The organism is Pantoea trifolii (genome assembly GCF_024506435.1).
Taxonomy (GTDB): Bacteria; Pseudomonadota; Gammaproteobacteria; order Enterobacterales; family Enterobacteriaceae; genus Pantoea; species Pantoea trifolii.
The window spans coordinates 1,893,218-2,008,560 of the sequence record NZ_JANIET010000001.1; the positions used below are offsets into that span (position 1 = coordinate 1,893,218).

The 115,343-nt window shown below is 56.5% G+C and carries 100 protein-coding genes and 1 pseudogene (1 of these 101 cut by a window edge); 59 read left to right on the forward strand and 42 right to left on the reverse strand.

Going from position 1 to position 115,343, the window contains the following annotated elements; genetic code table 11:
• From rsxC to ydgT, 5 genes are all read right to left on the reverse strand, one after another.
• On the reverse strand, positions 1 to 1,213 hold the 5' portion of the coding sequence (rsxC, locus tag NQH49_RS08840; RefSeq protein WP_256696351.1) for an electron transport complex subunit RsxC. 977 nt of this gene lie to the left of the window's left edge; the window shows 1,213 of its 2,190 coding nt (coding positions 1-1,213); it begins with the start codon at positions 1,211 to 1,213; its stop codon lies beyond the left edge, outside the window.
• The gene (gene rsxB / locus NQH49_RS08845) at positions 1,206 to 1,787 is read right to left on the reverse strand and encodes an electron transport complex subunit RsxB (protein WP_008110257.1); all 582 of its coding nucleotides are present in this window, start codon (positions 1,785 to 1,787) and stop codon (positions 1,206 to 1,208) included. Before rsxB ends, rsxC begins: the two co-directional genes overlap by 8 nt.
• Positions 1,787 to 2,368 (reverse strand): electron transport complex subunit RsxA, encoded by a 582-nt coding sequence (gene rsxA, locus NQH49_RS08850; protein WP_008110256.1) that lies wholly within the window; start codon positions 2,366 to 2,368, stop codon positions 1,787 to 1,789. The genes rsxB and rsxA overlap by 1 nt, the downstream gene beginning before the upstream one ends.
• A 123-nt stretch (positions 2,369 to 2,491) precedes the next feature.
• Positions 2,492 to 2,935 (reverse strand): DUF2569 domain-containing protein, encoded by a 444-nt coding sequence (locus tag NQH49_RS08855; RefSeq protein ID WP_256696352.1) that lies wholly within the window; start codon positions 2,933 to 2,935, stop codon positions 2,492 to 2,494.
• Between the two features lie 110 nt (positions 2,936 to 3,045).
• Positions 3,046 to 3,261 (reverse strand): transcription modulator YdgT, encoded by a 216-nt coding sequence (gene ydgT, locus NQH49_RS08860; protein WP_036650139.1) that lies wholly within the window; start codon positions 3,259 to 3,261, stop codon positions 3,046 to 3,048.
• Positions 3,262 to 3,935: 674 nt separating this feature from the next.
• Between ydgT and ytfQ the strand changes: the two genes are divergently transcribed.
• The 4 genes from ytfQ to yjfF are packed head-to-tail and all read left to right on the forward strand — an operon-like array spanning position 3,936 to position 8,461.
• Entirely contained in the window at positions 3,936 to 4,892 is a 957-nt protein-coding gene (gene ytfQ / locus NQH49_RS08865; protein WP_008110249.1) for a galactofuranose ABC transporter, galactofuranose-binding protein YtfQ, read from the forward strand.
• A 56-nt stretch (positions 4,893 to 4,948) separates the two neighbouring features.
• Complete coding sequence (locus tag NQH49_RS08870) at positions 4,949 to 6,469, forward strand: sugar ABC transporter ATP-binding protein (protein ID WP_256696353.1); 1,521 nt, start codon at positions 4,949 to 4,951, stop codon at positions 6,467 to 6,469.
• Positions 6,462 to 7,478 carry a galactofuranose ABC transporter, ATP-binding protein YtfT gene (gene ytfT, locus NQH49_RS08875; RefSeq protein ID WP_008110246.1) on the forward strand — a complete coding sequence of 339 codons (1,017 nt, stop codon included), beginning with the start codon at positions 6,462 to 6,464 and terminating at the stop codon, positions 7,476 to 7,478. The genes NQH49_RS08870 and ytfT overlap by 8 nt, the downstream gene beginning before the upstream one ends.
• Complete coding sequence (yjfF, locus tag NQH49_RS08880) at positions 7,475 to 8,461, forward strand: galactofuranose ABC transporter, permease protein YjfF (RefSeq protein WP_256696354.1); 987 nt, start codon at positions 7,475 to 7,477, stop codon at positions 8,459 to 8,461. Before ytfT ends, yjfF begins: the two co-directional genes overlap by 4 nt.
• A gap of 269 nt (positions 8,462 to 8,730) precedes the next feature.
• Here yjfF and araA read toward each other — a convergent pair whose 3' ends face one another.
• Together araA and NQH49_RS08890 are read right to left on the reverse strand one after the other, a co-directional pair.
• Complete coding sequence (gene araA, locus NQH49_RS08885; protein ID WP_256696355.1) at positions 8,731 to 10,233, reverse strand: L-arabinose isomerase; 1,503 nt, start codon at positions 10,231 to 10,233, stop codon at positions 8,731 to 8,733.
• A 12-nt stretch (positions 10,234 to 10,245) separates the two neighbouring features.
• Entirely contained in the window at positions 10,246 to 11,931 is a 1,686-nt protein-coding gene (locus NQH49_RS08890) for a ribulokinase (RefSeq protein ID WP_256696356.1), read from the reverse strand.
• A 365-nt stretch (positions 11,932 to 12,296) separates the two neighbouring features.
• Here NQH49_RS08890 and NQH49_RS08895 point away from each other — a divergent pair, with 365 nt between their 5' ends.
• The 5 genes from NQH49_RS08895 (at position 12,297) to NQH49_RS08915 (ending at position 18,073) form a co-directional block, all read left to right on the forward strand.
• Positions 12,297 to 13,280, forward strand: a complete 984-nt coding sequence (locus tag NQH49_RS08895) for an arabinose ABC transporter substrate-binding protein (protein WP_061720153.1) — start codon at positions 12,297 to 12,299, stop codon at positions 13,278 to 13,280.
• A 165-nt stretch (positions 13,281 to 13,445) separates the two neighbouring features.
• The gene (gene araG, locus NQH49_RS08900; RefSeq protein WP_256696357.1) at positions 13,446 to 14,966 is read left to right on the forward strand and encodes an L-arabinose ABC transporter ATP-binding protein AraG; all 1,521 of its coding nucleotides are present in this window, start codon (positions 13,446 to 13,448) and stop codon (positions 14,964 to 14,966) included.
• A gap of 17 nt (positions 14,967 to 14,983) precedes the next feature.
• The gene (araH, locus tag NQH49_RS08905) at positions 14,984 to 15,970 is read left to right on the forward strand and encodes an L-arabinose ABC transporter permease AraH (protein WP_008110235.1); all 987 of its coding nucleotides are present in this window, start codon (positions 14,984 to 14,986) and stop codon (positions 15,968 to 15,970) included.
• Between the two features lie 67 nt (positions 15,971 to 16,037).
• Positions 16,038 to 16,955 carry an arabinose operon transcriptional regulator AraC gene (gene araC, locus NQH49_RS08910; RefSeq protein ID WP_008110234.1) on the forward strand — a complete coding sequence of 306 codons (918 nt, stop codon included), beginning with the start codon at positions 16,038 to 16,040 and terminating at the stop codon, positions 16,953 to 16,955.
• Positions 16,956 to 17,032: 77 nt separating this feature from the next.
• The gene (locus tag NQH49_RS08915) at positions 17,033 to 18,073 is read left to right on the forward strand and encodes an oxidoreductase (protein WP_256696358.1); all 1,041 of its coding nucleotides are present in this window, start codon (positions 17,033 to 17,035) and stop codon (positions 18,071 to 18,073) included.
• Between the two features lie 107 nt (positions 18,074 to 18,180).
• Here the strand turns inward: NQH49_RS08915 and add are convergent, their stop codons facing one another.
• The 3 genes from add to malX form a co-directional block, all read right to left on the reverse strand.
• Positions 18,181 to 19,179, reverse strand: a complete 999-nt coding sequence (add, locus tag NQH49_RS08920) for an adenosine deaminase (protein ID WP_256696359.1) — start codon at positions 19,177 to 19,179, stop codon at positions 18,181 to 18,183.
• 118 nt (positions 19,180 to 19,297) lie between these two features.
• Positions 19,298 to 20,476: a MalY/PatB family protein gene (locus NQH49_RS08925; protein ID WP_256696360.1), complete on the reverse strand. Its 1,179-nt coding sequence runs from the start codon at positions 20,474 to 20,476 to the stop codon at positions 19,298 to 19,300.
• Positions 20,476 to 22,062, reverse strand: a complete 1,587-nt coding sequence (gene malX, locus NQH49_RS08930) for a maltose/glucose-specific PTS transporter subunit IIBC (protein WP_256696361.1) — start codon at positions 22,060 to 22,062, stop codon at positions 20,476 to 20,478. The genes NQH49_RS08925 and malX overlap by 1 nt, the downstream gene beginning before the upstream one ends.
• A 174-nt stretch (positions 22,063 to 22,236) precedes the next feature.
• Between malX and malI the strand changes: the two genes are divergently transcribed.
• The gene (gene malI, locus NQH49_RS08935) at positions 22,237 to 23,265 is read left to right on the forward strand and encodes a Mal regulon transcriptional regulator MalI (RefSeq protein WP_256696362.1); all 1,029 of its coding nucleotides are present in this window, start codon (positions 22,237 to 22,239) and stop codon (positions 23,263 to 23,265) included.
• Positions 23,266 to 23,290: 25 nt separating this feature from the next.
• Here the strand turns inward: malI and NQH49_RS08940 are convergent, their stop codons facing one another.
• The gene (locus tag NQH49_RS08940) at positions 23,291 to 24,790 is read right to left on the reverse strand and encodes a YdgA family protein (RefSeq protein ID WP_256696363.1); all 1,500 of its coding nucleotides are present in this window, start codon (positions 24,788 to 24,790) and stop codon (positions 23,291 to 23,293) included.
• Positions 24,791 to 24,921: 131 nt separating this feature from the next.
• Entirely contained in the window at positions 24,922 to 26,097 is a 1,176-nt protein-coding gene (manA, locus tag NQH49_RS08945; RefSeq protein WP_256696364.1) for a mannose-6-phosphate isomerase, read from the reverse strand.
• 197 nt (positions 26,098 to 26,294) lie between these two features.
• On the opposite strand from manA, the gene fumC reads away from it, so the two are divergent.
• Positions 26,295 to 27,692: a class II fumarate hydratase gene (gene fumC, locus NQH49_RS08950; RefSeq protein ID WP_154152367.1), complete on the forward strand. Its 1,398-nt coding sequence runs from the start codon at positions 26,295 to 26,297 to the stop codon at positions 27,690 to 27,692.
• Between the two features lie 44 nt (positions 27,693 to 27,736).
• Here fumC and NQH49_RS08955 read toward each other — a convergent pair whose 3' ends face one another.
• The 4 genes from NQH49_RS08955 to tus all read right to left on the reverse strand — a co-directional run bounded on the left by NQH49_RS08955 (position 27,737) and on the right by tus (position 30,563).
• Complete coding sequence (locus tag NQH49_RS08955) at positions 27,737 to 28,381, reverse strand: anti-sigma factor (RefSeq protein ID WP_256696365.1); 645 nt, start codon at positions 28,379 to 28,381, stop codon at positions 27,737 to 27,739.
• On the reverse strand, positions 28,378 to 28,932 hold the full coding sequence (locus NQH49_RS08960; RefSeq protein WP_008110146.1) for a sigma-70 family RNA polymerase sigma factor: 555 nt from the start codon (positions 28,930 to 28,932) through the stop codon (positions 28,378 to 28,380). Before NQH49_RS08960 ends, NQH49_RS08955 begins: the two co-directional genes overlap by 4 nt.
• 43 nt (positions 28,933 to 28,975) lie before the next feature.
• Complete coding sequence (locus NQH49_RS08965) at positions 28,976 to 29,539, reverse strand: fasciclin domain-containing protein (protein ID WP_222210489.1); 564 nt, start codon at positions 29,537 to 29,539, stop codon at positions 28,976 to 28,978.
• A gap of 94 nt (positions 29,540 to 29,633) precedes the next feature.
• Positions 29,634 to 30,563 carry a DNA replication terminus site-binding protein gene (tus, locus tag NQH49_RS08970; RefSeq protein WP_256696366.1) on the reverse strand — a complete coding sequence of 310 codons (930 nt, stop codon included), beginning with the start codon at positions 30,561 to 30,563 and terminating at the stop codon, positions 29,634 to 29,636.
• A 157-nt stretch (positions 30,564 to 30,720) separates the two neighbouring features.
• Between tus and NQH49_RS08975 the strand changes: the two genes are divergently transcribed.
• On the forward strand, positions 30,721 to 31,920 hold the full coding sequence (locus NQH49_RS08975) for an MFS transporter (RefSeq protein ID WP_372340022.1): 1,200 nt from the start codon (positions 30,721 to 30,723) through the stop codon (positions 31,918 to 31,920).
• A gap of 158 nt (positions 31,921 to 32,078) precedes the next feature.
• Positions 32,079 to 32,564 carry an RrF2 family transcriptional regulator gene (locus NQH49_RS08980; protein WP_008110154.1) on the forward strand — a complete coding sequence of 162 codons (486 nt, stop codon included), beginning with the start codon at positions 32,079 to 32,081 and terminating at the stop codon, positions 32,562 to 32,564.
• A gap of 205 nt (positions 32,565 to 32,769) precedes the next feature.
• Here NQH49_RS08980 and oqxB read toward each other — a convergent pair whose 3' ends face one another.
• Together oqxB and NQH49_RS08990 are read right to left on the reverse strand one after the other, a co-directional pair.
• Entirely contained in the window at positions 32,770 to 35,922 is a 3,153-nt protein-coding gene (gene oqxB / locus NQH49_RS08985; RefSeq protein ID WP_256696367.1) for a multidrug efflux RND transporter permease subunit OqxB, read from the reverse strand.
• Positions 35,923 to 35,940: 18 nt separating this feature from the next.
• Positions 35,941 to 37,038: an efflux RND transporter periplasmic adaptor subunit gene (locus tag NQH49_RS08990; RefSeq protein ID WP_372340023.1), complete on the reverse strand. Its 1,098-nt coding sequence runs from the start codon at positions 37,036 to 37,038 to the stop codon at positions 35,941 to 35,943.
• Between the two features lie 350 nt (positions 37,039 to 37,388).
• Here NQH49_RS08990 and NQH49_RS08995 point away from each other — a divergent pair, with 350 nt between their 5' ends.
• The 3 genes from NQH49_RS08995 (at position 37,389) to NQH49_RS09005 (ending at position 38,532) form a co-directional block, all read left to right on the forward strand.
• On the forward strand, positions 37,389 to 37,736 hold the full coding sequence (locus NQH49_RS08995; RefSeq protein ID WP_008110158.1) for a helix-turn-helix domain-containing protein: 348 nt from the start codon (positions 37,389 to 37,391) through the stop codon (positions 37,734 to 37,736).
• Between the two features lie 86 nt (positions 37,737 to 37,822).
• Positions 37,823 to 38,257: a ribonuclease domain-containing protein gene (locus NQH49_RS09000; protein WP_256696369.1), complete on the forward strand. Its 435-nt coding sequence runs from the start codon at positions 37,823 to 37,825 to the stop codon at positions 38,255 to 38,257.
• Positions 38,258 to 38,259: 2 nt separating this feature from the next.
• Positions 38,260 to 38,532, forward strand: coding sequence for a barstar family protein (locus NQH49_RS09005; protein ID WP_256696370.1), 273 nt, complete (start codon positions 38,260 to 38,262; stop codon positions 38,530 to 38,532).
• Position 38,533: 1 nt separating this feature from the next.
• Here the strand turns inward: NQH49_RS09005 and NQH49_RS09010 are convergent, their stop codons facing one another.
• From NQH49_RS09010 to NQH49_RS09025, 4 genes are all read right to left on the reverse strand, one after another.
• Complete coding sequence (locus NQH49_RS09010) at positions 38,534 to 40,906, reverse strand: virulence factor SrfC family protein (RefSeq protein ID WP_256696371.1); 2,373 nt, start codon at positions 40,904 to 40,906, stop codon at positions 38,534 to 38,536.
• A complete protein-coding gene (locus tag NQH49_RS09015; protein WP_061720134.1) occupies positions 40,903 to 43,875 on the reverse strand; it encodes a virulence factor SrfB in 2,973 nt (990 codons plus the stop codon). Before NQH49_RS09015 ends, NQH49_RS09010 begins: the two co-directional genes overlap by 4 nt.
• A 2-nt stretch (positions 43,876 to 43,877) precedes the next feature.
• Complete coding sequence (locus NQH49_RS09020; protein ID WP_256696372.1) at positions 43,878 to 45,218, reverse strand: SrfA family protein; 1,341 nt, start codon at positions 45,216 to 45,218, stop codon at positions 43,878 to 43,880.
• 153 nt (positions 45,219 to 45,371) lie between these two features.
• Positions 45,372 to 46,550, reverse strand: coding sequence for a benzoate/H(+) symporter BenE family transporter (locus tag NQH49_RS09025; RefSeq protein WP_256696373.1), 1,179 nt, complete (start codon positions 46,548 to 46,550; stop codon positions 45,372 to 45,374).
• A gap of 96 nt (positions 46,551 to 46,646) precedes the next feature.
• Between NQH49_RS09025 and NQH49_RS09030 the strand changes: the two genes are divergently transcribed.
• From NQH49_RS09030 to NQH49_RS09040, 3 genes are all read left to right on the forward strand, one after another.
• The gene (locus NQH49_RS09030) at positions 46,647 to 47,192 is read left to right on the forward strand and encodes a helix-turn-helix domain-containing protein (RefSeq protein ID WP_256696374.1); all 546 of its coding nucleotides are present in this window, start codon (positions 46,647 to 46,649) and stop codon (positions 47,190 to 47,192) included.
• A 120-nt stretch (positions 47,193 to 47,312) separates the two neighbouring features.
• A complete protein-coding gene (locus NQH49_RS09035) occupies positions 47,313 to 47,738 on the forward strand; it encodes a MarR family winged helix-turn-helix transcriptional regulator (RefSeq protein WP_256696375.1) in 426 nt (141 codons plus the stop codon).
• Between the two features lie 17 nt (positions 47,739 to 47,755).
• A complete protein-coding gene (locus NQH49_RS09040) occupies positions 47,756 to 48,310 on the forward strand; it encodes an isochorismatase family protein (RefSeq protein WP_256696376.1) in 555 nt (184 codons plus the stop codon).
• 94 nt (positions 48,311 to 48,404) lie between these two features.
• Here NQH49_RS09040 and pqqU read toward each other — a convergent pair whose 3' ends face one another.
• Complete coding sequence (pqqU, locus tag NQH49_RS09045) at positions 48,405 to 50,516, reverse strand: TonB-dependent receptor PqqU (protein ID WP_256696377.1); 2,112 nt, start codon at positions 50,514 to 50,516, stop codon at positions 48,405 to 48,407.
• Between the two features lie 219 nt (positions 50,517 to 50,735).
• Between pqqU and NQH49_RS09050 the strand changes: the two genes are divergently transcribed.
• Together NQH49_RS09050 and NQH49_RS09055 are read left to right on the forward strand one after the other, a co-directional pair.
• Positions 50,736 to 51,599 (forward strand): NAD(P)-dependent oxidoreductase, encoded by an 864-nt coding sequence (locus NQH49_RS09050; protein ID WP_256698404.1) that lies wholly within the window; start codon positions 50,736 to 50,738, stop codon positions 51,597 to 51,599.
• A gap of 1 nt (position 51,600) precedes the next feature.
• A complete protein-coding gene (locus NQH49_RS09055) occupies positions 51,601 to 52,383 on the forward strand; it encodes an AraC family transcriptional regulator (RefSeq protein WP_256696378.1) in 783 nt (260 codons plus the stop codon).
• On the opposite strand, the gene leuA is transcribed toward NQH49_RS09055, so the two are convergent.
• Positions 52,334 to 54,019 carry a 2-isopropylmalate synthase gene (leuA, locus tag NQH49_RS09060; protein ID WP_256696379.1) on the reverse strand — a complete coding sequence of 562 codons (1,686 nt, stop codon included), beginning with the start codon at positions 54,017 to 54,019 and terminating at the stop codon, positions 52,334 to 52,336. The genes NQH49_RS09055 and leuA overlap by 50 nt on opposite strands.
• Before the next feature lie 189 nt (positions 54,020 to 54,208).
• On the opposite strand from leuA, the gene NQH49_RS09065 reads away from it, so the two are divergent.
• From NQH49_RS09065 to pqqF, 8 genes are all read left to right on the forward strand, one after another.
• Positions 54,209 to 55,141: an ABC transporter substrate-binding protein gene (locus NQH49_RS09065; protein WP_256696380.1), complete on the forward strand. Its 933-nt coding sequence runs from the start codon at positions 54,209 to 54,211 to the stop codon at positions 55,139 to 55,141.
• A 77-nt stretch (positions 55,142 to 55,218) separates the two neighbouring features.
• Positions 55,219 to 56,244 carry a dipeptidase gene (locus tag NQH49_RS09070; RefSeq protein WP_256696381.1) on the forward strand — a complete coding sequence of 342 codons (1,026 nt, stop codon included), beginning with the start codon at positions 55,219 to 55,221 and terminating at the stop codon, positions 56,242 to 56,244.
• A 148-nt stretch (positions 56,245 to 56,392) separates the two neighbouring features.
• The gene (gene pqqA / locus NQH49_RS09075; protein ID WP_002905689.1) at positions 56,393 to 56,464 is read left to right on the forward strand and encodes a pyrroloquinoline quinone precursor peptide PqqA; all 72 of its coding nucleotides are present in this window, start codon (positions 56,393 to 56,395) and stop codon (positions 56,462 to 56,464) included.
• 55 nt (positions 56,465 to 56,519) lie between these two features.
• Positions 56,520 to 57,446: a pyrroloquinoline quinone biosynthesis protein PqqB gene (gene pqqB, locus NQH49_RS09080; protein WP_256696382.1), complete on the forward strand. Its 927-nt coding sequence runs from the start codon at positions 56,520 to 56,522 to the stop codon at positions 57,444 to 57,446.
• Positions 57,443 to 58,198 (forward strand): pyrroloquinoline-quinone synthase PqqC, encoded by a 756-nt coding sequence (pqqC, locus tag NQH49_RS09085; protein ID WP_256696383.1) that lies wholly within the window; start codon positions 57,443 to 57,445, stop codon positions 58,196 to 58,198. Before pqqB ends, pqqC begins: the two co-directional genes overlap by 4 nt.
• A 4-nt stretch (positions 58,199 to 58,202) precedes the next feature.
• Entirely contained in the window at positions 58,203 to 58,481 is a 279-nt protein-coding gene (pqqD, locus tag NQH49_RS09090; protein ID WP_061720121.1) for a pyrroloquinoline quinone biosynthesis peptide chaperone PqqD, read from the forward strand.
• A complete protein-coding gene (gene pqqE / locus NQH49_RS09095) occupies positions 58,468 to 59,607 on the forward strand; it encodes a pyrroloquinoline quinone biosynthesis protein PqqE (protein ID WP_256696384.1) in 1,140 nt (379 codons plus the stop codon). Before pqqD ends, pqqE begins: the two co-directional genes overlap by 14 nt.
• Positions 59,607 to 61,928, forward strand: a complete 2,322-nt coding sequence (gene pqqF, locus NQH49_RS09100) for a pyrroloquinoline quinone biosynthesis protein PqqF (protein ID WP_256696385.1) — start codon at positions 59,607 to 59,609, stop codon at positions 61,926 to 61,928. Before pqqE ends, pqqF begins: the two co-directional genes overlap by 1 nt.
• Positions 61,929 to 61,953: 25 nt before the next feature.
• Here pqqF and dld read toward each other — a convergent pair whose 3' ends face one another.
• Positions 61,954 to 63,648 carry a D-lactate dehydrogenase gene (dld, locus tag NQH49_RS09105; RefSeq protein WP_256698405.1) on the reverse strand — a complete coding sequence of 565 codons (1,695 nt, stop codon included), beginning with the start codon at positions 63,646 to 63,648 and terminating at the stop codon, positions 61,954 to 61,956.
• Between the two features lie 439 nt (positions 63,649 to 64,087).
• Between dld and NQH49_RS09110 the strand changes: the two genes are divergently transcribed.
• The 12 genes from NQH49_RS09110 (at position 64,088) to NQH49_RS09165 (ending at position 73,630) form a co-directional block, all read left to right on the forward strand.
• Entirely contained in the window at positions 64,088 to 65,068 is a 981-nt protein-coding gene (locus NQH49_RS09110; protein ID WP_256696386.1) for a 6-phosphofructokinase, read from the forward strand.
• Between the two features lie 10 nt (positions 65,069 to 65,078).
• Positions 65,079 to 65,393, forward strand: coding sequence for a PTS sugar transporter subunit IIB (locus NQH49_RS09115; protein ID WP_008110086.1), 315 nt, complete (start codon positions 65,079 to 65,081; stop codon positions 65,391 to 65,393).
• On the forward strand, positions 65,386 to 66,759 hold the full coding sequence (locus NQH49_RS09120; protein WP_008110085.1) for a PTS sugar transporter subunit IIC: 1,374 nt from the start codon (positions 65,386 to 65,388) through the stop codon (positions 66,757 to 66,759). The genes NQH49_RS09115 and NQH49_RS09120 overlap by 8 nt, the downstream gene beginning before the upstream one ends.
• Positions 66,746 to 67,588, forward strand: coding sequence for a class II fructose-bisphosphate aldolase (locus NQH49_RS09125; RefSeq protein WP_008110083.1), 843 nt, complete (start codon positions 66,746 to 66,748; stop codon positions 67,586 to 67,588). Before NQH49_RS09120 ends, NQH49_RS09125 begins: the two co-directional genes overlap by 14 nt.
• 62 nt (positions 67,589 to 67,650) lie before the next feature.
• Positions 67,651 to 67,920, forward strand: coding sequence for a hypothetical protein (locus NQH49_RS09130; protein WP_008110081.1), 270 nt, complete (start codon positions 67,651 to 67,653; stop codon positions 67,918 to 67,920).
• Between the two features lie 9 nt (positions 67,921 to 67,929).
• Entirely contained in the window at positions 67,930 to 68,367 is a 438-nt protein-coding gene (locus tag NQH49_RS09135) for a PTS sugar transporter subunit IIA (protein ID WP_091003163.1), read from the forward strand.
• Positions 68,364 to 68,948 carry a P-loop nucleotide/nucleoside kinase family protein gene (locus tag NQH49_RS09140; RefSeq protein ID WP_256696387.1) on the forward strand — a complete coding sequence of 195 codons (585 nt, stop codon included), beginning with the start codon at positions 68,364 to 68,366 and terminating at the stop codon, positions 68,946 to 68,948. Before NQH49_RS09135 ends, NQH49_RS09140 begins: the two co-directional genes overlap by 4 nt.
• A gap of 124 nt (positions 68,949 to 69,072) precedes the next feature.
• A complete protein-coding gene (locus tag NQH49_RS09145; protein WP_154183430.1) occupies positions 69,073 to 69,867 on the forward strand; it encodes an SDR family NAD(P)-dependent oxidoreductase in 795 nt (264 codons plus the stop codon).
• 140 nt (positions 69,868 to 70,007) lie between these two features.
• The gene (locus tag NQH49_RS09150; protein WP_154152305.1) at positions 70,008 to 70,364 is read left to right on the forward strand and encodes a hypothetical protein; all 357 of its coding nucleotides are present in this window, start codon (positions 70,008 to 70,010) and stop codon (positions 70,362 to 70,364) included.
• Between the two features lie 49 nt (positions 70,365 to 70,413).
• Positions 70,414 to 72,414, forward strand: a complete 2,001-nt coding sequence (locus tag NQH49_RS09155; protein ID WP_256696388.1) for a protein-disulfide reductase DsbD family protein — start codon at positions 70,414 to 70,416, stop codon at positions 72,412 to 72,414.
• On the forward strand, positions 72,414 to 73,136 hold the full coding sequence (locus NQH49_RS09160) for a DsbA family protein (protein ID WP_256696389.1): 723 nt from the start codon (positions 72,414 to 72,416) through the stop codon (positions 73,134 to 73,136). Before NQH49_RS09155 ends, NQH49_RS09160 begins: the two co-directional genes overlap by 1 nt.
• Positions 73,133 to 73,630, forward strand: coding sequence for a protein disulfide oxidoreductase (locus NQH49_RS09165; protein WP_256696390.1), 498 nt, complete (start codon positions 73,133 to 73,135; stop codon positions 73,628 to 73,630). Before NQH49_RS09160 ends, NQH49_RS09165 begins: the two co-directional genes overlap by 4 nt.
• 16 nt (positions 73,631 to 73,646) lie before the next feature.
• Here NQH49_RS09165 and NQH49_RS09170 read toward each other — a convergent pair whose 3' ends face one another.
• On the reverse strand, positions 73,647 to 73,976 hold the full coding sequence (locus NQH49_RS09170; protein ID WP_256696391.1) for a cupin domain-containing protein: 330 nt from the start codon (positions 73,974 to 73,976) through the stop codon (positions 73,647 to 73,649).
• 128 nt (positions 73,977 to 74,104) lie between these two features.
• On the opposite strand from NQH49_RS09170, the gene NQH49_RS09175 reads away from it, so the two are divergent.
• Positions 74,105 to 74,743: an RpiB/LacA/LacB family sugar-phosphate isomerase gene (locus tag NQH49_RS09175; protein WP_008110061.1), complete on the forward strand. Its 639-nt coding sequence runs from the start codon at positions 74,105 to 74,107 to the stop codon at positions 74,741 to 74,743.
• 176 nt (positions 74,744 to 74,919) lie between these two features.
• Positions 74,920 to 75,945, forward strand: a complete 1,026-nt coding sequence (locus NQH49_RS09180) for a Fic family protein (protein WP_256696392.1) — start codon at positions 74,920 to 74,922, stop codon at positions 75,943 to 75,945.
• Between the two features lie 189 nt (positions 75,946 to 76,134).
• Here NQH49_RS09180 and NQH49_RS09185 read toward each other — a convergent pair whose 3' ends face one another.
• From NQH49_RS09185 to NQH49_RS09210, 6 genes are read right to left on the reverse strand one after another with little or no spacing between them, the layout of a single operon-like run.
• Positions 76,135 to 76,890: an ABC transporter ATP-binding protein gene (locus NQH49_RS09185; protein WP_036650049.1), complete on the reverse strand. Its 756-nt coding sequence runs from the start codon at positions 76,888 to 76,890 to the stop codon at positions 76,135 to 76,137.
• A gap of 18 nt (positions 76,891 to 76,908) precedes the next feature.
• Positions 76,909 to 77,775 (reverse strand): ABC transporter ATP-binding protein, encoded by an 867-nt coding sequence (locus NQH49_RS09190; protein WP_256696393.1) that lies wholly within the window; start codon positions 77,773 to 77,775, stop codon positions 76,909 to 76,911.
• The gene (locus NQH49_RS09195; RefSeq protein WP_176972282.1) at positions 77,747 to 78,652 is read right to left on the reverse strand and encodes an ABC transporter permease; all 906 of its coding nucleotides are present in this window, start codon (positions 78,650 to 78,652) and stop codon (positions 77,747 to 77,749) included. The genes NQH49_RS09190 and NQH49_RS09195 overlap by 29 nt, the downstream gene beginning before the upstream one ends.
• A complete protein-coding gene (locus NQH49_RS09200) occupies positions 78,649 to 79,674 on the reverse strand; it encodes an ABC transporter permease (RefSeq protein WP_008110051.1) in 1,026 nt (341 codons plus the stop codon). Before NQH49_RS09200 ends, NQH49_RS09195 begins: the two co-directional genes overlap by 4 nt.
• The gene (locus NQH49_RS09205) at positions 79,671 to 81,302 is read right to left on the reverse strand and encodes an ABC transporter substrate-binding protein (RefSeq protein ID WP_256696394.1); all 1,632 of its coding nucleotides are present in this window, start codon (positions 81,300 to 81,302) and stop codon (positions 79,671 to 79,673) included. Before NQH49_RS09205 ends, NQH49_RS09200 begins: the two co-directional genes overlap by 4 nt.
• 60 nt (positions 81,303 to 81,362) lie before the next feature.
• The gene (locus NQH49_RS09210; protein ID WP_256696395.1) at positions 81,363 to 82,517 is read right to left on the reverse strand and encodes a mandelate racemase family protein; all 1,155 of its coding nucleotides are present in this window, start codon (positions 82,515 to 82,517) and stop codon (positions 81,363 to 81,365) included.
• A gap of 322 nt (positions 82,518 to 82,839) precedes the next feature.
• On the opposite strand from NQH49_RS09210, the gene NQH49_RS09215 reads away from it, so the two are divergent.
• The 4 genes from NQH49_RS09215 to NQH49_RS09230 all read left to right on the forward strand — a co-directional run bounded on the left by NQH49_RS09215 (position 82,840) and on the right by NQH49_RS09230 (position 87,773).
• A complete protein-coding gene (locus NQH49_RS09215) occupies positions 82,840 to 83,955 on the forward strand; it encodes an ABC transporter substrate-binding protein (RefSeq protein ID WP_256696396.1) in 1,116 nt (371 codons plus the stop codon).
• Between the two features lie 134 nt (positions 83,956 to 84,089).
• A complete protein-coding gene (locus tag NQH49_RS09220) occupies positions 84,090 to 84,512 on the forward strand; it encodes a DUF2231 domain-containing protein (RefSeq protein WP_256696397.1) in 423 nt (140 codons plus the stop codon).
• Positions 84,509 to 85,801 (forward strand): PQQ-dependent sugar dehydrogenase, encoded by a 1,293-nt coding sequence (locus tag NQH49_RS09225; RefSeq protein ID WP_256696398.1) that lies wholly within the window; start codon positions 84,509 to 84,511, stop codon positions 85,799 to 85,801. The genes NQH49_RS09220 and NQH49_RS09225 overlap by 4 nt, the downstream gene beginning before the upstream one ends.
• A gap of 589 nt (positions 85,802 to 86,390) precedes the next feature.
• On the forward strand, positions 86,391 to 87,773 hold the full coding sequence (locus NQH49_RS09230) for a M24 family metallopeptidase (protein ID WP_256696399.1): 1,383 nt from the start codon (positions 86,391 to 86,393) through the stop codon (positions 87,771 to 87,773).
• Between the two features lie 98 nt (positions 87,774 to 87,871).
• On the opposite strand, the gene NQH49_RS09235 is transcribed toward NQH49_RS09230, so the two are convergent.
• The 4 genes from NQH49_RS09235 to uxuA form a co-directional block, all read right to left on the reverse strand.
• Positions 87,872 to 88,765, reverse strand: coding sequence for a LysR family transcriptional regulator (locus NQH49_RS09235; RefSeq protein WP_256696400.1), 894 nt, complete (start codon positions 88,763 to 88,765; stop codon positions 87,872 to 87,874).
• Between the two features lie 46 nt (positions 88,766 to 88,811).
• A complete protein-coding gene (gene uxuR / locus NQH49_RS09240; RefSeq protein ID WP_256696401.1) occupies positions 88,812 to 89,588 on the reverse strand; it encodes a Uxu operon transcriptional regulator in 777 nt (258 codons plus the stop codon).
• A 123-nt stretch (positions 89,589 to 89,711) separates the two neighbouring features.
• On the reverse strand, positions 89,712 to 91,127 hold the full coding sequence (uxaC, locus tag NQH49_RS09245; protein ID WP_256698406.1) for a glucuronate isomerase: 1,416 nt from the start codon (positions 91,125 to 91,127) through the stop codon (positions 89,712 to 89,714).
• Positions 91,124 to 92,317, reverse strand: a complete 1,194-nt coding sequence (gene uxuA, locus NQH49_RS09250) for a mannonate dehydratase (RefSeq protein ID WP_256696402.1) — start codon at positions 92,315 to 92,317, stop codon at positions 91,124 to 91,126. Before uxuA ends, uxaC begins: the two co-directional genes overlap by 4 nt.
• 230 nt (positions 92,318 to 92,547) lie before the next feature.
• On the opposite strand from uxuA, the gene NQH49_RS09255 reads away from it, so the two are divergent.
• Both NQH49_RS09255 and NQH49_RS09260 read left to right on the forward strand, forming a co-directional pair.
• Complete coding sequence (locus NQH49_RS09255; protein ID WP_256696403.1) at positions 92,548 to 93,852, forward strand: MFS transporter; 1,305 nt, start codon at positions 92,548 to 92,550, stop codon at positions 93,850 to 93,852.
• Positions 93,853 to 93,867: 15 nt separating this feature from the next.
• Complete coding sequence (locus NQH49_RS09260) at positions 93,868 to 96,261, forward strand: glycoside hydrolase family 31 protein (RefSeq protein WP_256696404.1); 2,394 nt, start codon at positions 93,868 to 93,870, stop codon at positions 96,259 to 96,261.
• Positions 96,262 to 96,353: 92 nt separating this feature from the next.
• Here NQH49_RS09260 and NQH49_RS09265 read toward each other — a convergent pair whose 3' ends face one another.
• Positions 96,354 to 96,515: an NUDIX hydrolase gene (locus NQH49_RS09265; RefSeq protein ID WP_256696405.1), complete on the reverse strand. Its 162-nt coding sequence runs from the start codon at positions 96,513 to 96,515 to the stop codon at positions 96,354 to 96,356.
• A gap of 14 nt (positions 96,516 to 96,529) precedes the next feature.
• Positions 96,530 to 97,405 (reverse strand): LysR family transcriptional regulator, encoded by an 876-nt coding sequence (locus NQH49_RS09270; RefSeq protein ID WP_256696406.1) that lies wholly within the window; start codon positions 97,403 to 97,405, stop codon positions 96,530 to 96,532.
• 103 nt (positions 97,406 to 97,508) lie between these two features.
• Here NQH49_RS09270 and NQH49_RS09275 point away from each other — a divergent pair, with 103 nt between their 5' ends.
• Positions 97,509 to 98,603, forward strand: coding sequence for an oxidoreductase (locus NQH49_RS09275; protein WP_256696407.1), 1,095 nt, complete (start codon positions 97,509 to 97,511; stop codon positions 98,601 to 98,603).
• Positions 98,604 to 98,646: 43 nt separating this feature from the next.
• On the opposite strand, the gene NQH49_RS09280 is transcribed toward NQH49_RS09275, so the two are convergent.
• Positions 98,647 to 99,549, reverse strand: a complete 903-nt coding sequence (locus NQH49_RS09280) for a ParB/Srx family N-terminal domain-containing protein (protein WP_256696408.1) — start codon at positions 99,547 to 99,549, stop codon at positions 98,647 to 98,649.
• A 132-nt stretch (positions 99,550 to 99,681) separates the two neighbouring features.
• Between NQH49_RS09280 and NQH49_RS09285 the strand changes: the two genes are divergently transcribed.
• Entirely contained in the window at positions 99,682 to 100,314 is a 633-nt protein-coding gene (locus tag NQH49_RS09285) for a DapH/DapD/GlmU-related protein (RefSeq protein ID WP_256696409.1), read from the forward strand.
• 83 nt (positions 100,315 to 100,397) lie between these two features.
• Here the strand turns inward: NQH49_RS09285 and NQH49_RS09290 are convergent, their stop codons facing one another.
• The gene (locus NQH49_RS09290; RefSeq protein ID WP_256698407.1) at positions 100,398 to 101,363 is read right to left on the reverse strand and encodes a GT-D fold domain-containing glycosyltransferase; all 966 of its coding nucleotides are present in this window, start codon (positions 101,361 to 101,363) and stop codon (positions 100,398 to 100,400) included.
• A 635-nt stretch (positions 101,364 to 101,998) separates the two neighbouring features.
• Between NQH49_RS09290 and NQH49_RS09295 the strand changes: the two genes are divergently transcribed.
• The 6 genes and pseudogenes from NQH49_RS09295 to NQH49_RS09320 all read left to right on the forward strand — a co-directional run bounded on the left by NQH49_RS09295 (position 101,999) and on the right by NQH49_RS09320 (position 111,887).
• Complete coding sequence (locus NQH49_RS09295; RefSeq protein ID WP_256696410.1) at positions 101,999 to 104,359, forward strand: membrane-bound PQQ-dependent dehydrogenase, glucose/quinate/shikimate family; 2,361 nt, start codon at positions 101,999 to 102,001, stop codon at positions 104,357 to 104,359.
• Positions 104,360 to 104,457: 98 nt separating this feature from the next.
• A complete protein-coding gene (locus NQH49_RS09300; protein WP_256696411.1) occupies positions 104,458 to 105,099 on the forward strand; it encodes a glutamate racemase in 642 nt (213 codons plus the stop codon).
• A gap of 276 nt (positions 105,100 to 105,375) precedes the next feature.
• A complete protein-coding gene (locus NQH49_RS09305; RefSeq protein ID WP_256696412.1) occupies positions 105,376 to 106,518 on the forward strand; it encodes an efflux RND transporter periplasmic adaptor subunit in 1,143 nt (380 codons plus the stop codon).
• Between the two features lie 2 nt (positions 106,519 to 106,520).
• A pseudogene (locus NQH49_RS09310) lies at positions 106,521 to 109,677 on the forward strand (efflux RND transporter permease subunit).
• 1 nt (position 109,678) lies between these two features.
• Positions 109,679 to 111,112, forward strand: a complete 1,434-nt coding sequence (locus NQH49_RS09315; RefSeq protein WP_256696414.1) for an efflux transporter outer membrane subunit — start codon at positions 109,679 to 109,681, stop codon at positions 111,110 to 111,112.
• A gap of 124 nt (positions 111,113 to 111,236) precedes the next feature.
• Complete coding sequence (locus NQH49_RS09320) at positions 111,237 to 111,887, forward strand: TetR/AcrR family transcriptional regulator (RefSeq protein WP_256696415.1); 651 nt, start codon at positions 111,237 to 111,239, stop codon at positions 111,885 to 111,887.
• Positions 111,888 to 111,889: 2 nt separating this feature from the next.
• Here the strand turns inward: NQH49_RS09320 and NQH49_RS09325 are convergent, their stop codons facing one another.
• A complete protein-coding gene (locus NQH49_RS09325) occupies positions 111,890 to 112,453 on the reverse strand; it encodes a TetR/AcrR family transcriptional regulator (RefSeq protein ID WP_256696416.1) in 564 nt (187 codons plus the stop codon).
• A gap of 206 nt (positions 112,454 to 112,659) precedes the next feature.
• On the opposite strand from NQH49_RS09325, the gene NQH49_RS09330 reads away from it, so the two are divergent.
• Positions 112,660 to 113,349: a pirin family protein gene (locus NQH49_RS09330; protein WP_256696417.1), complete on the forward strand. Its 690-nt coding sequence runs from the start codon at positions 112,660 to 112,662 to the stop codon at positions 113,347 to 113,349.
• Positions 113,350 to 113,395: 46 nt separating this feature from the next.
• Entirely contained in the window at positions 113,396 to 114,112 is a 717-nt protein-coding gene (locus tag NQH49_RS09335) for a GntR family transcriptional regulator (RefSeq protein WP_256696418.1), read from the forward strand.
• A 1-nt stretch (position 114,113) separates the two neighbouring features.
• Here NQH49_RS09335 and NQH49_RS09340 read toward each other — a convergent pair whose 3' ends face one another.
• Positions 114,114 to 115,313: an enolase C-terminal domain-like protein gene (locus NQH49_RS09340; protein WP_256696419.1), complete on the reverse strand. Its 1,200-nt coding sequence runs from the start codon at positions 115,311 to 115,313 to the stop codon at positions 114,114 to 114,116.
• Positions 115,314 to 115,343: the final 30 nt, after the last annotated feature.

Consider the following 115,343-nt stretch of genomic DNA (forward strand, 5'->3'; position numbering starts at 1 on the left):
GATCGCCGCCCTGGCTGTACCAGAACAACTGCTGCGGCAGCAGCTTGGCCGGACAGGCATCGGCGCATGCGCTGCAGCGGATACAGGATTGTTCTTCCTGATCGTTGCCCATTTCGCTGGCGGACGGCGCCAGAATGCAGTTAGAGATTTTCACCAGCGGTACGTTCAGCGACGGCAGGGTAAAGCCCATCAGCGGACCGCCCATGATCACCATCTGGCGCGATCCCGGCGTAAAACCGGCATGCTGCAGCAGATGGCTCACCGGCGTACCGAGACGTCCCCAGACGTTGCGCGGACGCGCCAGCGCTTCGCCGGTCAGCGTGACCACGCGTTCGGTGATCGGTTCGCCGTCAACAATAGCGCGTTTTACCGCCCACGCTGTGCCGACGTTCTGCATCAACACACCGATATCGGTGGAGCGTCCGCCGTGTGGCACTTCGAGACCGGTAAGAATCTGCGTCAGCTGCTTCGCGCCGCCAGAAGGATACTTGGTGGGGATGACGCGAATCTGCAATTCACGATCGCCACCCAATGCCTGCTTCAGCGCAGCAATGGCTTCAGGTTTATTATCTTCAACGCCGATCAGCACGCGTTCCGCCTGCAACACCCACGCCAGAATGCGGCAGCCCTCCAGCACTTCGGCGGCGCAATCCTGCATTAAGCGGTCATCGGCGGTGATGTACGGCTCGCACTCGGCGGCGTTGATGATCAGGGTTTTGACGCCGCGCAGGCCGCCGCGCAGTTTGGTGGCGGTCGGGAAGCCCGCGCCACCCAAACCGGCAATGCCGGCATCGTGAATGCGCTTGACGGCCTCTTCACGCGACAGGGCGCGGTAATCGGGCTGCGGATCGAGCGTGGTCCAGCGATCTTCGCCGTCGGCACGCAGAAAAATGCACAGCTCGGAGAGGCCAGAAGGGTGCGCCGTCATGTGTGGCGCAATCTCTTCGATGGTGCCGGAGGTCGGGGCGTGCACCGGCAGCATGCGTCCGCTGCCGAAGGTCAGCGGTTGACCGCGTAACACTTTGTCGCCAGGCGCGACGCAAATCTCGCCTTCATGGCCGATATGCTGTTTTAACGGAATGATAAAGCGCTCAGGCAGCGGTAACTGACTCAGCGGCGTGCCGTTGGACTGTGTTTTCATTTCCGGCGGATGAATGCCGCCCTGAAAATCCCACAGCTTCTCTTTGCGGAACAGGTTAAACAAATTAAGCATGGGTTGTTTCTACCGGGATCACCCGTACAGGAATGGTGTCGAGATTCCACTTCCAGTTGGCCGTGGTGGTGGCAACCGGGCGCATCTCAATGCAGTCGGTCGGGCAAGGCGCAACGCAGAGATCGCAGCCGGTGCAGACATCGCTCAGCACGGTGTGCATGGCGCGCGTGGCACCGACGATGGCGTCCACCGGGCAAGCCTGAATACATTTGGTGCAGCCGATGCAGTTCTCTTCATCGATCCACGCCACGGTACGTATCGGCTCCAGCACTTCTGCGCCGCCGTCGAGCGGTTGCGGTTCAACGTTGAGCAGCGCGGCCAATTTGAGCATGGTCTGCTCGCCGCCGGGCGCGCATTTATTGATGGCTTCGCCGTTATTACCTACCGCATCGGCATACGGGCGGCAGCCGGGATAGCCGCACTGCCCACACTGGCTCTGCGGTAAAATCTCATCGATCTGTTCAACAATCGGATCTTCTTCCACCTCGAAGCGACGCGAGGCGTAACCGAGCAGGGCACCGAACACCAGGCCCAATGCAGCAAGTGCGACAATCGCAATCCAAATCGCGGTCATTAGAATTTCACCAGCCCGGTGAAGCCCATAAAGGCCAGCGCCATCAAACCAGCGGTGATCAGCGCAATCGAGTTGCCTTTAAACGGTGCAGGAACATTCGCCAGCACCAGACGCTCGCGCATGCCCGCGAACAGCACCATCACCAGCGAGAAGCCGAGTGACGCGCTGAAGCCATATAGCGCCGCTTGCAGGAAGGTGTGATTCAAATTAACGCTCAAGAGTGGCACGCCCAGCACCGCACAGTTGGTGGTGATCAGCGGCAGGAAAATGCCGAGCAGGCGATAAAGTGACGGGCTGGTTTTGCGCACCACCATTTCGGTGAACTGCACGACAACAGCAATCACCAGGATGTAGGCGAGGGTACGCAGATAAACCAGATCGAGCGGCACCAGAATCAGGTGGTTCACCAGCCAAGCGCAGATCGCCGCCAGCGTGATCACGAAAGTGGTGGCAAGTCCCATGCCGATGGCCGTTTCCAGTTTTTTTGACACGCCCATAAAGGGACAAAGGCCGAGGAATTTGACCAACACGAAGTTGTTCACCAGCACTGTGCCAATAAAGAGAAGTAAGTAATCGGTCATTTTTTAACCTGGGAAGCCGAAAGGCGTCTATTATCCGGAATTGAGAGGTGCATCTCAACCTTCACCGGGTTTATGTGGTCGTTGAGAGCACTCAGAATTAAATTGCTGACGAAACTCACATCATTATGGCTGGATAAACGTCTGTTTCACGCGTTGAGAGCGTTTGAAATAGGGCACAAACACCGCCGCAGCCAGCAGTGACAGCAGCAACGTCTGAATCGCCTTGCCGTCGGCAACCGGCGTGAAGGCAAAGGTTTTTAACGCCAGCAAAATCGTCATCAACAGCCACAGAATGTAGTGGCGAGGTAAGCGACGCGAACGTTTACAGAAAATCCAGCACACCCACAGGCTGTAAAGCCAAACCACCGCAGCGGTCAGCAGTGAAATCGACCATTGCGTGAGCAATATGCCACCATGTGAGAACAGCGTAGTACGCAATTCGGGATTGAACAGCGGGCTCAAATACATCGCTACCACCAGCGCGCTGGTCAGCATGGTCATGATCAGCCACGCCAGCGGCAGCAATAACCAGCCAGCGATACGTGGCGGGAACACCTGTTCGGTCATCGGGAAGATCCTGTTTGCAGAAAAGAGGGCGATGCAGAGCGTATCATGTCCAAACGGGGCACGCCCGACCTGGACAACGCAAGAGCGCAGATAAAGAGAGGGTAAATCAATTAGATCACGTAACGCCAGACGGTTTTAGGCACGCGGCCCATGTCGAACAGACGTCCGCCAGAGACCAGTTCAGCACGTCGATGGTCGGCAGCGCGATACATATTGATGATCTCATTATCATCAGTCAGCGAATAATTAAGATGGTCGTAGAGTTTTTCCAGACTATCGAGATTATTCACTTTGCGGAATTTCAGCAGGTAATCTAACGCAGTCATGATTGCCATTTAAATATAAAGTACTCGGAAGTGCCCAAGTATAGGGAGCACGCAGCGAGAGTCCATACACGACTTGTAAAAAAAAACAAAATTCAGACAACATGCGCTAATTCGCTCATGAAACGACACTTTTTTGCCTTTTAATGGTTTTAAACGCGTATTTGAAAAGCGATTTAAGGCAAATTCAGGCCGGTAATTAGGGGGTATGTGAGAAAATCTCACACTAATTAATCCATACTGGTTAGCCATTATTTATCCTTCTCTATAATAGTTATTTCCGATCGTGCCGCTGACGAATCTGCTAATTATTCGCGACTGGCCGGCAAATTTATGCACACGCCATGAAACCAGCACTCACAATCTGTGCGAGCAGTCACAAAACCAATAATTGATTGTCCGGACAGAGAATAACCATTCTTTACGTACCCGCTGTAATCGTTTTCAGTAGTGAGAAACATAACCGATTCTGTTTATTACATTTATTTAACCACCTGCGCAATAATTAGCAGGCATTTTGTCCATAACGGCACGCTCACTAAAGCCTTGCCCGTTCGCGTAACTCCTTTAATTCACTCTGATTTGTGAAGTAAGTCGCGCTTGTTTACGCGCTTTTCAGCCAGGCTTAATTCGCGTTTTGTACCCCTACAACACACTCCCTTCAGAGGAATGAAATTATGTGGAAACGTTTACTCTTGACCGCCATGGTGAGCTCGGCACTGAGTACGTCGGTATTGGCTGCTGATATGACGGTGGGCTTCTCACAGGTTGGCTCGGAATCTGGCTGGCGTTCAGCAGAAACCAATGTGGCAAAAAGTGAAGCGCAAAAGCGCGGTATCACATTGAAAATCGCCGATGGCCAACAGAAACAAGAGAACCAAATCAAAGCGGTGCGCTCGTTCATTGCGCAGGGCGTTGATGCCATCTTCATTGCGCCAGTGGTGCAAACGGGATGGGAGCCGGTGCTGGAAGAAGCCAAAGACGCCAAGATTCCGGTGTTCTTACTCGATCGCGCCATCGTGGTGAAAGACAAATCGCTGTATATGGCGGTGGTCACCGCTGATAACGTGCTGGAAGGCAAGTTGATTGGTGACTGGCTGGTGAAAACCGTTGCGGACAAAAAATGTAACGTCGTCGAGCTGCAAGGCACCGTTGGCGCCAGCGTGGCAATTGACCGTAAGAAAGGCTTCGCCGAAGCCATCGCGGGACACGACAACATCAAAGTGATTCGCTCGCAGTCCGGCGACTTTACCCGCAGCAAAGGTAAAGAGGTGATGGAGAGCTTTATCAAGGCGGAAAACAACGGCAAGAACATCTGCATGGTTTACGCGCATAACGATGATATGGCGATCGGTGCCATTCAGGCGATCAAAGAAGCCGGTTTAAAACCAGGCAAAGATATCCTGACCGGTTCGATTGACGGCGTGCCCGATATCTACAAAGCGATGCTGGCCGGTGAAGCCAATGCCAACGTGGAGCTGACGCCAAACATGGCGGGTCCGGCATTCGACGCGCTGGAGAAATTCAAGAAAGACGGCACGATGCCGCCGAAAATCATCAAAACAGAATCGAAACTGTATCTGCCGGACTCCGCGCAGGCACAGCTCGATACCAAAAAAGGCATGGGTTACTGATCCCCGCAACCGCCCTTCGGGGCGGTTTTTGATGACGTAAGGCGAGGGAGAAACCGATGAGCACCTCCGATGAAACCGCACTGCTGACCATCAGCGGCGTCAGCAAAGGCTTTCCCGGCGTGAAGGCGCTGGATAATGTTTCGTTCAGCATCCGCAAGGGCGAGATCATGGCGCTGCTGGGTGAAAATGGCGCGGGCAAATCTACGCTGATTAAAGTCCTGACCGGCGTTTACACCCGCGATGCCGGTACGGTCACCCTGAATGGCAAGGCGATTACGCCGCACAATACCGCTGATGCACAGGAGATGGGCATTGGCACCGTTTATCAGGAAGTGAATCTGCTGCCGAATATGTCGGTAGCAGACAATTTGTACATTGGCCGCGAGCCGCGTCGCTTGGGCATGATCGATCGCAAGCGCATGGTGCGCGATGCCGATGCGCTGATGCGCAACTACGGCTTTGTGCTCGATGTGACGCGACCGCTGGGCCATTACTCGGTGGCGATGCAGCAGATCATTGCGATTTGCCGCGCGGTCGATCTCTCCGCGCAGGTGCTGATCCTCGATGAACCGACCGCCAGCCTCGATGCCAATGAAGTCGAAATGCTGTTTACCCTGATGGCGCAGCTGAAAGCCAAAGGGATGAGCCTGATTTTTGTGACCCACTTTCTCGACCAGGTTTACCGCATTACCGATCGCATCACTGTGCTGCGTAACGGCCAGTTTATTGCCACGCGCGATACCGCCACGCTGCCGCAGATTGAACTGATTAAGCTGATGTTGGGACGCGAGTTGCTGGAAACCGCTTTGCAGCGTCAGGGCAGCACGCTGCGCAGCAATCAGCCGGTGGTGTCGTTTGAAGATTACGGCAAGAAGGGCACCATTGAACCGTTCAACCTGCAGGTGCGACCGGGTGAAGTGGTGGGCCTGGCCGGCTTGCTCGGTTCAGGCCGTACCGAAACCGCCGAAGTGCTGTTTGGCATTCGCCGCGCCGATCGCGGCACTGCGACCATCAAGGGCAAAGTGCAGAGCATTCGCACGCCCGCGAAGGCCTCGCGTCTCGGCATGGGCTTCTGTCCGGAAGATCGTAAAACCGACGGCATCATTGGTGGCGCATCGGTACGCGAAAATATCATTCTGGCGTTGCAGGCGCAGCGCGGCTGGCTGCGACCGATTAAGCGTCGTGAGCAGCAGGAGATCGCCGAGCGCTTTATCAAGAGCCTCGGCATTCGCACGCCGCATGCCGATCAACCGGTTGAGCTGTTGTCCGGCGGCAACCAGCAAAAAGTGCTGCTGTCGCGCTGGCTGGTCACTAAACCGCAATTCCTGATCCTCGACGAGCCAACGCGCGGCATCGATGTGGGCGCGCACGCCGAGATCATTCGCTTAATTGAAACCCTGTGCGCCGACGGATTGGCGCTGCTGGTTATCTCCTCTGAACTCGAAGAACTGGTGGGCTATGCCGATCGCGTGTTGATCATGCGCGATTTGAAGCAGGTGGCCGAAATCCCGCTGGAGCAGCTGTCGGTGGCCGCGATCGTCAACGCCATCGCTGACGGAGGAGCACAACATGCTTGAATCCCCTATGACACATGACAAACCCGAACGGCGTAAGCCAAAGCTGCCGCCTGGCATGCCGCAGATTGTGGCGTTGATTCTGGTGCTGCTGGTGGATAGCCTGGTGGCGAATAACTTTTTTGCCATCCACATTCAGGATGGCCGTTTGTTCGGCAGCCCAATTGATATCCTCAATCGCGCCGCGCCGGTGGCGCTGCTGGCGATTGGCATGACGCTGGTGATTGCTACCGGCGGCATCGATCTGTCGGTGGGCGCGGTGATGGCGATTGCCGGTGCGACGGCGGCGACGCTGACCGTGGCGGGGCACAGTTTGCCGTTCATCATTTTGGTGACGCTCGGTACCGGCCTGGCCTGCGGTTTGTGGAATGGCATTTTGGTGGCGTTGCTAAAAATCCAGCCATTTGTCGCCACCTTGATTTTGATGGTGGCGGGACGCGGCGTGGCGCAGCTGATTACGCAGGGGCAGATCGTCACCTTCAACAGCGATAGCCTGGCGTGGTTCGGCAGCGGTTCGTTGTGGCTGCTGCCGGTGCCGGTGTGGATCACGTTGCTGGTGGCGTTAGTGGTGTGGCTGTTGACGCGCAAAACCGCGCTCGGACTGTTTATCGAGGCGGTCGGTATTAACCTGCGTGCAGCGCGCAATGCCGGTGTGAATGGCTGGCTGGTGGTGATGTCGACCTATGTGATTAGCGGCATGTGTGCGGCGGTGGCGGGCATGATCGTTGCCGCGGATATCCGTGGGGCCGATGCCAATAACGCCGGATTGTGGCTGGAGCTGGATGCGATTTTGGCGGTGGTGATTGGCGGTGCCTCGCTGATGGGCGGGCGCTTTAATCTGGTGCTGTCGCTGATTGGCGCGTTAATTATTCAGTCGATGAATACCGGTATTTTGCTGTCCGGCTTCCAGCCTGAACTCAATCAGGTAGTGAAAGCGGTGGTGGTGATGTGCGTGCTGCTGCTGCAGTCGCCACGCTTTATTGCCATGTTGAAACGGAGACGCCCGAAATGATGAAACGTCATCTGCCCTTGATGATCACGCTGCTGGTATTTGTGGCGGGTTATCTGTTTTGCCTGAGCCAATTTCCCGGCTTCGCCTCAACGCGCGTGATCTGCAATATCCTCACCGACAATGCCTTCCTCGGCATTATTGCCGTGGGAATGACGTTCGTGATTTTGTCCGGCGGGATTGATCTGTCGGTGGGCGCGGTGATCGCCTTCAGCGGCGTGTTTCTGGCGCGAGTGATTGGCGATTATCATCTCGATCCCATTCTGGCGTTTACGCTGGTGCTGGCGATGGGCGCACTGTTTGGCGCGATGATGGGCTGGTTGATCGATGCGCTGAAAATTCCGGCATTTATCATTACGCTGGCGGGGATGTTTTTCCTGCGCGGCTGCAGCTATCTGGTGTCGGAGAATTCGATTCCCATCGATCATCCGCTTTACACCACGCTGTCGAGCCTCGCGTGGAAGATCCCCGGCGGCGGCCGCTTGAGTTTGCTGGCGCTAATTATGCTGGTGGTGGTGCTGGGCGGCATTATTCTGGCGCACCGCACGCGTTTTGGTAATCAGGTGTATGCGATTGGCGGCAGCCTGACTTCGGCGCAGCTGATGGGCGTGTCTACGCGTGCGACCACCATTAAGATTTATATGTTGTCGACCACGCTGGCGACGCTGGCGGGCATTGTGTTCTCGATTTATACCTCGGCGGGCTATGCGCTGGCGGGATTGGGCGTGGAACTGGACGCGATTGCCTCGGTGGTGATTGGCGGGACGTTATTGTCCGGCGGCGTCGGCACGGTGTTGGGCACGCTGTTCGGCGTGTTGATTCAGGGATTGATTCAAACCTGGATTAACTTCGACGGTACCTTGAGTTCATGGTGGACCAAGATCGCCATCGGCATTCTGCTGTTCGCCTTTATCGCGCTGCAACGCCTGTTAACGGTTATGTGGGATCGCCAGCAGAACGCCCCTGTCAAAAGATTAACCTCTTAAATTCTTCTCCGCTTTCGTAGGGTGGCCATTTATGGCCACCTGGTTTGCTTAATGGCTACTGGATCGGCGCCTCGGCCTTTCCTGACTTGGTGAGAATTTCTTTGTTTGTCAAGCACCCACGTTTCCCTCACCCCAACCCTCTCCCGCAGGCGGGAGAGGGGGCAGATTGATGATTGATGTAGGATAGGAAATCACAGCGTTAACTGAACGGTTCCTTCTCCCGCTTGCGGGAGAAGGTTAGGATGAGGGGAATATCGCAAAGGACTAAATCAACGCGCTAAGCGGTAGTACGCCTCATTCCAGCGCAACGCATCTTTAAATGCCGGTAAGCGCGTCTCCTCATCAATCACCAGCACTTCAATGCCATTCAGCTCGCCGTAAAGATACATATCATCCAAATCCAGCGCCTGGCTGAACACCGTGTGGTGCGCGCCGCCGGCCAGAATCCAGGCTTCGGAGGCCGTTGCCAGCGACGGCTGGGCACGCCACAGCGCCCGCGCCACCGGCAGTTTTGGCAGCGGTTTAGGTTGCTCGATGGCATCCACCACGTTCACCAGTAAACGGAAACGATCGCCCATATCGATCACGCTGGCATTCACCGCGCGTCCGGCTGGCGTGGAGAAGATCATGCGCGCTGGATCGGCTTTGTCACCAATGCCGAGGAACTGCACATCAATCAGCGGTTTCTCCTCTTTGGCGATGGACGGGCACACTTCCAGCATGTGCGAGCCCAGCACCAAATCGTTGCCCGGTGAGAAGTGATAGGTGTAATCCTCCATAAAGGAGGTGCCGCCTGCACGCGTGCCCGCTTGTACCTTGAGGATGTGTAGCAGCGCGGCGGTTTTCCAGTCGCCTTCACCGGCAAAGCCGTAGCCCTGGCCCATCAAGCGCTGCACCGCCAAACCGGGCAGTTGCGTCATGCCGTGCAAGGTCTGGAAGTTGGTGGTGAAGGCTTTGCAACCCTCGGCTTCGAGGAAGCGCTTCAGACCGAGCTCAATGCGCGCCGCATCCAGGACGTTTTGACGCTTTTCACCGTTAACCGCTGCAACATCGGTAAAGCGATATTGGCTTTCGTATTCATCAATCAACGCGTTGACGTCGCCATCGCTGACGCTGTTCACCACTTCGACCAAATCGCCCACGCCCCAGCCATTTACGGAGTAACCAAACTGAATCTGCGCCGCGACTTTATCACCTTCGGTTACCGCCACTTCGCGCATGTTGTCGCCGAAGCGCGCTACTTTCAGTTGCTGGCTAGCCTGTTTTGCCAGCGCGGCATTGATCCAGCGTCCGATGCGCTGCTGGCTGGCTTTATCCTGCCAGTGGCCGGTCACCACGCTGTGCTGCAAGCCCATACGTGCGCCAATAAAACCGAACTCGCGGCCGCCGTGCGCGGTTTGGTTGAGGTTCATAAAGTCCATATCCATGCTGTCCCACGGAATCTCCGCGTTGAACTGGGTATGGAATTGCAGCAGCGGCTTATTGAGGATGCTCAGGCCACCAATCCACATCTTGGCCGGCGAGAAGGTGTGCAGCCAGGTAATGATGCCGACGCACTGATTGTCGTGGTTGGCAGCGCGGCACAGGGCCAGCGCTTCATCCGGCGATTTCACCAGCGGCTTGAGCACCAGCGACACCGGCAGCGTGCCGGCCTGATTCAATCCGTCCATCACCTGGCGAGCGTGCTGTTCCACCTGACGCAAGGTTTCCGCGCCGTAAAGGTGCTGCGTACCAATAACAAACCACACCTGTTGTGCGTTGTGCTGTTCCATTAAATCTCTCCTTTACTGAGCGGATGCGGTGCGCGCGGCATACTGCGGTTCAGCGGCCTGGCACCAGTTTTGATAACGTTGATAAAGTTGCTGATAAACCACCACGCGCTCGGCGTTGGGTTGCAGCGTGACATCAATCGGACTGGCCATCACGTGCTGGGCGGCAGGCACATCGGCATACACGCCCGCAGCGACGGCGGCAAAAATGGCAGCACCGAGCGCGCAGCACTCGTCAGAGGCAACGATATCCAGCGGACGGTTCATCACGTCGCAGCACGCCTGCATGATGGCGGGGGATTTGCGGGCGATGCCGCCGAGCGTCAGGATGCTCTGCACCGGAATCTGCTGCTGTTCGAAGCACTCCATAATGGCGCGCGCACCAAACGCGGTCGCGGCGATCAGGCCACCAAACAGCGCGGGCGCATCGGTGCCAAGGTTGAGATCGGTGATCACGCCCTTTAAGCGCTGATTAGCATCCGGCGTGCGGCGGCCGTTGAACCAGTCGAGTACTACTGGCAGATGATCGAGCTGCGGATTGGCCGCCCAGGCTTCGGTGAGGTTGCGGATCAGATCTTTTTGCAGCGCGGCTAACTGCGGTTGCAGCTCGGGATGTTGCTGCGCCGCCTGCTGCAATGGCCAGCCGAGCAGGCGGCTGAACCAGGCATAAATATCGCCAAACGCTGACTGACCGGCTTCGCAGCCAATCGCGCCCGGCACCACGCTGCCATCCACCTGGCCGCAAATGCCTTTGATGGCGCGGTCGCCAACGGTGTCGCTGTCGGCAATTAGAATGTCGCAGGTTGAGGTGCCAATCACTTTCACCAGCGTATACGGCTGCGCACCAGCACCGACCGCGCCCATGTGGCAGTCAAACGCGCCGCCCGAAAGTATCACCTTCTCTGATAAGCCGAGGCGCTGTGCCCATTCGCTGCTGAGCGTGCCAACTGGCACATCGGCGGTCCAGGTTTCTTCGAACAGGGGAGAATCGAGCTGCTCGACCAGCAGCGGATCGAGCGCGCGGAAGAAGTCAGCCGGCGGCAAGCCTTGCCACTCCGGATGCCACAGTGATTTGTGCCCGGCGGCACAGCGTCCACGACGCAGTTGCGCGGGTGCGGTGGTGCCGCTGAGTAACGCGGGCACCCAATCGCACAGTTCCACCCAAGACACTGCCGCGTCACGTACCGCAGCATCGGCGCGTGACACGTGCAGTATCTTGGCCCAGAACCACTCCGACGAATACACGCCGCCAATATAGCGGGTGTAATCGTTGAAACGACCGCTTCGACACAGCTGATTGATCTCTTCGGCTTCTTCAATCGCGGTGTGATCTTTCCACAGCACAAACATCGCGTTGGGATTGCTGGCGAATTCCGGGCGCAGCGCCAGCACGTTGCCATCACGATCGATGGGCGCGGGCGTCGAGCCGGTGGAATCCACGCCAATCCCGACCACGGCGGCGCGCTGCTCAGGCGTTAAGGCGTAAACCACGGTGACAATCGCCTGTTCTAACGCATCAATATAATCCTGCGGATGGTGACGAAAACGGTTGGCGTGCGCATCGCAAAATTCACCGTTGGCCCAGCGTGCATAGTTGACCACCGCTTTTTCCAGCTCTTTACCACTGTGACAGTCCACGGCCAGCGCACGCACCGAGTCACTGCCGAAATCCAGCCCAATTGTTATGGTGCCAGCACCCATTGGGATTCTCCTGTGTGAGTTATCTGGCTCTATCCTGGAATGGGGCGGCAGAAGCGGTTAGTCATCAGTCGCTGAGAATATGCACTTTTCTGCCATCGGCGAGGATGTGTGATCCATAGCAAAAGTTAACGACCGGTTAAATTTGCTGAATATATGGAGGATTTTGTCATCGTTTTGGGATGTGATACCGCTCTACATTTTTCCTTTCCATTCCCGCTACAACTAGCCCAGCGTTTGCGCAGCCTTTGTACAACCTTTGTGCTAACGCGCTGATTTTTAGCTGTACCCCACAGAATTATTTGATTGGTAGCGTTTACACCGATTGGTTAATAACAGCCTAAAACAACATTGTGCCGGAGAGCATCATGCATAAATTCACTAAAACGCTGGCGGCGGTAGGTCTCGCTGCGGTTATGTCACAATCCGCTATCGCCGAGACCATGAAACTCGGTTTCCTTGTCAAACAACCGGAAGAGCCCTGGTTCCAGACCGAATGGAAATTCGCGGATAAAGCTGGCAAGGATCTCGGTTTCGAAGTGATCAAAATTGCGGTGCCTGACGGCGAGAAAACCCTCAACGCTATCGATAGCCTCGCCGCCAGCGGCGCGAAAGGTTTTGTTATCTGTACGCCGGATCCCAAACTCGGCTCGGCGATTGTTGCTAAAGCGCGCGGTTACGGTCTGAAAGTGATCGCCGTCGATGACCAGTTCGTCACCGCCAAAGGCAAGCCGATGGATACCGTGCCATTAGTGATGATGGCCGCGACCAAGATCGGCGAGCGTCAGGGACAAGAACTGTATAAAGAGATGCAGAAACGCGGCTGGGATGTGAAAGAGACTGGCGTGATGGCCATCACCGCCAACGAGCTCGACACCGCACGCCGTCGCACCAGCGGTTCGATGGACGCGCTGAAAGCCGCCGGTTTCCCGGAGAAGCAGATTTATCAGGTCCCGACCAAATCCAACGATATTCCTGGCGCGTTTGACGCCGGTAACTCGCTGCTGGTGCAGCATCCGGAAGTGAAGCACTGGCTGATTCTTGGCATGAATGACAACACCGTGCTGGGCGGCGTACGCGCCACCGAAGGTCAGGGCTTCAAGGCGCCCGACGTGATTGGTATCGGCATCAACGGTGTCGATGCAGTGAGTGAGCTGTCGAAAGGTTCCGCCACCGGCTTCTACGGTTCGCTGCTGCCAAGCCCGGACGTACACGGTTATAAGAGCAGCCAGATGCTCTACAACTGGGTAACCAAAGATCAGGAGCCGCCGAAGTTCACCGAAGTCACCGATGTGGTGCTGATTACCCGCGATAACTTCAAAGCCGAGCTGGATAAGAAAGGGCTGAAGTAATCCCATATCTCCCAAAACAATACTAACAGGCAGCCAAAATAATTCGCGTTGCAGCAAGGCGGCAAGCGCGCTCAGCCCCAGGAGCTTACCGAGGTAAGTGACTGGGGTGAGTGGGCGCAGCCAACGCAGCTGCGGCGCGAAGTATGAAGGCTTAGAGGAGTCACCATGAACATAGATCCAGCCTTTCTGTCGTTTCATGGCATTAGCAAAACCTTTCCTGGCGTGAAAGCGCTGCAGGATATCTCATTCAGCTGCCGTGCCGGAGAAGTGCACGCGCTGATGGGGGAAAACGGCGCCGGTAAATCGACGCTGTTGAAGATCCTCAGCGGCAGCTATCAGCCGAGCGGTGGCGAGATTCGTATTAAAGGCCAGCCGAAGAGTTTCAACACCACCGTGGATGCACTGGACGCGGGCGTGGCGATCATTTACCAGGAACTGCACTTGGTGCCGGAAATGAGCGTGGCGGAGAACATCTATCTCGGCCAGCTGCCACACAAGCGTGGTTTGGTGAATCGCAAACTACTGCGCTATGAAGCCGGTTTGCAGCTGCAAAATCTCGGCATGGATATCGATCCGGATATGCCGCTGAAATACCTGTCGCTCGGCCAGTGGCAGATGGTGGAGATTGCCAAAGCGCTGGCGCGTAACGCGCGCATCATCGCTTTTGACGAACCGACCAGCTCGCTGTCAGCGCGCGAGATTGAACACTTGTTCCGCGTCATCCGCCAGCTGCGCGAGCAGGGCCGTACCGTGCTGTATGTCTCGCACCGCATGGAGGAGATTTTTGCGCTCAGCGACGCTATCACCGTGTTTAAGGATGGTCGTTACGTGCGTACCTTCACCGACATGAAAAACACCCATCACGACGATCTGGTGCAGGCGATGGTGGGACGTAATCTCGGGGATATTTATGGTTACGCGCCGCGTGAACTGGGCCCGGTGCGTCTGCAGCTGGACGCGGTAGAGGCGAAGGGCGTGCGCACGCCGATTTCGTTAACGGTGCGCGCCGGTGAAATCGTGGGCCTGTTTGGCTTAGTGGGCGCGGGACGCAGCGAACTGATGAAAGGGCTGTTTGGGGCTACCAAACTGCGCGGCGGCACCGTGACGCTGGATGGCAACAAGCTCAACATTCGCCAGCCGATCGACGCTATCCGTGCCGGCATCATGCTGTGCCCGGAAGATCGCAAATCGGAGGGCATTATTCCGGTGCATTCGGTGCGCGATAACATCAACATCAGCGCGCGTCGCCACAATCTCACCGCTGGTTGCCTGATCAAACCGAGCTGGGAGGCGAAAAACGCCGATATCCACATTCGTTCCCTCAACATCAAAACGCCGGGTCCGCAGCAGCTGATCATGAACCTTTCGGGCGGCAACCAGCAGAAGGCGATTTTGGGCCGCTGGTTGTCGGAAGAGATGAACGTGATTCTGCTCGATGAACCGACGCGCGGCATTGACGTCGGTGCCAAACACGAAATCTACAACCTGATTTATGCCCTGGCGAAAAAAGGCATTGCGGTGCTGTTTGCCTCCAGCGATTTGCCGGAAGTGATGGGATTAGCCGATCGCATTCTGGTGATGCGTGAAGGTGAAATTGCCGGTGAACTGTCCCACGACACGGCCACAGAGCAGCTGACGCTGAGCCTGGCGATGCCGAAAACCACTCAAGCGGCCGCCGTGGCCTGATGTAAAGGAGAGCAATAATGGCTTCATCTACCACTTCCAACACGCCACCGGTGCAGCGCAACGGGCTGCAACTCGGGCGGATTTGGGACAACTTCGGCATGCTGGTGGTGTTCGCACTGCTGTTTATCGTTTGTGCCATTTTCGTGCCGAACTTTGGCTCCATCATCAATATGAAAGGGCTCGGTCTGGCGATGTCGATGTCCGGCATGGTGGCGTGCGGCATGCTGTTCTGCCTCGCCTCCGGCGACTTTGATCTCTCTGTGGCGTCGGTGATCGCCTGCGCCGGTGTGGTCACCGCGGTGGTGATCAACATGACCGAAAGCCTGTGGATTGGCGTCGCGGCCGGTTTATTGCTCGGCATGGCTACGGGCTTCATCAACGGCTTCGTCATCGCGCGGCTGAAAATCAACGCGCTGATCACCACGCTGGCCACCATGCAGATTGTGCGCGGCCTGGCTTATATCTTTTCCGACGGCAAAGCGGTGGGCATTGAAGACGAGCGCTTCTTTACCCTCGGTTACGCTAACTGGCTCGGCGTACCGGCACCCATCTGGCTCACCATCGCCACCATGGTGCTGTTCGGCTTCTTACTAAACAAAACCACCTTTGGCCGCAATACGCTGGCAATTGGCGGCAACGAAGAAGCGGCACGTCTGGCCGGTGTGCCGGTGGTGCGTACGCGCATCATCATCTTCATCTTGTCGGGTTTAGTGTCGGCGGCGGCGGGCATCATTCTGGCGTCGCGCATGACCAGCGGCCAGCCAATGACGTCGCTCGGTTATGAGCTGATTGTGATTTCGGCTTGCGTACTGGGCGGCGTTTCGCTGAAAGGCGGCATCGGCAAAATTTCGTATGTGGTAGCGGGCGTGCTGATCCTCGGCACGGTTGAGAATGCGATGAATTTATTGAATATCTCGCCATTCTCACAGTATGTGGTGCGCGGTTTGATACTGTTAGCGGCGGTGATTTTTGACCGCTACAAACAGAAAAGTAAAGCCGCCTGATAACCAAGGCTGAGCGCGCCGGTTAGCGGGCGCGCTCGCCGCATTTCACGCGATAAGTGAGGCCACTATGTACCATCGTGAACCCCCGAGTGAGCAGCAGAATCCCTTATTGCCGGGCTATGCGTTCAATGCCTGGCTGGTGGCAGGATTGACGCCGATTAACGCCAATGACGCGCTCGATTTCTTTATCGATCGTCCGCACGGCATGAAAGGCTACATCCTTAATCTGACCATTAAAGGTCAGGGCCGCGTGTTTGATGGTGAATCCGCCTTCGACTGCGAGCCGGGCGATCTGCTGCTGTTTCAACCGAAAACCCCGCACTATTATGGCCGCGCGCCCGATAGTCCGTGCTGGTTCCATCGCTGGGTCTATTTCCGTCCGCGCGCGTACTGGACCGATTGGTTGCAGTGGCAGGATGAAAGTCAGGGCGTAGGGCGTTTGCGTCTGTCAGAAGCGCAGCGTGCCGAATTTGACCGCCTGTTCGCCAGCATCGAACAAACTCACAATTCCGGACGTCGCTTCGCCGAAGAGCTGGCGATGAACCTGCTGGAGCGCCTGCTGCTGCGTGCGGTGGAAGAGGACCCGCGCAGCCATCAACAGATTCGCGATCCACGCGTGATTGAAGCTTGCCAGTACGTCACTAATCATCTGGCGGGCGAAGTGAAGATTGAAGAAGTGGCGCGCCATGTTTGCCTGTCGCCGTCACGGCTGGCGCATCTGTTCCGCGAGCAAATGGGCATTAATCTGCTGCGCTGGCGTGAAGATCAGCGCGTTATCCGCGCCAAACTGCTGCTGCAAACCACCCAGGAACCGATCGCTTCTGTTGGCCGCGAAGTAGGCTACGACGACCAGCTCTACTTCTCGCGTGTGTTCCGCAAACGCGTTGGCGTCAGCCCCAGCGACTTCCGCCGCCGCAGCCAGGATGCGCAGGATGCGTTGGTGGCTCACGAAAGCTGGCAATCCGCACGGAGTGCTATTTCCTGAGTTTTCAGGTGATTCCGCCTTGTTCTTATAGACTGATTCGTCTTAAATCAGTCTGGTAACGAACAAGAGGAATGAGAATGAGCGATAAATTACGTGTCGGCCTAATCGGCTACGGTTTTGCCAGCAAAACCTTTCATGCACCCTTGATCGCCGGTACGCCGGATGTTGAGCTGGCGGCGATCTCGAGCAGCGATGCCAGCAAAGTGCATGCTGACTGGCCGTCAGTGCAGGTGGTTTCCGATCCTCAGGCGCTGCTGGACGACCCGACACTGCAACTGATTGTTATTCCGACCCCGAATGACACCCATTTCCCCTTAGCTAAAGCGGCACTCAACGCCGGTAAACACGTGGTGGTCGATAAGCCATTTACCGTGACGTTGTCACAGGCGCGTGAACTGGATGCGCTGGCGAAAGCCAAAGGTCTGCTGCTGTCGGTGTTCCATAACCGTCGCTGGGACAGCGATTTCCTGACGCTGAAATCGCTGCTGAACGACGGCACCTTGGGCGAAGTGCGTTACTTCGAATCCCACTTTGACCGTTTCCGCCCTGAAGTGCGTCAACGCTGGCGTGAAATGAAAGGTGCGGGCAGCGGCATTTGGTTCGATCTTGGACCGCACGTGCTGGACCAGGCGCTGCAGCTGTTTGGCACGCCGGTCGCCATCAATGTCGATATGGCAGAGCTGCGTCCAGGCGCTCAAACCACCGATTACTTCCATGCCGTATTGACCTATCCAACGCGCCGCGTGGTGCTGCACGCCAGCATGTTGGTGGCGGCGGAATCAGCACGCTTTGTGGTGCACGGTACGCGCGGCAGCTACGTGAAATACGGACTCGATCCGCAGGAAGATCGTCTGAAAGCGGGTGAACGTCCGCCGCAGGAAGATTGGGGCTACGACATGCGCAACGGTACGCTGACGCTGGCGGAGGGTGATGTGATGGTGGAGAAAGAGCTGCTAACCTTGCCAGGCAACTATCCGGCGTACTACGCAGGCATTCGTGATGCGATTACGGGCACAGGTGCAAATCCGGTGCAGGCAGAAGAGGCGATTCAGGTAATGGAGTTGATCGAGCTGGGCTTGCAGTCCGCCGAGAAGCGCCAGACTATGTCGTTGCGTTAATTCGCTTTACTCCCTCTCCCTTTGGGAGAGGGCCGGGGTAAGGGGAAAACACTCCGTGCGCTTTATCCCTCACCCTAACCCTCTCCCGCACGCGGGAGAGGGAATATTTATCCCGCCACGCGTGCGCGCAGCGCGGCTTTCTCGGCATCACTCAGGAACGCGATGGTCACGCCATTATCCTGCGCCTGACGCATCTCTTCCGCCGTCAATCCCGCTTGCGGTGCCGCCACTTCATACTCATGTGCCAGCTCAACGCCCTGAACCGCCGGATCGTCAGTATTAATGGTGGCGAGAATGCCATGCTGCAGGAAGGTTTTCAGCGGATGGCTGCTTAGCAACGATACGGTGCTGGTCTGAATATTCGAGGTCAGGCACGATTCAATACCAATACGCTGCTCGGCAAGGAAATCCATCAGTGCGCGATCTTCAATCGCCTTCACGCCGTGACCAATACGCTCCGCGCCCAGCTCGCGAATCGCTTGCCAGATGCTTTCCGGGCCTGCGGCTTCACCGGCGTGAACCGTAATGCGGAAACCGGCATCACGCGCACGATTAAAGTGGCTGAGGAATTCGCTGCCTGGGAAGCCTAATTCGTCACCGGCCAAATCGACGGCGGTGATGCCATCGCGATGCGCCAGCAAACCTTCCAGCTCGCGCAGGCAAGCTTCTTCACCAAAGGTACGGCTCATAATGCCGGTCAGGCGCACATCGACGCCGTATTGCTGAATACCGGCCCGCACGCCATCAATCACCGCTTCAACCACGCCGGCAATCGGCAGCTTGTGGGTCATCGCCATATAGCCCGGTGAGAAGCGCAGTTCCGCATAGTGAATGCCGGCGCGCGCCGCATCTTCGACGTTTTCCAGCGCGATACGACGGCAGGCATCAAGATCGCCCAGCACTTTCACGCCCCAGTCGAGTTTCTGCAGGAAGCTCACCAGATCCGGTTCATTCGCGGTGACCTGCACATGCGGACGCAATGCATCAAGCGAATCAGCGGGCAGCGTAAGATTATGCTGGCGGCCTAAATCGAGAATGGTTTGTGCGCGGATATTGCCATCAAGGTGGCGGTGAATGTCGGTGAGGGGGAGTTTTAGATCAATCATGGCGCACTCGCTTCAGTTTCATAAAGTGCAGAGGATTATAAAAACATCTTGCGCAACAGCGCCAGCGATTTGCGCAAACAGGAAAACGGATGCTGAATTAATCAGCATCCGTCGCATTTCAGAACGATTTTAACGCGGCGATGAGACGATCCAGCCCATCATCCAGTTTGCTGCGTGGGCAACCGGCGTTGAGCCGCAAATACCCGCGACTCGCTGCGCCGTAAGTCGAACCGGGCATGATCGCCACTTTGTGTTGATGAATCAGACGCTGTTGCAGCACCTGTTCGTCAATGCCAAGCGGATTGAGATCGATCCACGCCAGGTAAGTGGCGGCGGGCGGCTGCCAGTTAAGCTGCGGAAACGCCGTGTTCATCCGTCCTGCAATGTGCTGCATATTGCCACGTAATTGGGTACGCAGTGCATCCAGCCACGGCGCGCCATCGCGATACGCGGCGATGGTGGCGGCAAGCGCCATGACTGCCGGCGAGGATAAACCATCCTGCTGCTTCAGCGCGTGGAACCATGCCTGACGATCGCGCTCATCTGGAATGATGCCCCACGCGCCGGTCAGTGCCGGAATGTTGAAGCTCTTGGAAGCCGAGGTGAACAGCGCCCAATCTGACTGCGCAACCTGGCTCCACGGCGTATGCCGCGCATCACTTAGCACCATATCCATATGGATTTCATCGCTGATCACCTTCACGCCATACTTTTCGCATAGCGCGGCCATCTGGCGCAGCTCGTCTTCGCGCCACACTTTGCCGGTAGGATTGTGCGGACTACACAGCAGCATCACTTTACAGCGCGGACGCGCCAACAAACCTTCCAGCTGCGGCATGTCGCACAGCCATTCACTTCCGTGGCGCTGCAGCGGCTGCTCCAGTACGCGACGCTGATTGCTGTTGATGGTGTTGTAAAACGCATCGTAAGCAGGCGTGTGGATCAGCACTTCATCGTCCGGCTGCGTCCAGTGGCGCAACAGCTGCGCCACCATGTAAATCACCGACGGACCATAAACCAGCGATTCTGCCGCGACGTCAGTAGCGAAACGGCTGCGCATCCAGTGTTGAATGGCAGACAGAAAATCATCATGCTGCCAGCGGCTGTACCCAAACACCCCGTGCGTAAGGCGCTGTTGCAGCGCCTCGATGATGCAAGGCGCGGTGGCGAAATCCATGTCGGAAATAGTGAAGGGCAGCAAGTCCGCCACGCCAAACCGATCGGCCACGAAATCCCACTGCGTACACCAGCTGCCGTGGCGATCCACCACCTGATTGAAATCAAAACCTTGCATCATTACACCGTCGCGCTCATCAGGTGTGCCATCTCATCTTTAACCGACTGCACCTGCGGGCCCATTACCACTTGCAGATTGGTGGCATTGACATGCACTACGCCAATCGCACCGTTGGCTTTCAGCGTTGCATCATCCACCTTGCTCATATCGACCACGGTAATACGCAGACGCGTCAGGCAGTTATCCAGTGAAGCGATGTTTTCCACGCCGCCCAGCGCCGACAGAATCGCTGGCGTGTTGAAGCCCGATTTACCGACAGCCGCGCGATTAACCTGCTGCTCCACGCTGTTGCTTTCCACTTCGCGACCTGGCGTTTTGATATTGAAGTGGCTGATGGCAAAACGGAAGATGACGTAATAAGACACAAACCACACCGCAGCAATCACCGGCACCCAATACCATTTGGTGGAAAGGCCGTGCAGCACGCCGAAGACGAAGAAGTCGATCACGTTGCCGTCGGTATTACCGATAGTTACGCCCAGCATCGCCATCACGGTGAAGCCCAAACCGGTCAGCAGTGCGTGGATCAGATACAGCACCGGCGCAACGAACAGGAACAGGAATTCCAGCGGTTCTGTGGTGCCGCCCACGACGCACGCCACCACGCCGGAAATCAGCAGGCCTTTAATTTTATGACGGTTTTCCGGACGGGCGCAGTGATACATCGCCAATGCTGCGCCCGGCAAACCACCGAGGAAGGCCGGCATTTTACCCTGCGACAGGAAGCGTGTGGCGCTCTCGGCAAAGCCGTGCGTATCCGCACATGCCAGCTGCGCCTGGAAGATGGTCAACGCACCGCTGACACTTTTACCGCACACATCCATAGTGCCGCCCGCATCGGTAAAGCGGATGATCGCCACCAGAATGTGCTGCAAACCAAACGGTAAAAGCAGACGTTCGCCGGTACCGAAGATCATCGGGCCAAATTCACCGGCGCTGTTGATTACCCAGCCAAGACCGGTAATTGCACGGGCGAAGAAGGGCCAGATATGCGGAACCACTAAGCCCAGCACGCCCATCGCCATCGCGGTGACGATCGGCACAAAGCGCGTGCCACCAAAAAACGCCAGCGCATCCGGCAGGCGAATGTTGTGGAAACGCTCATGCAACCAAAACACCACGATACCGACGATCACCGCGCCGAGAATACCGGTGTCGATGGACTGAATGCCGAGGATATTTTGTACGTTATTAGCTTTCAGCACCGCCGCATCGGTGGTTGGCAGAATGCCATTGATGTTGAGCCAGAAGTTGATACTCAGGTTCAGCACCGCATAGCCAACAAAACCGGCAAACGCTGCCACGCCTTTGTTCTCGCGCGCCATACCAAGCGGAATGGCAATGGCAAACATCACCGGCAGATAGCTAAAGGCAAAGGAACCGATTTTCGCCAGCCAGATAAACAGATATTGCAGGAAAGGCTGATCGAGCGCGGGAATGAGCGTGAGCACATCGCGGCTGCTGAGCGAACTGCCGATGCCGAGCAGGATACCGCAGAACGAAAGCAGTGCGACGGGCAACATAAAGGTTTTGCCCAGACTTTGGAAAAACTCCCAAAGTGACATTTTGGGACGACTGGCGGACATAGACTCTCCTGGCAATAAAAGTGAAAGGCTTCAATGAGGTCAAGGATGATAAAACGTTTTACCGCTTATTTTTGTGGCTATAATCACAAAGAGTGACTAATTGCAGACTTTATTTTTGGTGCAATCAGTGTAACGTTTTACCTCTTTGAATTTGGACGTGGGTAACGGAAGGCTATGTCCCAGCAGAAAACCACTATTCATGATGTGGCGTTGGTCGCCGGGGTGTCGGTCTCTACCGTGTCGTTGGTGCTCTCCGGCAAAGGGCGCATTTCGCCCGCTACGGCCACACGTGTCAATCAGGCGATTGAGCAGCTTGGCTACGTGCGTAATCGTTCGGCCTCAATCTTGCGCGGCGGCGAAAGCGGCGTGATCGGCTTGATCGTGCGCGATCTCAGCCAGCCATTTTATGCCGCGATGACGGCCGGACTCAGCGAAGTGCTGGAGCAGCAGGGCAAAGTGCTGGTGCTGACACAAAGCGGTCAGCACGGCCAACATCTTAAACGCTGCTTTGACACGCTGGTGGCGCAGGGCGCGGAAGGGATTGTGCTCGGCGGCGCGGTGGCGCAGGCGGAAACGCTGGTGCCGCAGGCGCAGGAACAGAACATCGCCTTAGTCTGTGCCTCGCGCGCCAGCAGCCTGGATAACGTTGACTCATTGCGTCCCGATAATAGTCAGGCGGCGCGCATGGCGACGGAGTATCTGATTCGTCAGGGCCATCAGCGCATCGCCTGGATGGGCGGTTTGGGATCGTCTCTGACGCGCGCCGAGCGGATTGGCGGCTACTGCGCCACTTTATTGCAATACGGTTTGCCGTTTCGATCCGACTGGATTATTGAGTGTGACGATCGCCAACAAAGCGTGTCGGCATTAACGCTGCAATTGTTGCGTCAGCATCCGGGTATTACCGCGATTCTGGCGCATAACGGCAGCACCGCGCTCGGTTGCTATTTTGGTGCGTTACGCTGTGGGCGAACCTTTGGTGAAGGCGCAGTCGATAGCTACTACACGCAGCAACTGGCGCTGGTGGGCTTCAATGACGATCCGCAGCGGGAGTTGCACGATCCCACCATGACCTTTGTCAGCAGCGAAGCGCGTGATGTAGGAAGAAGGGCGGCGGAACGGATGTTGCATCGACTGGCGCAGCCGGAAGCGGAGATTCAAAGTTTGATTGTGCCGCCGCAGCTGATGCGCGGGGAAGTTTAGGGCGGCCAGTTGGCCGCCCCACTAATTACTCTGGCATACCTTCGCTGGTTGGTGCGCCCAGCATATAGCGTGACAGGAACTGCTCCAGCGTCATCTTGTCGCCGTTCATGGTGACCTGACCGTTGCCGTATTGCAGGCTGGTGACGATGTTGTCATCCTGCTGCTGCGTCAGGCGGAACATCTGGCCCATCGCCGCTAAACCTTTCACCTGCTGATCCGCCAGCTTCTGCGCATCATCACCCTGATAACCTTCCGCCAAACCGACATGACGCATGGTTTCTGTCGCCATCGGCATATTGATCGCCAGCTTGCCGTCGAGGGTTTTCAGCACACGATCCACTGCGGCACCCAAACTCTGCGCTTCGCCGGTGACGGTGGCCGGATCGTTAAAGCCGACTTTCAGATTAAAGGTGCTTTCACCTTTGTCATTTTTCCAGCTCAACGGTGCGATGCTCAGCGTTGGCGAGCCTTTCAGCAGCGTTGGCAGGTTATTACGCAGGATGGTTTGCACGCTGGCCTGATAGCGAATCGGATCCTCCGCCACGCCCGGCTGATTCAAGAGATCCTGCATCTGCGCATTGTAAGTATCCGAGAAGGCTTTCACCGCTTGCGCATCGAACTGGGCAAACTTCATCGCCAGCTTAGCTTCACCAAATGGCTGTTTCTGCAGGGTGATCTTGTCAACGTTGACGTCCAGCTGCCCGCCAATCTTGCCCTCTTTATTGTCGAAGGAAGAGGTGGTTTTCAGCTTCTCCAGTGACAAACCTTCCTGACCGTTGATGCTGGCATCGAGTTTATCCAGGGAGATCGACTGATCGCCAACGCGCACGCCTTCCGGGCTGAGGTGGGTATCGCCGCTCAGCTTCAGGCCATTGAGCGTGAACAGCACTGGCTGTTCCACCTGATTTTTGCTGGTGACCGCGATGCTGGAGAAGTCGCCGTCGAGGCTGACTTTGTCGCCTTTATTGTCGGCGCTGATGTTCAGCGTGCCGCCGTTGGTGGCCAGACGATCGCCGGTCTGCGGATTGTTGTAATCCACCGCCAGCAGGTTGAGATCGGTATTGGTTGCACCGCTGTAACCAACGCGGGTATCAGCATTAACCAACGACTTGCCGTTGGTCAGTTCAAACAGTTTCTTCACCGCATCGGTGTTTTCCAGCTCGGTATGCACTGACGCCATGCTTGGGATCAGGCTGCCGCGCTTCAACTGGGCGAACGGGAAAGGACCGTGATCGATAGTCTCGTTCAGCACGATGCTTTGACCTGGCTTCAACAGCGGGTTGTCATTGGTTTGCGAGCTGGCTTGCACCACCAACTTGGTTTTGCTGCTGAACACACCGCGCTGATAATCCTGATAGCTCAGCGTCAGTCGGCTGTTCGGTGCGTAAGCATTCAGCTGCGCATTGGCATTCTGCAACATCTGATCCATGTGGCTTTCCAGTTGTTTACCGGTAAACCATGCAGCACCAGTCCAAATCACGCCGAGCGCCACAATTACACCTACGGCAACCTGGGTCTTTTTCATCGCTGTGTCGTCCTTATCCTTGCGTCCGCACGCCGCTGGTCGGTGCGCGACGGGTGAAGAAAAACGCCCGCAGGCGTTTTAAATTAATAGTTTGAAAGAATAGCAGTTAATGCTGGCAGCGTCACCGGAACTCAGTTGAGCGTATTAAACACGCGCGCCAGACGACCGGTGCCCGCCACGTTGACTGGCGACTCATTGGCAGCGACAAAGCAGGATTCACCTGGCTTTAGCACCAGCTGTTGACCGGACTTCTCAATCACCGCCTGGCCTTCAATGCAGAACAGCAGGGCAGCGCTGTTTTGTGCCAGCGCTTGCGGTGCAGCTGAAAGCCCATGAATGGCAAAGGCAAAATCTTCTACCGGAATCGGGAAGTTCAGGGTTTCGCCGTCGCGCTGCGGCTGCGTCAGCAGCGTCGCGGCCGGTTTTGCCTGGAACTTCAGGTTAGCCAGCAGTTCCGGGATATCGATAAACTTCGGCGTCAAACCGGCGCGCAGCACGTTATCGGAGTTCGCCATCACTTCCAGCGCCACGCCTTTCAGGTAGGCGTGCGGCGTTTCGGCAAACAGGAACATCGCTTCGCCCGGCTGCAGGGTGATCACATTGAGCAGCAGCGGCGAAAATAGCCCGCTGTCGTCTGGATAATCGCTGGCGATGGATTTGATCGTCTGCCACGGTTCGCCTTCACGCGCGTTGAGCGCCGATTTCAGTACGCCGATGGCGCGAGATTTGGCCTCATCTTGCAGCGACAGTAGCGTGGCGAACAGTTTTGCCAGGTTGGCTTCGTCATCATTTTCCAGGAAGTGGGCGATTTGCGGATGCGCACCGGCCACCGGTTCCAGCAGCGAAACAATTTCATGCAGCTCGCGGAAACCGTTCATCGCCTGGAATGGCGTCAGCGCATACACTAATTCGGGTTTGTGATTGGCATCTTTATAGTTACGTTCAGCGGCGCTGAGTGGAATGCCAGCAGCATTTTCACGCGCAAAACCCTCTTCAGCAGCGGCTTTGCTCGGGTGTACCTGAATCGACAGCGGCTGATCGGCGCACAGCACTTTAAACAGGAACGGCAGCTCGCCGAAACGTTCCGCCACCGCATTGCCTAGCGTGGCGACCTTGTCGGCATCAATCACTTCGCGCAGCGAACGCGCTTCACCGTTGACCTCAACGGTCGAAGGGCTTTTCGGGTGTGCGCCCATCCACAGCTCCGCCATCGGCAAACCTTGAGGATTTTCGATGCCGTAGAGTTCTGTCAGCGCAGTTTTGCTGCCCCAGGCGTAATTTTGCAGCGAATTGTTCAATTTTTGCATCGTTTACCCTTAATAACCGTAAGTAAATAGGCTTATTAAAGCAGAAAGTGCCATAGAAAATACACGAACAAGTGCAATAAAGGCGATAGGCTCGCATAATGTTAAATTCTTGTATGTGACAATCTTGCTCGCTCAACGGCGTCGCGGGAAGGCGTTTAGAGCGGAAACCTCAAAATCTGAGCTAAGGAGACGTAGTCATGGCAGCCAATCGCATTGAAAAAGACTCAATGGGACCGATCGAAGTACCGGCAGATAAGTTGTGGGGCGCACAAACCCAGCGTTCGCTGGAACATTTCAAAATCTCAACCGAGAAAATGCCAGTGGCATTGGTGCATGCGCTGGCGCTGACCAAGCGTGCGGCGGCGCAGGTGAACCAGGATCTCGGCTTGCTTCCTGCCGATCGCGCTCAGGCGATTCTTAAAGCCGCCGACGAAGTGCTGGCAGATAAACACAGCGATGAGTTTCCGCTGGCGATCTGGCAGACCGGCTCCGGCACCCAGACCAACATGAACATGAACGAAGTGCTGGCCAACCGCGCCAGTGAAATTCTTGGCGGCGAGCGTGGCATGTCGCGTCTGGTACACCCGAATGACGACGTGAATAAAAGCCAAAGCTCCAACGATGTGTTCCCCACCGCCATGCACGTGGCCGCGGTCATCGCCGTGCGGGAGCAGCTGATTCCGCAGATTCACGTGTTGAAAAAGACGCTGAGTGAGAAGTCCGACGCCTTCAAAGATATCGTCAAGATTGGTCGTACCCACTTGCAGGATGCGACCCCGTTGACGCTCGGCCAGGAGATCTCCGGCTGGGTGGCGATGCTCGAGCACAATCTCAAGCACATCGAAAACAGTATTCCGCACGTGGCGGAGCTGGCGCTGGGCGGCACCGCCGTTGGTACCGGCCTAAATACCCATCCTGAATACGCGGTACGTGTGGCGAAAGCGCTGGCCGATTTGACCAAACAGCCGTTTGTTACCGCGCCGAACAAGTTTGAAGCGCTGGCGACCTGCGATGCGCTGGTCCACGCACACGGAGCGCTGAAAGGTTTGGCAGCTTCGCTGATGAAAATTGCCAACGACGTACGCTGGCTGGCTTCTGGTCCGCGTTGCGGCATCGGCGAACTGGCGATCCCGGAAAATGAGCCAGGCAGCTCAATTATGCCGGGCAAAGTGAACCCGACGCAGTGCGAAGCGCTGACCATGCTGTGTTGCCAGGTGATGGGCAATGACGTGGCGGTGAACATTGGCGGCGCGTCCGGCAACTTTGAGCTCAACGTGTTCCGTCCAATGGTGATCCACAACTTCCTGCAATCGGTGCGTCTGCTGGCCGACGGCATGGACAGCTTCAATCACCACTGCGCGATTGGCATTGAGCCGGTACGCGAGCGTATCGATCAGTTGCTGAACGAATCGCTGATGTTGGTCACCGCGCTGAATACCCATATCGGTTACGACAAAGCGGCCGAAATCGCCAAAAAAGCGCATAAAGAGGGCCTGACGCTGAAAGGCTCGGCGCTGAAGCTCGGCTATCTGACCGAAGAGCAGTTCGATGAGTGGGTACGTCCGGAAGAGATGGTTGGCAGCATGAAGCAATAGCGGTTGAAAAAGCTAAGGCCGTTCAAATGAACGGCCTTTTTCGTTTACAACTGCCCGCTATACAGCACTGGACCGGTTGGCTGGCCCGTTGGCGAGCCGCCGCGCGGTTCAAGACTGATAGCGATCACGCCTGAGCGAGAAATCGTGCTATTTAACGCAACATCGGTTGCCTTCTGGTTATCCAATAAACCCAGCGAAATCGGCGCTTTACCCGGCGGAATCAGCCACAGCTGCAAACTGGTGTTATCGGCGATGGCCACCGGATGTAACGGCGTCAGGCTCAGCTGCTCCAGTTTGCTGTCCGCGCTGACCACCCATTGCTGTTGATGCTGAGCATCGTTCAGTACCGTCAACGGCGTTAACGTTGGTGGCTGCATGAAAAGTGAGGCGAGCAGGGCGATTGCCGCGAAACTGGCGGCCGCCAGCCAGCCCGCATAATGACGTTTGGCTCGAATCGCGCGTTGCTCGGGCAAGCTCAACGTAATCTTCTTCCACACCTTTTCCGGCGGCGTGACCGGCGCAAGCTGATTATCAAGGCCCGCCAGCAGGGTTTGCCAGCGTGCGACGTTAGCCGCGAGTTCAGGCTCGTTACGCAGCCGGCGCTCGAAGCGTAAACGCGCCAGCTCGCTTAAAGTGCCCAGCGCATACTCGGCCGCTAAGGCATCATCGCGTTGTACGTTTTCGTTCATAGGCCCACACACTCCCGCAGATGCTCCAGCGCGCGGCGAATCCAGCTTTTAACCGAGCCAACCGGCTGTTGTAGCCAGGCGGCAATATCACTGTGGGACATCCCCTGATAATAGGCGAGCGTGATGCTTTGCTGCTGTTCGCTGCTCAGATGACCAATGCAGTGTCGCAGGCGATCGGCTTGCGCCGGATCGTGCCAGGTATTCTGTTCGTCTTCCGCCGTTATCTGCAGCAGATCGTCAAACTCTTCTGTATTGAGCGTCATGCGCGCTTGTCCGCTGCGTAACCCGTCAATGCAGCGATTGCGCACAATGTGCGTCATCCATGTCATCGGCGCGCTAAGGGCGGCATCGTAGGCGTTGGCGCGGTTCCAGATAGTGAGATAGCAATCGTGCAGCACCTCTTCCGCCCAGCCTTGCTGGCGTAACATACGCAGGGTGAGGGCGAAAAGATGTGGCGAAGTCAGTCGATAGAGTTGTTCAAACGCGCGGCGATCGCCCTGTGCGATCGCCGGCAATAACGTCACTAATTGTTCTGTTAGCCTATTATCCATCATCTTCCCGGTTGGCTAAAATGCCCAACCCGAGTATAGGCAATTACTTAGGCATTAAGACGGTATCAATCACATCAATCACACCATTTTTCTGATTGACGTCATAAGTACTGATATTCGCCACATTGCCTTGACCATCTTTCAGCTGAATATTGTGCGGGCCATTATTCATAATCCACAACGGTTGGCCATTGACGGTTTTCAGCTCGGCATGACCGCCACCTTGCTTGATTTTCATCTCCAGCGCTTTCATGTCGTATTTGCCCGCCACCACATGATAAGTCAGGATGCTGGTCAACTTCGCTTTGTTCTCCGGTTTCACCAGGCTTTCAACGGTGCCCGCTGGCAATTTGGCGAAGGCCGCATTGGTTGGCGCGAAGACGGTAAACGGACCTTTACCTTCGAGGGTTTCCACCAAGCCCGCCGCTTTGACGGCAGCAACCAGCGTGGTGTGATCTTTGGAGTTCAGCGCGTTTTCAACGATGTTTTTTTGTGGATACATCGCTGCTCCGCCTACCATCACGGAGCCATTATCCATCGCGGCGAATGCGCCTGCGGTGAACAGTAAAGTGCTGGATACGACTGCAATGCCCATTAGCTTTTTCATCATAAATCCTCGTAGTAGGGAGCGAAGAAGTTGCTCACACTCTGATATACGAGGACAGGTGATGAATTGGATGCAGTGATTTTGAAATTTATTTTTAAACCTGCCGATCGCTCCATAAATGCAGGCGCGGAATGATCAGATGCAGCGGCTCGGCCAGCGGTTTGTGGCGATAAGCCACGTTATCGGCATCGTAGTTCAGCAGCTCACCCAAAATCGGTACCTGGGTGCGATCGCGGCACAGCACCAGCAGCGGAGAAGGGCAGGCAAGTTGCACCTGCTTCTTTTCGCTGGCGCGCCACACGCGGGCAATAGGCTGCACTTTTACCGGACGCTTGATTTTAAGCTTCGCACCCGCCGGTAACGCGAGGATCGCTTCCAGCTCCAATTGCACTTTTTCCGCCCACTGCTCGCGCGTCCACGGCGCCTGAGCGCGATTGGCCTTCAGGCTGCGCTCCAGCTGTTCCACCACCTCATCACGGGTAACGTTCTTGATGATATTTTTATTCGCCCAGCCGAAGCGCAAACTATCCGGTGAGTTAAGCAGCGCCACGCTGCGGTAAGCGTTAAGGGTAATTAACCCGCGCAGATGCTGGTGGACAAACTCAAAACGCGCCTCGCTCGGCAAGCCCGATTCCACGGTTATCAGCTGTTCCAGCCGCTGCTTCAGGGTATTTATCTCCGCAACCTGCTGCGTAATCTGTTCATGCACATCGCCGTCGGCTTCGATGCAAATCGCGCCCGGCAAGCGCACGGCGGCTTTGGTGCTGAGTTTTTCCGATTGATGCTGCATAAACAGGCGGCAATAGTGCGCCAGCGCCATATCGCGTGCCGTTTTGCCAAGATGCTGCGTCACCGCGATGCGTTCAATTTCATCATGTTCGCGGCCTTTCTCGATTTCCGGCAGGCTAAACACGCGCGCAATCAGCAGCGGTTGCTGCTCAATCTGATGACGCAACGCGGCTAAACCTGCTTCCAGCGCGTTGACGCAGTCGTGCAGGTCGGCAACCAAATCATAACGAGCCATAAATGGCCTCCATAGTTACAACATACTTTTCAGTGTACTGGCTTAGGCGCTAGTCTGCCAGCGCCGCGCAAGGATTTTGTTAAGCAGCCAACGGCGGGATTTTTCCAGCGGGATGAACGTGTTATAACAATACTTTGCCTGCTAATGGATAATTGTTGTGAAGCCTCAGCCAAAGCCACCTGCCGCCGCCATCGTTACGCTTGGATTAGTGCAAATCCTGTCATGGGGCGGATCCTTCTATCTTATGGCGGTGATGGCCAATCCTATCGTGGCGGAAACCGGTTGGTCGCAACAATGGGTGTATGGCGCGCTATCGCTCGGCATGCTGATTTCCGGTTTGCTGGCACCGCTGAGCGGGCGACTGATTTCCCGCACTTATGGCCGAGCATTGCTGGCGGCGAGCGGGGCGGTGATGGCGCTTGGTCTGGTGATTATGGGATTGAGTCATAACCTGCCGCTGTTTCTGTTTGCCTGGCTGATTATCGGCATGGGTATGGCGATGGGCCTGTACGATGCGCTGTTTGCCACGCTCGGTACGCTGTACGGCGGCCAGGCGCGCGGTGCGATTACCGGCATCACGCTGATCTCCGGCTTCTGTACCACCTTAGTGTGGCCGGGCACTGCGCTGTTGATTCACTGGCTGGATTGGCGTGGCGCCTGTTTTGCTATCGCCGGATTGTTATGTGTTTCAGTGTTGCCCGCGTATCTTTACGCGCTTCCCGCGCCAGAAGGGAAAATCGCCGCCGCGAAAGCAAAGCCCACCGCGCAGGGCGACGAACTGGCGCCAACGCTGTTTTGGCTGCTGTGCAGCATCTTCACTCTCGCATCGGTGATCATGACGGCCATTTCGGTGCAGCTGATCACCTTGCTGCAGGCCAGCGGGCACACGCTGGCGTCGGCGCTGGCCATCAGCGCGATTCTCGGCCCGTGTCAGGTCGGATCACGCATCGTGGATATCGCCTTTAAGCGCGGTCATCCAATCTGGACCACCTTTTTCTCGGTGGGATTAGTGGCGCTCGGCTTGCTGCTGCTGGCGTGTTATCCGCAGTTTGCGGTGCTCAGCATGGTGCTGTACGGTGCCGGAAATGGTTTGCGCGCCATTGTGCGGGGAACTTTACCGCTGGTGATGGTCAAACCAGAGGCTTACGCGATTGTGGTCGGGCGCATGGCGCGTCCCGCCTTGATCGGTCAGGCATTGACGCCGCTGGTTGGCGGCTATGTGTTTCAGCACCTCGGAGCCAGCGCCACGCTGTGGTTGTTATGCGTTCTGGCGTTGATTAACGTGCTGTTGGTGGTGCTTTTGCAGCAGAAGTTGCCGCAGGCCAGCCCACAGTCGGATAGGGGAGTGATAAACTAAGCAGCCTGTGCGCTTCTGCCCGATTAAATGGGGAATACGTGCCTGGATCACGGACGTTGACTTCTAAAAAGCAACAGTGTTTGTTATATTTATTGCTCATTGATTACTCACTGTCGCGGCATAAAAACAACAAGATAACCGCAACTCAGGATACAGAAATGCTTGATTACCGCTTCCCGACAGCTTTGCAGATGGTTTTGAGCGTAGCGATGGCGGAGCAACTGGGTAAACGCTCGACCAGTGCCATTTTGGCGTATGGTCTTGAAGCGAACCCCAGTTTCATTCGGAAACTTATGGTTCCGCTCACGCGTGACGGCATCATCGTCTCAACGCTTGGCCGCACCGGCTCGATTCATTTGGGTCGCCCGGCCGCTGAGATCACGCTGCGCGACATTTATACGTCTGTGATTGAAGATAAAAAACTCTGGGCATCGCGCCCTGATGTGGCACCGCGCTGTTTGGTCAGCGCCAACCTGTGTTGGTATTTCAAATCGATTGCGGAAGAGGCTGAAGAAGCGTCGCTGAAAGTGCTGGAAACCCGCACCGTCGCGGACGCGCTGGCTGAGCTGAAGCATAACGACACCAGCAACTGCGAAGAGCTGCCCGACCTCGAACTCGCCGACCTGTGTAAGAAAGGCCGCTAAAACCACACCCCGTAAGGTCGCCATTCATGGCGACCTTTTTTATTGCCTCGAAATCCAGCCAGTATATTCCGGCCATATTGGCGTAATGAGCTAAATCGGTCGCCATGAATGGCGACCCTACGATTGTATGACGAGGATTCCGTAGGCTGCGCACCCATAAAAAATCCGGGCACTTGGCCTGGATTGTTCATTTCACCTAAAACCCTTACACCGTTTGCACTTCACCCTGCGGCTGCTTGCGCGTCACCAGCTTACGCAGCGTCACATAAAACACCGGCGTCAGGAACAAACCAAACAGTGTCACGCCCAGCATGCCGGAGAACACGGTAATTCCGGTAACGCCGCGCACTTCCGCGCCTGCACCTTCGCCAAGAATCAGCGGAATGGTACCGGCGATAAAGGCAATCGAGGTCATAACGATCGGACGCAAACGCAGACGACAGGCTTCCAGCGCCGCATCGACAATGCTCTTGCCCTGCATCTCCAGCTCGCGCGCAAACTCAACGATAAGAATCGCGTTCTTACACGCCAGCCCCATCAGCACCACCAGCCCAACCTGCACAAACACGTTGTTATCGCCACCGGTCAGCCACACGCCGACCAGCGCAGAGAGCATGGTCACCGGCACAATCAGGATTACCGCCAGCGGTAGCGTCCAGCTTTCATACAGCGCCGCCAGCACCAGGAACGCCAGTAAAACGGCGACCGGGAAGACGATCAGCGCGGTATTACCCTGCGTTGATTGCTGATAACTCAGGTCAGTCCATTCAATGTTCATGCCGTTCGGCAGCACCTGCGTCGACATCTCTTCCAGTTTCTGCATTGCCTGCGCCGAAGAGAGCACGCGCGGATCGGCATCACCAATCAGGTCCGCTGCCGGATAACCGTTGTAGCGAATCACCGGATCCGGGCCGTAAGTCGTAGTGATATTGACCATGCTGCCAATCGGCACCATTTCACCGCGATCGTTACGGGTACGCAGATTACCGATATCCTGCACGCTATCGCGGAAATCGCCGTCCGCCTGCGCCATCACGCGCCAGGTACGGCCAAACTTATTGAAATCGTTAACATACGACGATCCCAGATAGGTTTGCAGCGTACTGAACAGTTCGGTCAGCGACACGCCTTGCGCTTTGGCTTTATCACGATCCACCTGCACATCCAGCTGCGGCACGTTGGCCTGGTAGGATGAAATCGGGAACATCATACCCGGCGTCTGTAACACCGCACCCGTCATGGTATTGATGGCGGTTTGCAGCGCACCGTAACCGAGGCCCGCGCGATCCTGCACATACAGTGAATAACCCGAACCTTGTCCCAGACCCAAAATCGGCGGCGGCATAATCGAGAAGCCAAAGCCTTGCTGGATTTTGGCGATTTTGGCGTTGATCTCGGCATTGATCTCCGCCGCACTGCGCTTACGCTCGTTGAACGGTTTCAGGCCAAAGAACACCGTGCCGGTATTCGGCGTGTTGGTGAACTGCAACGCATTCAGACCGGGGAAGGCGACGGAATAGGCCACGCCTTCGGTGTTCATGCCGATTTCGCTCATCTTGCGAATCACTTCATCGGTACGCGCCAGCGACGAACCTTCCGGCATCTTCACGCCGCCAATCAGGTAGAGCTTATCCTGCGTTGGAATAAAGCCGCCCGGCACGGTATGGAACATAAAGCCCGCACCAGCCAGCAGCAGCACGTACACGCCGAACACTGCGCCACGACGACGCAAGGTTTTACCTACCAGCGATTCATAGCCATCCGAACTGCGCTGGAAGAAGCGGTTAAAAGGACGGAACAGCCAGCCGAGCAGGCGATCGATGATGCGCGTCGGCATATCCTTCGCGGCATCATGTGGCTTCAGCAGCAGCGCTGCCAGCGCCGGGGACAGCGTCAGCGAGTTGATGGCGGAGATCACCGTTGAAATGGCAATCGTCACCGCAAACTGCTTATAGAACTGACCGGTCACGCCCGACAGAAACGCCATCGGCACGAACACCGCACACAGCACCAGCGCGATGGCGATAATCGGCCCGGACACTTCACGCATCGCCTGATGCGCCGCCGCCGTTGGCGACAAGCCTTGCTCGATATTACGTTCGACGTTCTCCACCACCACGATGGCGTCATCCACCACGATACCGATCGCCAACACCAGCCCGAACAAACTCAGGGTATTGAGCGAGAAGCCGAGCAGATAGAGGATGCTGAAGGTACCGACCACCGAAACCGGCACCGCCAGCAGCGGGATGATCGACGCGCGCCAGGTTTGCAGGAACAGAATCACCACCAGCACCACCAGCACAATCGCTTCGAACAGCGTTTGCACCACGGCACGGATCGAATCACGCACGAATACCGTTGGGTCGTAAGGGGCGGCCCACTGCACATCGTCCGGGAAGCGGGTTGCCAGTTCGGCCATTTTGTCGCGCACCGCATTCGACAGATCGATGGCGTTGGCGCCCGGCGCCTGGAAGATACCGATGCCGACCGCATCTTTGTTGTTCAGCTGCGAACGCAACGCGTAGCTGCCGGAACCCATCTCGATGCGCGCCACGTCACGCAGGCGCACCAGCGTGCCGTCGTCGGCGGTTTTCAGGATGATATTGCCGAACTGCTCTTCGCTCTCCAGACGACCTTGAGTGTTGATCGACAGCAGGAAATCGCTCTGTTTCTTCAGCGGCTCTGCGCCAAGCTGACCGGCAGAAACCTGCACGTTCTGCTCCTGCATCGCGCTGACCACATCGGAGGCGGTCAAGCCACGCGCCGCCACCTTATTGGGATCGAGCCAAACACGCATCGCGTATTCGCCGGCCCCGAAGATCTGAATCTGACCCACGCCCGGCAGGCGCGCCAGTTCATCTTTTACCTTCAAGGTGGCGTAGTTACGCAGATAGAGCGAATCATACTTGCCGTGCGGCGAGAACATGTGCACCACCAGCGTCAGCGTCGGTGACATCTTCTGCGTGGTGAGGCCGAGTTGTCGCACCTCTTCCGGCAGACGCGCTTCGGCCTGCGCCACGCGGTTCTGCACCTGAACCTGTGCCTGATCCGGATCGGTGCCGGGACGGAAGGTCACGGTGGTGACCAGCACGCCATCAGAACCGGCCACGGATTTCATGTACATCATGTTTTCTACCCCGTTGATGGCTTCTTCCAGCGGCGTCGCCACGGAATCTGCAATCACTTTGGGGTTGGCGCCGGGATATTCTGCGCGCACCTGCACGCTCGGTGGCACCACGTTGGGATATTCACTGATCGGCAGCAGCGGAATGGCGATCAATCCGGTGGTAAAGATCAAAATCGACAGCACCGCGGCGAAAATCGGTCGGTCGATAAAAAAGCGGGAGAAATCCATAAAAGGCAGTCTCGAAGGTTATTGAGCGGAGCGCATCGCCACCGGTTGGGCGGTCACCGGCATGCCAGGCATAAAGACTTTCTGCAAGCCGTTAACGATCACCTTGTCGCCGGGCTTCAGGCCTTGCTGCACAATGCGCAAGCCATCGGCTAAATCACCGGCCTGAATATCGCGGCGCTGGGCTTTACCCTGGGCATCGACCACGTAAACATATTTACGATCCTGATCGGTGAGCACGGCTTTATCGTCGATGAGCAGCGCGGTGAAGTCGGCGCTGCCCGGCAGGCGCACGCGCGCAAACAGGCCCGGCGTGAACTGACGCTGCTGATTATCCAGCGAGGCGCGCATGCGAATGGTGCCGGTGCTGGCGGTCAGCTGGTTATCGAGGAAATCCACGGTGCCGCGATGCGGGAAACCTTCTTCGCCGGTCAGCGCCACTTCTACCGGCAGCGATCCGCGATTTTCGCCTTTACGCGCCATCGCCTGATAGTGCAGATAGGTGGCTTCATCGACGTCGAAGTAGACGTACATGCGATCCTGCGACACCAATGTGGTCAGCACGCTGGCGCTGTCACCGGCGGTCACCAGGTTGCCGGTGGTGATCATCGCGCGGCTGGCGCGACCTTCAATCGGCGCGGTAACGCGGGTGAAATCGAGGTTCAGCTGCGCCATATCCACCGCCGCTTGCGCAGAAAGCACATTGGCCTGCGCCTGATTGGCCGCCGAACGACGCTGTTCCCACTCTTCACGTGACACCACATTGGTGCCGATCAGTTTATCGGTACGTGCCGATTCACTGCGGGCCAGCGTGGCCTGGCTGCGTGCGTTGGCGAGTTCGGCTTGCGCCTGCTCGAGCGTGGCGCGATAGGTACGATCGTCAATGGTGAACAGCACCTGACCTTTTTTCACCTCGTCGCCTTCGCGATAATTGACCTGATCGATGTAGCCGGAAACGCGCGGCCGCAGCTGCACGCTCTGCACCGCTTCGAAACGGCCATTGAAGCTATCCCATTGGCTGACTTTCTGCTCTACCACCTGCGCGACACTTACTTCGGGCGGCGGCGGTGGGGCGTTTTGCGCCACCCCGCGATCGCAACCGGCCAGCAGGCTTCCCATCAATATCACTCCTGACAGGCTTACCGCCCATTGAACCCTATATGTTTGCAGATGCATTGTTGTTATTCCGCATTGGTGAAAATGAAAGGAGACGTACGAAAAATCTGCAACTTTTATGATTGCATTAAAACGCCACGAGTGTAGGCTTGCTCAAACTGCATCTGCAAGAATATCTGATACACTTTATGTGCGGTTTTGATCATTACGTTGCAGAAGGATCAAAGCCCCTACGCGCAGTGCGGCATTTAATGCAATAATAAAACTTGCATTAACTGGCATAGTCGTTCAACCTTAAAGTGTAATTGCAACTGATACTGATACTGTTCGCAACGGCGACCGGAGAAAACGAGATGATGACCACCGCATTTATTCACGATTTGATCGACTGGATTGACAACAATATTGAAACGCGTCTGGATCTGGATACCGTAGCGGGGCGCGCCGGTTATTCGAAATGGCACCTGCAACGTATGTTCAAAGAGCACACGGGTTTGCCTCTGGGCGAATACATTCGTGAGAAGAAGCTGAAGAAGTCAGCGGATCGCTTGACGACCAGCAATGAACCGATTCTTAACGTGGCGATTTCACTCGGTTTCGACTCGCAGCAGTCGTTTAACCGCAGCTTCAAACGCCAGTATGGCGTCGCGCCGGGAGCATGGCGTCGTCACGCCGCGCCATCCGCCAGCGCAATGCAGTAAACCCCGCCAGGGCCAGCTTTGCTGGCCCGCGTTTTTCCCTGCCTTAAATCTGTTATTATCGTCGTCCTGTTTTTCAGGATGCCACCATGTCAAAAAAACTCTGGATTGCCTTAATTCTGGTCCTCGCCGCGCTGTGGCTCGGGCTAAAACCGCGTTTGTCCGATAAATGGTCCGCCAGCCATCCCGATATTTCACAGCTCACCGACGCCAACACCGTGGCGCGTTGGCTGCAGCAGCATCACACATTACCCGATCTCTATCTCACCAAAAATGAAGCGCGTCGTCAGGGCTGGAATCCCAGCAAGGGCAACTTGTGTGAGGTCTTGCCGGGCCGCGCGATTGGTGGCGATCGCTTTAGCAATCGCGAAAGAAGGTTGCCGATGCAGGCGGGCAGGCAGTGGTATGAAGCGGACGTCAATTACGATTGCGGCCACCGCGATGCCGATCGTCTGCTTTACTCATCCGATGGGCTGATTTTCCTCACCACCGATCACTATCGCAGCTTCAAACAGGTGCCTTAACCATGTTGACGCTCCATTTTGACTTTGAAAGCTTGTCGGATCGCCAGGCGTTTTACCGCGCGCTGGTGCAGCAAAGTGCCTGCCCAGTGGATTTCGGTAACAATCTGGATGCGCTGTGGGATTGGCTGACTGGCGGAATGGCGCTGCCGGCGACCTTCTATTTAGCGCATGCCGATAACGCCAGCGAGAGTGCCGAATTCGCGCCGGTGCTGGCGTTACTGGAAGAGGCGCAGCAGCAGTTAGACGGCGAGCTGCGCCTGGTGCGTGGCGAGTAAGTTACGCGTGCAGCGGTAACAGCAAAATCGCCAGCATCTGGCGGGCATTCGCGGGCAAATCGCCGCCGCCGGTATAGCCGTTGTTCTCAACGATCACCGAATTCAACCCCACCAGCCAGTCATAGATGTAGTAAGCGGTATGATTGGCGGGCGCGGCCGACAGACGCGTCAAACGCTGTCCCGGCGAGAAGCTGACGCTCGGTGCAGGCGGACGGGCGAAAATCGTCTGACCGCGATTGACGCGGCTTTCAGGACGCTCGCTCTCCGGGCGCTGTAAAAAGCCCAGCCACGCGACAAAATCACCCAGCACCGTCATGGCACGTGAAACCTGACGATCGGTACGCGCTTCGTGGGCGCTGGCCTGCGCATCCGGCTCATTCAGCGCGTTTTGCAGTTTGTTCAGCACCTTGAGACGGAAGCTGGCGGTAATCAACTCTTCCACCAGCATCTCCAGCGTCGGCTTATCGACGTTGAGCAGCGCCAGCAGGCTGCGGCTTTCCGGTAGCTGACGCAAATGCTCCAGCCACAGCGCAAACACCTGCTGCGGGAATTGCTGATCGCGCTGACCGCCCGAGCTACGCGGCTCAGCGGCGGCGACCGGCTCATCTTTAAACAGATCAAACTCAAAGCCGATGCCAAAATAGCTCTGCTCAGCGGCTGCGGTTTTGGCGCTATGTTGAGTATGAGTGCTGCTGCTCTGGCTCAGCCACAGCTGACGCACCGCTTCGCGCGACGGCTGCAAACGCTCCAGCAGTTCACCGTGCAAACCGGTGCGATGTTGCAAGCATTTCAGCAGCGTATCGGAGATCGCCTGCTTGCGAGCTGCCTGTTCTGGCGTGGCGCTGGATTCGGTCCACGGCTGCAAACGTTCCACCAGCTTGTGCTGTAGCGCGCTGAGCTGCAACGCTAAACGCTCACGGCGCGCTTCCGGCTGCATCTCATCCTGCAACCAGCTGCCCATGCGATCAACACCCGCGCGATCCAGCGCCAGCATCGAACCCCAACTCTGTCCCGGCTGACCAATCTGTCGCTGCACTGCTTCATCAACGTTAATCTGCTGCTGCTGATAGCGCGCATCATGCGGCGTGATCGCCCAAATCAGACGCGGTTTCTCACCGCTGGCGGCGATGGTTTGATGCATGTGCCACTCGCGCAGCGCGCTGGCGGCGACATCGGTATCCTGACGCTGACTGGCGGCGGTACAGATCAGCATCAAATCGATGCCCTGACGCGCGGCGTACAAACCCGGCAGCAGCGCGCGTTTCTGTTCCAGCAGCGTGGCGCGCAGCGGATCGCGTTTACGTAGCTGCGCCAGTTCATCCTGTTGGGCGCGATCGGCTGGCGTGCCCGGCGCGGGCATCTCAAGCATATCCGCATCATCGTACAGCGCCTGACGCGGCGTCGAGCTGAGCGGCAAGGTGATCTCCAGCGTCAGCAACGACAGTAATCCCAGCGGCACATGCTGCGCTTTCCCCACGCGATTGGCGACGATCGGACACACTTCGATCATCTCCTGCCAGTCGGCATCGTTGCCAATCAGTTTTTCTGCCGGCAGCGCAGCATCGTCCACCAGCACGCTAAGCGGTGCTAACACGCGCGGCGCGTGGCGCAACTGGTGACGCAAGTGCATCAGGCTACGCAGGCTTTCGTTCAGCGCGTTTTGCCCCGGCCACAGCAGGGCAAACAGCTGCACGCGATCGTCGACGTTGAGCCACGGCGCCAGCGCAACTGCCTGCGGCCAGAAGTGACGATCGAGAATCTCGGCATGACGATGGTGACGACGGCTCCACGCCCACAGCGTGATCAACGCATCGCTGTCGAGGCCCGGCTGCGGTTCATCCTGGCGATGGCGCTGCAAACGCTGCAAAGCGGCGTCGATCTGCGCCGTGTCGGGCTGAAGCTCGGTTTTGGCGCAGGCCAGCATTAAACGAATCAGTTCCACTTCGCTCAGCAGCGTCATCTCCAGCGGCCAGGCGTTGGATTGGGTTTCGCGCTGGTGGCTGAAGCGGGTGGCGATAGCGAAATCGAGATTGCCGGGATTGATGTTCTGGAAATAGTTCAGGGTTTTATCGCCGAGACGCGCGATAAGTTGGCCCTGCGCATCGCCGACCATCTCACTCAGCAGCCAGGCTTTGCCCGCCTGCGACTGACCAAACAGCGCCAGCGTCACTGGACGTGCCAGTTGGCGCGCCAGGGCATGGCTTTCCACGCGCGCGCGGCGCAGTTGCAGCGTCAGGGTTTCGGCTTCCAGCGCCAGACGCGGCGCGTGCGCCTGATGGGTTTCCACCCAGTTCAGCGCGCCATCCAGCGTTTCCTGCATCAGGCTCAGACGTTTCGCGGGCGTAACCGGCGAGGCTTTTTTGGCAGTTCTCATCGTTTGCAGACGCTCCCGCTGTCGATCCAATATTGCGCATTCGCGTTGCCGGTGGCGGAAAGCGTATTCAGTTTCAGACTCAGCTGCTCCAGCGGCACGCGCGTGCCGTCATCCATGCGTGCATCGCTTAACACTAAGCGTTCAGGGCCGAGATTATCCGGGCCCGGCTGCACCGCCAGTTTGATGCGCAGTACGCTTTCACCGGCAACCTGACGCGCCAGCGTCGGGTCGACAATGCTCAGGCTATACAGCGGCGATGCCGGCCAGCGATCGTTCTCCAGCTGGCGGAAACCCAGGCAGACGTTGCCGCGTATGCGGAAGCTGCTTTTGCGATCCAGCGCGAAACTGCTGCTGTCGAGGTCGATCTCGCTGTAGCACAAATTGTCGTCGCTGAGCGCCGAGGTCTCATCCAGCACGCCGAGATAACGAATGGTGGAGTATGGTTCGAAATCACCGGCGCGGAACCAGAAGCTGCTCAGGCGCAGATCGAGCGCCAGCAGGCACAGCATCGCGCCCACCGCGGCGGTGGATTTCGGATTATCAATACGGCCTTGCTTGTTGAACGGATACCAGTCGCTGGTGTGATAGCCTTCCAGCGACAAAATGCGGCTGCCCGGCAACGGTTGCAGATGGCGCACCAGCGCCTGAATGCCGGGGAAGCGTGACGGGCGACCGGTGAGCAGCAGCACATCGCACTGGTACAAAGACACCACTTCGCACATCGCGCGCAGCGCCGGAATAATCGCCATGCGGTGTTGCAGGAACTCGCCGTGCAGCTGCGCCATGCTCACCACCAGCGGCACCTCAAGCAGATCGAAACGGCTATCGCCGCCGAGCGTGCGCTGAATTTCACCGTTCACAAACGCCAGCACGCTGCTGGCCGGTTTTTGTGGCACCAGCTCGCCGAACAGCGCATTGATTTCGCTGTGGCTGTCGAGCGGATCCCAGTTTTCGTACTGCTCCAGCACCGCCTGCGCCAGCGGAATAAACAGCTGCAGCGTCACTTGCTGACGCAGCGTGGCCTGTCCGTCCATGCGGCTGTCGTGACCAAACAGCTTGTTCATCAGCGGTTCGGCCAGTTGCAAACCGGCTTTCTGCAAGCTCTGCTGCAATGCCGGCAGAATCCACAGCTGAATCACATCCAGCAGAATATCGTCCCCAGCAACTTTGAAGCCTTCGCGGAACAGCAAGCGCGGGGTGATTTTGACGTTGTTGCCCTGGCCATCATCGAGGCGATATTGGGTGATGGCTAAATCGGTGGTGCCGCCGCCGATATCAATCGAGGCGATGCGCAGGCTTTTACCCGGCAGCTCGTCGACTTCACGCGGACGATCCGGGCGCGCCATGCTGCTGAAGAAATCTTCTGCGCGACCGGCAAAGTTGACCTGAGTTTCGTTGAACAGCCACACCATTTGACCGCAGGTGGCTTCATCCCACTCCATCTGCACATCCGGCACCGGACGCAGGCTGTTTGCCTGGCTGGCGGCGGTGAACTCTTCTTCAGCTGGATGCCAGCCTTCGGCTTTCCACACCAGCGCGATGGCTTCCTGCATGCGGCGACGAAAAATCTCACGCTCCGGCTTCGGCATTGCCGACGGCAGCGTCAGAATCACATGACGCAGCTGACGCGGCGCCTGGCTTTGCGGCATGCGCTGGCGCTGCGCCACGCTGTTCATCTGCATCATCGCCTGCGCCAGCAGTTCGCACAGCATAAAGGTCATCAGCGAACTGCGGCTGTAGCTGGCGGAGAACACCGGCAGACGATCGTCTTCCGCCAGCGCGTGTAGCGGCTGGCCTTCGTCATTGATCAGTAAGGTGAACGGCAGCGCGGTGGCCTGCGGCTCATCGCTGCTGCCGTTGGCGTTGAAGCGCCAGCCTGGCTGATAGCGTGCTTCATCCCACAAGTAGCGGCGCGGACTGGACAAGCCGGTGCTGCCTTCGGTGCCGGCACGCAGCAGCGCCAGACGGCTGGCTTCGCGGCCCACGCGCGTCAGCGACGGCCACATAAAGGCGTTTTCACGGCCGCTCTCCAGCGAGAAGTTAGCCTTGCCGAAACGGGTTTCCGCAAACTCCAGACGACTGTCGAACAGTTCGTTGTAAACCTGATGCGGCTCGGAGAGATCGCGCAACTGCAGCTCGTAGGTTTGACGCAGGCCGCTGCTCTCTTCGGCGTGATCTTCCACCAGAATGCCGCAGGTGTGCGAGTTGCCGACGTCGAGAATGATATCGACGTTGACCGCCGGCGTTTGCAGCGACGTCGCCTGGATATAGATCTCCGCCAGATCGAGCTGTTCGCCCAGCAGTTCCAGCAGGTTGAGATAGTGCGCCTGATATTCGAACTCACGCAGCGCCTGGTTCAGCTCCTGCTCGCGACGTGACTCCAGCGCATGCACCTGCTGGCTAAAGGTTTCACGCAGCCAGCCATCGACCCACGTATGGTCGAGGAATTCGCCCAGCTCGTAGTTGTGCCAGGCAAGGGCGAAACTGACGCCGTTCTGCGCATCGGCTTTGCTCAAACCGTGCTGCTCGCCGCCATCTTGCTCTGACACAATGCGCGTATCAAAGGCGAGGGTGATGCGATGGGTGTTGCCTGCCGCATCGGGTTGCGCCAGCGGCGCCAGATGCAGACGCGCCCAGTTGTCCGGGCCGCCGATAAAACGACGTCCGCTGGTGCAACGCAGCACCGGCAGCGGCAGCCATTGATGAGCCAGCAGCTTCAGCGAGTCGGCCAGCGCGATATCCGTTTCCGGACGCACCACTTCCGCCGCGCCGCCATCTTCCGGATAGAGCAGGAACTTGCCGCTGTTGCCGTCGACGTTGAGGCGCAGCAGCGGGCCGTTGGCGGTTTGACGCACGAACTGGCGGCGAGCCTGCAACGCAGGTAAACGCAAACCGAAATCAAGAAACTGCACACCGCTATCTTCAATCAGCGTGATTTTCTGTTTGTCATCGATGAGGGGAGCCAACATGTTTACTTACTCTCACGCTTAATCGTCAACGGGAAGACCTGATCTGCGCCGTATTGCGCAGTACAGCTGGCGATGCCATCACCGGCTTTACACACCAATTCCGGCATGCGGTAACGCGATTTGTCGCTGCAGGTCGCAGTATAGCGGCTGCGCACTTCCATGCTGCCGGCGCTGGTCATCGCGGCGGTGACATCGGCTTTACAGCGGATGTTGTCGCCCTGGGTAATGGTGGCGGTGCCTTTGCCGTTGCGCATCTGATAGCGCAGGCTTGGCGGTTTGCCGGTCGGCAGATTGGTTTGACGCAAGGTCACGCGCCAGGTGCCATTGATAAATTTCACTGAGCCAACGCGCGCATCTTCGGTGGTCATCACCAAATCATCCGCTTTGGCCGGTTCGGTGTGTTCAGCGACCACCTCAGGCGGCGCGACAGGCGCAGCAACCGGTGCGGGGGCGGCAATGACGGTGGCGGCGGTTTGTGGCAGCGTGGCGGCGAGTTTTTCCGCTTTCACCATCACGGCCGGCGGCTTACTCAACGGCACAGGCACATCTGCAACACTAATCGCAGCCGGTTGCGGTGCGCTGTGCAGCCAGAAGGCGACGCCCGCAGCGACCACCGCCGCAACCGGCAACAGCAGCATCAGCGGACGCACGGTAAAGGCGCGACGTGGTGGCACGACAGGCTCCGGTTCAGGCGCGGGCTCAGGAATGACTTCGGCTGCTGGTTCTTCGACTTCAGGTTTCGGCTCGATCACCGGTTCGGCAGCGGCAGGCGGCACGTCGATCAGCGGCGCAATCACTGGCGCGACCACCAGCGGATCGGGTGCTGGCGGTTCCGGCAACAGCGGCGGCAGTTCATCTTCCAGTGAGTCACGCAGGCAGGCCAGCGCGTCATCACGCGAACGCGCCTGCGGATCGACAAAGCCCCAGAAGGTGATCACCGGTTTGCCATCCACCAGATAAACGTACTGCTGATCCGGGAACTGCAACGTCTTGCTCAGCAACGCACCAAACAAGCGCATCGCCGGATTCTCCGCGTCGCGCGCGCGCAGGCTCAGCGCCTGCAAATCCTGCTGGTTCAGCGTCAGCAGTTCCAGCGCCTGACGGCGCTCGTGATCGCTGGCACCCAGCCAGGATTTTACTTTGCCATTGAACGGGGCGTACCAATCGAGGCGGTCACCGCGCTCGTTGACTTGCGGAATCGCGAGGCAATTGGCCAGCGTGGTTTGGCGGCGCAGGCGCAGGGTTTCACGGATTTGCAGCGCGGACGTCCAGACCGGCTGGCCGTTTTCACCCAGTGCCAGTACCGAATCCAGATTGCCGCTGCGCAGAAAAGTTTTTGCCACTCGTTGGGCCCTTATCGGTGGTTGTCTGAGGCAGAACAGTGTGTGTTTTTGGCGATGATAGTGATCTTAAGCCAAATGTTGCGAAATCAAACGGCTGATAAAGGGGGAAAAACAGGGCGTTTTTCCCGGGTGCGAGGGTGATCTGTTGAAATTTTAAGCGTGGCGTCGTGGGGAAAGAATCAAATAGGTCAGCATACCGCCGAGCAGTCCCCAAAAGGCGGAGCCGATGCCCAACAGTGAAATGCCGCTGGCGGTGATCAGGAATGCCACGATGGCGCTATCGCGCTGATCCGGCTCCGCTAAGGCGCGCTGCAAACTGCCGGACAGCGTAGCGACTAGCGCCAAACCGGCCAGCGTGGCGATCAATACCGGCGGCAAGGCGCTCAGCATGATGGCGATCAATCCGCCGGTAAAGCCGGTCAGCAGATAGAACACGCCCGCCAATGCCGAGGCCATCCAGCGGCGCGCCGGATTGGGATCGACGTCGTCTCCCATGCAGATGGCGGCGGTAATCGCGGCGATACATACCGAAAATCCGCCAAACGGCGACAGCACTAAGGCGATAAATCCGGTCCAGCCGGTTAGCGCAGATACCGGCGGCTGATAACCGTGTGCCTGCAAGGTGGCGATGCCCGGCGCGTTTTGTGACGCCATGGTGACGAGAAAATAGGGCAAACCCACGCCAATCAGCGCTGCCAGATTAAACTGCGGCATGATGAATTCGGGTCGACTGATCGCCAGCGCATGCGGCGGAAAGTGGATTGATTGCTGGCCCAGCGCCACCAGCACGCCGGCGATCAACGCCAGAATAATGGCGTAGCGCGGCAGCCAGCGACGGCTCAACAGCCACACCAGACACATGCTGCCGCACAGCGCGAAATTGCTCTGCAAGCCGCTAAAGGTGCCGATGCCAAACTTCAGCAGAATCCCGGCCAACATCGCCGCCGCCAGCGACTGCGGAATGTGATTCATCAGACGAGCAAACAGGCCGGTGACGCCGCACAACACAATCAGCAGGTTAGTCGCGACAAATACGCCAATCACTTCATTCAGCGTCAAACCCTGCACGCTGGTGGCGAGCAGGGCCGCGCCAGGCGTTGACCAGGCGGCGAGGATTGGCATGCGCGTCCACAGTGATAAGCCGAACGAGGCCAATCCCATACCGACGCCGAGCATCGACAGCCAGCCGCCAATCTGCTTCGGCGAAGCGCCCGCCGCCTGCGCCGCCTGAAAGATCAGCGCCGCCGTGCTGCTGTAGCCCACCAGCACGGCGATAAAACCAGAAATCAGCATCGGGAAAGAGAAAGCACTGCGTGTGGTGGCGGTCGTCATCAGATCACATCCGGTTGTGCGTTATAGCGCACATAGTGGCATGGAGCGTTATAGCGCACAAGTGTTACACTGCGCGCGAGCTTTTCGGGAGAACACATGGAAAATTTGCATCAACATTTGAGTCTGGCGCTGAAACAGCTGCGTCAGGCCAACGGCTGGAGCCTGACGCTGGCAGCGGATCGCACCGGCGTGAGCAAAGCGATGCTCGGCCAGATCGAGCGCGGCGAATCGAGCCCCACGGTGGCGACGCTGTGGAAAATCGCCACCGGCTTTAACGTGCCGTTTTCCTTCTTTGTGCAGGGCAGCGATCAACCGCCGGGCAGCGTGGCGACCTTCAGCCAGCCCAATGCACAGATGCAGGTTAAGCCGCTGCTACCGTACGATGCCAAACTGCGTTTTGATCTGCTGGAAGTGACGCTGGCGGGTGGCGCGCAGAGCGATTCATCGGCGCATGAAAGTGGAGTGATTGAGCAAGTGGTGGTGCTGGACGGCGAACTGCTGTTGGGTGTGGAAGGCACATGGCGGCGCTTGCTTGCGGGCGAAGCCAGTCAGTTTGCTGCCGATACGCCACACAGCTACCGCAATCCTCTCAGCACGCCGTTACGTTTCCACAGTTTGATTCATTATCTGCAGCGCCCGTAGGGTCGCTATTCATGGCGACCCCCTCATAACCCGGCACAATTACAAATTGATACGAAGGTAAACTACCCAGTTTGCCTTCGTATTTATATACTCGCGGCTCATCAGTAAGGAGAAGGTGCCATGAGCGACCTCAACAGCGCGGCGGCGTTACTGCGCAGCATCAATGGCAAACTGGCGCGTCGCCTGCGGGAATCGGCGCCGCCGGGCGATCTCACCTGGCCGCAGGTATCGGTACTCGGCTATCTGGTGCGGGATGGTGCCATGACGGTAACGGAATTGGCTACGCTGGAAGGTGTGCGCACGCAGTCGATGGGCGCCACCGTGGCCAGCTTGCAGACGCTGGGTATGGTGCAGGGCACCGCCGATCCGCTGGATGGCCGCAAAACCCGCTATCAACCCACCGATGCTTGCCTGAAACTGATCGCCGCCAACCGCGCACAACGTGATGACTGGTTGCTAAACAGCATTGCGACGCAGTTGAACGCGCACGAACAGCAAACGCTGCTGGCCGCGATTCCCTTACTGCAACGACTTGCCGACCAATAATCCTGAGAGGACTCAACATGGCTTTAACTACCCTTGACGACAACACCGCGCTGATTGTAATTGACCTGCAAAACGGCATTGTCGCGCTGCCTGTCGCACCGTTAGAAGCTCACGAAGTGATTGAGCGCTCAGCGCGTTTGGCCGATGCCTTCCGTGGCCAAAAGCGCCCGGTGGTGCTGGTGAACGTTGCGGGCGGCGCGCCTGGCCGTAATGAGCAGCCGAAACATGGTGGCGAACTGCCTGCCGATTGGGCCACGTTGGTGCCGGACCTGGCGCAGCAGCGCGGTGATATCGCTATCACCAAAAAAACCTGGGGCGCATTCCACAACACAGATTTGCATGAGCAGCTGCAGCAGCGCGGCATCACGCAAGTGGTTATTTGCGGTATCGCCACCAGCATCGGTGTGGAATCCACGGCGCGTCAGGCGTATGAGTTGGGTTACAACGTCACGTTGGCAATCGATGCTATGACCTGCCTGAATGCCGAAACGCATAAAAACAGCGTCGAGCGCATCTTCCCACGCCTGGGCGAAACCGGCACCACCGATGATGTGCTGGCGTTGTTGAAGTAATTTTTCGTAGGGTCGCCATTTATGGTGACCGATATATAAAAAAGCCCCGCAATTTCTAGCAGGGCTTTTTTATTTCATATGATAACCGGGTTATTTACTGAAACGCGTAACTCACCGTCAGGCCCACGCTGTAATTGCGGCCCGGTGCCGGTTCGTAATAGCGGCCGTTGCTTTCATTGACGATCACCGAACCGATGTAGTTGCGGTCGAACAGGTTATCGACGCGGCCAAACAGATCCAGCGTCCAGTTCTGTACCAGCCACTTATAACCGCTGTTTACGCCGACCACGGTGTAAGACGGCGCTTTCACATCGTTTTCATCATCCGCCGCGATATCGCTCAGGTAGCGCACATCGGTTCCGGCATACCAGCCTTGATCGGGCGCGTAAGCCAATCCTGCGTAAGCCATGTTACGGGCAATGCCGGGAATGCGGTTGCCGTCGCAGCTTTCGGTGCCGCAGGCGTTTGAGCGATAGCGGGCATCCAGCAAGGTCCATGCGGCTTTGAAGCGCCAGCTTTCACCAAACTGCTGGTCGAGGCCGAGTTCCAATCCACGACGGCGGGTTTCACCGGCGTTTTTGTAACTGGTGCGGCCTTCAAAGCTGCTGTCGGAAACGATCTCGTTTTTGGTGTCGGTCTGGAAAATCGCCGCAGTTAACAGGCCATTGCCAATGCGTTTTTTACTGCCCAGTTCAACCGTTTCGCTGGTGGCGGGTTGCAGGTTGAGATTCAGTCCGGCTTGATCGGCGGCGCGATAGGACAACTCATTCAGCGTCGGCGTTTCGAAGCCGCGACCAGCAGAAACATAGGCATTCCAGCTGTTATCAATGGCGTAGTTCAGCGCAGCGGCAGGCAACCAGCGATGGTAGCGACGATTGCCGCTGTCATCCGGATCGGTTGAGGTGACGTAATAGTCATTCGAGTCGAAATTCACCGTACTGAAGCGCACACCGGCATCCAGCGACAATTTATCGGTCAACTGCCATGCGGTTTGCAGATAAGGATCGAGGTTCCACATCAGGTTGCGTTCGTTACGACGCATCTCGCCCTGCACGCCCAGTTCATCGCCGCTAAAGTTCTGATAACCTTTGCGCTTCTCGGTCATGGTTTCATAGTCGAGGCCGCCGGTGAAAGTTACCGGAATGGTGAACAGCGCGTCGCGGTGCGTCCAGCGGGTATCGATGCCCTGATAATGACGAGACAAAGAGATCACGCCGCCGGGATAACCTGGGCGCAGCTGCGTAGCTTTGGGAATCGATTGATACTGCGTGGTTTCACGTTCACCGGCGTACATCATCACGCTCAGGTCGTCGTTTTCACTCATCTGGCGCTGATAATGCAGGCCCGCCTGGGTTTGATCGACAGTTTTACGCGCGTCGTACAAAGTCACGTTACTGGCGACCTGACGCGGATTTTCTTTCCACTGTTCGGCGGTTAAACCGCCCGGATCCTGCGCATCAACGTGAACGCTGTTGAACAGTAGCGTCAGGGTGCTGACATCATCAATGCGCACGCCGAGTTTGGCGTTGCCGAGATTTTTCTGCGCCGAGCTGTGATCGCGGAAGCCGTGCGTGGTAAAGCGTGAGGCGGAAACCGTGTAATTAACGTCGCCGGCTTGCGTACCGTCACCGGTCGCGCCGCTGGCTTTAACGCTGTTGCGCCAGCTACCGTAACTGCCGTACCAGCTGCTGGCTTCCAGCGTGGTCGGTTGCTGCCCGGTTTCGGTTTCAACGTTAATCACGCCGCCCGACGAGTTGCCATACAGCGCCGAGAACGGGCCGCGCAGCACGTCGATGTGATCGATTGATCCGATATCGATGTTAGAGGTTTGTCCCTGGCCGTCGGGCATGGTGGCTGGAATGCCGTCGACATACATGCGAATACCGCGCAGGCCGAAGGTGGAACGCGAACCAAAACCGCGCACCGAAATCTGCAGGTCCTGGGCATAATTTTGGCGATTTTGTATCTGCAAACCCGGCACGCTGCTGAGGTTTTCTGACAAATTGACGCGCGGTGCCGCATGGCGCATATCGTCGCCAGAAACCACGCTAACGGCGGCTGGTGTATCAAGTTCAGAAAGTCCGGATGCGGACGGCGCCGCGCTCACCACCATGGTGTTATTGGCTGCGTTCGCCGCCAGCGCTGAGACCGGCAACATCGCAGGCAGCATCAGCAACGAAGCCTGTCGCAGTAAAGCTATTTTCATTATGAAAGACCGTAAAAAGGGCGTGGAATGTACCGAATGGAACATTAATGGCGCGTATGTTAATCGTTTTATCATTTGTTTGAACAGCGTTAATAGTATGACGGATTATTAATAATTGCGGTGTTGAAAATGTTTTTCCATCGCATCTCTGGCCTGGCTGCGTCAGGGAAATTCTGTCAGTCTGGCGGTTTTGTCTGAAAGCACAAAAGAGAGGGAATGATGAGTCAACAACCTGTTGTCGCGGTACTGGGATTGGGCGCGATGGGCCATGCGTTTGCCGCTAACCTGTTGAAAAAAGGCTTCACGGTACGCGGCTGGAACCGTACGCGTGCGAAAGGCGAAGATCTGCTGGATGCTGGCATCACGCTGGCCGATAGCGCCGGGCAAGCGGTAGAAGGCGCGGATGTGGTGATCGCCATGCTGGCCGACGGCGATACTACGCGGCAGGCGCTGAACGATGCCCGCTCCGCGCTCAAGCAGGGCGCGACGATTTGTCAGATGGGCACCATCGGCGTGGAAGCCACCGATCAACTGATCGCTGAATTCAAAAGCGCGCGTCCGGATGTAGTGTTTATCGATGCACCGGTTTCCGGCACCAAAGCGCCGGCCGAAAATGCGCAAATTCTGGTGATGGCCAGCGGCGATCAGAGTAAAGCGCAGGCCGCCGAGCAGGTGTTTGCGGCAATCGGTAAAGGCACGCAGTGGCTGGGCGAGGCGGGCGCTAGCTCGCGTATGAAGCTGGTGGTGAATAGCTGGTTGATTGGCCTGATGCAAAGCCTGGCAGAAAGTACCCGTCTGGCGGAAGAGTTTGGTTTCAGCACCGACGATCTGTGGAAAGTGCTGGATGGCGGTCCGCTGGCGGCACCGTACGCCAAAATGAAACTCGGCATGATCGCCAGCGGTGATTTCACGCCGCAGATGCATTTGGTGTGGGCGCTGAAAGACGCCAAACTGGCGCTGGATGCGGCAGGCGACAGCAAACTGCCGGCGCTGGAAAACATCGTGGATGTCTGGCAGCAAGCGGTGGACGCCGGTTACGGCGAGCAAGATCTGGCGGCGGTTTATCAATATCTGAAACGCTAACATGAGTGCGCGGCTCAACTTCGACTTCGCCTATCGTCCGCTGGTGCCTTATGCGCATGATTATGCGCATGGTGACGCGGAGCCGTGGCATCACCACGATTGCTCGCAGCTGATCCACACGCTGAGCGGCGTGGTGAAAGTGGAAACGCAGCACGGCAGCTGGATTGTGCCGCCGAGTCGCGGCGTCTGGCTGCCAGCGGGAACGCGTCACGCGCTGCACATCGTTGGCGCAGTCGCGGCGCGCACGCTGTTTGTGGATCCGCTGGCGCGCGCCGATTTGCCCGCCAGTTGTCAGGTGGTGCAGATTTCGCCGCTGCTGCGCGAGTTGATTGTCAGCGCGCTGCCGCTGCCGGATCAGTACGTTTCCGGCAGCCGCGCCGAGCGGATTTACGAGTTGATCCTCGATGAGATCCGCGTGATGGATGTGCTGCCGTTTGGCCTGCCGCTGCCGGAGAGCGAGCGGCTGCTGAGTTTGTGCCAGCACATCCAGCAAGCACCCGGCGAAAACTGGACGCTGGCCCGCGCGGCTACGCAACTTTGTGTGGCGGAACGCACGCTGGCGCGGCATTTCAGCCGCGAAACCGGTTTGCAGTTCAGCGATTGGGTGCGCCGCGCGCGATTGAGCGTGGCGTTAACCCGCTTAGCGCAAGGCGAAAGCGTGCTGACGGTGGCGCTCGATCTCGGTTACGACAGCCCGAGCGCCTTCAGTGCGATGTTTCGTCGCGTGCTCGGCGTTACGCCAGCGAACTACTTTCCTGCGGCAGACAAGCGTGCGCTGCGTTGAGCAGCGCCTGCAATGAAGCGCGCGCCACATCGTTATCAATGCCCACCCCCCACGCGCGTTCACCGCGTGCGTTAATGCAACTAATGTACGTGACCGAACGGCTGTCGCTACGTTTGCCCAGCGTGTGTTCGTGATAATCCTCAATGGTGATGTTTACATCATAGCGCTGACGCAGCGCGCTGACGGCGGCAGAGAGCAAGCCGTTGCCTTTGCCTTCCAGCGTCACCGGCTGCGCGCCCTGTTGCAGTCGCGCTTTGAAGCGCGTTTCGCCTTTATCGTCGCTGTGACTTTCCGCTTCCAGTAAACGACGCACGGGCTGGGTTAAGCCGTAATGCTGACAAAACAGCTGCCAGAGCGCATGGTGCGTCATCTCCTGACCGTGCTGGTCGGTTTGCTGCTGCACCAGGCGGCTGAAATCCTGCTGCAAGCCGCGCGGCAGTTGCAGGCCGTGATTCTGCTCCAGCAGCCACGCGGCGCCACCTTTGCCGGATTGACTGTTGACGCGGATTACCGCTTCGTAACTGCAACCGATATCCAAAGGATCGAGCGGCAGATAGGGCATCTGCCACAGGGTTTCTTCACGCTCAGCGCGTTCGGTAAAGCCTTTGCGAATCGCATCCTGATGCGAACCGGAGAAGGCGGTAAACACCAGCTCACCGGCATATGGATGGCGCGGATGCACCGGCAGCTGGTTGCAGCGCGTCACCACTTCCAGCACCTGCTGGATATCGCTGAAATCGAGTTGCGGCGCCACGCCTTGGGTGTAGAGATTGAGCGCCAGCGTGACGATATCGACGTTGCCGGTGCGCTCGCCGTTGCCGAACAAACAGCCTTCGACGCGATCGGCACCCGCCAGCAGCGCCAGCTCGGCGCAGGCGATGCCGGTACCGCGATCGTTATGCGGATGCACGCTGATCGACACCTGCGATCGCTGGCTGAAGTGGCGACAGAAGTACTCAATCTGATCGGCATAGACGTTCGGCGTATTCACTTCGACGGTTGCGGGCAGGTTAATGATCATCGGACGCGCCGGGCCCGGCTGCCAAATCGCCGCCACCGCTTCGCAAATCTCCCGCGCAAACTCCGGTTCGGTAAAGCAGAAGGTTTCTGGCGAATATTCGAAAGTCCACGCGGTATCCTGTTGCGTTTCGCAGCGGGCGCGAATTTGCCTCGCACCGGCGCAGGCCAGTTCAATAATCTCGGCTTTGCTCTGGCGGAACACGCGCTCGCGGAACAGCGGCGCGGTGGCGTTGTACAGGTGAATAATGGCGTTCGGTGCGCCACGCAGCGCCTCAAAGGTACGATCGATCAGGTCGCTGCGCGCCTGGGTCAGCACCTGAATCGCCACATCGTCTGGAATGTGGTTCTGCTCAATCAGCAAACGGACAAAATCAAAATCGGTCTGCGATGCCGCCGGGAACGCGACCTCAATCTCCCTGAAGCCACAGCGCAGCAGCAGTTGCCAGAACTCCAGCTTGCGCGCGCTGTCCATCGGCGTCGCCAGCGCCTGATTGCCATCGCGTAAATCGGTAGAGAGCCAGCGCGGTGCCTGCGTCAGCTGGCGCGATGGCCATTGACGCTCGGGTAAGTCGATGACCGGAAACGGACGATATTTTGCAGCGGGTTGCATGAGCATAACGATCTCCTTGTGATGTTGTATTCAGTCTCACCCAGCAGCACGCGGCGCGGCTCGCGCATTGCTGACAACCCTACGCGCAAAAGTGACAACCTTTATGCGCCACGCGGCATATCTCATGCGAAATCGGCATCGGTCATTTGGCGCGCACGGGTTAGGCTGGGGTTTTGCGCGATGGGATAAAACACAATGAAAAGAGCAGCTTTGGCACTATTGATCGTGGCAGCGGGCAGCGCGACAGCGGCAGAAACCGTGACGCTGCGCATTGCCGATCAGAAGGGAAATATGCACGCGGAAATGGCCGCGGCGCAGCAGTTGAACAACCTCAATTATAAAATCCAATGGGCCGAATTCCCGGCGGCGGCACCGCTGGCGGAAGCGCTGAATGCCGGTGCGGTAGATGCCGGTATTATCGGTGATGCGCCGCTGCTGTTCTCGCTAGCGGCCGGTTCGCAGGTGAAAGCGGTGGCGGTGAGCAAATCGGTACCCGAAGGTTTGGCGGTGCTGGTTAGCCCGGATTCGCCCATCAAAACCGTTGCCGAGCTGAAGGGCAAGAATATCGCCACCGGACGCGGATCGATTGGCCACTTTGAGGCGCTCAAAGCGCTGGAGCAGGCGGGCGTCAGCGATAAAGACGTCAAATGGCGCTTCTTAACGCCGGCGGATGCGCGCATTGCGCTGGCTAACGGTTCGGTGGATGCCTGGTCAACGTGGGATCCTTATACCGCGCTGGCGGAAGTGACAAATACCGGACGTGTGCTGGTGAACGGCGTTGGCTTGTCCAGCGGCAACAGCTTCCTCGCCGCTACCGACGCCGCGTTGCAAGATGAGGCGAAACGCGCGGCGCTGCAGGATTACGTCAATCGTTTAGCGGCTGCCGATCGTTGGGCCAACAGCCATGTCGATGAGTACTCCACCACACTGGCGAAAATCATCGGCTTCCCGAAAGAGGCGGCGGCGAAATCCTTCTCACGGCGCAAATCGCACTGGCAGAGCATTGATGATGCCACCATCGCTCAACAGCAGGAGACCGCCGATTTCTACCAGAAATACGGGTTAATTCAAAAACATCTGGATGTGAAACCAACCTTCTATCACGGCTTAAAGGTTGCGCAGAACTAACCCTTTGTGCGCCCGTATTTGGCGAAACAGCAGCGCGCGCGTAGCATGGCGGCATGTTGTTTCGTCAAGATCCCCCTATGTTGCTAAAAACCTTCGACGGTCATAACGACCTGCTTCTCAATCTGTGGCTGCATCATCGCGATGATCCGGCACAGGCATTTTTTCACGGCATCGAAAAGGGCCACCTCGATTTTCCGCGCATGCAGCAGGGCGGTTTTGCTGGTGGGCTGTTCGCGATGTTCGTGCCGCCACCGCGCTATGTCAAAGAGGTGGCGCCGCAGCGAGCGGAGGAGAATCTCGATCCACTGGCGATTCTCTGGCAGCAACTCGACATCCTGAAAACGCTGGCGGCGCAATCTGACGGTCGCGCGCGTTTATGTCTCCGTGCCTCAGATATTGCCGCCTGTCGCGCTGACGGCGTGCTGGCGCTGGTGGCGCACATTGAAGGCGCAGACGGGTTTGATGGTGATGGCGTCGCGCTTGATGCGTTTTACAAAGCGGGCGTGCGCAGCATCGGGCCGTTCTGGAATCTGCCTAATCGCTTTGGCGAAGGCGTCAGTGGATCATTCCCCAGCTCGCCGGACACAGGACCGGGCTTGACCGAACAAGGCGAGCAATTGATCGCCGCAGCCAACCGCCATCGCATGTTGATCGATATGTCGCACATGAACGAGAAAGCCTTCTGGGACACCGCGCGCCTGTCAACAGCACCGCTGGTGGCAACGCACTCCAATGCGCATGCGCTCTGCGCGCAGCCGCGCAATCTTACTGACGATCAGCTGCGCGCCATTCGCGACAGCGGCGGCGTGGTGGGTGTGAATTTTGGCAATGCGTTCCTGCGCAGCGATGGAAAACGCGACAGCGACACCGCATTGATCGAAATTGTTAAACATGTTGAGCACCTGATCGCGATAATGGGCCGCGATCATGTGGCGCTGGGATCCGATTTTGATGGCATCAGCGTGCCTGATGCGCTGAAAGATGTTAGCGGATTACCGCATCTTTATGCGTTGTTGCGTTCGTTCGACTACGATCAAACAGCACTTGATCAGCTCGCATGGGGCAACTGGCAGCGCGTGTTGCAACAAATTTGGCAGGATTAACACAATTCCCTTACCGAATCAGGGTTGATCTGCTCGCTACATTGGCGCAACATCTGCGCGCGTACGGATTGCGATGTGATCCAAGTCACAACCGCAATTCACTTCAGCAGAGATTTCTCTGCATTTTAGCTTTAAGAGGAAGACCATTATGTGGAAAAAACCTGCGTTTATTGACCTGCGTCTGGGCCTGGAAGTGACTCTGTACATCTCCAACCGCTAAGACTTCTGCCCGCCGTTCGTGCGGGCATTTTGTTTTCTCTCTCTGGTCAACTTTCATGTTTATTAAAGTCCTCGGTTCAGCGGCGGGCGGCGGCTTCCCGCAGTGGAACTGCAACTGCGCCAATTGCAGCGGCCTGCGTAACGGCAGCATCCAGGCGCAGGCGCGCACGCAATCTTCGATCATTGTCAGCGACAACGGTGAAGATTGGGTGCTGTGTAACGCCTCGCCGGACATCAGCCAGCAAATTGCCCACACGCCAGAACTGATCAAAAAGGGTGTGCTGCGCGGCACGGCGATTGGCAGCATCATTCTGACCGACAGCCAAATCGATCACACCACCGGCTTGCTAAGCCTGCGCGAAGGTTGTCCGCATCAGGTGTGGTGCACGCCGGAAGTGCATGGCGATCTCACCAGCGGCTTCCCGATTTTCACCATGTTGCAGCACTGGAATGGCGGCTTGCAGCATCATGCGTTAACGCCGCTGGAACCGTTTCGCGTTGATGTCTGCCACAGTTTGCAGTTCACCGCGATCCCGATTCTCAGCAACGCGCCACCGTATTCGCCGTATCGCGATCGCCCGCTGCCGGGCCACAACGTGGCGCTGTTTATTGAAAACACCGACAACGGCCAAACGCTGCTGTACGCGCCGGGCCTTGGCGAGCCGGATGCGGTGATCATGCCGTGGCTGCAAAAAGCCGATTGCCTGTTGATTGATGGCACGGTGTGGCAGGACGACGAGCTGCTCGCTACCGGCGTCGGCAAAAATACCGGCAAAGCGATGGGCCACTTAGCGCTGGCTGAAGAACAAGGTTTAATGGCGCTGCTGGCCGCACTGCCGGCCAAACGCAAGATTTTGATTCACATTAACAACACCAATCCCATCCTTAATGAGCAATCGCCACAGCGCGCCTATCTGACGCAGCAGGGCATTGAAGTGAGTTGGGATGGTATGGCGATTCATCTGCAGGAGTTTGCATCGTGATCATTACTGAAGCGTTATCGCCCGCCGCGTTTGAGCAGGCGCTGCGCGACAAAGGCGCGTTCTACCACATTCATCATCCGTACCACATTGCCATGCACAATGGCGATGCGACGCGCGAGCAGATTCAGGGCTGGGTGGCGAACCGCTTCTATTATCAGACCAATATTCCGCTGAAAGACGCAGCGATCATGGCGAACTGCCCGGATGCGGCAACGCGGCGTAAATGGGTGCAGCGCATCCTCGATCACGACGGCAGCAACGGACACGAAGGCGGCATTGAAGCCTGGCTGCAGTTGGGTGAAGCGGTGGGCCTGGATCGTGAGGTGTTGCTGTCGGAGAAGCTGGTGCTGCCGGGCGTGCGCTTTGCGGTTGACGCCTACGTTAACTTTGCGCGTCGTGCCAACTGGCAGGAAGCGGCCTGCAGCTCGCTGACCGAACTGTTCGCGCCGCAGATTCATCAGTCGCGCCTCGACAGCTGGCCGCAGCACTATCCGTGGATCAAAGAGGAAGGCTATTTCTACTTCCGCAGCCGTCTGTGCCAGGCGAACCGCGATGTAGAGCATGGACTGGCGCTGGCGCTTGAAGTGTTCACCAGTGCCGAACAGCAGAACCGCATGCTGGAGATCCTGCAGTTCAAGCTCGATATTCTCTGGACCATGCTGGATGCCATGACCATGGCGTATGCGCTGCAACGTCCGCCTTATCATACGGTCACCGATCAGGTGTCCTGGCACAGCACAAGACTGGTATAACAACATGAAAGATAATGTGATTCCGGCTTTCCGTCGCGGCTACCGCATGCAGTGGGAAGCGGCGCAAGACAGCCATGTGGTGCTCTATCCTGAAGGCATGGCCAAACTGAACGAAACCGCGGTGGCGATCCTCGAGCTGGTGGATGGCAAACAGGATGTGGCGGCGATCGTTGCCACGCTGGATGCGCGTTTCCCGGATGCGGGCGGCGTCGGCGATGACGTTAAAGAGTTCCTGCAATCAGCCATCGAACAAAAATGGATACAGTGTCGTGAACCCGAGTAAAAGCGTGACGCCGCCGCTGTGGCTGCTGGCAGAACTGACCTATCGCTGCCCGCTGCAGTGTCCGTATTGCTCCAATCCGCTGGATTTTTCCCAGCAGGAGAAAGAGTTGACCACCGAACAGTGGATTGAGGTGTTTCGTCAGGCGCGCGCCATGGGCAGCGTGCAGCTCGGTTTTTCCGGCGGCGAACCGCTGACGCGTAAAGACCTGCCGGAACTGATCCGCGCCGCGCGCGATCTCGGTTTCTACACCAACCTGATCACCTCCGGCATCGGCCTGACGGCGAAAAAACTCGACGCCTTTGCTGATGCCGGGCTCGATCATATTCAGATCAGTTTCCAGGCCAGTGATGAAACGCTGAACGCCGCGCTGGCCGGGGCGAAAAAGGCCTTCCAGCAGAAGCTGGAGATGGCAAAAGCGGTGAAAGCGCACGGTTATCCGATGGTGCTGAACTTTGTGCTGCATCGCCACAATATCGACCAGATCGACAAAATCATCGATCTCTGTATCGAACTGGAAGCCGACGATGTCGAGCTGGCAACTTGCCAGTTCTACGGCTGGGCGCAGCTCAATCGCGAAGGTTTGCTGCCGACGCGCGAACAGATCGCCAACGCCGAAGCGGTGGTGGCCGATTATCGTCAGCGCATGAGCGCCACCGGTAATCTCACCAATCTGCTGTTCGTGACGCCGGATTACTACGAAGAGCGTCCGAAACCCTGCATGGGCGGTTGGGGATCGATCTTCCTCAGCGTCACGCCAGACGGCACCGCGTTGCCGTGCCACAGCGCGCGTCAGCTGCCGGTCGAGTTCCCGTCGGTGCTGGAACGCACGCTGGACGATATCTGGTACAACTCGTTTGGTTTCAACCGCTATCGCGGCTTTGACTGGATGCCGGAACCCTGTCGCTCCTGCGAGGAGAAAGAGAAAGACTTTGGCGGCTGCCGCTGTCAGGCCTTTATGCTGACCGGCAATGCGGATAACACCGATCCGGTGTGCAGCAAATCGCCGCATCATGGCAAGATCCTCGAAGCACGGCGTGAGGCCAACTGCAGCGACATCAAAATCCAGCAGCTGCAGTTCCGCAATCGCAGCAACTCCGAACTGATCTTCAAGCAGCGCGTTACCTGATGAACACGCGCCAGCTAACGCTTGCCAACGGCCTGCGCTGCCATCTTTATCATCAGCCCGACGCGCGTGAGGCGGCGGCGTTGGTGCGCGTGCAGGCCGGCAGTCTGGATGAAGCCGATCGCTGGCCGGGTTTGGCGCATCTGCTGGAACATCTGCTGTTCTGTGGCAGCGAAAACTTTAACGGCGAGCATCGCCTGATGCCCTGGCTGCAGCAGCAGGGCGGCCAGGTGAATGCCACCACGCAGTTGAGCCGCAGCGCCTATTTCTTTCAGCTCCCAGCTTCAGCATTGTCTGCAGGCGTGCAGCGGCTGTGCGATATGTTGGCGTCCCCGTTGCTGACGACGCGGGCGATTCAGCAGGAAGCAGCGGTGATTGAGGCAGAGTATCAACTGCTGCAAAACCATATCGACACGCTGAGTGAAGCGGCCATCGTAGATAAGCTAAAGGGACGCTTTCAGCGCTTTCGCGTCGGCAGTCGGCGTGCGTTTGGTGACAATGTCACGGAGCTGCAATCCGCATTACGCGATTTCCATCACCGATTCTATCGCGCTGAAAATATGGAGCTTTGGCTGCAAGGATCGCAATCACTTGATGAGTTAGCACAGCTGGCGACGCGCTATGGCGGCAGCTTGCTGGCGGGCGGAGAACGCGCTGCGGCTGTTAAACCTGCGCTGCTGCCCGGCGATCGTTTGCTGCAATTAGGCGATGAAGAAAATTTATGGCTGACGTTATTGATTTCGGGCGATGAACAGACGGTACGTGACAATGTCACCTTGCTTAAGGTGTTTTGGCAAGACGAAGCGCCGGGCAGTTTGCTGGCGCAATTGCGGGCTGAGGCGTTATGCGAAATCTTTGATGTGCAATGGTTATGGCAAGATGAACAACATGCCTTACTGGCGCTGCGTTTTAGTGCCGGGCGTATTTCATCGGCACAGGCGCAACAGCTTGAGCAACGCGTTTGGCAGCATCTGGCGGCGTTAACTGCATGCAATGCGATTCAGCTGCAGCACTATGCGCAACTCGCCCAGCAAGATTTCGCAGCTTTGTCGCCGCTGGAACAGTTGCGCGGCCGCGCGTTCGGCTTCGCGCCTGGCTCAGCGGTTACTGAAAACTTCACGGATTTTGCCGCCGCGTTGCCGCAATGGCCGTGTACGCGTCTGCTCACCCAGCAGCACGTCGACGGCGCACCGCATCAGACGCAGGGCTTTACCCTGCAGCTGGCTGAATGGCTGCCGGCATTGCCGGATGCGGCAGAATCCGCAGCGTTTCACTTCTATCCCGCTTCAGGCGGCATTCAGCTCCCTCGTCTTCCGCCCGTGGCGGAAACGTTGCCGATTATTGCGCCGGTAAAACAGGTCGAAACGCTGCTGCTGCGTCCGGCGTTTTATCAAACCTTGAGCGATGAAGAAGCGCAGGCGCGGCAGCGCCAGTTGCGCCCGATGCTGGCGGAACTGCGTCACGCCGGCGGCAATGGCAGTTGGCAACCAACGCAGGGAAGCTGGCAGCTGCTGCTCAATCTGCCCGCATCCGAAGAGCGCGCGTTGTTAAGCGTGCATCAGGCATTACGGGCGCTGAACACGCCGGTGCTGGCACAATCAGCAGCGACAACACACTCCATCGTCATTCGTCAGCTGCTCGCCGCTTTGCCTACTCGCTTGATCAAGCCATCGCCCTCGCCGCACTGGCTGGCAGCATGGTGTGGCACCCATAGCGCACTAAGCCAGCGCGTGGCGCATCTGCTCAGCGATTTTACGCCGCAACTGGCGCGCGACACGCCGCCGGCACAACTGCAACACGGCATCGTGCCCATCGCCTGCGACGGGCGCGATCAGGCGCTGCTGCTGTTTATGCCGTTACCGCAGGCCGACGATGCCAGCCTGGCCGCTTTGCGCGTGCTGGCGCTGATGCTGGAAACGCGCTTCTTCCAGCGGTTGCGCGTGGATCAGCAAATTGGATATGTGGTGTCGGCGCGCTATCAGCGGGTGGCGGATGTGGATGGCTTGATGCTGGCGCTGCAATCACCGGATATCACCTGGCGCGCGTTGCTGGGTCGCTGCAAACGCTTTATGCGTGAGATGGTTGTGGAGATTGCGTCAATTTCGCCGGAAAAGCTGGCGGCATGGCAGGCAAGCTTAATGACGCAATGCATAAGCAAAGACAACGGCGAAGCCGCTCTCGACACCCTGCGCCAGCAGCACGGCCTGGCGACGCTCAATCGCGCTGCCATTCAGGCTCTGACGCTGCTGCAGCTTCAGCAACTGCACCAGCGTCTGCTGCGCGAACGGCATCGCTGGTTGATTTTGGTGACCAGGTGCGCATAAATGCGCGCCCTACGAAACCCCGATGCTACATCTCCCGCCAAAACTTCTTCTTACTGGTTTTGCCAATCCCCGGGTTACAGCTGTTGGTCGGATCAAGTTGTTTCCAGTGCTCGACATGTTCACACGATGCCTGATAGAGGTGTCCGACATTGTGCTCGGCGGGATACTTCGCGCCGCGCTGCGCCAGATAGCGCTTCACCTCTTCCTTAAACACTTTCGCGTCGTAGCCCGGCTTCAGCACGTAATCCTGATGATTGACGAAGCAGAAGAAGTGCCCGCAGCACGAATCAACCTGCACCTGCGCTGCCAGATGATCCGGCAGCGTCAAACGCCACGCGTCATCATTGCGGCGCAGCGCCACGTCAAACGCCACCAGCCGTTCGTTGGGGTTGTAGCCCAGCGCATCGCAGTAGGAAATGGTGCAGCCGCCGACGCCGAAACGCACTAAAAATGCATCCGCCGCTTCACGCGCATTGCAGAGGAAAAAGCCGCCTTGCTGCTCAGCAAAGAACTGCTGTAACAAGCTTAGTAATTCAGCGGTTTGCGGCGACTCCACTTTGATCATCAGATGATGTTGATACTCGTTGCGGTAATCCATGATGCGCGGCGCGATAAAGCTCGGGGTTAGCTGGTTGAAAAATTGCAGCACCCGATCAACAAAATTGCGCGGCAGGAATTTCAGGTGGCTGACGCGCACATCCCATTTGGCTTTATTGGCCATCATCTGCGGAATGGCCTGCGGACCCAGTTTGCGTATCGCCAGATACATATGTTTGGCGTAGCGCACGGTTAAATCGAAGGCGTTGCGATGGATATATTCCGCCTGCAGCGGCAGCTCGCTCATCCTAGTTAACAGGAAACGGCGCAGCGCCACCAGCACGCTCTCATCGTTAGTGCCGATGTAGAAAGTATCGCTGCCGGTGCTGGCTTCAAAGGTCGGCAAGCGCACGGCGAACACCACCACTTTACCGGCGCTGCCTGAGCTGTCGTGCAGGTAACGCAAATCGCCATTGAAGCGTGCAGGGGAATCTGCGGCCACATCTCGCAGTCGGTCGGCATAATCATCCGCCCAGATTTTTCCCTGCCAGTCGGGTTGCTCACCGGTTTGATACCGTTGCTGCGTCAGGTTTTCCAGCATCACTTCAGGTGTGTCGCCCAACTCGATGCCGAGATGGTTGACCATCTCTAAACGCCCATCGTTGTGAATGCGGGCGAACAGGGATTTTTCAGTGAAAGCGGGGCCGCGCCGAATCAGCGAGCCACCGGAATTATTGCAGATGCCGCCGACCACCGACGCGCCGATGCAGGACGAGCCAATCACCGAGTGCGGCTCACGACCCAGCGGCTGCAAGGTGTGCTCCAGTTCGGTCAAGGTGGTGCCAGGGAAAGCAATCACCTGACGCGCCTGATCAATCACCTGCACGCCTTTGAGCTGGCGGGTACTGATGATCACAATATCGCGGTCATAATCATTGCCGTCGGGCGTTGAGCCGCCGGTAACGCCGGTATTCGACGCCTGCATCAGCACAATGGCATCGTGCGCCACGCAAACCTGCAGCGTCTGCCACAGCTGCAACAGCGTTTGCGGTAACGCCACCGCCAGCGCTTCACCGCGTCCGACGCGGAACCCCTTTATGTACCAGGCTTTATCATCCGCATGGGTTAATACCTGTTTCTCGCCAACCACCTCTGCTAACTGACGCAACATATCCTTCTGCATGCTCACTTTTCTCTTCTTTATTTTTATCTGCCACGGTATTGGACAAGTGCATCGGCATTGAGTCAATCCTTCACTGGACCTGACGCATAAATAACGCACGTAATCATTATCCCTTTATCTGATACGGAATAAGCCTCATGAACCGATAAAAATGCGCGGGAAATCACAAAATAGATCGAAAGAAAAACAGCGAGTAAGGTGTTTATTTAAGCCACCGGTTTTATTACGCAAAATAAATATAAACCTATGATTTTATTTGTTATTAATGATTTAAGGTGAAAAGTGGCGTGTGATTTACATCACAGAATTTAGCCTGAATGGGATGCTGTCAATGATCTCACTCGGGGAATTCATCGCAAAACTGTGACATTCGTTGCAAATAACAATGTCGTTAATCGGAAGAATGAATTCCAGACGCACAGCATAAAGGATGATGACAATGAGAATTGGCATGGTGATCAGTGGTGGCGATGTCACCGGGATTAATAACTTTGTGTATCAAATATCGCGCTTAACCCAGGCGGAAATGGTGTTATTTAACGGTGGCATTCCGGGATTGCTGGAAAACAATCACCAGGAAATATCCCAGCGCGATTTAGTGGATTACGCCATCGCCGCTATTCCGGTAATGCAATCGGGACGAACCAGCAGAAAATTAATTCGTCCGGAATATGAAACCATCGCCAAACACCTTAAGTCGTTGCGCATCGATGTATTAATTATGGCGGGCGGCGATGGCTCATTACAATTCCTGCATACGCTAAGTGAATTTGGCGTCAATTGTTTTGGCGTCGGCATGACCATCGATAACGATGTGTTTGGCAGTGATTACAGCATCGGTTTCTCCACCGCCTGCGAGCAGGTTTTAAAAGAGGTGGCGAAATTACGCAATACCGGCCGCGCCTTAACCGGTCGTGTGTTTATGGTGGAACTGCTGGGCGGTTATTGCGGGGAATTAACCTTGCAGTCGGCGATCAAATCCAATGCGGATTTCGCGCTGATCCCGGAATGCCAGATTGCACCACAAGAGCTGGCCGAGCGCATCACGCAGCGGCTGGCGGCGCAGAACAGCGTCATTATTTTGTGCTCAGAAGGCTACACCCGAGAATATTCGCCGGGCTTTCAGGGCGCTATCGATACGTTAATTAAACAAATTGAACCGTTAATTGGTGTGCGTATTCGTAAAACAATTATCGGTTATGGCCTGCGTAATGGCGATCCTACCTGTGAAGAGATTTATCAGGGCACCATTATGGCCAGTGAAGTCGCGCGTTGTATTCAGTCGGGAATGCGCAACAAAGCGGTGATTATTAATGGCAGTAATCGACCGATTCCGATTGATTTAATAAGCATGAAAAAACGCCTGGTCGATACGGAAGGGCATCATTATAAACTCGCTAAACAACTGCAAATTCTGTGAGGAAATAGCCATGCTGAAAATATTATGTGTCTGTGGATGTGGTTTGGGTTCAAGCTTTGCGATTGAGATGAGCGCCAAGTCAGTATTAAAGAAACTCGAAATTGATGCTGATATCGATCACACCACCATTTCTGAAGCCAACGCCTTTAAATCCGACATGATTTTAACTCAGAAAGCCTTTGCTGATGTGTTAAATGCCGATGCCAGCCCGGAACAGATCAAACGGGTGATTATTCTCAATAAGCTAACCGACAAAGCGGAAATTGAAGAGAAAATCGTGGCGTTTATGAAAGAACGTAACTTAAAGGTTGCTAATCATGAATAGTGTGATCGACTTCCTGGTAAAAGACTTATTGGGGCAGGCATCAATATTGATCGCCTTTATTGCCCTGATTGGTCTGCTACTGCAAAAAAAATCGGCGGGCAAGGTGGTGGAAGGCACCTTTAAAACCCTGCTTGGTTTCTTAATTATGATGGCCGGTATCAACATTATTGTCGGTACGCTGACCTTCCTGAACACCATTTTCACCCACGGTTTTGGCATGCAGGGTTATATCACCGACGTTGCCGCCATTGCCGGGTTAGCAAACCGCGAGCTGGGTTCTGAAGTGGCGCTGACGCTGTTGGTGATCTTTATCGTCAACATCATCATTGCGCGTCTGACACCGTTCAAATACATCTTCCTGACCGGTCAGGCGCTGCTGTGGATGGCGACCATCGGTGCGGTGATTGGCTATAAAGCGGGGCTGACAGGCTTACCTCTGATCCTTACCGGCGGCATCTTTGGCGGCATTATGGCGGTTGTGATGCCTGCGCTGGCACAACCGGTGGTGCGTCGTATCACCGATTCCGACGACGTGGCGCTCGGTCACTTCTGCACCATCGGCTACCTGCTGACGGCGGCGGTGGCGAAGGTGGTGGGCAAAGGTTCGCGCTCCACGGAAGACCTCAAACTGCCCGACAACTTTAAATTCCTGCAGGACACCTATCTGTCGATGGCGGTGGTAATGGTGCCGATGTACCTGATTCCTGCAGTCGCCGCCGGTCCGGAATTTATCGGCCAGTACAGCAACGGCATGAACTATCTGATGTACGCCTTTATGCAGTCGATTCAGTTCGTGTGCGGTGTGTTCGTGCTGTATAGCGGCGTGCGTCTGCTGCTGAACGAACTGGTGCCAGCTTTCCGCGGCATTGCCATGCGTCTGGTGCCGGATGCGAAACCGGCGCTCGACTGCCCGGTGATGTTCCCGTACGCCCCGAACGCGGTGATCGTCGGCTTCCTCGCCACCACGCTGGGTTCGGTGGTGGGCATGCTGGTGTTCCCGATGTTTGGTCTGGCGATGATTCTGCCAGGTCTGCTGACCAACTTCTTTGCCGGTGGCACCGCAGGCGTGTTTGGTAATGCGCTTGGTGGTCGTCGCGGGGCGATGATCGGCGGTTTCGTGCACGGTCTGTTCATCACCTTCCTGCCGGCGATTCTGGTGCCGATGCTGGAAAGCTACGGTTTTACCGGCGTCACCTTCAGTGATTCCGATGTGATCAGTACCGGCCTGGTGCTCGGCCATGCCTTCCAGAATAACTGGCTGTTCGTCGCGCTGTTTATTGCCTTTATTACTCTCATCGCCTGGTTTGTTAACGGAAAATCCACTAAGTCTAAATCCCATGAGGAAAAGCTCCATGAAACTTTATAACTTTACCGATCTGTTACAGGTGGCTAAAGAACGCGAATTTAAAGCGCTCGGTTCCTTTAATTTGCACTGCCTGGAAATGCTGCCGGCCTTTTTTAAAGCAGCGGAGAAAACCAATAGTCCATTAATGATTCAGATCTCAACTGGCACCGCGAAATATCTCGGACATAAATTATTGGTGGATGCGATTCGCTCACTGTCGGAAAGCCGTAATGTGCCGACCTGTTTGCACCTCGATCACTGTTCGGATTTAGACGCCATTCAAACCGCGCTGGATGCGGGCTTCAGTTCAATTATGTATGACGGCTCACATTTGCCGATTGAAGAGAACATCGCCAATACGCGCCGTGTTATTGATATGGCGCGCCCGCTGGCGGTATCAGTGGAAGCGGAACTGGGCGCGATTGGCGGCTCGGAAGATGGCAAAGAAGTGGAAATGAACGATGCGGCGTTTACCACCGTCGATGAAGCCAAACGCTTTGTCGATGAAACCGGCGTCGATATGCTGGCGATCTCCATCGGTACCGTGCACGGCTTGTATACCGGCAAAGCACATATTCAGCATCAGCGCCTGGCGGATATCACCGATGCCACTAAAACGCCGCTGGTGCTGCACGGCGGAACCGGCGTCAGCGATGAAGATATGCGTCTGGCGGTGCGCAGCGGCATTGAGAAAGTCAACGTCGGCACCGAGATGAATGTGCAGTGGGTCGCAAACTGCAAGCAGACATTTGAAAAGGGCAAGGTCAACGACAGCGTGCGTAATTTCCTTGTGCCGGCCAACGATGCCGTAACCAATGTGCTGGTAGAAAAGATTCAGCTGTTCCGCTAATTCCGACTCACTCATGACGTAATAACCTGAGGTGCCCGGCGCCATTCGGGGCAGGAGACGCTATGTTTGGATTCTTGAAAAAGGGCTCCGATAATAAGAGCCAGGATTCACAGGAAATAGATCTTCAGGCTGAAACCATCAGCGGGAAAATAAGCGAACTGGAACAACAGTTAGCCAATAATCCGCAGGCGACAGAGACGCAAAAACAATTAATGCTGGAATATAATCGTGCATTAAATATCTTTGCGAAAAGCCGCCGCTTTCGTCAGGAAATTGATCCGCTGTTTGTCAAAATCGATGAACTGCGCAACACCATTCGCAAATCATTTTAAGGAGGCAGTATGAGTATTAAACAGCTGCTGCAGGAGGCAAGTGCGATTCAGGTGGGGATCAGCGCCAGGGATTGGCGCGAGGTGATCGCGCTGGCGGCGCTGCCGCTGGTGAACGGCGGCTACATCAAAGCCAGCTATCCGGAAGCGGTGATCGCCAACACGCTGGAGCATGGCGCTTATTACGTGTTTGAGGAGGGCATCGCCATTCCCCATGCGCGGCCTGAAACCGGCGTGCTGAAAGATTGTTTCAGCATGATCGTGCTGGATGAGCCGATTTCCTTCGACGGCAGCGACAAAGCCGACATCGTGATTATGTTCGGTGCGCGTGACAGCAACGCCCACATTGAAGAGGGCATCCGCGCGATTGTTACGCTGCTGGAAGATGAGGAGACGCTGGTGCGCTTGCGCAACGCCAGCAGTGCTGCGGAGGTGATAGAGATCCTATGACAACCGACTCTGAAGAGAAGATGGTGGTGCTGGTGAACGGCATTCCGGCTTCCGGCAAAAGCACCTTAACGCGCGCGCTGGCTGAGCAATTCGGCTTTCCGGTGCTGACGCTGGATAGCCTGAAAGAGCCGTTTATGGCCAGCTTTGCGCCGGTGGATCGCCTGCGCAATCGCCAGTTAGGTTGTGCGGCGTATCAGGCGATCTGGCAAGTGGTGGCGCAAGCACCGACGCGTTGCATCTATGTCATCGATGCCTGGTTTGGCTTCCAGCCGAAAGAGGTGTTGCAGCAAGGATTGCAGCAGGCGGGTGTGACGCGGGTGCTGGAGCTGTGGCTGGCGATCACACCGGATGAGGCGGTGGCGCGTTATCAGGCACGCTTGACCGATCGCATGCCGGGACATCCGGGCGCAGAGTATTTGCCGGAACTGCGCAAGCTGGCGGAAACCGCACAGCCGATGGCGCTGGGTCCGGTGTTGCAGCTTAACGCGCGCAACCCGGACCAGGCAGCGGCCTGTGCCTGGTTACAGCGCCAACTGCGGCTGCCGATCAGCGCTCAACCGGCTTTGTCAGCCTCGGGTTGAACCCTGTCGGCAGCAGGCTGAACGCACATCAGCATTGCGGCCGACACCTCCATCGCATGATTCGTCAATGCATCTTCTCCTGCCTGAACCAGGCTTTGTGATTACGCTCACAGAGGAAAGCATGATGAATATCGATCTACACGGAAAAACAGCCTTAGTTACCGCATCAACCGGCGGTATCGGTTTTGCCATTGCACAAGGTCTGGCGGCCAGCGGGGCGGAAGTGGTGCTGAACGGGCGCAGCGAAGCCTCGGTGAGTCGTGCGCGCGAGAAGCTCAACGGCTTAGTGGCGGGGGCGAAAATTCACACCTTTATCGCCGATCTCGGCAGTGCGCAAGGTGTTAAGCAACTGCTCAACGGTTTGCCGCCGATCGATATTCTGGTGAATAACGCCGGGATTTACGGTCCGCAGGATTTTTATCAAGTGGATGACGAAACCTGGGATGCCTATTGGCAAACTAACGTGATGTCCGGTGTGCGCCTGTCGCGGGCTTTATTGCCGGAGATGGTGAAACGCGGTTGGGGCCGCGTGGTGTTTATCTCCTCAGAGTCAGCACTGAATATTCCCGCCGATATGCTGCATTACGGCGTAAGTAAAACCGCGCAGCTGTCGCTGGCGCGCGGGCTGGCGAAAGTGGTAGCGGGCAGCGGCGTGACGGTGAACAGCGTGTTGCCGGGCCCAACGCTCTCTGATGGTTTTGCCGCCATGATGGAAGACGAGGTGAAGCGCACCGGTAAACCGCTGGAAGAGCTGGCGAAAGAGTTTGTGATGGCCCAGCGTCCGAGTTCGGTGATCCAGCGTGCCGCTACGGTGGAAGAGGTGGCGAACATGGTGGTGTACGTTTGTTCGAAACAGGCGTCGGCGACGTCCGGTGCCGCGCTGCGCGTGGATGGCGGCGTGGTGGATGATATTGTTTAGCCGGGAGCGGTGATTGACCAGGTCGCCATGAATGGCGACCCTACAATGCTCGCACCACAAAGACAAAAGTTTACACAGCAAAGCTTGGTGTTTCTGCTGCAGATGCTTAAAATGCCCGCACTTTTCTCTGAGGCTGCGGCATGACGATATCGCTATCACGCGCAAAATGGATTCTGGCACTGGTTTGTCTGGTGCTGGCGTTTTGTCTCGTCCAGCGCAGCTTCAATTTGCCTTCCGCACCTTTAGCGCAGGTCAGCGCGTCCGCGCAAACTCACAGCAGTGATGATGCCAGCGGCAGTGAAAAACCTTGTGCACTGAGCGCCAAATCGCTCAGTGCCGCCGCACCTATACTTGATACCGCATTGCCTTTCCTGCTGTTGTTGCTGGCGCTGATCGCTACCTTCACACAAACCACCACGTCCGTCGGCTATCGCCGCGCACCGCTGTTTCCGCCTCTGCGACGGCGGCATCTGACCTTCTGCGTCTTCCGGGAATAACACCTGCGCGTTACATCGCGTAAACCCTGTTATTCACTGGAGAATTCACATGACTGTATTGATCAGGAGCCTGCTGCTCCTGCTGGCGAGCTGCGCGATCACTGCGCAGGCGGCAGACACCGGCTGGCTGCGCAATGCGCAAAACAACCATGCCGAAGTGCGCCTGCGCAGCGCCAGCCACAACGATAATCAGCAACTGCTGCTGGATATTCGCCTGCAACCTGGCTGGAAAACCTACTGGCGCACGCCAGGCGAAGGCGGCGTTGCGCCGGAAATCCGCTGGCAAACGCCGGAGGTCAACGCGCAATGGTTCTGGCCAGCGCCTGAACGTTTTGATGTGAGCGGCTTGACCACGCAAGGCTACAAAGGCGATATCACGCTGCCGATCGAACTGGCGAAACTGTCGAGCCAACAGCTCGCGGGAACGTTGACGCTCTCGACCTGCAGCGATGTCTGCATCCTTACCGACTTCCCGTTCAGCCTCGATCTGACGCAGCCCGCTGACGCCGATTTTGCCCGCGATTTCGCCGAGGCGATGGGACGTATCCCGGCCGCCAGCGGTTTAACCGATCAGCTCGACGCCAGCTTTGTGAATGGTGAATTGCAGATCCACGCACAGCGTCAGGGCGGCTGGCAACAACCGGAACTGTTCTTCGATTATCCGCCGGGCAGCATGCTGGCGGCACCGCAAATCAGTGTGAAAGGCGACACGCTCAGCGCGCGGGTCGCGGTCACCGATGAATGGGGCGAAGCGGCTCCGGATCTGCGCGGCAAAACGCTGTCGTTGGTGGTTGCCGACGGTGGGATTGCGCAGCAAAGCGTGATCCATATTGGCGCGCAAACACTGGTGTCCGGCGATGGTGCGCACACCTTATGGTCGGTGTTGCTGCTGGCGCTGCTCGGTGGCTTGATCCTCAACCTGATGCCGTGCGTGTTGCCGGTGCTGGCGATCAAGCTCAGCAGCCTGGTGCAGCAGCAAGGGCAAACGCAGCGTCAGACACGCCAGCAGTTTCTCGCCTCCAGCGCCGGGATCATTTTCTCCTTCCTGCTGCTCGCACTGCTGATGACGGGACTGCGGCTCAGCGGTCAGGCGCTGGGTTGGGGCATTCAGTTCCAGAGCAGCGGCTTCCTGCTGGTGATGGTGTTGGTGATGTTCCTGTTCAGCGCCAGCCTGTTTGATCTGCTGCATTTCCGCTTGCCGTCAGGTTTGAATACCAAACTGGCGACGCAGGGCGGCGACGGCTTGCTTGGGCATTTCGGCCAGGGCGCGTTTGCCACTTTGCTGGCTACGCCGTGCAGCGCGCCGTTTCTCGGTACAGCGGTGGCTTATGCGCTGACGGCACCGCTGCCGCAGCTGTGGCTGCTGTTTGTCGCGCTCGGCGTCGGCATGAGTTTGCCGTGGCTGCTGGTGGCGGCGTTGCCGGGCATGGCCCGCTGCCTGCCGCGTCCGGGGCGCTGGATGGTGCATCTGCGCAGCGTGCTCGGCCTGTTTATGCTGCTCGCCACCTTCTGGCTGGTGACATTGCTGGTACCGCATTGGGGCAGCACCTTCGCGCTGGTGCTGGCGGGCGTGTTACTCGCGGTGTTGTGTGGTTGGCTGGTGAAGCGACGCGCGTTGCAGCAGGCGGGCGTGGTGTTTATCACTCTGACGCTGGCTGGTGCGCTATTCCTAATGACGCGCATCACGCCGGAAGAGGAGACGCTGCACTGGCAGCCGCTGACCGAAGCGGCGATCCATCAGGCACTCGAGCAGGATAAACGGGTGTTTGTCGATGTCACCGCCGACTGGTGCATCACCTGCAAAGTGAACAAATCCCGCGTACTGAATCAACCCGATGTGCGTGCTGCGCTGAAAGCCGATGACGTGGTGCTGCTGCGCGGCGACTGGACGCAGCCCGATCCTGCCATCGGTGAATTCCTGCGCCGCCGCGACCGTGTGGCGATCCCTTTTAACCAAATTTATGGCCCGGCACTGCCGCAAGGCCAGATTTTGTCACCGCTGCTGAGTCGTGAAGCGGTGATCTCCACTCTCTCTGAGGCGAAAAAATAATGAAGAAATCCCTGTTACTGCCACTGATGTTCCTTGCCATGCCTGCACTGGCGGCTGCGCCTTTTACTCCTGAGCAGGAAGCGCGCATCAAAGAGCTGATCCGTGAAACCCTGGTGCAAAATCCGTCCATTCTGGCGGAAGCGGCTGATGCGTTTGATAAAGAAGCAGCGCAACAGCAGCAAAATGTGGTGGCGCAAATGGTGAAGAAAAACCATGACGCGCTGTTCAACGACGCTGGTTCACCGCGCATCGGTGCCGAGAAACCGGCGCTGACGCTGGTTTATTTCACCGATTACAATTGCGTGTTCTGCAAGAAGTTTGAAGCCGATATCGAAAAACTGCTGAAAGCCTATCCGCAGGTCGCGGTGGTGATTAAACCGCTGCCGTATCGCTCTGAAACCTCACTCACCTCGGCGCGCCTGGCGCTCACCGTTTGGGAACAGCAGCCGAAAAACTTCCTCAAATTGCATGAACGTTTGATGGCGAAAAAGGGCAATCACGATACCGCCAGCATCGACGCGGCGCTGGAGAAAACCGGCATCAAGCTGAAAGAGCCAAGCAAAGTGAGCCTCGACACCATCAACAGCAACCTGACGCTGGCGCAGCAGCTCGGGGTACAGGGCACGCCAGCGACGCTGGTGGGCGACCAGATGATCAGCGGCGCGGTGCCGTATCAGCAACTGGAAGCGGCAGTGAAAGGCGCGCTGCAGGCGAAGCAATGAGTCGACTAAAGCGCTGGCTGCGTGAGGCGCTGCTCTTGGTGCTGATTGTCGCGGCGGCACTGTGGGGCATGGATTGGCTGCGCGCACCGCAGCTGCCTGCCGACCTGGCGCAACAGCCGCTCACCTCGCTGCAAGGCGAGGTCAATCTGGCGGAGCTCAGTCAGGATCGGCCATTGCTGGTTTACGTCTGGGCAACCTGGTGCGGCGTATGCAAACTCACCACGCCAACCGTGGCGGCGATGAGCCAGCAAGGTTACAAGGTGGCGAGCGTGGCGCTGCGATCCGGTAACGATATGCGCGTAGCAACCTGGCTGGAGAAGAAAGGGCTGCAAGGCGTGGCGATCAACGATGAGAGCGGGGCGATCGGCCAGCGCTGGGATATTCAGGCCACGCCGACCTTTATCGTGCTGCATCAGGGCAAAGTCATCAGTATCAGCAGCGGCTGGACCAGCGCTTGGGGGCTGAAGCTGCGCCTCTGGTGGGCTTCCCGCTAGTCTGTCTGGCGGCACGTTACGGTGCCGCCAGAAAATCCTCGCGCTGCGGCGTAAAGGTATCCAGCAATACGCCCGCTTCCAGACACACGCAGCCGTGCACAATGTTCGGCGCTTTATACAGCGTATCGCCAGCGCTCACTTCTTTGGTTACGCCATCAATGGTGAAGGCAAAACGTCCGGATAGCACGTAGGTGAGCTGCTCATGCGGATGGTGATGCAGCGGACCAACAGCATCCTGCTCAAAGGTGACTTCCACCGCCATCATGGTGCCGCCGTGCGCCAGAATTCGGCGCGTCACGCCGTTGCCTAAATCGTCCAAATGGGTTGTGCTTTTATAGATAAACATGGTTTCTCCTTGCAGGTTGCATCGTCAATGTGTGACTTAACTCACAGTCAAAAAGGCATTTAAAGGCTGCATTTTAACGATCTTTGATTAAAATGAAACGGTGTTTCAATTTAATCTGAGGATGGATCATGAAAATCGCTTTGATGATGGAAAATAGCCAGGCTGCGAAGAACGCAACGGTGTTGAAAGAGCTTCAGTCTGTGGCGCAACCGCTAGGGCATCAGGTGTTTAACGTCGGTATGAGCGACGAACAGGATCACCATCTTACCTATATTCACCTCGGCATCATGGCCAACGTACTGCTAAACAGCAAAGCGGTGGACTTTGTGGTAGCCGGTTGCGGCACCGGCCAGGGTGCGCTGATGTCGCTGAACCTGCATCCCGGCGTGGTGTGCGGCTATTGCATCGACCCGGCGGATGCCTATCTGTTTGCGCAAATCAACAACGGTAATGCGCTATCGCTGCCGTTCGCCAAAGGCTTTGGCTGGGGCGCGGAACTGAACCTGCGCTTTATTTTCGAAAAAGCCTTCACCGGCGAAAAAGGGCACGGTTATCCGCCTGAGCGCAAAGAGCCACAGGTGCGCAACGCGGGTATCCTAAACGAGGTGAAAGCAGCATTGCTCAAAGAGAATTACCTCGATTCACTGCGCGCCATCGATCCGGAACTGGTGAAGACCGCGGTAAGCGGCCCGCGCCTGCAGCATTGCCTGTTTGAACATGGTCAGAATCAGGAGATCGTGGGGTTTGTGCGTGAACTGACGCAGTAATCAAAACGGTTTGAGCGAAGCCAGGGAAACCTGGCTTTGTTGTTTTTCACTTCCAGATTTGAAATCTCATTTTCCCCATCACACGATGACCAAAATTGTAATATCCTCGCAGGTCACGCTTAATTTCATCGTTGTAGCCGTCTGGTAAACATCAGCAATCATCAAGGGAGAGACGCATGGCAGGTTATCAGCCGCCTTACACCATCACGCCAACCATCCTGAATCAGGTGATTGAAGTAGGTGAATTACTGGGCCGCTGGGCTGCTCAGGCAGAACAATCTTCACCGCTTTTGCGTAAAGAGAATCGCATTCGTACCATTCAGGCCTCGCTAGCTATAGAGCACAATAGTCTGTCAACTGAACAGGTGACAGCGATCATGGAAGGCAAGCGTGTGTTGGCTCCAGCTAAAGATATTCAGGAAGTGCGTAACGCTATTCTGGCTTATGAAAAGCTCAATGACTGGCAAAGTGCAAAACTAGCCGATTTACTGGCGGCGCATCAGTTGCTCATGATGGGACTGGTCGATGCGCCGGGCCAATTACGTAATGGCAATGTTGGGGTATATCGCGAACAGCAACTTATCCATATGGCACCACCAGCGCACCAGGTTTCACGCCTGATGGGGGATTTGCTCAATTGGCTAAAAAACACAGATATTCATCCGTTAATTGCCAGCTCTATCTTCCATTATGAATTTGAATTCATTCATCCTTTCACCGATGGCAATGGACGCATGGGAAGATTATGGCAAACATTAATTCTCAGCGAATGGCGTCCTGAGTTCGCATGGCTTCCGGTTGAAACGCTGATCCATAATCAGCAGCAGCATTATTATCGCGTTTTAGGCGAATGTGATCGGGCCAGTGATTGCACTCCTTTTATCGCTTTCATGCTGGAAAAGTTGATTGAAGCATTGGTTGAAGGTATTGGTTTGCACTCTTCTTCAACCGACATCTCGACATTGGAAATGTCGGAGAAAGTGTCGGAGAAAATGTCGGAGAAAAAAAATGCTAAACTTCCTGCCACCGCCGTAAAAATATTTGCTGCCCTGAGTAAATCACCTGATATGACCATTGCCGATCTGACTCAGTTGTTGGGCGTGAGTAGCAGAACCATTGAGCGTAATTTAAAACTCCTCCAATCACATCATCGTCTGGAAAGAGTGGGGGCGGCCAGGGGCGGCTATTGGCGAGTTATTTGATAGGGTGAACTTTGCATAAACTCATTCAACTACTGCGTGCGTTTCGGTCACCATAAATGGCGACCCTACAAAGGACTGGCGCGTTTTTCGTAGGGTGCGCATTTAGGTATGACCGGGCTGATGGGTTACAAATCAGACCGGTCATACCTAAATGCGCACCTGGTAAAGCGGTCGCCATAAACGGCGACCCTACGCCAGAACCCCGTTATCCTGCCGGCTTGCATCCACCAGCATCTGCGTATAGGCCACCTGCGCGCGATTGTGAACCAGTGCATCGACATCCAGCGTTTCCAGCACTTTGCCGTGCTGCATCACCGCCACGCGATGGCACAGATGCGCCACTACGCCGAGATCGTGCGTCACCATCAAATAGGTTAGCTTCTCCTGCTGCTGCAAATCGCTGAGCAGATTGAGGATCTCCGCTTGCACCGACACATCCAGCGCCGAGGTTGGTTCATCCAGCAGCAGCACGCGCGGTTCCAGAATCAGCGCGCGGGCAATTGCTACACGCTGGCGCTGGCCGCCAGACAACTGGTGCGGATAGCGGGTTTGCCACGCGCGATTGAGGCCGACCTTCTCCAGCATGGCGATAACGCGCTGCTGGCGCTGACCGATGCCGTGAATCTGAAGCGGCTCCTCAAGAATATCGCCGATGGTGTGACGTGGATGCAGCGATCCGTACGGATCCTGAAACACCATCTGCACGCTGCGGCAGCGCTCGCGTGCGATACGATGTTCGAGCGGCACGCCATCAATCGCCAGCTCGCCGTGCCAGTGGGTGAACAGCCCGGCAAGGCACTTCAGTACCGTGGTTTTGCCCGATCCTGATTCGCCCACCAGGCCAAAAATTTCACCCTGACGAATCGACAAATTAACGTCGAACAGCACCTGATTGCGCCGCTCCTCCTCACCAAAACTGAGGTTGAGATTACTTACGCGGATCATCTCGTTCATCATTGCTCCTTAGGGTTGCAGCCAACTGGCCTGACGTTGCAGCACCGGCAGACGGGCGCGACGTAGATCCATATCCGGCAGCGCGGCGAGTAAGCCTTGCGTGTAAGGATGCTGCGCCTGGTCGAGCTCGCTGGCCGCCAGTGACTCCACCACGCGCCCGGCATACATCACCAATACGTGGTCGCAGAAGCGCCGCACCAGATTGATGTCGTGACTGATAAAAATCAGCCCGAGACCGCGCTGTTTAACCAAATCGTCCAGCAGCGCCAGCACCTGCAGACGCACCGACACATCCAGCGCCGAAGTGGGTTCATCGGCAATCAGCAGTTCAGGATCGGTAATCAGCATCATGGCGATCATCACGCGCTGCCCCTGACCGCCGGAAATTTCGTGCGGATAGCACTGATAGATGCGGCCCGGATCGCGTACCTGCACCACTTCGAGCATCTCCATCGCTCGCTGCCGCGCAACCTCGCGCTGGCCGGGATGATGACTGCGCCAGGCTTCAGCAATTTGCTCGCCCACGCGCACCACCGGATTCAGCGAGTATTTCGGGTCCTGCATAATCATTGAGATGCGCTTGCCGCGAATGGCGCGCATTTGGGCTGGCGTGGCGCGCAGCAGGTCCACGTCACCAAACTGCATGCGCTGGGCGGTGACCTGCGCGCTGCGCGGATGCAGCTGTAACAGCGCCCGGCCCACGGTGGATTTGCCGGAACCGGATTCGCCGACAATCGCCAGTTTCTCCTTGCCCAGTTGGAAGGAGATGCCGCGCACGGCGGGCGTCACCAGCCGACCATTGACAAAATTGACCTGTAAATCCTGCACGTCGAGCAACGGTGCAGCGCTATTCGCTGCGGGGATCGAGGATGTCACGTAAGCCATCTCCTAAGAAGTTGAACGCTAAGCTGTTGATCAGAATCGCCAGACCTGGCACCGTCACCACCCACCAACATTCCAGCATGTAAGTGCGGCCGCTGGCGATCATCGCACCCCATTCCGGATCCGGTGGCTGCGCGCCCAAACCCAGAAAACCGAGTCCGGCAGCGGTCAGGATGATGCCCGCCATATTCATGGTGATGCGGATGATCACCGACGGCAGGCACAGCGGCACGATGTGCTTCCACAAAATGCGCAGTGAAGAGGCGCCCTGCAAGCGCACCGCGGAGACAAAATCGGCCTGGCGCAGCGACAGCGCTTCGGCGCGTGCCAGGCGTGCAATCGGCGGCCAGGCGGTGAGGGTGATGGCGATCACCACATGCTCCAGTCCCGGACCGAGCGCGGCGACAAACGCCAGCGCCAGCACCAGGCTCGGGAAGGAGATAAAGATGTCGGTGACGCGCATCAATACGCTATCGACTTTGCCGCCGAAGTAACCGGCGGTTACGCCGAGCAGCAAGCCCAGCGGGCCAACGGTGATCGACACCAGCAGCACGATATACAGCGTGATGCGCGCGCCCCACACCAGACGACTGAAGATGTCGCGGCCAAACTCATCGGTGCCAAACCAGTGCTGCGCGTTGGGTGGCGTCAGCGCATTATTAAGATCCTGAATCAGCGGATGGTAGGGCGCGATCCACGGCGCGAATAGCGCCACCACCAGCAGCAGCAAAATGATGCCGCCACCAATTGCGGTTAACGGGTTGCGCGCCATCTGCCAGAGAAAATGGCCGATACGTGCGCCGGTGCGGCGACAGCGCGCCAGCCGTTCGCGCGTCTGGCTGGCTAACGGCGTATCGAGAGAAATCGTCATACTTTGGTCCTCGGATCGAACACCTGATAGAGCAGGTCAGAGAGAAGATTGAGCAGCACGAAAATCAGGCCGACCACCAGCACGCAGCCCATTACCGCATTCATATCGCCGAGCATCAAACTGCCGGTGAGATAGGAACCAAAACCGGGCCACGAGAACACGGTTTCAATCAGCACCGCGCCCTCCAGCAGCGAGCCGTACGCCAGCGCCACCACCGTCAGCAGCTGCACCAGAATATTGCGGAACGCGTGCTGCCAAATCACCTGCCATTCGCTGAGGCCTTTCACCCGTGCCGTCAAAATGAACTCCTGCGACAGCTGCGCCAGCATAAAGCTGCGCGTCATACGGCTGATGTAAGCCAGCGAGTGAAAGCCGAGCAGCGATGCGGGCAGAATCAGGTGATTGAGCGCATTGCTGAATACCGTGAAGTTGCCGACCAGCAAGGCGTCGATCAGCAGAAAACCGGTGCGACGCGGCACAATGCCATCGAGACTGAAATCGACACGGCCCGCGCCGCCAACCCAGCCGAGATGGGCATAAAACAGCAACAGGCCGACCATACCCACCCAGAAGATCGGCGTGGAGTAACCCGCCAGGCTGATGATGCGCACCAGATAGTCAATCACGCTGTTGCGGCGCGCCGCGGCCCACACGCCCAGCGGGACGCCGAGGCCGGTACCAATCACAATCGCCAGCGTTGCCAGTTCCACCGTGGCCGGGAAGACGCGCAGGATATCGTTGATCACCGGTTGTCCGGTCAGCAGCGCCAGCCCGAGGTTGCCGTGCAGCAGGCCTTGCAGATAGATGCCAAACTGCACCCACAGCGGTTTATCGAAGCCGAGTTGGTGATAAACCTGCTGATAGGTGTTGTGATCGGCATCCGGCCCGACAATCGCCAGTACCGGATCGAGCGGCATCACGCGGCCAATAAAGAAGGTCAGCAGCAGCAGGCCAAACAGCGTGATCGCGACCTGCACGCTGCGGCTACGCAGGCGTCGCCAGTGGCTTTTTGTTAGCTTCATTGGGCACCTCCCGCCAGGCTATCTGGCGTTTTCCATACGTCACGCAGGAAAGTGGTGGCCGACGGATGCGGCACGTAATCCTGCACGCGATTGTTCACCACCACCGAATCGGTCATTTGCGAGATTGGCATCAGCGCCGGAATCAGCTGGTCGTAACGTTGCTGGATGGCGAAGTAATCCTGCTGCTGCTGTTTTACATCGCGCTCCAGCAGCGCTTTATCGATCATGCTGTTCAGCTGTGCGTCATAAAAACCGGTGCGCCAGCCCTGAAAGTTGGTGAGTCGCGCGCTGTCGGCATTATTCGGGTTATACACCAGCGCACGCAGGCTGGAGTGCGGATGCGGCTCCACGCCGCTGCCGCCGCGTCCTACCAGCAGGTTGAACTGGCGTTCGCGCATTGCACCGTAAATCTGGTTGCCGGTGCCGGTGATGATTTTGGCGCGAATCCCGCCCTGCATCAGCGTGGACTGAATCGCGATCGCGACATTGAGGAACGGCTGATCGGCCAGCACGCGCAGCGTGGTATCAAAACCGTTGGGATAACCGGCGGCGGCGAGCAGCGCTTTAGCGCGTGGCACGTCCAGCTTGTAGCCCGGATCGGGCAACGTTGCCGGCATGCCGGATTGAATCGGCCGCTGATGCAGCGTGCCGTAACCGGCCATCAGCGTTTTGTTAATTCCCTGATAATCCACCAGATAGCGCAGTGCTTCACGCACCTGCGGATTGGCGAAGTGATTGTCCTTCATGCTCATCGCCAGGTAATAGATCGTGCCTTTTTGTACCGCGTCGATGGTGAGGTCGGGATCGTGGCGCAGCGCTTTCACATCGGGGATCGCCATGTTGCTGGCGATATCGAGATCGCCTTTTTCCATCATCAGGCGCAAGGTTTGCGACTCCTGCAGATGACGGAACACCACGCGCGTCAGCTTTGGCGCACCGCGCCAGTAGTTGGCATCGCGGCTGATGCGCAGCACATCTTTGGCCTGCCATACATCCAGGCGAAACGGTCCGGAACCCGCTTCGTGGGTGGTAAGCCAGCGATTGCCCCAATCGTTATTCACCGCCTGCGCCTGGACGGTTTTACTGTCGAGCACCACCATGCTGCCGAGCGCTGCCAGCGAGTAGAGCACCAGCTTGGGATCGTTAGGCTTGGGCAGGCGAATCACCACCGTGTGCGCGTCCGGCGCGGTGATCATCTGATCCACGTTCTCTTTACTGAAGCCGTATGATTTCCATACCGACGCCTGCGCCAGATTAAGGTGCAGCACGCGGCGCATCGACCAGATCACATCGGCGCTACTCAATGGATTACCGGAGTGGAAGGTGACATTGTCACGCAAATGGAAGGTGAGTTGACGGTTGTCGGGGCTAATTTCCCAGCGCTCCGCCAGCGCGGGGCGCACGTTGGTGAGCTGCTGCGGATCTAACTCAACTAAACCGTCATAGAGATTGACCACAATGCCGACCACTTCGTTGCCGGTCATGGCTGCGGGATCGAGCGTGAGTAAGTTGTTCATGTTCATGCCCACAATTAGCTGGTCGTCTGGCGTGGACGCCAGTAGCGACGGGCTACAGGTGAGCAGCAGCAGCGCGGCGCACCACGCTCTGCAGGGGTTCATCAGGTTCATAAGCAAAGTCCAGCAGGTCAGAGGTTTATAGTTTTTTGCCGTACTGCTTGTGTTGGGCGCTTACCAGCGATTTAGCGTGTGCGTCTCAATCCACGCAAAATTGATGTCCTCCCCAAGTCCAGGGCGCGTTGGCAGATGCACAAAACCGTCGGCATCCATCGGATCAACCAGCGCGTTGAGATAAGCGGGTGGCTGTTCGTAATCAAGGAACGGATGCAGCAGACCGCGTTCGTACCAGCGGCAGTTGCGGATGGCGCCCACTACCGCGATGCTGGCGGCGCCGTTGCCGTGCACTTCGCAATCCATACCAAAGGCTTCAGCCAGGCTGGCGACTTTCATGGTGGCGGAGATGCCGCCAACGCCGTTCGCACCGGCACGCAGAATGTCGCAGGCACCGGCACGCACCCAATCGGCGCGGCTGTGGTGTTTGCCGCCGAGACTTTCCGGGCCGAGCACGTCAATGCTGAGGTTTTCCGCCAGCCAGGCGTACGAAGCCATGCTCTCCTCTTCCATCGGCTCTTCGAACCAGGCGAAATTGAGTTTTTCCAGCGCTTTACCGATGGTGAGCGCATCGCTGCGGCTGTACCAGTGATAGCCGTCGAGCATCAGGGCGATGTCTGGACCAACCGCTTCGCGCACCGCAGCGCAAGCTTTGATGTCCATTTGTGGACTTGGCGCGAACGACACCGGCGGCATCCAGGTGTGCAGTTTGATGGCCTGATAACCGCGCGCCACCAGCTTTTCGGCAAACCGCGCATATTCATCGGGCGTGGATAATCCGCCTTCCAGCTCATCGCCACACATGGTGCTGCCGTAAGCAGGAATTTTCTCGCGATAGCCGCCGAGCAACTTATGCACTGGCTGCTTGAGTTTGCGGCCAATCAAATCCCACAGCGCCTGTTCCACCGCCGACAACGCGCGTTCGGTGAGTTGATGGGCGCTACCGCGCTGCCAATGCACCAGATCCTGCCACAGACGTTCGCGATCAAAGGCGTTTTGCCCAATCAGCACTTTGCGGAAGAAGGCGTTCACCACGTGCGGACGAATCACTTCGGCCGGGGCGAAGGCGTAGCCGCAATCGCCATCTTCGCTAGTGAGGGTTAGCAGCGCCATTTGCGCATCGGTCTCTGCGCCGGGATGCGAATGTCCGGCGCTGTCAGAGACGCGGCGCGTAGGGTAGCTAAACAGGGTGACATCAATGGCACTGATCTTCACGGTAACTTCTCCTTCAACTCGGTAGCGTGCCCAGCTGGGCATTAACATAAAAATAAAACGCTGTTTCATTTTGTAATTTAGCGTTCACATTTCGTTTACGCATTAGCCAAAGCGCGGGATAGCGCGGCGATTAATTGGGCATTTGCCCGGTGCGCTGTGAGGGTTTTCACGAATGAAGGGCATTTTGTGAGCGATTGCACAGTGGGAAAAAGCGGAGGGAATGTAAAAAAATGTGTCCTCGGGGCTTTTCATTTGCTGTCAGCCAGGTAATAGTGACGCCGCGAAATTTTAATAATAATCATTATCATTCCGGGTAGATCAAATGAAAAAATGGCTGTTTGCACTGGGGTTACTGGCGGTGGCGAGTCACGCTTCTGCTAAAACGATTACCGATGTGGCTGGACGACAGGTTGAAGTCAAAGAAGAATCCAAACGCATCATTCTCGGCGAAGGGCGCCAAATGTATCTGCTGGCGGCGTTTGATACCGCTGCGCCGTTCCAGCGTGTGGTGGGCTGGCGCGACGATTTCCATAAAGCCGATTACGACGGTTATATGGCGTATGAGAAGAAATATCCGCAGATCAAGAAGCTGCCGACCTTTGGTGGCGCGAAAGATGGCACCTTTAACGTCGAGCAGGCGCTGACGCTGAAGCCGGATTTAGTGCTGATGAACCTCGAATCTAAAGCCGCGACCGATGAAGGCAAGCTGATCGAGAAGTTACAAGCGGTGGGCGTGCCGGTGGTGTTTATCGACTTCCGTGAGAAGCCGATGGAACATGCTGAGCAAAGCATCCGCATTATGGGCGAGCTGGTCAACAATCCGCAGCGCGCCGAAGAGATCGTGGCGTTCCGTCGTGCGCAAATCGCCAGGGTGACCGATCGCCTGAAGAACTTTAACGGCACGCGCCCGAAAGTGATGATTGATCGCGCTGGCGGCTATACCGACGAGTGCTGCATGTCGTTTGGTAACGAAAACTTTGGTCAGATGGTGGAACTGGCGGGCGGCAGCAATATTGCCAAAGATCTGATTCCAGGCACCTTCGGCACCCTCAATCCAGAACAGATCATCGCCAGCCGTCCCGATGTGGTGGTGGTGACGGGCGCGAACTGGAAAAACTACAACACCGTTGGCAAATGGGTCGGCGTGGGTCCCGGTGCAGATGTAAAAGAGGCGACGGCGCGTTTACAGCTGCTGATGATGCGTGATGCCTTCAAAACGCTGCCGGTCGCGCACAACGGTAACGCGCATGCCATCTGGCATCAGTTCTACGACAGCCCATATCAGTTTGTCGCGATTCAGGCGCTGGCGAAGTGGCTGCATCCTGAACTGTTTGCCGATCTCGATCCGGACGCCACCTTCCGTGAGTTCCACGAAAAGTTCCTGCCATTGTCGTATCAGCCGGGTTATTGGGTAAGCCTGCCGGCAGATAAGTCTTAAGTTTTAATATGTTAGATAAGTGTTAAACGTTACTGTTTATCTTTACTAATATTTCACAGGTGGTGGCACGTTGTTTCAGAAAAGCGAAACGCGTGCGCCATTTGATGTTAATACGGTAAAAGGGAGAGAGAGTAATGTTTCATACCTCAGGAAGATCGGTGTTCGGTGTGACGTTGTATACGCTGCTGGAACCGTTGCCGCTGGGCTTTTTTGTTGCCGCCTGGTTTTTCGATATCCTCTATTTGCAAACCTTCGTCATCATGTGGACCAAATCGGCCAGCTGGCTGATCACCATTGGTCTGGTGCTGGCTATCCTGCCACGATTTATCAGTTTGGTTTATTTATTCCGTGGCGCGCGGCCGAATGAGAAAACCCATTTCTGGCTGTCGCTGCTGGCAATCGTACTGGCGGTGGTGAATGCCTTTATTCACAGTCGCGATGCGTACGCGGTGGTGCCACTGGGCGTGACGCTGTCGACGTTGGTGGTGGCGCTGCTGCTGATCGCTAACGTGCAGCTGGTGTTGCGCGAACGCCGCACGCAAGGAGGTCGCGTATGAAACACTTACTCAGCGCGGTAGCCATCGCGATGCTGCTCAGCGCCTGTGACGACGGGGCGCTGATCGATCCTCAAAAGCAAATTGGCCCAAATCCTGAACTGCCACAAGCGCAGAACTTCTTCATGCCGCCGATGCAGGTGCCGGAAGGCACGCCGTGGAAAGCCGGTGAAATGCCGAAAGTGGCGGATGGGTTGAAGATCGAAAAGATCGCCGACAATCTGCAGCATCCGCGTCAGGTGTTGGTGCTGCCGAACAATGACGTGCTGGTGGCGGAATCCAATGGCACACCGAAACCGACCACCGCGCCAAAACAGCTGATTATGGGCATTGTGCAGAAAGCGTCCGGCAAGGGCGGCGAGGGCGGCAATCGCATCACCTTGTTGCGGAACGTTAACGGCAAATGGGAGCAACATCGCTTTATCGACAACCTGACGGCGCCGTTTGGTATGCAGCTGGTGGGCGACACGCTATATGTGGCGAACGCCGATAGCCTGGTGAAATTCCCGTATCAAACCGGGCAAACCGAGATCCGCATGCCGCCGGTAGAAGTGACCGAACTGCCGGGCGGGCCGATTAACCATCACTGGACCAAATCGCTGCTCGCCAGCCCCGACGGCAGCAAGCTGTATGTCGGCGTGGGATCGAACAGTAACGTGACGGAAAACGGTATTGGCGAAGAGTATCGCCGTGCGGCGGTGCTGGAAGTGGATGCGGCCAGCGGCGCCAGCCGGATTTATGCCAGCGGCCTGCGCAATCCAACCGGCTTACAGTGGGAACCGCAGAGCGGCAAGCTGTGGGCTGTCGTCAATGAACGTGATGAAATCGGTTCGGATTTAGTGCCGGATTACCTGACGTCGGTGCAGGACAAAGGCTTCTACGGCTGGCCGTACAGCTATTATGGTCAACATGTCGATGAACGCGCGCAGCCGCAAAGGCCGGATCTGGTGGAGAAGGCGATCAAACCAGATTACGCCCTAAGCTCACACGTTGCACCGCTCGGCTTGTTGTTCTACGGCGCGGATAATATGCCGCAGTATCGCGGCGGCGCGTTTATCAGCGAGCACGGCAGCTGGAACCGCACGCCGCTCAACGGCTATCAGGTGGTGTGGGTGAAATTCGAGAACGGTAAACCGGTAGGGCAGCCACAGCCGGTGGTGACCGGTTTCCTGACCGACGATCAGAAGCAGGTGCGCGGTTTGCCGGTGGGTTTAGCCACCGATCAGCAGGGCGGCGTGTTGATTGCCGATGATGCGGGAAATACCATTTGGCGTATCAGTTCCGCCAGATAATTAATCGCGGGCAATAAAAAAGGATTTGGCTTAACGCCAAATCCTTTTTTTATGTTCGCTAACCGGCTGGTAACCGCGCCGCGAACGGGGTGCTCAGCACTCCTCACACAGGCGATAATAAAATGTGCGGCGATATATTTCAAGTTTTGCCATAATACTGTATGGTTATACAGGTGTTGAGTGACGAGCGAAGCCTCATTGTTTTTCTGATGACTCCAGGGGCGCGGATAGTCAAATCCCGGCAGGTTTCAGGTGGTGCTGGCCTGTGGCTTTTACAATGAGAGCCGCTCAGCACTCCTCACAATTGTGCTTAGGCGGTCGGCGGGTGGAGTCAAAGCCCCGGCCGCTGAAAGGCGCGCTCCTCTCAGAGGAGAAGGAAAGTGATGGAACTTGTTCGATTGCTGCTGGACATCGTCCGCATCATTCTTCAAATCATCGTTGCCCTTTTGCAACTGACCGGTCAGGCACACTGATCGGAACTTGAGACAAGGCGGAGCTCACCCCTCCGCCTTTTTTCGCGTGGATCAAAGTCCGCTGCGCTAAAAACGCTACTATCCTCAACTCATTCTGTAGTGCGAGGAAGTGCATCATGGCAATTATGTTCGGGCCGATTAGCGCGCCGGTGACGTTCAGCGACGTTGAACCGGTTTTTCTCACCGATGACACGCTGCAGGCGCGTAAAAACGCGCTGCTGGCGGGCATGCAGCGCGAGGGTTTTGACTGGCTGGTGATCTATGCCGACAAGGAACACGGCGGCAATTTCGAATATCTCACCGGATTTATCCCGCGTTTCGAAGAAGGATTGCTGCTGCTGAATCACTCCGGAGCTTGCACGCTGGTGCTGGGCAACGAAAACCTCAAAATGGCGCGCTTCTCACGCACCTCTGCTGCACTGGTGCACACGCCATACTTCTCGCTACCCAATCAGCCGATGGACAATGAAGCGCCGCTGGAAAGCCTGTTCAAAGACGCTGGCTTAGCCAACGGCCATAAAGTCGGGCTGGTGGGCTGGAAGATGTTTACGCCTGCTGCGGGTAATAGGCGTGCAATGTTTGATTTGCCGTATTTTATCGTCGACGCCATTCAGCGCACGCTTAGCGATAACGCCATATTAGAAAATGCCATCCACTTATTTATTGGCGATCACGGCGCGCGCACCACCTGCAATGCCAATGAAATCGCGCATTACGAATATGGCGCAAACCTCGCATCAAATTGCATGCTGGACGCGCTGAATGCCATCGAGGTGGGCGTGCGTGAAACCGAGTTGGGCGCGTTACTTCAGGCGGAAGGGCAATGCAACACGGTGGTGACCATTGCCGCGACCGGCAGTCGTTTCGACAAGGCGAATCTCTATCCGACTTACAAAAAAGTGCAGCGCGGCGATCCGCTCTCGCTGACCACCGCCTTTAAAGGCGGACTCTCCAGCCGCAGCGGTTTTGTTATTGCCGAGCAAAGCGAACTGCCGCCAGACCAGCAAGATTATTTGGATCGCATCGCCAAACCTTATTTCACTGCGGTGGTAGCGTGGCTGGAAAATATTCGCTGCGGCATGAGCGGCGGGGCGCTGTATCAGCTTATCGAGCAGGTGTTGCCGAAAGAGCACTTCGGCTGGCATCTCAATCCGGGACATCTGGTGGCGGATGAAGAGTGGATGTCTTCGCCGATTTATCATCATTCCACCGAATTGCTCAAAAGCGGCATGATGCTGCAAATTGATATCATCCCATCGGTGCCGGGCTACAACGGTGCCAGCGCCGAAGAATGTGTGCTACTGGCTGATGCAGCGCTACAAAGCGATATCCGCAATCAATATCCGGCGCTGTGGCAGCGTATCGAAACCCGCCGCCGTTATCTGCGCGAAACCATCGGCATTCAGCTCAGTGATGAAATCTTGCCTTTATCGAATAGCGTGGCGTATTTGCGTCCGTTTTTTCTGGCGAAGGATTTGGCGTTGAGCGTGGTGAGTTAATGTAATTAGTTGAGGTCGCCATGAATGGCGACCCTACAAAATCGTGCTCAATGTAGGGTCACCATTTATGGTGACCCAAAGGCTCCTTTGACGAGCTTTCAGCCCTTGTATTTAATGGCTTCGATCAATTTCTCAAACGCGGCGGTGTGCTGTTTGCGGCTTGGATAATAGAGATAATATCCGCTAAACGGTTCAGTCCAGTCTTCAAGCAGGCATTGCAGTTCGCCGTTGGCGATATGCTGTTTAACGGTATCCTCGGGGACATGGGCGATACCCATGCCGGCCAGTACCGCATCAATACGCGAAGCCAGATTATTAAATATCAGCTGCCCTTCAACTTTAACGCGAATATCTTTGCCATCTTTGCTGAACTCCCAGCTATATAATCCTCCAAGCGTAGGAAGCCGCATATTAATGCAGTTGTGATTCTGCAATTCGTAGGGCGTGGCGGGAATGCCGTGCTTTTGCAAATAGTCAGGCGATGCAACAGTTACCATTTTCCAGTCCGGGCCGATTCGCACCGCCACCATATCTTTCTCAATGCTTTCACCCAGTCGCACGCCAGCATCGAAACGTCCGCTGACAATATCCGTTAAGGTGTTATCGACAGAGAGCTCAACATTCACTTCCGGATAGGCTTGCAGAAACGGTTTCAGCAGCGGCCATAATGTGGAAGACAACGCATGTTCACCGGCGGTAATACGAATATTCCCCGACGGCTTGCCCTGATTATCGGCTAGTTGCAGCAGGGCTTTCTCGATATCGGCCATCATCGGTGCCACGCTCTGAATCAGGTTTTCACCGGCTTCGGTTGGCGCGACACTGCGTGTGGTGCGCGTTAATAAACGTGTGTTTAATCGCTCTTCAAGACCGCGAATCGAGTGGCTTAATGCCGATTGCGACACGCCTAATTTAGCTGCGGCGCGCGTGAAGCTACATTCGCGCGCCACCATCACTAAATAGATCAGGTCGTTGAAGTTTTCCCGCAGCATGTGGTTGACCTTATTACTGTCGTGGTGTCAAAAGAGGGCACGCAAATTAGTTAGGCGGATTGTTGGTGGCGTACAGCGGCCAGGATTCAAACAGATAGCCGTCGAAATCGATATCATCAACGTCTGAGAACTCCAGCAGCCGTTGTTTCACGTTTTCCAGATGTTGCCACATCGCCAGTTTGGCGGCGCGCGCGTCTTTTTTGATCAGCGTCGCGAGGATCTTTTTGTGATCGTCGAGCCACTGTTTACGGTAATTGTTGTTAACCAGGTGGCGATGCAGTTGGCTCCACATCACGTTATCTTCGCGCCATTGCCAGGATTGCTTGAACAGCTCAACCAGCATGCTGTTGTGCGTGGCTTCGGCAATCGCCAGATGGAAATCACGATCGCCATTTTCGCTTTGGTTGACCGCACCCGAAGCCAGCTCTTTCTCTTCCAGCTCCAGCGCCTGGCGCATCTTCATGATGTCTTCACGCGTGGCTTGCAGCGCGGCAAACTCAGCGATATTGCTCTCCAGCAGCTGGCGCGCCTGCAACATCTCAAACGGTCCTGCATCGTTGCTGGCCTTGTGAAGCGAAACAGGCTGTTGCGGCGAGTCGTGAATCACGTAGATGCCCGCACCGCGACGCACCTCGATTAATCCTTCGAGCTCCAGCATGATCAGCGCTTCACGCACCAGCGTGCGCGTCACGTCCAGCAGCGCGGCGAGTTCGCGCTCCGGCGGCAGACGTTCGCCCACCGCATACTGCTTCTGGGTGATCATCTGGCGGAGCATTTCCCCGACTTCCTGATAAGGGCGCTGTGCTGAAGTTTGAGTTTTCATCGTGCTCTTTTCTGTGTGTTAAAGGATTCACAACCTCTGATACAGCCTCACTCAGAGACGCGCACTATAGCATAGCGAATAAGAATCGGCCTGGTCACGACGTGCAGTGTCAGGCCTTCATTACTAAGCGTTAAGTGCGAAATAGCGTTCGGCATTATTGAAGCAGATGTCGCGCAGCATGCTGCCAAGCATCGGCTCATCATGCGGCACAATGCCCTCTTGCACCCACTGCGCCAGCAGATTACACAGAATACGGCGGAAGTATTCGTGGCGCGTGTAGGAGAGGAAGCTGCGCGAATCGGTCAGCATGCCAACAAACTGGCTGAGTAAGCCGATTTGCGACAGCTGCTCCAGCTGACGCAGCATGCCGTCGCGCTGATCGTTGAACCACCAGCCGGAGCCAAACTGCACCTTGCCAGGGAAACCCGCGCCCTGGAAGTTGCCTGCCATGGTGGCCAGCACTTCGTTATCGCGTGGATTGAGGCAATAGAGAATGGTTTTCGGCAGCTGATCGTTGAGGTCCATCGCATCCAGCAGGCGCGCCAGCGGCCAGGCGATATTGTTATCGCCAATCGAATCAAACCCGCTGTCTGGCCCAAGCTGGCGGAACATGCGCGTGCTGTTATTACGAATCGCGCCGATGTGCAGCTGCATCACCCAGCCGCGCCGCGCATATTCACTGCCGAGCCACACCAACACCGCGCTGCTGAACTGGGCGATTTCTAATTCATCCAGCACATCGGCACGGCGACGTTTCGCCAAAATTGTATCAAGCACGCTGTCGTCAGGTACCGGCGCAAAACGCAGGGTTTCGATGCCGTGATCCGATGCGCGACAACCGTGAGCGGAGAAGTGGTCAAGGCGACGTAACAGCGCGCGGCGTAACGCATCGAAGCTGTCGATGGCGACATCGGCGGCGGCTTCCAGACGCCCAAGATAGTCGACAAAACCCTCCAGCTCGATTTTAAAGACTTTGTCCGGACGCCAGCTCGGCGCAACGTCAATATCAAAGCTGCTGTCTTCGGCGATTTGGCGGTGATAGCGCAGCGAATCAACCGGATCGTCCGTGGTGCCGACCATGCGCACCTTCATCTGGTGCATGATGCCGCGCGCGGAAAATTCCGGCGTCGCCAGTTGTTCCGCGCAGCGCTGCCAGATAGCAGGCGCGGTGTCCGGGCCAAACAGTGTATCGGTGATGCCAAACGGACGACGCAGCTCAAGGTGCATCCAGTGATAGAGCGGGTTACCCAGGGTTTTTGGCACCGTTTGCGCCCACGCGAGATACTTGTCGTAGTCGCTGGTGCTCTTGCCGGTAATTAACGATTCATCCACGCCGGCAGCACGCAGCGCGCGCCATTTGTAGTGATCGCCTTCCAGCCAGATTTGGCCGAGGTTGGCGAAGCGACGATCTTCAGCAATCTCCTGCGGATTGAGGTGACAGTGATAATCGTAGATCGGCATGTCCTCAGCGAAGTCGTGGTACAAGCGCCGCGCGATGTCGCTCTGCAGCAGAAAATCTTCATCCATAAAGCGCATTATTGGGCTTCCTGAGCAAAATAGGCGCGGTGGATCGCCAGTTCGACGCCGCGAATTTCAGCCAATCCTTTCAGTCGACCAATCGCCGAGTAGCCGGGATTGGTTTTCTTCTTCAGGTCATCCAGCATTTGGTGGCCGTGGTCGGGACGCATTGGAATCAAATCTTCCTCGCCCGCAGCTTTACGGCGCTGTTCCTCTTCGGCAATGGCCTTGATCACCGCAAACATATCCACATCGCCACCCAAATGTGCGGCCTCGTGGAAGCTGTTGGGGTTTTCTTCCCGTTTGGTGGAACGCAGATGCGCGAAGTAGATGCGCGGGCCGAAGCGTTTGACCATGCCGGCTAAATCATTCTCTGCCAGCACGCCGTACGAGCCGGTACACATGGTGAAACCGTTGGCGGGGCTGCTAACGGTATCGATCATCCACTGCAGATCGTCGGCGTTCGAAACAATGCGCGGCAAACCAAGAATCGGACGCGGCGGATCGTCCGGATGCACCGCCATGCGCACGCCCACTTCTTCGGCCACCGCGACAATGGCGCGCAGGAAGGTGGCAAAATTCTCACGCAGTTCGTTTTTACCGATGCCTTCATAACGCGCCAGCTGGGCGCGGAATTGATCCAGCGTGTAACCTTCCTCAGCGCCCGGTAAACCGGCGATGATGTTACGCATCAGGCGGTTACGGTGCTCTTCACTCATCGTCGCAAAGCGTTCAGCGGCCTGGGCGATCTCTTCGGCGCTGTAATCCTGCTCCGCACCGGGACGTTGCAGAATGTGCAGCTCGAACACCGCGAACTCAATCTGATCAAAGCGCAGGGCTTTCGCCCCATCCGGCAGCAGATATTCGAGATCGGTGCGCGTCCAGTCGAGGATCGGCATGAAGTTGTAGCACACGGTTTTGATGCCGCATTGCGCCAGGTTGCGCAGCGACTGCTGATAGTTGCTGATCCAATGCTGGCAGCGGCCGCTGCCGGTTTTGATCTCTTCATGAATCGGCACGCTTTCCACCACCGACCACACCAAACCTGCGGCTTCCACCAGCGCCTTACGCTGCATGATTTCGTCGACTGACCACACTTCGCCGTTGGGGATGTGATGCAGTGCGGTGACGATGCCGGTTGCGCCCGCCTGGCGCGCATCGGCCAGAGAGACAGGATCGTTGGGGCCGTACCAGCGCCAGGTCTGCTTCATGTTGTTACCTCACTCACGATTGGTTGACCAATATTCCTTGCTAGCGTGTTACTTCAAACATTAACCACGCGATTCGCGGTTAAAACTCTGCTCTTTGTACAGTTAAGTCAACCTGGCGAGTGATTTTGGTTAACCAGATCACATTTGCGACATCAAGCTGGCGACCACTTTTCGCAACTGTGGTTCACTCCTGGCGGATGGTTAGAAATGACTCACTAACGGAGAATCAGATGAACCGCAGTTTAAATCCAGGGATAACCGCCGCTGGCACCAAACGCACCTTCCGCCATATGCGCTGGTGGGTGCTGGTGCTGTTCTTAGCCGGCGTGACGGTCAATTACATCACGCGTAACTCGTTAGGGCTGCTGGCCCCAGAGCTCAAAGACAGCCTTAACATCACCACCGAGCAATATTCCTACATCGTCGGTGCCTTCCAGCTGGCTTATACGTTCTTCCAACCGATTTGTGGCTGGTTGATTGATGTGATTGGCCTGAAAGTAGGCTTCCTGATCTGCGCCTCGGTGTGGGCCATTGCCTGTTTATTCCATGCTGGAGCGGGCAGTTGGCTGCATCTGGCGATTCTGCGTTTTGTTATGGGCAGCGCAGAAGCCGCTGCCACGCCAGCCAACGCCAAAGTGATTGGTGAATGGTTCCCGAAAAAAGAGCGTCCTATCGCCGCGGGTTGGGCGGGTGTCGGATTCTCCCTCGGCGCTATGCTGGCACCGCCGATTATCTACTTTGCCCATGCGGCGTTTGGCGGCTGGCAGGGCGCATTCCTGTTCACCGGCGCGCTGGCACTGGGTTGGGTGTTGCTGTGGTGGTGGCTGTATCGCGATCCCTATCAACATCCTAATTTGTCGAAATCCGAACTGGACTTTATCCGCCAGGACAATGAACCACCTGCGGTGAAACTGCCATTCTTTGCCGCGTTGAAAACCGTATCGAAGAACAAGCGTTTCTACGGCATCGCTATTCCGGCGTTCATGGCGGAACCGGCGTGGGGCGTTCTGAGTTTCTGGGTGCCGCTGTATCTGGCAAAAGAACTGGGTATGGATCTTAAACAGATCGTTATGTTCGCCTGGCTGCCATTCCTCGCCGCCGATCTTGGCAGCGCTGCCAGCGGCTATCTGACGCGCCTTTACACTAAGATCTTTGGCTTCACCCAAGTCAATTCAGTGGTCGCCAGTTCGGTAACCGGAGCCTTCCTGATGTTGTCACTGGCTGCGGTGGCGGTGACCAAAGACCCGTATGTGGCGATTGCACTGATTTCGATTGGTGGCTTCGGTCATCAGATCATCTCCTGCATGCTGAGCGCGCTGGTGGTGGAGAAGTTTGATAAAGGCCAGATGGCTACCGTCAACGGCATGCGCGGCTCGTTCGCGTGGATCTCCAGCTTCCTGTTCTCACTGCTGATCGGCGTTACCGCCGACACCATTGGATTTAATCCGCTGTTTGTCGCCATGGGCTTCTTCGACCTGATTGGTGCGGTCTTCCTGATTGCTTTTCTTGCTGAACGTCGCGCACAGCGCGCCTGAAAAGAGTAGATAACGATGAAAACGTTAAAAAATTGGTCTTTAGCCGGATCCGATGCGCACCACGTGGCGTTAACCGTCGACGGCAAACACAGGCTGTGTCTGTATGTGCTGGAAACGGGCATGTTCCGCGTGGTGATTAAACGTCAGGGCGCGTATAGCCTTGACCGCACCTGGAGCATCGCGCCTGAAAGCGATGTGCCGTGGGAAGGGCGTCAGCGCGACAGCCTGGCCGGCTTCGCCTTGCCATCGTTCACGCTGGAAGAAGAGGGCGACACGCTGGTGGTCGCCACCGATAAGCTGCGGGTGATCGTCCATCAACCGCTGGCGCTGGAGTGGCAATATTGCGACAGCCACGGCGCATGGCAACTGCTGACCTGCGACCGTCCAACCAGTGCTTATCAAATCAACGCGCACGGTGACGGCGTGGCGCACTATCAGTGCCGCATGAACGACGATCGTTATTACGGCCTCGGCGAGAAAAGCGGTGATTTGCAGCGTAACGGCCAGCGCTATGAGATGCGTAACCTTGATGCGATGGGCTACAACGCGGCCGCGACCGATCCGCTGTATAAGCATGTGCCGTTTACCATCACGCGCCGCACCGACGTCAGCTTTGGTCTCTATTACGATAATCTCAGCAGCAGCTGGTTTGATTTGGGTAATGAGCTCGATAACTATCACAAGCCGTATCGCCGCTGGCAGGCCGAAAGCGGTGATATCGACTATTACCTGTTTGTTGGCGACAAGGTGCTGGATATCACCAAAGCCTTTGTGCGTCTGACCGGTAAAACGCTGTTCGGCCCGAAATGGAGCCTTGGCTACAGCGGTTCAACCATGCATTACACCGATGCGCCGGACGCACAAAATCAGCTGATGAACTTTATCCGCCTGTGTGAAGAACACGATATTCCGTGCGATTCGTTCCAGCTTTCGTCCGGTTACACCTCGATTAACAACAAGCGCTACGTGTTCAACTGGAACCACGACAAAGTGCCGCAGCCGGAAGTGATGAGCCAGGCGTTTCACGACGCGGGTTTGCGCCTTGCCGCTAATATCAAACCGTGCCTGTTGCAGGATCATCCGCGTTACAACGAAGTGGCGGAACAAGGGCTGTTTATCCGCGATTCGGAAGAGGATGCGCCTGAGCGTTCGGTGTTCTGGGATGACGAAGGTTCACATCTGGATTTCACCCATCCGCAAGCCGTCGCCTGGTGGCAGGAAAACGTCACCAAACAGCTGCTGGAAAAGGGCATCGATTCCACCTGGAACGATAACAACGAATATGAAGTGTGGGATGGCGAAGCGCGCTGCCACGGTTTCGGTACGCCAATTGCCATCAAACACATTCGCCCGGTGATGCCGCTGCTGATGATGCGCGCCTCCATGGAAGCGCAGCAGCGTTTCGCGCCGGATAAACGTCCGTTCCTGATTTCCCGTTCGGGCTGCGCCGGGATGCAGCGCTATGTGCAAACCTGGAGCGGCGATAACCGCACCAACTGGACCACGCTGCGTTACAACATCCGCATGGGATTGGGCATGAGCCTGTCCGGGTTGTACAACGTGGGACATGATGTGGGTGGCTTCTCCGGTGATAAACCAGATGCAGAACTGTTTGTGCGCTGGGTACAGAATGGCGTGATGCATCCGCGTTTCACCATCCACTCATGGAATGACGATCACACCGTCAATGAACCCTGGATGTATCCGGCGGCTACGCCTGCGATCCGCGCCGCGATTGAACTGCGTTATCGTCTGCTGCCTTATCTCTATACGCTGCTGTGGCAGGCGCATGCTGACGATGAACCGATGCTGCGTCCGACTTTCCTCGATCATGAACAGGATGCGCAGACGTTCGCCGAGTGCGATGAGTTTATGCTGGGCCGCGATCTGCTGGTGGCGAGCGTGGTCGAGCCCGGTCAGCGCGAACGTCGTTTGTGGCTGCCTGACAACCAAACCGGCTGGTATGACTTTGCCAGCCAGCAATGGTACAGCGGCGGTCAATGGATCACGCTGGCAGCACCGCTGGAAACCCAGCCGATGCTGGTGCGCGCCGGGGCGGGCTTACCACTCAGCGAGCGCCTGCGTCATGTTGATGCTAAAACCGACGATCGCCGCACTTTGCAGCTGTTCCCGCTGAAAGGCAAAGGCGTCAGCCACGGTGTGCTGTTTGAGGATGATGGCGAAAGCTGGGGTTATCAGCAGGGCAATGCGCTATGGCTCAACTGGGAAATGCGCAGCGATGCGGAGGCAATCCACCTCAACTTCCAGCGCAAAGGCAGCTTCCAGCCGGCCTGGCAAACGCTGAACGTGATGTTGCCGCCGGGTGAACAGCGCCAGCTGTTTATTGATGGCGTAGCGGTGGATAAGGCGCAGGCAGAAGCGGTGTTAGCGGATATTGCTGCGGCGTAATCTTTGTTATGGGTCGCCCTGAATGGCGGCCCTACATCAATATTGTATTCGTAGGATGCGCATCAATGCGCACCTGGAATAAAGCCAATAGGTCAGTCAATTAACTCTTTCGCCCGCGCCAATAGAAACGCGGTAACCGTTGTCGCGTCGCTGATCTTTCTTGCCAGAATCAGTTCAAGAAACGCATCGATTTTAATTTTCTTCGCGGTTAGTCCCACCTCTTCCGCATCCAGATTTTGCCCCTGATTCGCCATTCACATTTTCTGAATTAACGTGCCATCGCCTGTTTTAGGGCGTTTAGAAAAACCGTGACGCGCGTTGGCAGATGCCGTGCGGTGGGAAACAGCGCCCAGACGCCGAGCAGCTGCGGTTGCGCATCTCGCAAGCCAATCTCAATCAGTTCACCGGCCGCCAATTCCTGCTGCACATCCCAGGCAGAGAGCTGGGCGATGCCGCTGCCCGCCACACACAAGGTACGTACACCTTCCACATTGCTGCCGCTGAAACGGCCTTCAACGCTGACACTGGAAATATGATCGTCGACCATAAAACTCCATTGCGGCACGCCGGATAAACGCAGGCAGTTATGCTGATGCAAATCGGCCAGCAGTTGTGGAGTGCCGAAGCGCGCTAAGTAGTCTGGAGAAGCACAGAGCACGCGCGGATTATCCGCCAGCCGCTGCGCCACTAAACGCGAATCCCGCAGCGGGGCGATGCGAATGGCGACATCGTAGCCGAGCCCAACAATATCGGTGACGTTATCGCTGAGTTGAAAATCGATCTTTAGTTCGGGATTCTCCGCCATCAGCGCGGGCAGCAACGGAATAATGGTGCGGCGGCCAAAGCCAGAAGGCGCGGTGATGCGCAGCTGGCCGGTTGCGCCTTGTTTATCCGGCGAGAACAGATTACGCGCGCTCTGTTCGGTTTCCATTAGGGTTTTGGCGTAGGGCAAAAACTCTTCACCTTCATCCGTCAGCGCGATGGCGCGTGTGGTGCGATGCAGCAGGCGCACGCCGAGATCTTCCTCCAGCGAGGCGAGTCGGCGCGATACTGTCATCGGCGTGGTGTTCAGTCGCCGCGCGGCCTGTGTCAGGCTGCGCGTCTGGGTGACCATCAGGAATACTTCAACATCCTTAGAGTTCATTGTAACGATTTCCGTTATACAGACGTATCATCATCGGCCATTTTTGTCCCTGTGGCGACCTAATATACTGCGCTCTGTAGATAATCCGCATTCAGAGAACAATATGAGTGATAAACATCTTTTTCAGAGCGGGACACTGAACCGGCTGGCGCTGAAAAATCGCATCATGGTGGCGCCCATGACGCGCATCTCCGCCAGCGTCGACGGCATACCGGGCGAGCGTATGCAGCACTATTATCAGCGCTTCGTGCGCGGCGGCTTTAGCGCCATCATTACCGAAGGCCTTTATATCGATGAAGCCTGGTCGCAAACCTATGCTTTTCAGGCCGGGCTGGTTAACGCCAAACAGAGCGCTGGCTGGCGCGCAATCACCGATCGCATACATCAGCGCGGCGGCAAAATCATTGCGCAATTGATGCATGCCGGGGCGATATCGCAGGGCAACATTTATCGTTCAGACACGCTCGCGCCCTCAGCGATCCAGCCGCGCGGAGAACAGCTCGGTTTCTATCACGGTCATGGCGCCTATCCGCTGCCGCGTGAAATGGATGAAGAGCAGATCCAGCAGGTGATCGACAGCTTTGCGCATACGGCGGCGCGGGCAATTGGCGAAGCGGGTTTTGATGGCATCGAAATTCATGGCGCAAACGGCTATCTGCTTGACCAGTTCTTCACCGATTACACCAATCAGCGCAGCGATCGCTGGGGCGGCGATATCGTGGCACGTTTATCTCTGACGCTGGCGGTGATCGCCGCAGTGCGCCAGCGCGTAGGGCATGATGTTACGCTGGGAATTCGCCTCTCGCAGGGCAAAGTGAATGATTTCCAGCACAAATGGCGTGAAGGCGAAGCGGGCGCGCGTCAGGTTTTCGCCGCGATCGCTCAGGCCGGCGTGGATTATCTGCATCTGACAGAATATGACGCGCTGCAACCGGCGTTTGCCGATTCGCCGCTGTCGCTTGTACAAATTGCGCGTCAGGCGGCACCGAATTTGCCGATTATCGCCAATGGTGCGTTAAGTGATGCCAGCACGGCGGCGCAGGCGCTGGAGCAGGGCGCGGATTATGTGTCGATTGGCAAAAGCGCACTGGCGAATCCCGACTGGCCGATGCGGATTCGTGATGCTGTGGAGCTGCGCGTCTTTGATAAAAATCTGCTAGCGCCGTCTGCGGATGTGAAAAACTGCGAGTTGGTTTGAGCATAATCGCGTGAATCGGTCGCCATTTATGGCGACCATTCGGTTATTGTGCAAAGGCCCACGTCAATTTGCCGTCATCGGAGACCAGCTTTTCCAGCTTCTTCAAGTTCACTTTCTTGCGTGCGCCTAGTCGATCCGCCGTCAGCGGGCCGCTATCGCTGTGCGCAATCACCGTGTCTTTCGGCACGCTGGTCATCTTCTCAGCGATGGTTTCGATCGCTTTGGCGTAACCACTGCGGTTATTGAGGTCAAAGTTCTTCAGCGGGAGCTGCGTTTCCAGCCATTTGCCCCAATAGAATTCGAGGAACGGCGGCGGGTTCTGCTCTTTATCAAAACCAATGTCGCGCACGAAATAGACCAGCGAGCGATATTCATCATTCTGCATATGCTGGCGGCCCAGTTCTTTCGGCAGCGCATCCGGTTGGATTTTGCCTGATGGCGTGTCCAGCCACACCAGATGTGCCGCTTCCATTTTTTGCCAGAAGGCGGACATGGTTTTCAGTCTGCGGAAGTCATTAGTAATGCGTACCTGCACCGGTGTGTTAAGACCGGCGATATCAGCGAAATTACTGAAAGTATGATGACCATCGGTGAGGTAAAGCACGTTATCCGGTGCAATCACCGCCGTTTTCATCGGGCCAGGTTCGCTGCCGACCGGCGCTTTACAGCGGAAGCTGCTGGGCTGCGAGAGACGTGATTGACTATCAAATTTATCGACGCCTTTCTGCCCCATGCTTTCGCAATAATCATCAAACAGTTTTTTCGGTTCGGCTTCATAACGATGCTGTTTGTAATCCAGCTGACGATAGCCAATCGCGGCCTGCGTCGGATGAAGCTGCGCTAACTGCACTTGCACAATATCACCGGCTTTGATGTCGGCGGGCAGCGCGGCGGATGCCTGTCCGGCTGACCACAACAGCGCCAGTATTGACCACGGTGTTCTCATTCCCTTTCCTCCAATCGCCCATAGCAGATGCGCACAATAGCATTTCTGTCATCTTGTCGCTGTAGCGTGATGGCTCGCGGTTGCCCAGTTGCAACCGGTTATCCAGACATCTGACCACACGGAGCTTTGATTATGGCACTCGCTGCTGTGCAACCGGCAAAACTGCAACACACCGTTATCGATCCCAGCGTGCGTATGCGCGAAACCCAAATTGGCGCGCAATGTGAAGTGCTGGCCGAAACCTATATCGAATACAGCGAACTCGGCGATTTCTCCTATCTCGGTGAGCACTGCTGTGTCGCCGATGCGCAGATTGGACGCTTTACCGCCATTGCCAATCATGTGCGGATTGGCGCGCCCAATCATCCGATGGATCGCGTTTCGCAGCACCGTTTCACCTACTGCCCGGAATACTACGATGGGCAGGCGGAGCGCGATAATGGCTTCTTTGCCGAGCGACGCGCCGATCGTGTGATTATTGGTAATGACGTGTGGATTGGGCATGGCGTGATCGTGCTGCCGGGTGTCACGGTGGGGGATGGCGCGGTGCTGGCGGCCGGTGCGGTGGTGACGAAAGATGTACCGCCTTACACCATTGTCGGTGGCGTGCCAGCCAAAGTGATCCGTGCGCGTTTCGCTGCGGATATTGCCGCGCAACTGCAGGCAATTGCCTGGTGGAACTGGCCGCTGGAGAAATTGATGACGAATCTGACGGATTTCCAATCATCCGATCTCCGCGCCTTCTGCCAGCGACACGGCAGCTAAGCGCGCTGTAAGCCCCCCTTGTTGACGCAGCTATCGCAAGCAATCTCAAAACACCCTGTTTTTGCGATTGCTTGCGATGTGGATTAGACCGGCGGATGCACTACCATTGCCGACAGCACCGCTTCCTGTTGCAGTCCGACATGCAGCAAAATCTGCTGGCGATAATGCTCATCGGCGTCACGCGCATCGTCGATGAGCAACACGCCCACTTCATTGACGTTCTTGCCAGCCACCTGCACCTTGTCACGCGCGGCACTGCGCATCCATTCGTACTCGATATCAATGTGGCCGGTATCAATACAGCGAATGCCATGCTGGCTGAGATCGTAAGCCAGCACCGTTGCGGTGGGGCCGAGCGACATCAGCACCATATCGTAATCGCGTGCGTGCGCCAGGACGGCGCTGTAGAGATCGTTGTAGACCGAGAAGGCATTGCGATTGAGCGTGGTGATGCGCTTAATCTCCCGCGCGCCATCAAGCAGATCGTTACCGATGCCGAGACGCGTGCCGCTGCCTTCGACAATTAATATCTTTTTGTCGCTGAACAGTTGCCGGAATTTATTAAAAACGCGAGCAGCCTGCTGCTTATCCTTATAGTCATGATAGGGACGCGTAACAGAGGTATTACCGTAGCGATAATCTTTCTTTAATAACGCTTCATAATGGCGGAAATAGAACGCTTTATGAAAAAACCAGAATAGGGCCGAACCAAAACGCATATTTGAGGTGCCGCGAAAGGCATCCGGCATACATAATAAGCAGGGATTCTTCGGCTGGCTTCCGCGACGTAATATCTCTTTAAGGCGAATAGAGAGACGTTCATCGAAAGATTGAAAACCGATATTCTTGAACAAGGTCATTTCCAGTTCGCCATCGCCATAGCGGCTTACGGAGAGCTTGTCGTTGTTGAGCAGCAGGTCAATGGTTTGCTCAGGCGACATCACCGGATATTGCCGGGCACGCGCATTGGCAACGGGAAATTTAAAAGCAGCGTGTGTGAGTTTAAAAGGAAAACGTAATTTACGATAAAAGAAATCTGCGCTAATCATCATAACCTTCTTTTTATGGCGGACTTGCCGCAGAGCAGTTATGTGATTTATATCACGCTCAATCGAGGATAACAGGCTGAGGAAACTCTCAAAAATATATTTAGGTATAATCGCTAATCAATTTAAAAATTCTTAAATAAAGACTGCGGAAATGAAAGTGTAATAAAAATGCGCTTATCCGCGCTGCTGCGAAAATCGTTGCCAGGAATAATCGCAGCGGTACTTTTATGATCTATTAAGTTATTTCAATTAATGTCTAACTGTGAAAACGATTTTCCGGTTTTACTAAGCCTAAACGATCGCGCAGCGTGCCCGTCTGATAGCCGCTGCAGAAGACGCCTGTGTTCTTCTAACGTAGAAGTCACAAAAACGCGCAGCATGACCATATTCTGTTATCAAAAAATGCGAATTTTCCTCACTAATGATTAATTCTCTCAACGAAAATGAAACGTGATTTCAGTCACACATTGAACGAGGCGCTAGCTGGCAGCCATTAGCCAAACTACATTCATTAGCGGAGCTAACGACACACCTCGCAACGGGTTTTTACTAAACGGTAACGTACGTTAAAGTTCTGTTGATTTTATGTGGGGTTATTTTTGAGGTTTTTCGATGAAAATGGTTGAGGGATTAGCATGGTTAACAAACTAACCAGTATCGTGCTCGCGATTCTGGCGATTGCCTTGCTGTACATGGGCGGCAAGCTGTTAATGCTGGGCGGCAGCGCCTTCTATGCGCTGATGGCGGTGGGCTTACTCATTACCGCAATTTTATTGTTCCGCAACCAGCGCAGCGCGCTGGCGCTGTATGCGGTGCTGATGTGGATTACGCTCGCCTGGATTATCTGGGAAGTGGGCTTTGATAAATGGCAGTGGATCCCACGCGGTGACCTGTTCGGCGTCATTGGCCTTTGGCTGGCGATGCCGTGGGTGGTGAAACCGCTGTATCGCGGCGAACGCCGTTTCCACGGCTTCCTCGGCGGCACCGTGATTATCATGATTGTGGTGGTGATTGGTCTGTGCTTCTACGATCCGATTCCGCAGCAAGGCACCATCAGCAATGCCCGCGAACAGAACAGCGAGCAGGGCGCCGCTAACGACTGGACCGCGTACGGTGGTTCGTCTGACGGCCTGCGTTTCTCATCGCTGAATCAGATCAGCAAAGAGAACGTCAAAAACCTCGAAGTTGCCTGGACATATCACACTGGCGATCTGCGTCAGGATGCGGATGCCAGCGAATACACCTTCGAAGCCACGCCGCTGAAAGCCAACGGCATGCTGTACTTCTGTACGCCGCATAATGAAGTGCACGCGCTTGATCCGGAAACCGGCGCGGTGAAGTGGAAATTCACGCCGAACAAAGATCGCTCTTACCTGCAGCAGCATCAGACCTGTCGCGGCGTAAGCTACTACCAAGAAACCCCGGTTGCCGCGCAGGATAGCGCAGCGAATCCGGCTATCTGCCGTAAGCGTATCTTTAACGCCACCACCGATGCGCAGCTGATTGCGCTGGATGCCGATACCGGTAAACCGTGTGCTGATTTCGGTCAGAACGGTGTGGTTGACCTGCACGCCAACATGGGTGAAGTGCGTCCCCATGCGCTGATGCAAACCGCAGCACCGCTGGTCGCGGGCAAGCTGGTGATCGTTGGCGGTTCCGTGATGGATAACGGCTTCAACAGCGGCAACCCGTCAGGCGTGATTCGTGCGTACGACGTGCAAAGCGGTCGTCTGGTGTGGAACTTTGATCCGGCCAACCCGCAAAACACCGCACCCATCGCTGCCGGTCAAAACTACCCGCAGGACACGCCAGTAGCGTGGGGCACGCTGAGTGCTGACCTGAAAAACGGTTTAGTCTATGTGCCGTTTGGTAACGCTTCACCGGATGAAGTGGGCATTGAGCGCGATCCGAACAGCAACACCGAGAAGTTCCGCGATGCGCTGGTGGCGCTGGATTTGCAAACCGGTGCGTTCAAATGGCGCTATCAGAGTTCCAACCACGATCTGTGGGACCGCGATAATCCGTCACAGCCTTCGCTGGTGGACATCGATTATCAGGGCCAGAAGCAGCCTGTGGTGATCCTGCCGACCAAAACCGGCAACCTGTTTGTGCTGAACCGTCTTACTGGCCAGCCGGTGTATCCGGTAAACCAGGTGAAGGTCTCCACTGAAGGTGGCGTCGCGGGTGAGAAATTTGCCGCGACCCAGCCGGTTTCCAGCCTGAACTTCATCCCGCAGCCGTTGACTGAGAAGGCAATGTGGGGCATCACGCCGTTTGACCAGATGTCATGCCGCATGGATTTCCGTAGCCTGCGCTATGATGGCAATCCGTGGACGCCAGCGACCGAAGCCGGTTCACTGATCTTCCCTGGCAATATTGGTGTGTTCAACTGGGGTTCTGTTGCCGTCGATCCGCAGCGTCAAATGCTGATTGCCGCGCCAGTGCGTCTGGCTTACAAGTACAACCTGATCAAACGCAGCGAGCAGACCGCCACCGAGCGCCTGTTCACCAAAGATGGCACGCCATACTGGAACGAAAACTTCCACGGTGATTACGCGATTCATATCCAGCAGTTGGCCTCTGGCCTGGGTATTCCGTGCGTTGCGCCACCTTGGGGCCGCATGGTGGGCGTGGATCTGAAGACCGGTAAAACCGAATGGCTGCGTCGCGTGGGTGTGACCAAAAACCTGAAGACCAGCTTCCTGCCTGGCCGCTTCCCAATCGGTTTCCCGATGGGCATGGTGGCGCACGGTGGTCCATTGCTGACCGCAGGTGATTTGGTGTTCCACGGTGCAACGGCGGATAACTTCTTCCGTGCCTACGACAGCACCACCGGCGAACTGCTGTGGCAAACCGAGCTGAGTGCCGGTGCGCAAGCCACGCCGTCGACCTTTATGGGCAAAGACGGTAAGCAGTACGTGGTGATTGCAGCAGGCGGTCACGGTTCACTCGGCACCCAGGCGGGTGACAGCGTGGTGGCATTCCGTTTGAAGTAATCGCAACAAAATAGAACAAGGCGCCCGTTGTGGCGCCTTTTTTGTTTTCATCGGGTTATATTGAGCCTCTGTGCGAGACGCCACTGATAAGGAATTGTATGACCATCGCCTGCCTGCATACCGCCGCCAGCAATATCGCTATTTTCGATGAGGCCGCACAATCATTGGGCATGAGCCACGGCTCACTGAGTCATATTGTGATGCCACATTTGCTGGCGGAAGCGGAGCTGACCGGTGGCATGACTGCGCCGCAGCAGCACAAGCTGGAACAGTTGTTACACAGCCTGACGCCGTGGTTCGACGCGGTTCTGATTACCTGCTCGACGCTGGGGCCGGTTGCTGATGGTTTTCATGCTGAAGGGCATGATTGTCCGGTGTATCGCACCGATCGCATGCTGGCCGATGCGGTGCACCGTTTGCCGGGAAAATCGCTGGTGCTGTGTGCGGCAGAATCCACGCTGGCGGCGACGCGCGCGCTGTTTTGCCCGGCGACGCTGCCAGTCGAACAGCATCCTGACGTGCAGCTGATTCCTGGCGCCTGGGCAGCGTTTAAAGCGGGCCAGCAGGAGGCGTATCTGCAGATGATTGCGCAAGCGGTGACCGACGGGAAACAGCAGGGCGCGAATCACGTGGCGCTGGCCCAGGTTTCTATGGCGGCAGCGACCAGGCTGTTTAGCGCCGATAGTCAGCCATTAACCAGCCCGCAACTTGCGTTGAAGGTGGTACGTAATATTTCGTAGGGTGCGCATTCATGCGCACCTGGCTGGAGGTCGCCATAAATGGCGACCCTACAACTGGCCTGTAAATAATAATCATTTGCATTAATATTTATTACTCATTATCTTTAGCAACACTTTGTAACCTATCGCGATTTAACCACTATGAATCCTCAATCAAAGAGGACGCTTTTCTGCTGCCGCTTTTCAGGATCGCTCTTTTCATTTTCCTGACATACGCCCACATCTGCGATTTGGTAGACTTAAATCTGAGAATGAACGTTCACTACAGGATTATTCATGAAGAATTTTCAGCGCACGGCCATCGCCGGGCTGGTGTTATTGCTCGCCGCCTGTGACCAGAACAGCGCCCCGCCAGCGGGCGAGATGACCACCGAAGTCGGCGTGAACACGCTGCATACCGAGCCGGTGACGCTCGATAGCCAGCTCACCGGACGTGTGGTGGGCAGCATGGTGTCGGAAGTGCGTCCGCAGGTGGACGGCATCATCCAGAAGCGCCTGTTTACCGAAGGCGATGAAGTCAAAGCCGGCCAGGTGCTGTATCAAATCGATGCGGCTAGCTATCAGGCCAGTTACGACCAGGCCGTTGCGCAGTTGAAAAATGCGCAGGCGTTAGTCAAAAGCAGCCAGTTAAAATCTGCGCGTTACAGCGCGCTGGTGAAAGAGAATGGCGTGTCGCGTCAGGATGCCGACGATGCGCTGGCAACCTATCAACAGAACGTAGCGTCGGTCGATCAATATCGTGCCGCCGTCGAAAGCGCCCGCATCAACCTCAACTACACGCAAATCAAAGCGCCGATTTCTGGCCGCATCGGCATCTCATCTGTTACGCCGGGCGCGCTGGTGACGTCCGCGCAAACCACCGCGCTGGCGACCATTCGCGCGCTTGATCCCATCTATGTCGATCTCACCCAATCCAGCGTGCAATTGCTGAAACTAAAGCGTCAGCAGGCTTCTCTCCAGCAGAGCAGCGATGTGGTGCCGGTGACGGTAAAACTGGAAGACGGCAGCAACTATGATCATCCTGGCAAGCTGGAGCTGACTGAAGTGGCAGTTGATGAAGCCACCGGAACCGTTACGCTGCGCGCGATTTTCCCCAATCCGCAGCATGAGTTGTTGCCGGGCATGTATGTGCGTGCCAACGTCACCAACGGGGTTAAAAACGATGCGATTCTGGCCCCGCAGCAGGGCATCACGCGCGATGCCAAAGGCAACGCCACGGCGCTGGTGGTGGATAAAGAGAACAAAGTGCAGAGCCGGGAAGTGGTGACCGATCGGGTTATCGGCAACACCTGGCTGGTGACCAGCGGTTTGAACAGCGGCGACAAGCTGATTGTTGAAGGCACCGCCAAAGTACAGGCCGGAATGACGGTGAAAGCGGTTGAAGTGACGCCGAACACCGCCAGCAGCGGAGGCCAATAATTATGTTGGCTCAGTTCTTTATCCGCCGCCCGGTATTCGCGTGGGTGATCGCCATCTGCATCATGATGTTCGGCGTGCTCAGCATTAAAAGTCTGCCGATTGCGCAGTATCCCGACGTCGCGCCGCCGCAGATCAGTATTCAGGCCACTTACACCGGCGCGTCGGCGGAAACGCTGGAAAGCAGCGTCACGCAGGTGATCGAGCAGCAGCTCACCGGCCTCGACGGCTTGCTCTATTTCGATTCCACCAGCACCGCCTCAACCGGCCAGGTGAAAATCAACGTCACCTTCCAGCAGGGCACCGATCCGGACATTGCGCAGGTGCAGGTGCAGAACAAAGTGCAGCAGGCCGAAAGCCGCTTGCCGACGTCCGTCACCACGCAAGGCGTGACGGTAGAGAAGGCGCAAAGCGACTTCCTGCTGATTCTGGCGCTGTACGATAAAACCAACCAAAGCACCTCGGCCGATGTGGCGGACTACATGGTCAGCAACATGGAAGACTCGCTGGCGCGCGTGCCGGGCGTCGGCAGCGTAGAGGTGTTTGGTGCCGAATACGCCATGCGCATCTGGCTCGATCCCGCCAAACTCGCCTCCTATTCGCTGATGCCGTCCGATGTCACAACCGCGCTGGAGAGCCAGAATACCCAGGTTTCATCGGGTCAGTTAGGCGCGCAACCGGCCAGCAAAGAGCAGCAACTGGTGGCGACCGTGCGCTCACGTTCGCGTCTGCAAACGCCGGAACAGTTCCGCAATATCGTGCTGAAAAGCCAAAGCGATGGCTCGGTGGTGCATCTTAGCGATGTGGCACGCGTAGAAATGGGTGATGAGGATTACAGCGCTAACGTGCTGGCCAACGGTCATCCGGCCTCAGGGATTGCGGTGCAGCTGGCGTCCGGTGCCAATGCGCTGTCAACCGCCGAACAGGTGAAAGCCACCATCGACGAGTTCCGCAGCAGCATGCCGGCGGGCTATGAAGTGGCGTATCCACTCGACAGCACCGACTTCGTGAAAATCTCGATCGAAGAGGTGGTTAAAACCCTGATTGAGGCGGTGATTCTGGTGGTGATCGTGATGTTTGTGTTCCTGCAGAACATCCGCACCACGCTGATTCCAGCGATTGCCGTGCCAGTGGTGTTGCTCGGAACCTTTGGCGTGCTGTCGCTGTTTGGCTACTCGATCAACACCTTAACCATGTTCGGCATGGTGCTCGCCATCGGGCTATTAGTGGACGATGCGATCGTGGTGGTGGAGAACGTCGAGCGCGTGATGCGCGAAGAGGGTTTACCGCCGCGTCAGGCCACCGAGAAATCGATGAAAGAGATCACTGGCGCGTTGATTGGTATCGCGCTGGTGCTGTCGGCGGTGTTCCTGCCGATGACCTTCTTCAGCGGCTCGACCGGCGTTATCTATCGTCAGTTCTCCATCACCATTGTCTCCTCAATGGTGCTGTCGGTGATTGTGGCGCTCACGCTGACGCCAGCGTTGTGCGCCACGCTGCTCAAACCGCATAACGAAGAAGGCGGCAAAAAGGGCTTCTTCGGCTGGTTTAATCGCAGCTACGCGCGCGTGCAGGCGCGTTATCACAACGGCGTCGGCCATGTGCTGCACAGTTCGGTGCGTTATCTACTGCTCTACGCGGTGCTGCTGATCGGTTGCGCGGTGCTGTATATGCGTTTGCCGACCGGCTTCCTGCCGACTGAGGATCAGGGCTATATCATGGTGCAATACCAGCTGGCACCGGGCGCGACGGAAAACCGCACCAGCGAGGTTCGTCGTCAGGTACAGGAATACTTTGCTACTAAAGAAAAAGACAACGTCAACGTCAGCATGCTGGTGAACGGCTTCAGCTTTGCCGGCAGCGGCCAGAACGCCGGGATTGGCTTTATCTCGCTGAAGAACTGGAGCGAGCGTAAAGGGACAGAAAACAGTGCCGATGCGATTGCCCGCGCGTGCGATGGCGAACCTGGCCAGCATTCGTGATGCGCAGATCTTCGTGCTGTCGCCGCCTTCGGTGTCCGGTTTAGGGCAGTCAGACGGATTCACCTTCGAACTGCAGGCGCGCGGCACCACCGGGCGCGACCAGCTACTGAAGATGCGCAATCAGCTGATTGCTGAAGCCAATCAGGATCCGCTGCTCAGCGCGGTGCGTGCCAACACCTTGCCGGATTTACCGCAGCTGCAGGTCAATATCGACGATGAAAAAGCGCAGTCGCTGGGCCTCACCATCAGCGACATCAACGACACGCTCAGTGCGGCGATTGGCGGCAGCTACATCAACGACTTCACCGATCGTGGCCGCGTGAAGAAGGTTTATATGCAAGGCGATCAGCAATTCCGCAGCAAGCCGGAAGATATCGATCACTGGTACGTGCGCGGCAGCGATAGTAACAGCAATACCACCATGGTGCCGTTTGCGTCGTTTGCCTCGTCAGAGTGGGCGTACGGCCCGGACGTGCTGTCACGCTATAACGGCCTGGCCTCCTACGAGATCGAAGGTTCGGCGGCGGCAGGCAAGAGTTCCGGGGATGCGATTAGCGCGATGGAAAAACTGGCGGCGAAGCTACCGGCGGGCACCACCTTTGCGTGGAGCGGTTTGTCCTATCAGGAAAAACTCTCCGGCAACCAGGCGATGTCGCTGTATGGCATCTCGCTGATTGTGGTGTTTCTGTGCCTGGCGGCGTTGTATGAAAGCTGGTCGGTGCCGTTCTCGGTGATGATGGTGGTGCCACTCGGCGTGATCGGCTCGTTGCTGGCGATCAGCCTGCGCGGACTGGAAAACGACGTCTATTTCCAGGTGGCGCTGTTAACCATCATTGGCTTGTCGGCGAAGAATGCGATTCTGATTGTTGAGTTTGCCGAAGACAATTACCGCAAAGGGGAAAACCTGGTGAAAGCGGCGACGCACGCGGCATCGATGCGCCTGCGTCCCATCATCATGACCTCGCTGGCATTTACCGCTGGCGTATTGCCGCTGGCGATTTCCACCGGCGCAGGCGCCAACAGCCGCATTGCGATTGGTACCGGCATCATTGGCGGAACCTTGACCGCCACATTGCTTGCGATCTTTTTTGTACCGCTGTTCTTTGTTCTGGTGCGTCGTGTCTTCCCGGCGATTCCGAATGACGATAATCATCAATCTGTGGCGAAGGCGGGGGAATAACATGTCGGCAAAACTCTTAATGGTGTTAGTTCCCGCGCTGCTGTCGGGTTGTGTCTCGCTCGATCCGCACTATCACCGCCCGCAAGGCGCGGTCAGCAGTCAGATGCCGAGCGGTGATGCCTATCGTTCACTGCAAGGCAGGCAGGCCAGCAACTACCGCGACCTGAGCTGGCAGGATTATGTGCTCGACGCCAAACTGCGTCAGGTGGTGGCGATGGCGCTGGATAGCAGCCGCGACTTGCGGGAAGCGGTAGCCAGCGTGAAGTCGGCGCATGCGCAATATGGCGAAGAGCGCGCCAATCTGTTCCCGACCATCAGCGCCGGCGTGAGCGGCACGCGTTCACGCGCGTTAACCGGCGAAGGCAATCAAACCGCCATCAGCAACAGCTATTCGGCGGAAGGCAGCGTCAGTGCGTTTGAACTCGATCTGTTCGGCAAAAACCAAAGCCTGACGCGCGAACAGTATGAAACCTACCTCGGCACGCTGCAGGGCGCTCGCAGTACGCGCTTGACGGTGTTGTACAACACGGTGGATTACTGGCTGCAACTCGCTGCCGATCGCAGCAATCTGGCGATTGCCAAAGAGACCGCCGAGAGCGCACGTCAATCGTGGCAGGTGACGCGTAAGCAGATGGAAAACGGCATCGCTTCGATGGTGGATGTCTCGTCTGCGGAAACTACCTACCAATCTGCGCAGGCCGATGTTGCCAGTTACACCACGCTGGTGGCGCAGGATAAAAATGCGCTGGATTTGGTGGTGGGCCGCAGCGTGCCGGATAATCTGCTGCCTGACAGCATTGAGTCGATCGGTAACGCACTGCGTGAGGTGCCTGCGGGTGTCTCATCGGATGCGTTGCTGAATCGCCCTGATGTGTTGCAAGCCGAGCACAATCTCAAGTCTGCCAACGCCAGTATTGGCGCGGCGCGTGCCAACTTCTTCCCGAGCATTACGCTGACGGGCAGCGGCGGCGTCGGCAGTGCCGATCTCTCGACGCTGTTTAAAAACGGGGCGGGCATTTGGTCGTTTGCGCCGAGCATTTCGCTGCCGATTTTTCAGGGCGGCTACAATGTTTCTTACCTGAAATACACCAAAGCACAGAAACAATATTACGTGGCGGCGTATGAGAAAGCGGTGCAAACCGCCTTCCAGGAAGTGGCGGATGCGCTGGCGCGTCGCGGCACCATCAACGATCAGCTCAGCAGTCAGCGGAGTAATGTGGCGGCATCGCAAACCTATTACCATCTGGCGGATCTGCGCTATCGCAACGGCGTTGATACCTATCTCAATGCCTTGACTGCGCAGCGCACGCTGTACAGCGCCCGCACCAGTCTGGTGAGTACGCAGCAAGCTTATTACCTGAATTTAATCACTTTCTATAAAGTGATGGGCGGCGGCACGGCGTTGAAAGAATCTGAAATAATGAGCACGCAATAATTGCGTAATGCTCGTCAGTTAATCGTCTTTCGGTCGCCATAAATGGCGACCCTACAAAGGATTGGCGCGCTTTTCGTAGGGTGCGCATTTATGCGCACCAACCGCAAATATTGGCAACATTGTCATGGTTTCTCACCGGATACGCATCGCGTATGATGACGCGATTAAAACGATAATTTTCTTCGGAGCCAATGTGAGTCACTCTGAACATGACGAATTCTTTTTGCAGCGTCAGCAGCAGATTATTAATGCGGCAAAAGTCTGTTTCAGTCGCTCCGGATTTCATGGCGCCAGCATGGCGGATATTAGCCGTGAATCTGCGTTAGGGGCAGGGCAAATATATCGTTACTTCAGCAGTAAAGAGCTTATTGTCACGGAAACAATCAAAAGCATCGCGCACAACTGGCGCCTGTTTTTAGTACAGCATTTATCCGCACAACAATCGACGCAGGATATTATCAACGCGGATTCGCCATTCTGGCAGCATTGGCCAAGTCAGGACCGGAAATTATTACTGGAAATGTATTCTGAGGCGTCGCGTAATGAGTCGGTGCGTACCGTTCTGGCCCAGCAAGAGCAATTATTACTCGCCGAATTAGAGGTGCGTTATGCCGCACAAACACCTGAAATCAACGCAACGCAACGTGCCAACCGCATTCAATTTTTATTGCTGCTGGTGGATGGCGTCGCCTGTCGCGCCTTTGGCGATAGCGACCTTGATCAACATGAAATGCAGCGCGTGAACGGCATTCTTAGCCAGCATCTATTCGGTTGAGATTAGGCAGCACTGTGCGGGTAGACGTCATTGACCACCGCATTGAAAAACGGCATAAAGCCTGGTGCGATATCGCGCTGCTTCATGCAGCGGCGAATAATGATGCCGTCAATAATCAGCGACATCACATATAAGCGGGTGTGAATAGCATTGGCGTCTTGTCCAGGATGCAGCGCCTGCTCCTGCGCAATGAAGTTATTTTTAAGTTGATGCCAGGCATCGAACATAATTTGCTGGATGCGATTATTCCGCGTGGCTTCAGACGACACTTCCATCAGCAAAATAATACTGTTTTCCACGGCCGCCGGCACAATATCTTCCGCTTCATGATAATGTCCCTGCATATGCGCGATACGTTCAAAGTCGGCATTCAGCAAGGTGATCATCCGCTGCACCACACTGGTGACTAATGCCTCAATGATCGCCTCTTTGTTTTTATAATATTTATAAATTAAACCGATGCTGACATCGGCCTGAGTAGCAATATTCTGAATCGACGTCTGGTGAAAACCTTTTTGCCGCATACACTGCTCGGCGGCTGCCAGGATCTGTTCGCTTCGGTTCATGATTATTACACTCGCAGAATAAAGCGGCTATTTTACGCAATTAAACTTGCGCTGGCGATGAATAAAAAACATTAACCTGCTCTTATTATTTCGGCACTTTATCGTCGTTCAGTTTTTTTGATTTAAGCGAGCAGTTTTGCCTGCTGTTCATGATTCTCCCGATCTCTATGATGGTGGACAGAGAAAAATCATAGAGGAGTTACACCATGAACATCCTGCGTGCCCAACGCGATCAGCTGTTTGAATACGGTCCGTTTAACATTCGGCGTCAGCGTCCCGGTGAAGCGTTTGGACCGCTGGAGATTATCGATCAAATGACGCTGCAGCTGGATGCCACCATTCCGCTGCATTCGCATCAGGACAGTGAGATTTTCAGCTACGTTTGGCGCGGTTCGCTGATGCACAGCACCGAGTTGGGAGAAACCCATTCCCTCAACGCCAAACGCGCGCTGCTGCTGAGTGCCGGCAGCGGGATACGCTTTGCCGAGTCTGCGCCTTTTATCGAAACCGAAATGCTGCAGGCCACCATTCGCCCAGCGCAAACCGGCGGTGAACCGCAGGTGAATACTTTTACCCGTGCGGAAGGTGCGCCAGTCAACGCATGGACGTTACTGGCAGGGCCGCACGGCAGCGAGGCGCCGCTGCCGCTCAATCAAACGATATACATTTATGACCTGAAACTGGAACGCGGCCAACAGGTTGATGTGCCACAGCGTACAGGCTTTTCCAGCTGGATTACCGTGCTGGACGGCATTGTGCGGATGGATAATGAACGGTTGCACAAGGGCGATTCAGTGAGCGATACCGCGCCATTACCCGCGTTGACGGGAGAACGGGATGCAACGCTGATCGCGTTTCTGGTGCAGGAAGGCGCACTTAACCCTTCCTCGCCATAACATCGTGTTATCATCTGCGGATACAACTCAGGAGCAGGCTAATCCCATGAAAAAGAAAGAGTTCGTTACCCAGGATTTGCTGAGCAAGATCTATCAGGAAGATACCTCCGCGCCACGTAAATTGCCGCCTGAACGCCAGCTGGCCGAAGAGTACGGCGTATCGCGTTTCACCATCCGGCAAGCACTGGAGAAGCTGGTCAGTATCGGAGCGGTGCGTATCGTGCAGGGATCGGGCATCTGGATTAACGAAACGGTGCGTAATAACCCGCTGGTGTATAATTCGATCACCGAAAAGCGCTTTGACCAAATGCATTACCGCTCAATCGGCCTGCGTAAAAGACGCCCCGACAGTGACGAGCAACAGATATTCGCCATTAACGACAATGCCTTTATCTGGGAGTTTTCCCGCCTGCGCTATGTCGATAATGTGGCGGTACAGATTGAAATATCGCGTATGCCAGCAACCTTATTTAGCGATCTCAACGGTGACATTATTGAGCGATCGATACAGCAATATGTGTTGTCCAAAGGCTATCAAATCTCACATTTACTCACCAGCTACCGCGCGATTAGCGTTAATCGCGAACAGGCGACGCTACTGGGTTGTAAAAAAGGCAGTCCGGCTATGCACATTATTAACCGTGGTATTTTACAAGGCGGGCAGGTGTATGAAATCAGCGACATCGTTGATATTAATTACACCTGCACCTATCTGATTCCGCATAACCCGGATAATCTGCGTTTCCGTCAGCAACAGCGCTAAATTATGGCGTGTGAATGGTGCCGTCAGGCAGGCGACTCTGCGTCCATTCATGCGGACGGTAAACCACCGGATGTTTTTCTGCTAACGCTTGATCAAAGCCGACGCCAATACCCGATGCTTGTGGTGGATAAATATAGCCATTCTTAATCTCCGGCGCGCCAGGGAAAACCGCATCGGTCAGCGTTGAGCGCGGAATAAATTCCTGAATGGCAGCATTGTGCAGATGAATATTCAGATGTGTATTGACTGCTACGCCAATCGGCGTCATATCGCCCGGTCCGTGCCATGCCAGTCGCACGCCAAATGCCTGACACAGCGCCGCCAGTTTCAACGCCGGTGTAATGCCACCAATCTGCGAGACGTGACAACGAATAAAATCGATGCGACGATTCACAATTAACTCGTGCCATTCCGCTGGATTATTAAATAATTCACCTAGCGCTAACGGCACCGCGCTTTGCTGACGCAGTTGCTCTAACCAGCCGGTTTGTGCGGGAGGAAGCACATCTTCAAGAAAATAGGGCATATACGGCTCAAGCTGTTTCACCAGTTGAATTGCCTGCTGCGGGAATAAGCGCTCATGCACGTCATGCAGAATTTCGAATCGATGTCCGTATTTCTCTCTTAACGCACGGAACATCTCTACCGTATTTGCCATGTACTCTTGCTGCGAGTAATAAGCGCCTGAGGTGCTATTTTCCGGTGCGTTGAGTTCTTTGGGCGTTCCGCCGTAAAAACCCAGCTGACAGCGGATATGGCGATAGCCTTTCTCTAAGGCGTTATCGACCGAGGTATAAAGTTCGTCCAGTGTTTCACCGCTGGCATGGGTGTAAGCCGCAATTGCATCGCGTGCCTTGCCGCCCCACAGTTGATAAAGAGGCATATCAGCTAACTGCGCCTTAATATCCCAAAACGCCATATCCACGCCCGAAATGGCATTGTTAGTCACCGGCCCGTTACGCCAATAAGCATTGACGTTCATCATCTGCCACAGGTCTTCAATATTGTTGGCATCGCGTCCAGTTAATAGCGGTACCAGATACTCATCCACCATGGTTTTTACTGCTAAAGGACGCTGTTGAAAGGTGGCGCAGCCGTGACCGGTAATCCCTTTATTGGTGGTGACACGTACGGTAATAAGATTATGACGATCGGGGCGGGTAATAAAACACGCAATATTTTCAATAATGGTTGGGGTCACGAGAAATACTCCTGTGGTGCAGTGACTGCA

Coding starts and splice junctions, on each gene's coding strand:
- NQH49_RS09315 (WP_256696414.1), top strand. CDS start 109,679: ATGTCGGCAAAACTCTTAATGGTGTTAGTTCCCGCGCTGCTGTCGGGT.
- NQH49_RS09180 (WP_256696392.1), top strand. CDS start 74,920: ATGGCAGGTTATCAGCCGCCTTACACCATCACGCCAACCATCCTGAAT.
- NQH49_RS08995 (WP_008110158.1), top strand. CDS start 37,389: ATGATGACCACCGCATTTATTCACGATTTGATCGACTGGATTGACAAC.
- NQH49_RS09195 (WP_176972282.1), bottom strand. CDS start 78,652: ATGACGATTTCTCTCGATACGCCGTTAGCCAGCCAGACGCGCGAACGG.
- tus (WP_256696366.1), bottom strand. CDS start 30,563: ATGGCTCGTTATGATTTGGTTGCCGACCTGCACGACTGCGTCAACGCG.
- ytfQ (WP_008110249.1), top strand. CDS start 3,936: ATGTGGAAACGTTTACTCTTGACCGCCATGGTGAGCTCGGCACTGAGT.
- ydgT (WP_036650139.1), bottom strand. CDS start 3,261: ATGACTGCGTTAGATTACCTGCTGAAATTCCGCAAAGTGAATAATCTC.
- araG (WP_256696357.1), top strand. CDS start 13,446: ATGAACATAGATCCAGCCTTTCTGTCGTTTCATGGCATTAGCAAAACC.
- NQH49_RS08965 (WP_222210489.1), bottom strand. CDS start 29,539: ATGAAAAAGCTAATGGGCATTGCAGTCGTATCCAGCACTTTACTGTTC.
- NQH49_RS09155 (WP_256696388.1), top strand. CDS start 70,414: ATGACTGTATTGATCAGGAGCCTGCTGCTCCTGCTGGCGAGCTGCGCG.
- NQH49_RS09215 (WP_256696396.1), top strand. CDS start 82,840: ATGAAAAAATGGCTGTTTGCACTGGGGTTACTGGCGGTGGCGAGTCAC.
- NQH49_RS08855 (WP_256696352.1), bottom strand. CDS start 2,935: ATGACCGAACAGGTGTTCCCGCCACGTATCGCTGGCTGGTTATTGCTG.
- NQH49_RS09175 (WP_008110061.1), top strand. CDS start 74,105: ATGAAAATCGCTTTGATGATGGAAAATAGCCAGGCTGCGAAGAACGCA.
- NQH49_RS09140 (WP_256696387.1), top strand. CDS start 68,364: ATGACAACCGACTCTGAAGAGAAGATGGTGGTGCTGGTGAACGGCATT.
- uxuR (WP_256696401.1), bottom strand. CDS start 89,588: ATGAAAACTCAAACTTCAGCACAGCGCCCTTATCAGGAAGTCGGGGAA.
- NQH49_RS09005 (WP_256696370.1), top strand. CDS start 38,260: ATGTTGACGCTCCATTTTGACTTTGAAAGCTTGTCGGATCGCCAGGCG.
- NQH49_RS09030 (WP_256696374.1), top strand. CDS start 46,647: ATGGAAAATTTGCATCAACATTTGAGTCTGGCGCTGAAACAGCTGCGT.
- NQH49_RS09255 (WP_256696403.1), top strand. CDS start 92,548: ATGAACCGCAGTTTAAATCCAGGGATAACCGCCGCTGGCACCAAACGC.
- rsxA (WP_008110256.1), bottom strand. CDS start 2,368: ATGACCGATTACTTACTTCTCTTTATTGGCACAGTGCTGGTGAACAAC.
- NQH49_RS09305 (WP_256696412.1), top strand. CDS start 105,376: ATGAAGAATTTTCAGCGCACGGCCATCGCCGGGCTGGTGTTATTGCTC.
- NQH49_RS09025 (WP_256696373.1), bottom strand. CDS start 46,550: ATGACGACCGCCACCACACGCAGTGCTTTCTCTTTCCCGATGCTGATT.
- pqqF (WP_256696385.1), top strand. CDS start 59,607: ATGAACACGCGCCAGCTAACGCTTGCCAACGGCCTGCGCTGCCATCTT.
- oqxB (WP_256696367.1), bottom strand. CDS start 35,922: ATGGATTTCTCCCGCTTTTTTATCGACCGACCGATTTTCGCCGCGGTG.
- NQH49_RS09295 (WP_256696410.1), top strand. CDS start 101,999: ATGGTTAACAAACTAACCAGTATCGTGCTCGCGATTCTGGCGATTGCC.
- NQH49_RS08890 (WP_256696356.1), bottom strand. CDS start 11,931: ATGGGTGCTGGCACCATAACAATTGGGCTGGATTTCGGCAGTGACTCG.
- NQH49_RS09165 (WP_256696390.1), top strand. CDS start 73,133: ATGAGTCGACTAAAGCGCTGGCTGCGTGAGGCGCTGCTCTTGGTGCTG.
- rsxB (WP_008110257.1), bottom strand. CDS start 1,787: ATGACCGCGATTTGGATTGCGATTGTCGCACTTGCTGCATTGGGCCTG.
- yjfF (WP_256696354.1), top strand. CDS start 7,475: ATGATGAAACGTCATCTGCCCTTGATGATCACGCTGCTGGTATTTGTG.
- malX (WP_256696361.1), bottom strand. CDS start 22,062: ATGTCCGCCAGTCGTCCCAAAATGTCACTTTGGGAGTTTTTCCAAAGT.
- NQH49_RS09320 (WP_256696415.1), top strand. CDS start 111,237: ATGGTTTCTCACCGGATACGCATCGCGTATGATGACGCGATTAAAACG.
- NQH49_RS08955 (WP_256696365.1), bottom strand. CDS start 28,381: ATGAACGAAAACGTACAACGCGATGATGCCTTAGCGGCCGAGTATGCG.
- manA (WP_256696364.1), bottom strand. CDS start 26,097: ATGCAAAAATTGAACAATTCGCTGCAAAATTACGCCTGGGGCAGCAAA.
- NQH49_RS09130 (WP_008110081.1), top strand. CDS start 67,651: ATGTTTGGATTCTTGAAAAAGGGCTCCGATAATAAGAGCCAGGATTCA.
- pqqB (WP_256696382.1), top strand. CDS start 56,520: ATGTTTATTAAAGTCCTCGGTTCAGCGGCGGGCGGCGGCTTCCCGCAG.
- NQH49_RS09135 (WP_091003163.1), top strand. CDS start 67,930: ATGAGTATTAAACAGCTGCTGCAGGAGGCAAGTGCGATTCAGGTGGGG.
- NQH49_RS09150 (WP_154152305.1), top strand. CDS start 70,008: ATGACGATATCGCTATCACGCGCAAAATGGATTCTGGCACTGGTTTGT.
- leuA (WP_256696379.1), bottom strand. CDS start 54,019: ATGCTCATGCAACCCGCTGCAAAATATCGTCCGTTTCCGGTCATCGAC.
- NQH49_RS09220 (WP_256696397.1), top strand. CDS start 84,090: ATGTTTCATACCTCAGGAAGATCGGTGTTCGGTGTGACGTTGTATACG.
- add (WP_256696359.1), bottom strand. CDS start 19,179: ATGATTGATCTAAAACTCCCCCTCACCGACATTCACCGCCACCTTGAT.
- NQH49_RS09000 (WP_256696369.1), top strand. CDS start 37,823: ATGTCAAAAAAACTCTGGATTGCCTTAATTCTGGTCCTCGCCGCGCTG.
- dld (WP_256698405.1), bottom strand. CDS start 63,648: ATGCAGAAGGATATGTTGCGTCAGTTAGCAGAGGTGGTTGGCGAGAAA.
- fumC (WP_154152367.1), top strand. CDS start 26,295: ATGGCAGCCAATCGCATTGAAAAAGACTCAATGGGACCGATCGAAGTA.
- NQH49_RS08870 (WP_256696353.1), top strand. CDS start 4,949: ATGAGCACCTCCGATGAAACCGCACTGCTGACCATCAGCGGCGTCAGC.
- NQH49_RS09010 (WP_256696371.1), bottom strand. CDS start 40,906: ATGAGAACTGCCAAAAAAGCCTCGCCGGTTACGCCCGCGAAACGTCTG.
- NQH49_RS09160 (WP_256696389.1), top strand. CDS start 72,414: ATGAAGAAATCCCTGTTACTGCCACTGATGTTCCTTGCCATGCCTGCA.
- NQH49_RS09265 (WP_256696405.1), bottom strand. CDS start 96,515: ATGGCGAATCAGGGGCAAAATCTGGATGCGGAAGAGGTGGGACTAACC.
- NQH49_RS09040 (WP_256696376.1), top strand. CDS start 47,756: ATGGCTTTAACTACCCTTGACGACAACACCGCGCTGATTGTAATTGAC.
- NQH49_RS08895 (WP_061720153.1), top strand. CDS start 12,297: ATGCATAAATTCACTAAAACGCTGGCGGCGGTAGGTCTCGCTGCGGTT.
- NQH49_RS09230 (WP_256696399.1), top strand. CDS start 86,391: ATGGCAATTATGTTCGGGCCGATTAGCGCGCCGGTGACGTTCAGCGAC.
- NQH49_RS09300 (WP_256696411.1), top strand. CDS start 104,458: ATGACCATCGCCTGCCTGCATACCGCCGCCAGCAATATCGCTATTTTC.
- NQH49_RS09225 (WP_256696398.1), top strand. CDS start 84,509: ATGAAACACTTACTCAGCGCGGTAGCCATCGCGATGCTGCTCAGCGCC.
- NQH49_RS08915 (WP_256696358.1), top strand. CDS start 17,033: ATGAGCGATAAATTACGTGTCGGCCTAATCGGCTACGGTTTTGCCAGC.
- NQH49_RS09285 (WP_256696409.1), top strand. CDS start 99,682: ATGGCACTCGCTGCTGTGCAACCGGCAAAACTGCAACACACCGTTATC.
- NQH49_RS09270 (WP_256696406.1), bottom strand. CDS start 97,405: ATGAACTCTAAGGATGTTGAAGTATTCCTGATGGTCACCCAGACGCGC.
- uxuA (WP_256696402.1), bottom strand. CDS start 92,317: ATGAAGCAGACCTGGCGCTGGTACGGCCCCAACGATCCTGTCTCTCTG.
- NQH49_RS09110 (WP_256696386.1), top strand. CDS start 64,088: ATGAGAATTGGCATGGTGATCAGTGGTGGCGATGTCACCGGGATTAAT.
- NQH49_RS09050 (WP_256698404.1), top strand. CDS start 50,736: ATGAGTCAACAACCTGTTGTCGCGGTACTGGGATTGGGCGCGATGGGC.
- NQH49_RS08960 (WP_008110146.1), bottom strand. CDS start 28,932: ATGGATAATAGGCTAACAGAACAATTAGTGACGTTATTGCCGGCGATC.
- NQH49_RS09205 (WP_256696394.1), bottom strand. CDS start 81,302: ATGAACCTGATGAACCCCTGCAGAGCGTGGTGCGCCGCGCTGCTGCTG.
- NQH49_RS09280 (WP_256696408.1), bottom strand. CDS start 99,549: ATGAGAACACCGTGGTCAATACTGGCGCTGTTGTGGTCAGCCGGACAG.
- malI (WP_256696362.1), top strand. CDS start 22,237: ATGTCCCAGCAGAAAACCACTATTCATGATGTGGCGTTGGTCGCCGGG.
- NQH49_RS09125 (WP_008110083.1), top strand. CDS start 66,746: ATGAAACTTTATAACTTTACCGATCTGTTACAGGTGGCTAAAGAACGC.
- ytfT (WP_008110246.1), top strand. CDS start 6,462: ATGCTTGAATCCCCTATGACACATGACAAACCCGAACGGCGTAAGCCA.
- NQH49_RS09145 (WP_154183430.1), top strand. CDS start 69,073: ATGAATATCGATCTACACGGAAAAACAGCCTTAGTTACCGCATCAACC.
- NQH49_RS09055 (WP_256696378.1), top strand. CDS start 51,601: ATGAGTGCGCGGCTCAACTTCGACTTCGCCTATCGTCCGCTGGTGCCT.
- NQH49_RS09330 (WP_256696417.1), top strand. CDS start 112,660: ATGAACATCCTGCGTGCCCAACGCGATCAGCTGTTTGAATACGGTCCG.
- NQH49_RS09065 (WP_256696380.1), top strand. CDS start 54,209: ATGAAAAGAGCAGCTTTGGCACTATTGATCGTGGCAGCGGGCAGCGCG.
- NQH49_RS08925 (WP_256696360.1), bottom strand. CDS start 20,476: ATGATGCAAGGTTTTGATTTCAATCAGGTGGTGGATCGCCACGGCAGC.
- pqqD (WP_061720121.1), top strand. CDS start 58,203: ATGAAAGATAATGTGATTCCGGCTTTCCGTCGCGGCTACCGCATGCAG.
- NQH49_RS09200 (WP_008110051.1), bottom strand. CDS start 79,674: ATGAAGCTAACAAAAAGCCACTGGCGACGCCTGCGTAGCCGCAGCGTG.
- NQH49_RS09185 (WP_036650049.1), bottom strand. CDS start 76,890: ATGATCCGCGTAAGTAATCTCAACCTCAGTTTTGGTGAGGAGGAGCGG.
- NQH49_RS09170 (WP_256696391.1), bottom strand. CDS start 73,976: ATGTTTATCTATAAAAGCACAACCCATTTGGACGATTTAGGCAACGGC.
- NQH49_RS09275 (WP_256696407.1), top strand. CDS start 97,509: ATGAGTGATAAACATCTTTTTCAGAGCGGGACACTGAACCGGCTGGCG.
- NQH49_RS08940 (WP_256696363.1), bottom strand. CDS start 24,790: ATGAAAAAGACCCAGGTTGCCGTAGGTGTAATTGTGGCGCTCGGCGTG.
- NQH49_RS09290 (WP_256698407.1), bottom strand. CDS start 101,363: ATGATTAGCGCAGATTTCTTTTATCGTAAATTACGTTTTCCTTTTAAA.
- NQH49_RS09325 (WP_256696416.1), bottom strand. CDS start 112,453: ATGAACCGAAGCGAACAGATCCTGGCAGCCGCCGAGCAGTGTATGCGG.
- NQH49_RS09015 (WP_061720134.1), bottom strand. CDS start 43,875: ATGTTGGCTCCCCTCATCGATGACAAACAGAAAATCACGCTGATTGAA.
- NQH49_RS09115 (WP_008110086.1), top strand. CDS start 65,079: ATGCTGAAAATATTATGTGTCTGTGGATGTGGTTTGGGTTCAAGCTTT.
- pqqU (WP_256696377.1), bottom strand. CDS start 50,516: ATGAAAATAGCTTTACTGCGACAGGCTTCGTTGCTGATGCTGCCTGCG.
- NQH49_RS08980 (WP_008110154.1), top strand. CDS start 32,079: ATGCTTGATTACCGCTTCCCGACAGCTTTGCAGATGGTTTTGAGCGTA.
- araC (WP_008110234.1), top strand. CDS start 16,038: ATGTACCATCGTGAACCCCCGAGTGAGCAGCAGAATCCCTTATTGCCG.
- NQH49_RS09335 (WP_256696418.1), top strand. CDS start 113,396: ATGAAAAAGAAAGAGTTCGTTACCCAGGATTTGCTGAGCAAGATCTAT.
- NQH49_RS09120 (WP_008110085.1), top strand. CDS start 65,386: ATGAATAGTGTGATCGACTTCCTGGTAAAAGACTTATTGGGGCAGGCA.
- NQH49_RS09070 (WP_256696381.1), top strand. CDS start 55,219: ATGTTGCTAAAAACCTTCGACGGTCATAACGACCTGCTTCTCAATCTG.
- NQH49_RS09260 (WP_256696404.1), top strand. CDS start 93,868: ATGAAAACGTTAAAAAATTGGTCTTTAGCCGGATCCGATGCGCACCAC.
- NQH49_RS08990 (WP_372340023.1), bottom strand. CDS start 37,038: ATGGGAAGCCTGCTGGCCGGTTGCGATCGCGGGGTGGCGCAAAACGCC.
- NQH49_RS09035 (WP_256696375.1), top strand. CDS start 47,313: ATGAGCGACCTCAACAGCGCGGCGGCGTTACTGCGCAGCATCAATGGC.
- araA (WP_256696355.1), bottom strand. CDS start 10,233: ATGGAACAGCACAACGCACAACAGGTGTGGTTTGTTATTGGTACGCAG.
- NQH49_RS09235 (WP_256696400.1), bottom strand. CDS start 88,765: ATGCTGCGGGAAAACTTCAACGACCTGATCTATTTAGTGATGGTGGCG.
- araH (WP_008110235.1), top strand. CDS start 14,984: ATGGCTTCATCTACCACTTCCAACACGCCACCGGTGCAGCGCAACGGG.